Source organism: Geobacter sp. FeAm09, from assembly GCF_008330225.1.
Taxonomy (GTDB): domain Bacteria; phylum Desulfobacterota; class Desulfuromonadia; order Geobacterales; family Pseudopelobacteraceae; genus Oryzomonas.
Window position 1 is genome coordinate 1,092,277 of the sequence record NZ_CP042466.1, and the last position, 113,333, is coordinate 1,205,609.

113 protein-coding genes, 5 pseudogenes and 1 riboswitch (2 of these 119 only partly in view) are annotated in these 113,333 nt (G+C 62.1%); of the genes and pseudogenes, 75 read left to right on the forward strand and 43 right to left on the reverse strand.

The window, feature by feature from the left end:
* The 6 genes from FO488_RS05000 to FO488_RS05025 all read left to right on the forward strand — a co-directional run.
* Positions 1–248, forward strand: partial view of a MarR family winged helix-turn-helix transcriptional regulator gene (locus FO488_RS05000; protein ID WP_149209539.1) — the 3' portion only. 196 nt of this gene lie to the left of the window's left edge; only the last 248 of its 444 coding nucleotides appear in the window; its start codon lies off the left edge, out of view; the stop codon is at positions 246–248.
* A 120-nt stretch (positions 249–368) separates the two neighbouring features.
* Positions 369–764 (forward strand): cupin domain-containing protein, encoded by a 396-nt coding sequence (locus FO488_RS05005; RefSeq protein ID WP_149209540.1) that lies wholly within the window; start codon positions 369–371, stop codon positions 762–764.
* A gap of 32 nt (positions 765–796) precedes the next feature.
* Positions 797–1,657: an MBL fold metallo-hydrolase gene (locus FO488_RS05010; protein WP_149209541.1), complete on the forward strand. Its 861-nt coding sequence runs from the start codon at positions 797–799 to the stop codon at positions 1,655–1,657.
* Positions 1,658–1,764: 107 nt separating this feature from the next.
* A complete protein-coding gene (locus FO488_RS05015) occupies positions 1,765–2,760 on the forward strand; it encodes an alpha/beta fold hydrolase (protein WP_149209542.1) in 996 nt (331 codons plus the stop codon).
* A 564-nt stretch (positions 2,761–3,324) separates the two neighbouring features.
* Positions 3,325–4,554, forward strand: a complete 1,230-nt coding sequence (locus FO488_RS05020; protein WP_149209543.1) for a tetratricopeptide repeat protein — start codon at positions 3,325–3,327, stop codon at positions 4,552–4,554.
* Positions 4,551–6,086, forward strand: a complete 1,536-nt coding sequence (locus tag FO488_RS05025; RefSeq protein WP_149209544.1) for a hypothetical protein — start codon at positions 4,551–4,553, stop codon at positions 6,084–6,086. The genes FO488_RS05020 and FO488_RS05025 overlap by 4 nt, the downstream gene beginning before the upstream one ends.
* Before the next feature lie 103 nt (positions 6,087–6,189).
* Here FO488_RS05025 and FO488_RS05030 read toward each other — a convergent pair whose 3' ends face one another.
* Together FO488_RS05030 and FO488_RS05035 are read right to left on the reverse strand one after the other, a co-directional pair.
* A complete protein-coding gene (locus FO488_RS05030; RefSeq protein ID WP_149209545.1) occupies positions 6,190–6,435 on the reverse strand; it encodes a hypothetical protein in 246 nt (81 codons plus the stop codon).
* Positions 6,436–6,664: 229 nt separating this feature from the next.
* On the reverse strand, positions 6,665–7,048 hold the full coding sequence (locus FO488_RS05035; RefSeq protein ID WP_149209546.1) for a helix-turn-helix domain-containing protein: 384 nt from the start codon (positions 7,046–7,048) through the stop codon (positions 6,665–6,667).
* Positions 7,049–7,143: 95 nt separating this feature from the next.
* Between FO488_RS05035 and FO488_RS05040 the strand changes: the two genes are divergently transcribed.
* The 5 genes from FO488_RS05040 to FO488_RS05060 all read left to right on the forward strand — a co-directional run bounded on the left by FO488_RS05040 (position 7,144) and on the right by FO488_RS05060 (position 10,714).
* Positions 7,144–7,992 (forward strand): SDR family oxidoreductase, encoded by an 849-nt coding sequence (locus tag FO488_RS05040; RefSeq protein ID WP_149209547.1) that lies wholly within the window; start codon positions 7,144–7,146, stop codon positions 7,990–7,992.
* Positions 7,993–8,267: 275 nt separating this feature from the next.
* On the forward strand, positions 8,268–8,882 hold the full coding sequence (locus FO488_RS05045; protein ID WP_149209548.1) for a LysE family translocator: 615 nt from the start codon (positions 8,268–8,270) through the stop codon (positions 8,880–8,882).
* A gap of 168 nt (positions 8,883–9,050) precedes the next feature.
* Positions 9,051–9,257, forward strand: coding sequence for a hypothetical protein (locus tag FO488_RS05050; protein ID WP_149209549.1), 207 nt, complete (start codon positions 9,051–9,053; stop codon positions 9,255–9,257).
* Positions 9,258–9,314: 57 nt separating this feature from the next.
* Positions 9,315–9,854: a hypothetical protein gene (locus FO488_RS05055; RefSeq protein WP_149209550.1), complete on the forward strand. Its 540-nt coding sequence runs from the start codon at positions 9,315–9,317 to the stop codon at positions 9,852–9,854.
* A gap of 59 nt (positions 9,855–9,913) precedes the next feature.
* On the forward strand, positions 9,914–10,714 hold the full coding sequence (locus FO488_RS05060; RefSeq protein ID WP_149209551.1) for an outer membrane protein: 801 nt from the start codon (positions 9,914–9,916) through the stop codon (positions 10,712–10,714).
* Positions 10,715–10,979: 265 nt separating this feature from the next.
* On the opposite strand, the gene FO488_RS05065 is transcribed toward FO488_RS05060, so the two are convergent.
* Positions 10,980–11,321 (reverse strand): helix-turn-helix domain-containing protein, encoded by a 342-nt coding sequence (locus FO488_RS05065; protein ID WP_149209552.1) that lies wholly within the window; start codon positions 11,319–11,321, stop codon positions 10,980–10,982.
* 76 nt (positions 11,322–11,397) lie between these two features.
* Here FO488_RS05065 and FO488_RS19640 point away from each other — a divergent pair, with 76 nt between their 5' ends.
* The 7 genes from FO488_RS19640 to FO488_RS05100 all read left to right on the forward strand — a co-directional run bounded on the left by FO488_RS19640 (position 11,398) and on the right by FO488_RS05100 (position 13,849).
* On the forward strand, positions 11,398–11,682 hold the full coding sequence (locus tag FO488_RS19640; protein ID WP_205743357.1) for a hypothetical protein: 285 nt from the start codon (positions 11,398–11,400) through the stop codon (positions 11,680–11,682).
* Positions 11,683–11,804: 122 nt separating this feature from the next.
* Positions 11,805–11,996 carry a hypothetical protein gene (locus tag FO488_RS05075; RefSeq protein WP_149209554.1) on the forward strand — a complete coding sequence of 64 codons (192 nt, stop codon included), beginning with the start codon at positions 11,805–11,807 and terminating at the stop codon, positions 11,994–11,996.
* A gap of 71 nt (positions 11,997–12,067) precedes the next feature.
* Positions 12,068–12,643: a portal protein gene (locus tag FO488_RS05080; RefSeq protein ID WP_149209555.1), complete on the forward strand. Its 576-nt coding sequence runs from the start codon at positions 12,068–12,070 to the stop codon at positions 12,641–12,643.
* A gap of 11 nt (positions 12,644–12,654) precedes the next feature.
* Positions 12,655–13,002, forward strand: a complete 348-nt coding sequence (locus FO488_RS19350; RefSeq protein ID WP_168205904.1) for a putative peptidoglycan-binding domain-containing protein — start codon at positions 12,655–12,657, stop codon at positions 13,000–13,002.
* 46 nt (positions 13,003–13,048) lie between these two features.
* Positions 13,049–13,285: an amino acid ABC transporter substrate-binding protein gene (locus FO488_RS05090; RefSeq protein WP_149209557.1), complete on the forward strand. Its 237-nt coding sequence runs from the start codon at positions 13,049–13,051 to the stop codon at positions 13,283–13,285.
* Positions 13,282–13,635, forward strand: coding sequence for a hypothetical protein (locus tag FO488_RS05095; RefSeq protein ID WP_149209558.1), 354 nt, complete (start codon positions 13,282–13,284; stop codon positions 13,633–13,635). The genes FO488_RS05090 and FO488_RS05095 overlap by 4 nt, the downstream gene beginning before the upstream one ends.
* Entirely contained in the window at positions 13,625–13,849 is a 225-nt protein-coding gene (locus tag FO488_RS05100) for a hypothetical protein (protein ID WP_149209559.1), read from the forward strand. The genes FO488_RS05095 and FO488_RS05100 overlap by 11 nt, the downstream gene beginning before the upstream one ends.
* A gap of 44 nt (positions 13,850–13,893) precedes the next feature.
* Here FO488_RS05100 and asnS read toward each other — a convergent pair.
* A pseudogene (gene asnS, locus FO488_RS05105) lies at positions 13,894–15,254 on the reverse strand (asparagine--tRNA ligase).
* A 116-nt stretch (positions 15,255–15,370) separates the two neighbouring features.
* Here asnS and FO488_RS05110 point away from each other — a divergent pair.
* The 5 genes from FO488_RS05110 to FO488_RS05130 all read left to right on the forward strand — a co-directional run bounded on the left by FO488_RS05110 (position 15,371) and on the right by FO488_RS05130 (position 18,239).
* Positions 15,371–15,739 carry a PDZ domain-containing protein gene (locus tag FO488_RS05110; protein WP_149209560.1) on the forward strand — a complete coding sequence of 123 codons (369 nt, stop codon included), beginning with the start codon at positions 15,371–15,373 and terminating at the stop codon, positions 15,737–15,739.
* 2 nt (positions 15,740–15,741) lie between these two features.
* On the forward strand, positions 15,742–16,122 hold the full coding sequence (locus tag FO488_RS05115) for a glutaredoxin domain-containing protein (protein ID WP_149209561.1): 381 nt from the start codon (positions 15,742–15,744) through the stop codon (positions 16,120–16,122).
* Positions 16,123–16,250: 128 nt separating this feature from the next.
* Complete coding sequence (locus FO488_RS05120; RefSeq protein ID WP_149209562.1) at positions 16,251–17,297, forward strand: adenosine deaminase; 1,047 nt, start codon at positions 16,251–16,253, stop codon at positions 17,295–17,297.
* 146 nt (positions 17,298–17,443) lie between these two features.
* Positions 17,444–17,896 carry a hypothetical protein gene (locus FO488_RS05125; protein ID WP_149209563.1) on the forward strand — a complete coding sequence of 151 codons (453 nt, stop codon included), beginning with the start codon at positions 17,444–17,446 and terminating at the stop codon, positions 17,894–17,896.
* Positions 17,897–17,930: 34 nt separating this feature from the next.
* Complete coding sequence (locus FO488_RS05130) at positions 17,931–18,239, forward strand: hypothetical protein (RefSeq protein ID WP_149209564.1); 309 nt, start codon at positions 17,931–17,933, stop codon at positions 18,237–18,239.
* Between the two features lie 54 nt (positions 18,240–18,293).
* Here the strand turns inward: FO488_RS05130 and FO488_RS05135 are convergent, their stop codons facing one another.
* The 5 genes and pseudogenes from FO488_RS05135 to FO488_RS20590 form a co-directional block, all read right to left on the reverse strand.
* A complete protein-coding gene (locus FO488_RS05135; protein WP_149209565.1) occupies positions 18,294–19,220 on the reverse strand; it encodes a pseudouridine synthase in 927 nt (308 codons plus the stop codon).
* Positions 19,221–19,427: 207 nt separating this feature from the next.
* On the reverse strand, positions 19,428–20,384 hold the full coding sequence (locus FO488_RS05140; RefSeq protein WP_149209566.1) for an acetyl-CoA carboxylase carboxyltransferase subunit alpha: 957 nt from the start codon (positions 20,382–20,384) through the stop codon (positions 19,428–19,430).
* Between the two features lie 186 nt (positions 20,385–20,570).
* Positions 20,571–24,101 (reverse strand): DNA polymerase III subunit alpha, encoded by a 3,531-nt coding sequence (gene dnaE, locus FO488_RS05145; protein ID WP_149209567.1) that lies wholly within the window; start codon positions 24,099–24,101, stop codon positions 20,571–20,573.
* A gap of 194 nt (positions 24,102–24,295) precedes the next feature.
* On the reverse strand, positions 24,296–24,961 hold the full coding sequence (locus tag FO488_RS05150; RefSeq protein WP_370514338.1) for a YkgJ family cysteine cluster protein: 666 nt from the start codon (positions 24,959–24,961) through the stop codon (positions 24,296–24,298).
* Between the two features lie 69 nt (positions 24,962–25,030).
* Positions 25,031–25,141: pseudogene (locus FO488_RS20590) on the reverse strand (SEC-C metal-binding domain-containing protein); the annotation flags it as partial.
* 290 nt (positions 25,142–25,431) lie between these two features.
* Here FO488_RS20590 and FO488_RS05155 point away from each other — a divergent pair.
* Both FO488_RS05155 and yjjJ read left to right on the forward strand, forming a co-directional pair.
* The gene (locus FO488_RS05155; RefSeq protein ID WP_149209569.1) at positions 25,432–25,722 is read left to right on the forward strand and encodes a J domain-containing protein; all 291 of its coding nucleotides are present in this window, start codon (positions 25,432–25,434) and stop codon (positions 25,720–25,722) included.
* Positions 25,723–25,938: 216 nt separating this feature from the next.
* The gene (gene yjjJ / locus FO488_RS05160) at positions 25,939–27,279 is read left to right on the forward strand and encodes a type II toxin-antitoxin system HipA family toxin YjjJ (RefSeq protein WP_168205906.1); all 1,341 of its coding nucleotides are present in this window, start codon (positions 25,939–25,941) and stop codon (positions 27,277–27,279) included.
* Positions 27,280–27,428: 149 nt separating this feature from the next.
* Here yjjJ and FO488_RS19645 read toward each other — a convergent pair whose 3' ends face one another.
* From FO488_RS19645 to FO488_RS05215, 11 genes and pseudogenes are all read right to left on the reverse strand, one after another.
* Entirely contained in the window at positions 27,429–27,824 is a 396-nt protein-coding gene (locus FO488_RS19645) for a hypothetical protein (RefSeq protein ID WP_205743358.1), read from the reverse strand.
* A 385-nt stretch (positions 27,825–28,209) separates the two neighbouring features.
* Positions 28,210–29,138 (reverse strand): annotated as a pseudogene (gene sucD, locus FO488_RS05170) (succinate--CoA ligase subunit alpha).
* A 1-nt stretch (position 29,139) separates the two neighbouring features.
* Positions 29,140–30,309, reverse strand: a complete 1,170-nt coding sequence (gene sucC, locus FO488_RS05175; RefSeq protein WP_149209572.1) for an ADP-forming succinate--CoA ligase subunit beta — start codon at positions 30,307–30,309, stop codon at positions 29,140–29,142.
* 321 nt (positions 30,310–30,630) lie between these two features.
* Positions 30,631–31,383, reverse strand: a complete 753-nt coding sequence (gene tsaB, locus FO488_RS05180; RefSeq protein WP_240732183.1) for a tRNA (adenosine(37)-N6)-threonylcarbamoyltransferase complex dimerization subunit type 1 TsaB — start codon at positions 31,381–31,383, stop codon at positions 30,631–30,633.
* A 41-nt stretch (positions 31,384–31,424) separates the two neighbouring features.
* The gene (locus FO488_RS05185; protein ID WP_149209573.1) at positions 31,425–31,967 is read right to left on the reverse strand and encodes a menaquinol oxidoreductase; all 543 of its coding nucleotides are present in this window, start codon (positions 31,965–31,967) and stop codon (positions 31,425–31,427) included.
* Between the two features lie 195 nt (positions 31,968–32,162).
* A complete protein-coding gene (locus tag FO488_RS05190) occupies positions 32,163–33,047 on the reverse strand; it encodes a cytochrome C (RefSeq protein WP_149209574.1) in 885 nt (294 codons plus the stop codon).
* A gap of 216 nt (positions 33,048–33,263) precedes the next feature.
* Complete coding sequence (locus tag FO488_RS05195) at positions 33,264–34,019, reverse strand: cytochrome c3 family protein (RefSeq protein WP_149209575.1); 756 nt, start codon at positions 34,017–34,019, stop codon at positions 33,264–33,266.
* Between the two features lie 57 nt (positions 34,020–34,076).
* Positions 34,077–34,814: a cytochrome b/b6 domain-containing protein gene (locus FO488_RS05200; RefSeq protein WP_149209576.1), complete on the reverse strand. Its 738-nt coding sequence runs from the start codon at positions 34,812–34,814 to the stop codon at positions 34,077–34,079.
* 3 nt (positions 34,815–34,817) lie between these two features.
* A complete protein-coding gene (locus FO488_RS05205; RefSeq protein WP_240732184.1) occupies positions 34,818–35,870 on the reverse strand; it encodes a cytochrome c3 family protein in 1,053 nt (350 codons plus the stop codon).
* A 224-nt stretch (positions 35,871–36,094) separates the two neighbouring features.
* Positions 36,095–36,331, reverse strand: a complete 237-nt coding sequence (locus FO488_RS05210; protein ID WP_149209577.1) for a hypothetical protein — start codon at positions 36,329–36,331, stop codon at positions 36,095–36,097.
* A 76-nt stretch (positions 36,332–36,407) separates the two neighbouring features.
* Positions 36,408–36,644, reverse strand: a complete 237-nt coding sequence (locus FO488_RS05215; protein WP_149209578.1) for a hypothetical protein — start codon at positions 36,642–36,644, stop codon at positions 36,408–36,410.
* 432 nt (positions 36,645–37,076) lie between these two features.
* On the opposite strand from FO488_RS05215, the gene FO488_RS05220 reads away from it, so the two are divergent.
* The gene (locus tag FO488_RS05220; protein WP_149209579.1) at positions 37,077–38,504 is read left to right on the forward strand and encodes a sigma-54 dependent transcriptional regulator; all 1,428 of its coding nucleotides are present in this window, start codon (positions 37,077–37,079) and stop codon (positions 38,502–38,504) included.
* A gap of 211 nt (positions 38,505–38,715) precedes the next feature.
* Here FO488_RS05220 and FO488_RS05225 read toward each other — a convergent pair whose 3' ends face one another.
* A complete protein-coding gene (locus FO488_RS05225) occupies positions 38,716–40,296 on the reverse strand; it encodes a sensor histidine kinase (protein WP_149209580.1) in 1,581 nt (526 codons plus the stop codon).
* A gap of 180 nt (positions 40,297–40,476) precedes the next feature.
* Here FO488_RS05225 and scpB point away from each other — a divergent pair, with 180 nt between their 5' ends.
* Complete coding sequence (gene scpB / locus FO488_RS05230) at positions 40,477–41,256, forward strand: methylmalonyl-CoA decarboxylase (protein ID WP_149209581.1); 780 nt, start codon at positions 40,477–40,479, stop codon at positions 41,254–41,256.
* Here the strand turns inward: scpB and FO488_RS05235 are convergent.
* Both FO488_RS05235 and FO488_RS05240 read right to left on the reverse strand, forming a co-directional pair.
* On the reverse strand, positions 41,243–41,788 hold the full coding sequence (locus FO488_RS05235) for a DUF523 domain-containing protein (protein ID WP_149209582.1): 546 nt from the start codon (positions 41,786–41,788) through the stop codon (positions 41,243–41,245). The genes scpB and FO488_RS05235 overlap by 14 nt on opposite strands.
* Positions 41,778–42,530, reverse strand: a complete 753-nt coding sequence (locus FO488_RS05240; RefSeq protein WP_149209583.1) for an OB-fold nucleic acid binding domain-containing protein — start codon at positions 42,528–42,530, stop codon at positions 41,778–41,780. Before FO488_RS05240 ends, FO488_RS05235 begins: the two co-directional genes overlap by 11 nt.
* Positions 42,531–42,801: 271 nt before the next feature.
* On the opposite strand from FO488_RS05240, the gene FO488_RS05245 reads away from it, so the two are divergent.
* The 3 genes from FO488_RS05245 to FO488_RS05255 all read left to right on the forward strand — a co-directional run bounded on the left by FO488_RS05245 (position 42,802) and on the right by FO488_RS05255 (position 44,554).
* A complete protein-coding gene (locus FO488_RS05245; protein WP_149209584.1) occupies positions 42,802–43,908 on the forward strand; it encodes a hypothetical protein in 1,107 nt (368 codons plus the stop codon).
* Positions 43,909–44,019: 111 nt separating this feature from the next.
* The gene (locus FO488_RS05250; RefSeq protein ID WP_149209585.1) at positions 44,020–44,211 is read left to right on the forward strand and encodes a GSU3473 family protein; all 192 of its coding nucleotides are present in this window, start codon (positions 44,020–44,022) and stop codon (positions 44,209–44,211) included.
* A 10-nt stretch (positions 44,212–44,221) separates the two neighbouring features.
* The gene (locus FO488_RS05255) at positions 44,222–44,554 is read left to right on the forward strand and encodes a hypothetical protein (protein WP_149209586.1); all 333 of its coding nucleotides are present in this window, start codon (positions 44,222–44,224) and stop codon (positions 44,552–44,554) included.
* A 195-nt stretch (positions 44,555–44,749) separates the two neighbouring features.
* Here the strand turns inward: FO488_RS05255 and FO488_RS05260 are convergent, their stop codons facing one another.
* The 10 genes from FO488_RS05260 to FO488_RS05310 all read right to left on the reverse strand — a co-directional run bounded on the left by FO488_RS05260 (position 44,750) and on the right by FO488_RS05310 (position 52,462).
* The gene (locus tag FO488_RS05260; RefSeq protein WP_149209587.1) at positions 44,750–45,658 is read right to left on the reverse strand and encodes a pirin family protein; all 909 of its coding nucleotides are present in this window, start codon (positions 45,656–45,658) and stop codon (positions 44,750–44,752) included.
* 79 nt (positions 45,659–45,737) lie between these two features.
* Entirely contained in the window at positions 45,738–47,564 is a 1,827-nt protein-coding gene (locus FO488_RS05265; protein WP_149209588.1) for an amidohydrolase, read from the reverse strand.
* An 11-nt stretch (positions 47,565–47,575) separates the two neighbouring features.
* Entirely contained in the window at positions 47,576–48,157 is a 582-nt protein-coding gene (locus tag FO488_RS05270; RefSeq protein WP_149209589.1) for an antibiotic biosynthesis monooxygenase, read from the reverse strand.
* A 19-nt stretch (positions 48,158–48,176) separates the two neighbouring features.
* The gene (locus tag FO488_RS05275; protein WP_149209590.1) at positions 48,177–49,145 is read right to left on the reverse strand and encodes an alpha/beta fold hydrolase; all 969 of its coding nucleotides are present in this window, start codon (positions 49,143–49,145) and stop codon (positions 48,177–48,179) included.
* Positions 49,146–49,320: 175 nt separating this feature from the next.
* Entirely contained in the window at positions 49,321–49,971 is a 651-nt protein-coding gene (locus FO488_RS05285) for a hydrolase (protein ID WP_149209591.1), read from the reverse strand.
* Positions 49,972–50,262: 291 nt separating this feature from the next.
* A complete protein-coding gene (locus FO488_RS05290) occupies positions 50,263–50,742 on the reverse strand; it encodes a hypothetical protein (protein ID WP_149209592.1) in 480 nt (159 codons plus the stop codon).
* 11 nt (positions 50,743–50,753) lie between these two features.
* Complete coding sequence (locus FO488_RS05295) at positions 50,754–51,143, reverse strand: hypothetical protein (RefSeq protein WP_149209593.1); 390 nt, start codon at positions 51,141–51,143, stop codon at positions 50,754–50,756.
* 281 nt (positions 51,144–51,424) lie between these two features.
* The gene (locus FO488_RS19865; RefSeq protein ID WP_240732185.1) at positions 51,425–51,616 is read right to left on the reverse strand and encodes a DUF1499 domain-containing protein; all 192 of its coding nucleotides are present in this window, start codon (positions 51,614–51,616) and stop codon (positions 51,425–51,427) included.
* Between the two features lie 44 nt (positions 51,617–51,660).
* On the reverse strand, positions 51,661–51,861 hold the full coding sequence (locus FO488_RS19870) for a hypothetical protein (RefSeq protein WP_149209595.1): 201 nt from the start codon (positions 51,859–51,861) through the stop codon (positions 51,661–51,663).
* Positions 51,845–52,462: a hypothetical protein gene (locus FO488_RS05310; RefSeq protein ID WP_149209596.1), complete on the reverse strand. Its 618-nt coding sequence runs from the start codon at positions 52,460–52,462 to the stop codon at positions 51,845–51,847. Before FO488_RS05310 ends, FO488_RS19870 begins: the two co-directional genes overlap by 17 nt.
* A gap of 255 nt (positions 52,463–52,717) precedes the next feature.
* Between FO488_RS05310 and FO488_RS05315 the strand changes: the two genes are divergently transcribed.
* Entirely contained in the window at positions 52,718–53,557 is an 840-nt protein-coding gene (locus FO488_RS05315) for a response regulator (protein ID WP_149209597.1), read from the forward strand.
* Between the two features lie 82 nt (positions 53,558–53,639).
* On the opposite strand, the gene FO488_RS05320 is transcribed toward FO488_RS05315, so the two are convergent.
* A complete protein-coding gene (locus tag FO488_RS05320; protein WP_149209598.1) occupies positions 53,640–55,337 on the reverse strand; it encodes a methyl-accepting chemotaxis protein in 1,698 nt (565 codons plus the stop codon).
* 776 nt (positions 55,338–56,113) lie between these two features.
* Here FO488_RS05320 and FO488_RS05325 point away from each other — a divergent pair.
* The 10 genes from FO488_RS05325 (at position 56,114) to FO488_RS05370 (ending at position 65,383) form a co-directional block, all read left to right on the forward strand.
* Positions 56,114–57,835 carry a hypothetical protein gene (locus FO488_RS05325; protein ID WP_149209599.1) on the forward strand — a complete coding sequence of 574 codons (1,722 nt, stop codon included), beginning with the start codon at positions 56,114–56,116 and terminating at the stop codon, positions 57,833–57,835.
* Between the two features lie 120 nt (positions 57,836–57,955).
* Positions 57,956–58,552 carry a hypothetical protein gene (locus FO488_RS05330; RefSeq protein ID WP_149209600.1) on the forward strand — a complete coding sequence of 199 codons (597 nt, stop codon included), beginning with the start codon at positions 57,956–57,958 and terminating at the stop codon, positions 58,550–58,552.
* Positions 58,553–58,886: 334 nt separating this feature from the next.
* Complete coding sequence (locus tag FO488_RS05335; protein WP_149209601.1) at positions 58,887–59,645, forward strand: sulfurtransferase; 759 nt, start codon at positions 58,887–58,889, stop codon at positions 59,643–59,645.
* Positions 59,576–59,875 (forward strand): sulfurtransferase, encoded by a 300-nt coding sequence (locus tag FO488_RS05340; RefSeq protein ID WP_149209602.1) that lies wholly within the window; start codon positions 59,576–59,578, stop codon positions 59,873–59,875. Before FO488_RS05335 ends, FO488_RS05340 begins: the two co-directional genes overlap by 70 nt.
* A 79-nt stretch (positions 59,876–59,954) precedes the next feature.
* Entirely contained in the window at positions 59,955–60,791 is an 837-nt protein-coding gene (locus FO488_RS05345; RefSeq protein ID WP_240732186.1) for a hypothetical protein, read from the forward strand.
* Positions 60,792–60,902: 111 nt separating this feature from the next.
* Positions 60,903–61,619, forward strand: coding sequence for a TVP38/TMEM64 family protein (locus FO488_RS05350; RefSeq protein ID WP_205743359.1), 717 nt, complete (start codon positions 60,903–60,905; stop codon positions 61,617–61,619).
* Positions 61,616–62,371: a glycosyltransferase family 2 protein gene (locus tag FO488_RS05355; protein ID WP_149209603.1), complete on the forward strand. Its 756-nt coding sequence runs from the start codon at positions 61,616–61,618 to the stop codon at positions 62,369–62,371. The genes FO488_RS05350 and FO488_RS05355 overlap by 4 nt, the downstream gene beginning before the upstream one ends.
* A gap of 52 nt (positions 62,372–62,423) precedes the next feature.
* Positions 62,424–63,314: a sulfurtransferase gene (locus FO488_RS05360; RefSeq protein ID WP_149209604.1), complete on the forward strand. Its 891-nt coding sequence runs from the start codon at positions 62,424–62,426 to the stop codon at positions 63,312–63,314.
* 17 nt (positions 63,315–63,331) lie between these two features.
* Positions 63,332–63,862, forward strand: coding sequence for a hypothetical protein (locus tag FO488_RS05365; RefSeq protein ID WP_149209605.1), 531 nt, complete (start codon positions 63,332–63,334; stop codon positions 63,860–63,862).
* A gap of 45 nt (positions 63,863–63,907) precedes the next feature.
* The gene (locus FO488_RS05370; RefSeq protein WP_240732187.1) at positions 63,908–65,383 is read left to right on the forward strand and encodes a glycosyltransferase; all 1,476 of its coding nucleotides are present in this window, start codon (positions 63,908–63,910) and stop codon (positions 65,381–65,383) included.
* Between the two features lie 13 nt (positions 65,384–65,396).
* On the opposite strand, the gene FO488_RS05375 is transcribed toward FO488_RS05370, so the two are convergent.
* On the reverse strand, positions 65,397–66,353 hold the full coding sequence (locus FO488_RS05375) for a hypothetical protein (protein WP_149209606.1): 957 nt from the start codon (positions 66,351–66,353) through the stop codon (positions 65,397–65,399).
* Positions 66,284–66,784 carry a hypothetical protein gene (locus FO488_RS05380; protein WP_149209607.1) on the reverse strand — a complete coding sequence of 167 codons (501 nt, stop codon included), beginning with the start codon at positions 66,782–66,784 and terminating at the stop codon, positions 66,284–66,286. Before FO488_RS05380 ends, FO488_RS05375 begins: the two co-directional genes overlap by 70 nt.
* Positions 66,785–67,127: 343 nt before the next feature.
* Between FO488_RS05380 and FO488_RS05385 the strand changes: the two genes are divergently transcribed.
* The 30 genes and pseudogenes from FO488_RS05385 to FO488_RS05525 all read left to right on the forward strand — a co-directional run bounded on the left by FO488_RS05385 (position 67,128) and on the right by FO488_RS05525 (position 100,499).
* On the forward strand, positions 67,128–69,290 hold the full coding sequence (locus FO488_RS05385; protein ID WP_149209608.1) for an HDOD domain-containing protein: 2,163 nt from the start codon (positions 67,128–67,130) through the stop codon (positions 69,288–69,290).
* Complete coding sequence (locus FO488_RS05390; protein WP_149209609.1) at positions 69,287–71,524, forward strand: EAL domain-containing protein; 2,238 nt, start codon at positions 69,287–69,289, stop codon at positions 71,522–71,524. Before FO488_RS05385 ends, FO488_RS05390 begins: the two co-directional genes overlap by 4 nt.
* 499 nt (positions 71,525–72,023) lie before the next feature.
* Positions 72,024–73,235, forward strand: a complete 1,212-nt coding sequence (locus FO488_RS19355) for a cache domain-containing protein (protein ID WP_168205907.1) — start codon at positions 72,024–72,026, stop codon at positions 73,233–73,235.
* On the forward strand, positions 73,226–74,416 hold the full coding sequence (locus FO488_RS05395; protein ID WP_205743360.1) for a PAS domain-containing protein: 1,191 nt from the start codon (positions 73,226–73,228) through the stop codon (positions 74,414–74,416). Before FO488_RS19355 ends, FO488_RS05395 begins: the two co-directional genes overlap by 10 nt.
* Before the next feature lie 32 nt (positions 74,417–74,448).
* The gene (locus tag FO488_RS19360; RefSeq protein WP_255516556.1) at positions 74,449–74,808 is read left to right on the forward strand and encodes a sensor histidine kinase KdpD; all 360 of its coding nucleotides are present in this window, start codon (positions 74,449–74,451) and stop codon (positions 74,806–74,808) included.
* Positions 74,809–74,872: 64 nt separating this feature from the next.
* On the forward strand, positions 74,873–75,517 hold the full coding sequence (locus tag FO488_RS05405; protein ID WP_149209612.1) for a response regulator transcription factor: 645 nt from the start codon (positions 74,873–74,875) through the stop codon (positions 75,515–75,517).
* Positions 75,518–75,751: 234 nt separating this feature from the next.
* Positions 75,752–75,869: riboswitch (molybdenum cofactor riboswitch) on the forward strand.
* Positions 75,870–76,451: 582 nt separating this feature from the next.
* On the forward strand, positions 76,452–77,123 hold the full coding sequence (locus FO488_RS05410; protein ID WP_149209613.1) for a hypothetical protein: 672 nt from the start codon (positions 76,452–76,454) through the stop codon (positions 77,121–77,123).
* On the forward strand, positions 77,051–77,653 hold the full coding sequence (locus tag FO488_RS05415; protein WP_149209614.1) for a hypothetical protein: 603 nt from the start codon (positions 77,051–77,053) through the stop codon (positions 77,651–77,653). The genes FO488_RS05410 and FO488_RS05415 overlap by 73 nt, the downstream gene beginning before the upstream one ends.
* Before the next feature lie 17 nt (positions 77,654–77,670).
* Positions 77,671–78,309, forward strand: a complete 639-nt coding sequence (locus FO488_RS05420; RefSeq protein WP_149209615.1) for a cytochrome C — start codon at positions 77,671–77,673, stop codon at positions 78,307–78,309.
* A gap of 158 nt (positions 78,310–78,467) precedes the next feature.
* Positions 78,468–79,262, forward strand: a complete 795-nt coding sequence (locus tag FO488_RS05425) for a 4Fe-4S dicluster domain-containing protein (protein WP_205743361.1) — start codon at positions 78,468–78,470, stop codon at positions 79,260–79,262.
* 45 nt (positions 79,263–79,307) lie between these two features.
* The gene (locus FO488_RS05430) at positions 79,308–81,665 is read left to right on the forward strand and encodes an aldehyde ferredoxin oxidoreductase N-terminal domain-containing protein (RefSeq protein WP_149209616.1); all 2,358 of its coding nucleotides are present in this window, start codon (positions 79,308–79,310) and stop codon (positions 81,663–81,665) included.
* A gap of 164 nt (positions 81,666–81,829) precedes the next feature.
* On the forward strand, positions 81,830–82,786 hold the full coding sequence (locus FO488_RS05435; RefSeq protein ID WP_149209617.1) for a hypothetical protein: 957 nt from the start codon (positions 81,830–81,832) through the stop codon (positions 82,784–82,786).
* Between the two features lie 29 nt (positions 82,787–82,815).
* Entirely contained in the window at positions 82,816–83,493 is a 678-nt protein-coding gene (locus FO488_RS05440; RefSeq protein ID WP_149209618.1) for a pentapeptide repeat-containing protein, read from the forward strand.
* 82 nt (positions 83,494–83,575) lie between these two features.
* The gene (locus FO488_RS05445) at positions 83,576–84,079 is read left to right on the forward strand and encodes a peptidylprolyl isomerase (RefSeq protein ID WP_149209619.1); all 504 of its coding nucleotides are present in this window, start codon (positions 83,576–83,578) and stop codon (positions 84,077–84,079) included.
* Positions 84,080–84,151: 72 nt separating this feature from the next.
* A complete protein-coding gene (gene fdhD / locus FO488_RS05450; protein WP_149209620.1) occupies positions 84,152–84,982 on the forward strand; it encodes a formate dehydrogenase accessory sulfurtransferase FdhD in 831 nt (276 codons plus the stop codon).
* Positions 84,983–85,045: 63 nt separating this feature from the next.
* Positions 85,046–86,314, forward strand: a complete 1,269-nt coding sequence (gene glp / locus FO488_RS05455) for a gephyrin-like molybdotransferase Glp (RefSeq protein ID WP_149209621.1) — start codon at positions 85,046–85,048, stop codon at positions 86,312–86,314.
* A 48-nt stretch (positions 86,315–86,362) separates the two neighbouring features.
* Positions 86,363–86,845: an HIT family protein gene (locus FO488_RS05460; protein WP_205743362.1), complete on the forward strand. Its 483-nt coding sequence runs from the start codon at positions 86,363–86,365 to the stop codon at positions 86,843–86,845.
* A 19-nt stretch (positions 86,846–86,864) separates the two neighbouring features.
* Entirely contained in the window at positions 86,865–87,317 is a 453-nt protein-coding gene (locus FO488_RS05465) for a hypothetical protein (RefSeq protein WP_149209623.1), read from the forward strand.
* Positions 87,318–87,409: 92 nt separating this feature from the next.
* On the forward strand, positions 87,410–89,773 hold the full coding sequence (locus FO488_RS05470) for a class I SAM-dependent methyltransferase (protein WP_149209624.1): 2,364 nt from the start codon (positions 87,410–87,412) through the stop codon (positions 89,771–89,773).
* A 25-nt stretch (positions 89,774–89,798) separates the two neighbouring features.
* Positions 89,799–89,942 (forward strand): annotated as a pseudogene (locus tag FO488_RS19875) (twin-arginine translocase TatA/TatE family subunit); the annotation flags it as partial.
* 471 nt (positions 89,943–90,413) lie between these two features.
* Positions 90,414–91,394 carry a GTP 3',8-cyclase MoaA gene (gene moaA, locus FO488_RS05480; protein WP_149209626.1) on the forward strand — a complete coding sequence of 327 codons (981 nt, stop codon included), beginning with the start codon at positions 90,414–90,416 and terminating at the stop codon, positions 91,392–91,394.
* A 1-nt stretch (position 91,395) separates the two neighbouring features.
* Positions 91,396–91,839, forward strand: coding sequence for an MOSC domain-containing protein (locus tag FO488_RS05485; protein WP_149209627.1), 444 nt, complete (start codon positions 91,396–91,398; stop codon positions 91,837–91,839).
* Between the two features lie 117 nt (positions 91,840–91,956).
* Entirely contained in the window at positions 91,957–94,731 is a 2,775-nt protein-coding gene (locus tag FO488_RS05490) for a class I SAM-dependent methyltransferase (RefSeq protein ID WP_168205909.1), read from the forward strand.
* Between the two features lie 182 nt (positions 94,732–94,913).
* Positions 94,914–95,228 (forward strand): hypothetical protein, encoded by a 315-nt coding sequence (locus FO488_RS20395; RefSeq protein WP_304598770.1) that lies wholly within the window; start codon positions 94,914–94,916, stop codon positions 95,226–95,228.
* Positions 95,228–96,280: a cytochrome C gene (locus tag FO488_RS05500; RefSeq protein ID WP_149209629.1), complete on the forward strand. Its 1,053-nt coding sequence runs from the start codon at positions 95,228–95,230 to the stop codon at positions 96,278–96,280. Before FO488_RS20395 ends, FO488_RS05500 begins: the two co-directional genes overlap by 1 nt.
* Positions 96,281–96,283: 3 nt before the next feature.
* Complete coding sequence (locus tag FO488_RS05505) at positions 96,284–97,018, forward strand: cytochrome b/b6 domain-containing protein (protein ID WP_149209630.1); 735 nt, start codon at positions 96,284–96,286, stop codon at positions 97,016–97,018.
* On the forward strand, positions 97,008–98,222 hold the full coding sequence (locus FO488_RS05510; protein WP_168205910.1) for a cytochrome c3 family protein: 1,215 nt from the start codon (positions 97,008–97,010) through the stop codon (positions 98,220–98,222). Before FO488_RS05505 ends, FO488_RS05510 begins: the two co-directional genes overlap by 11 nt.
* A 143-nt stretch (positions 98,223–98,365) precedes the next feature.
* Positions 98,366–98,890: a hypothetical protein gene (locus tag FO488_RS05515; RefSeq protein WP_149209631.1), complete on the forward strand. Its 525-nt coding sequence runs from the start codon at positions 98,366–98,368 to the stop codon at positions 98,888–98,890.
* A gap of 219 nt (positions 98,891–99,109) precedes the next feature.
* A pseudogene (locus tag FO488_RS05520) lies at positions 99,110–100,042 on the forward strand (sigma-54 interaction domain-containing protein); the annotation flags it as partial.
* 127 nt (positions 100,043–100,169) lie between these two features.
* On the forward strand, positions 100,170–100,499 hold the full coding sequence (locus tag FO488_RS05525; protein WP_149209633.1) for a hypothetical protein: 330 nt from the start codon (positions 100,170–100,172) through the stop codon (positions 100,497–100,499).
* 385 nt (positions 100,500–100,884) lie between these two features.
* Here the strand turns inward: FO488_RS05525 and lexA are convergent, their stop codons facing one another.
* On the reverse strand, positions 100,885–101,511 hold the full coding sequence (gene lexA / locus FO488_RS05530; RefSeq protein WP_149209634.1) for a transcriptional repressor LexA: 627 nt from the start codon (positions 101,509–101,511) through the stop codon (positions 100,885–100,887).
* Positions 101,512–102,110: 599 nt separating this feature from the next.
* Here lexA and FO488_RS05535 point away from each other — a divergent pair.
* Positions 102,111–102,518 carry a hypothetical protein gene (locus FO488_RS05535; protein WP_240732188.1) on the forward strand — a complete coding sequence of 136 codons (408 nt, stop codon included), beginning with the start codon at positions 102,111–102,113 and terminating at the stop codon, positions 102,516–102,518.
* Between the two features lie 151 nt (positions 102,519–102,669).
* Here the strand turns inward: FO488_RS05535 and FO488_RS05540 are convergent, their stop codons facing one another.
* The 6 genes from FO488_RS05540 to FO488_RS05565 all read right to left on the reverse strand — a co-directional run bounded on the left by FO488_RS05540 (position 102,670) and on the right by FO488_RS05565 (position 109,389).
* Complete coding sequence (locus FO488_RS05540; RefSeq protein WP_149209635.1) at positions 102,670–103,383, reverse strand: ABC transporter ATP-binding protein; 714 nt, start codon at positions 103,381–103,383, stop codon at positions 102,670–102,672.
* The gene (locus tag FO488_RS05545; protein WP_149209636.1) at positions 103,380–104,147 is read right to left on the reverse strand and encodes an ABC transporter ATP-binding protein; all 768 of its coding nucleotides are present in this window, start codon (positions 104,145–104,147) and stop codon (positions 103,380–103,382) included. The genes FO488_RS05540 and FO488_RS05545 overlap by 4 nt, the downstream gene beginning before the upstream one ends.
* Positions 104,140–105,135 carry a branched-chain amino acid ABC transporter permease gene (locus FO488_RS05550; protein WP_149209637.1) on the reverse strand — a complete coding sequence of 332 codons (996 nt, stop codon included), beginning with the start codon at positions 105,133–105,135 and terminating at the stop codon, positions 104,140–104,142. The genes FO488_RS05545 and FO488_RS05550 overlap by 8 nt, the downstream gene beginning before the upstream one ends.
* A 2-nt stretch (positions 105,136–105,137) precedes the next feature.
* Positions 105,138–106,022, reverse strand: coding sequence for a branched-chain amino acid ABC transporter permease (locus tag FO488_RS05555; protein WP_149209638.1), 885 nt, complete (start codon positions 106,020–106,022; stop codon positions 105,138–105,140).
* Complete coding sequence (locus FO488_RS05560; RefSeq protein ID WP_149209639.1) at positions 106,022–107,152, reverse strand: ABC transporter substrate-binding protein; 1,131 nt, start codon at positions 107,150–107,152, stop codon at positions 106,022–106,024. The genes FO488_RS05555 and FO488_RS05560 overlap by 1 nt, the downstream gene beginning before the upstream one ends.
* Positions 107,153–107,829: 677 nt before the next feature.
* On the reverse strand, positions 107,830–109,389 hold the full coding sequence (locus FO488_RS05565; RefSeq protein ID WP_149209640.1) for a sigma 54-interacting transcriptional regulator: 1,560 nt from the start codon (positions 109,387–109,389) through the stop codon (positions 107,830–107,832).
* A gap of 365 nt (positions 109,390–109,754) precedes the next feature.
* Between FO488_RS05565 and FO488_RS05570 the strand changes: the two genes are divergently transcribed.
* The 3 genes in view from FO488_RS05570 to FO488_RS05580 are tightly spaced (at most 56 nt apart) and all read left to right on the forward strand, a layout consistent with a single transcriptional unit that may run on beyond the window.
* Positions 109,755–111,137 carry a hypothetical protein gene (locus FO488_RS05570; RefSeq protein WP_149209641.1) on the forward strand — a complete coding sequence of 461 codons (1,383 nt, stop codon included), beginning with the start codon at positions 109,755–109,757 and terminating at the stop codon, positions 111,135–111,137.
* A 14-nt stretch (positions 111,138–111,151) separates the two neighbouring features.
* Complete coding sequence (locus FO488_RS05575; RefSeq protein WP_149209642.1) at positions 111,152–111,622, forward strand: hypothetical protein; 471 nt, start codon at positions 111,152–111,154, stop codon at positions 111,620–111,622.
* A gap of 56 nt (positions 111,623–111,678) precedes the next feature.
* Positions 111,679–113,333: the 5' portion of a molybdopterin-dependent oxidoreductase gene (locus FO488_RS05580; protein WP_149212094.1), read on the forward strand. Its footprint extends 1,009 nt past the window's final position; 1,655 of the gene's 2,664 nt are visible here — the first part of the coding sequence; its start codon is at positions 111,679–111,681; the stop codon falls past the right edge of the window.

Below are 113,333 nucleotides of genomic sequence, written 5' to 3' on the forward strand. Positions count from 1 at the left end.
GCGTCAAGTCCACGGTCACGGGGATGGTCAATACCCTGGAGAAGCATGGGTACCTGTACAAACGGGAGTGCAGCGAGGACGCGCGTTCCACGCTTATCGGCCTCACGGAAAAGGGCAGGGCGATCCGGCGGGATTTCGAGGCGATTTCCGTTGTTCTGGAACAGCAGGTGTATGGCGATATGGGGACGGATGACCGCCGGCATGTCATGGAGCTGTTATCGGCAATCGACAAGAATCTGAAACGATAATTTTTTTCTCAAATTAGTTCTGGCCCGAACTTTATCGGGTAAAGGGCTCCCGGTTGTTCTGCAACCGGGGGCGGGCCATAAAGAGCCATCGGCTCACAACATCACACTAGGAGAAGCGAAATGGAAAAAATCGGTAAAAACTACAAGGTGTCTTCGACGGGTAATATCCAGGAATTGGGGCGCGTGACCCTGCATGAGCAACTCGCCCTCACCGGGTCGGAAGTATCCGTCAACGAGCTGCCGGCGGGCGTAAGCGTGCCCTTCGTCCATGCGCACAAGCGCAACGAAGAGGTCTATGTCATCGTGTACGGCAAGGGGAGTTTTTACATCGATGGCGACGAGTTCGGCGTGGAGGCCGGGGACGTGCTGCGCATCGATCCCGCCGGTGAGCGCTGCATCAAGGCCGACGCCCAGTCATCCCTCAGGTTCATCTGCATCCAGGCCGAGGCAAAGAGCCTCGTGCAGTTCACCCAAAATGACGGGGTACCCTGTGAAGCAAAGCCGAGCTGGCTGTAATGAATTTATCGGGAAAGGTAAAGGTAACTGTTATGAAATTTATGCCCCACCTCTCTTCACTTATAGCCGGTTCAGCATTTTGCCTGTTGTCATTGGCGGCGCAGGCAAATGCAGCTGGCTTTGATGCGGCCAGATTTGAAACGATCAAAACCAAAAATCTGCAGATTCACTCCTATGCAACACAGGACGCTTTGGGAGATGTAAGTATCGTTTTTGAAACCGAAAATGCTTTGATTTTGCTGGAACCGCCTCCTTTCCATAGCAAGTCAGGGGAACTGAAAGCATATTTGGCCACATTAAAGAAACCACTGAAAGGTATTATTGTTTCAGCACATAATGGCGCTGTCGAGAAGTTTGAAGGAGTTCCTATTTATGCCAGCCAGGCAACGGCAGGAGAGTTGAACAAGAGTATCAAAAGCCAGCTTGAAAGCTTTAGGTCTTTTGGTGGTGACGACCTGAATACCAAACTGGCCGCACCAACCCAGATTCTTACGGACAAAAAGGTTGCAATCGCAGGCATTGGTTTTGAGGTCGTTTACCACAACGGCCCACTGCCAACCATTGATTTGGCAATCCCAGAAAGCAACGTACTGTTTTTGCACATGCTCGGGGCCGATTCCCACTCCCTGGTCACCAGCAGGGAGCAACTCGTTGATTTGATCGACAACCTTAACAGAGCCGATAAAAATGGGTACAAGATAGTACTTTCTTCGCATCACAAGCCTGAGACGGGAAAAGACATCACCCGGAAGATTGCATATCTGGAAAAAATGAAAGGCATTATTTCTTGCGCCAAGACGAGCGAAGAGTTTGTTGCCGCCATGAAAGCCAGCTTTCCCGATCTGCAAGGGGGACATTATCTTAATATGACTGCCCAAAGTCTTTACCGGTAACTCTACAAACTGTACCAGTGGTTCGAGACAGCGCCTCTTCTTTTTCCTGGAAGAGGCGCTTTGTTTTGAAATGCCGATTCTGTGCCAGTAAATATGCAGGAGATATTATGCACACTCTGTTTTCTACAATTTTGGCGGCGATTCTGCTTTTATCAGCAAACGTCACCCTTGCCGCATCTGCCATATCTGTCCTGGGGAAGGATTACCTGTTCCCGAACCGTATAGCAGGCCTGCCGGCCAAGCTGTCTGACTTTAAAGATCTGCAGATCAATACCTTCAAAACCAGCGATGGCGTCAAGCTCGCTTACTGGGAGGCGGGACGGGGACGGCCGCTGATCTTCATACCCGGTTGGTCCTCCAACGGGGCCGAATACATCAATGTGATCTATCTGCTCAGCAAACAGTACCATGTTTATGTGCTTGATCTGCGTAATCAGGGGCTGTCGCAGCGGGTTGAGTACGGCAACCGCATTGCCCGCTACGCCATGGACGTGAAGGAGTTGGCTACCCATCTCGGGCTTGCTACAGCAGACTATTGCGGCTGGTCCATGGGGGCGTCAATCATGTGGAGCTATATGGACCTGTTCGGCACAAATGGGATACGCAAGTTTGTCGGTATCGACGAGCCGGTTTCGATCTATTCCCATGCGGACTGGCCCGAACGTGAGCGCCTCGATGCCGGCGGGATGACCACGTCGCCGGAACGGATGATAGCGGCTTTTACCAAAGGTACGCCGGCAAACAGCCTGATTGTGGATATGAAGGTGATGGAGCGCTTCACGGTCATGGATTCACCCTATTACCAGAATTCCATTGGCTTTGCCGGAACATTCATCCAAAACGATCCACACTATCTGTCACTGGTGCTGTTCGATCATGTTATGAATGACTGGCGTGATGTAATCCGCCAGAAAATCAATGTGCCGACCGCTATCTTTACCGGCGAATACAGCAATAATGTGCCCAGCCAGAGATGGATGCAGTCAGTGATCCCTGGGGCCATACTTTTCGTCTATTCCAAGGCTGAGCAGGGGGACCACTTTCTGGTATTCAAAAATCCAGTGAAGTTCGCAACAGACCTTGGGTCATTTCTGGAACAGTAACTATATAATCGAGTCTATCAAGCCATCAAAAGCAAATGGTTTTAAGCCTCGTGCAGTTCACCCCAAATGACGGGGTGCCCTGTGAAGCAAAGCCGAGCTGGCTGTAAGCGGCGGGAGCGCCCCATCCGGTAATGGCGGTGACGGTTCTGGGATTGCAAAAAAACAATGGGAATTTTTCTCGGCAGTGACCGGCGCCGTTTGGATATGCAAACGACGCCGACCCGCCAGGCGGCCAACCGGCCGCCTTTTTCGGCTGGGGCCGCCTGGCGGGTAATCGCGGCTTGAATACGGACCGATTTGGGGGTAAAGTCTCCAAAGGCACCTCCTGGCCGTGGAAGACCGGGCCCCTGAACCCATCTCGCGCAGTTTCCTCCTCCTCGATAATCCAGGCGTGCCTTTGGAGCGGCCAAAGGGCTCGCCATTCTCCTGTTCCCGACAAAAAGCCCGGCCATATTGTGATTATGCAGACCTCGATACGGGGGCGCCGGGAGGTTTCCCGGGCCCGACAAATTGCGGCGCTCCTCTGCGGGGCGGCCCCAGACCTTGTACGACAGGAGGATCACCATGCGAATTGGACGGCCGGCAACGCTGGTACTGACACTGGCACTGACCCTTGCGGTGGCGGGATGCGCCACGGCTCCCCCGAAGAAGACGCTTGCGGAGCGCAAAGCGGAGCGGGCGAAAGCCGCCGCCGCGGCAACGGCAGCGGCGACAAAACCCGCCGCGCCGCCGCGGGCCAGGATGACCGGGACGCCCGAAGACGCCCGGAAGCACATGCTGCGGGGGATGGCAGCCATCGAGATGGCCAAGTCGCCCGAAGAGCTGGCCATGGCCGAGGAGGAGTTCCTGGCCGCCGCCGACATCTCCCCGCGGCTCGGCAGCGCCTGGTTCAATCTCGGCAAGGTGCAGACGCAGTTGGGACGGTATGACGACGCCATCGCCAGCTACCGGCAGTACCTTGTAGTGGCGCCCGGGGCGGAAGACGCCCAGAAGGTGCGCGACGAGATCGTGAAGCTCGAATTCCGCCAGGAACAGGTCGCCCGGGAGAAGGGGCGGGCCGGCTCCTGGATCACCGCCACCGGCGCCTGGTACAGCCTGGTCACGGAAGGGGGCGGCATCGTCCTCAAGACCGACCAGCGGCGGGTGACCGAGGAGGAGGTCCTGTCCACCTATACCCTGGTCGGGAGCGTGCCGATTTATGACCGCGCCCACGCCGAGCACCGCCTGACCGCGCGGGGCAACCGGCTCGCCGGGACGTGGAGCCGCGGGCCGGTCCCGGCCAACGAGTGCCAGATTCCCCCGGACACCGCCGAGGTCGCCGGCGAGGTCAACGACCGTGAAAGGAAGATGACCCTGCGCTACGAGGTCACCACCTTCAGCGCGTCAACCCAGCTGGCGATCCTGGGGGCCGACTACTGCACCGGGGTGGCGGTCACCGGCAAGAAGGGGGTCGAAGAGGTGCTCTACGGTCCGCTGGGGCCCGCCGCGCTGGGTCCCGGCGTCACCCTCATGGGGCTGTATTCCTGGTGGGCCGGCGGTTTTTCCTCCATCCAGCAGGGGTGGCAGGGGCACCTTGGCGTGCGGCTCGACGAGGAGACCGAGGCCTACGAGGCGGGACTGAGGAACGAGGATGAAATCCTGGCCATCGACGGGGTGCCGGTGAAGAGCCTCAACGCCGGCGAAGCGATGTTGCGGCTCTACGGCCAGCCGGGCACCCCGGTCCGCCTCGACATCCTGCGCGAAAAGGAGAAGACCCCCATCATCATCACCATCCAGCGGATACCGAACGTATGATACGCCGCACGGCGGTCTGCACGGCGGCCCTGGCCCTGGCCGCCGGCTCCGCATGGGGCTACGGCATCCCTGAGGTCAGTCGTTTCAAGCTGGACTGCGATGCGTCGGTGCGGGCTCTTGCCCATCAGGGGTACAAGTGCACCTGTTCCAACGAACAACTGGACTGCGGCGGCAAACCCGCCGCGAAGCAGCTCCGCCCACCCTCGGTCTCACAAGAGGCGCAGATGAAATCCATGATCGTCGGCGGCATCTTCCAGGGGCTCATCGCCAATATGGGCACCTCGCGGAAGGGCAACTCCCCGGCTTTCCGGTCGCTCATGGAACAGCACGACAGCTCCGTCCAGGCGGCCCGCAAGGCGGAAGAGCGGCGGCGGGCGGAGGAAGCGGAGTTCCAGGCGGAGCGGGACCGGGCGCTGGGGGCGTACAAGGGGCTGGAGGGTGCCTCCGCCCTGGGGTTCAAGGACGCCGACAGCGGCCTGGACTTCAAGACGCTGGACGGGGGGGCGGAGACCATGGCCGCCGCAGCCCGGCAGCCGTTCGACACCGCGGTGGGGGGCGCGCCGCCGGTGAGCGCCGTGGCCGTCGGCCGGGGTACACCCTTCTTCGGCGAGACCATGCCGGAAACCGACCTGCGGCTCCTGGCGGACCCGGAGAACGACCCGCGGGTGGTGGACCTGCGCAACGCCGTGGCATACACCGCCGGCAACCTGAAGGAGGACGGGGCGGAGCCGGTCCCCCGGCAGGACAAGGAGGATAAGAAAGGGAAAAAGGCGAAGGGGGAAGGGGAGCCGATCATCGAGCCGCCCGACTGCGCCGCCCTCTCGCGCAAGCTGGGCTCCTTTCTGGAGCAGCGCAACAAATTCCACACGACGATCCTGCTGGCCCAGAATCAGGTGGACGAATGGGCGGCCACCAATCGGGGTGCCCTGGTGAACGCGGCGAAGGACGGCATCGAGTATTTCACCGGCAACCTGCTGGAGGCCCTCGCCAACCGGGGGAAAGCGGCGGAACGCCTGCAGGAGATCTACACCCGGAACGCCTCCCGCATGGCGGCGGAATGGGTGGACATCCTGGCGCTGGAGGCGAAGATCCGCCGGCTGCAGTTCCTCTCGTCGGCGGGGAAGGCGGCGGAAGTGGCGGGGCAGGTGAACGATTGGCAGACCTTCGTCAAGGACGGCATGTCGGCGCTTCTGGCGCAGCTTACCTCATCCAACCAGGAGGTGCGGGAGATCCTGGAGGACCCGAAGGTGGGGAAGTACTTCCAGACGGAAAGCCCCGAACTGAACGCGCTGCTGGACATCAGCAAGATCGCGGCGGCCAACCGGGTCTTCGGCTCGTGGGTCAAAAAGCAGCTTCCGGTCATCGGCCTGGCGGAAATCTCCCTGAAACAGCTCTATAACGGCACGGAGTGGGCCGCGAGTTTCTACCGGCTCGCCAAGGCCAACGACATCAACGGCAACGTGATGGAGAGCGCCAAAGCCCTTCAGAGGCGCATCGACGATACGCGGATCGCCCTGAAAGCCTGCCGCTAGGGGCTGGACACCAACCGGCCGTACAACGCCGAAGCCCGGCAATGGGGCAATAAAAAAGGCCACACCTTTCGATGCGGCCTTTTTACTTCCTTTGGAGGAAGAATTACTTCGCAGCCGGGGCAGCCGGAGCAGCGGCGTCGGCAGCCGGAGCAGCAGCGTCTTTCTTAGCGGCTTTTTTGGCGGCTTTCTTGGCTTTTTTGGCTTTCTTAGCCGGTTTCTTCACTTCTTTCTTCTCGACGGCGGGAGCAGCGGCGTCGGCAGCCGGAGCAGCGGCGTCGGCGGCGAAAACAACGGCGGAGAAGGACAGGGCAACGATAGCGGCTACGATGGTGGAGAGAACTTTTTTCATGAGATAATGCCTCCAGATGGATTTTAACGTGCTTCTTGCCCGTCTAAAAAGCATTATCAGTGCCAACAATGATTGCAGACGTAACATGCCAGTATTTAAAGGATTAAATGTTGTGCCCGGTTTGCGTCCGGCGCTCCGCAACCCTAAATCATCCCGGGCATACCCCATTTAAGGTGCGACCCTCGGGGAGGCTCATGCGGGGGCATGCGGCATTCCGGAGATCGGGCCGTTACGCCCCCCGCTGCGCCTCCATGATCTGCGGCAGGTTGATCTCGATCCAGTCCGCCAGCGCCTCCACCTTGCGGCCGATCTCCTCTCCCATGGGGGTCAGGGAATACTCCACATGGGGCGGCACCACCGGCAGGGACACCCGGCGGACGAAGCCGTCTTTTTCCAGGCATTGCAGCGTCTGGGCCAGCATCTTCTCGCTCACCCCGCCCACCTTGCGCCGCAGGTCGCTGAAACGGTGCGTGCCCGCCATCAGGGCCACCAGCACCAGCACCCCCCAGCGGCTGGTGACGTGCTTGAGGATCTCCCGCGAGGGGCATTCCACGGCAAAGATCTCTCCCCGCCGCAGCAGTTCCGCCAGTTTTGAAGGTTTTGTTTGTGTCATTACACTTACCTTTTTGTGCGTACTTACTAAAAGTAATTGTACATGATATGGTGAAGCCATACAAGACATCAATCACCGTTGAAAGGAGTTTCATCATGATCGTCGTCACCGGAGCTACCGGCCAATTGGGCCGTCTGGTCATCGCAGCGCTGTTGAAGAAGGTACCCGCAGGGGAGATCGTCGCCGCCGTGCGCAACGTGGACAAGGCCAGGGACATTGCCGCCCTGGGCGTGCAGGTGCGCCAGGCGGACTACAGCCAGCCCGCTGCGTGGGACGGGGCGTTGAAGGGCGCGGACAAGCTGCTTTTGATCTCGTCCAGCGAGGTGGGACAGCGCGCGTCCCAGCACCGTACGGTCATCGACGCCGCCAAGCGGGCAGGGGTGAAATTCATCGCCTACACCAGCCTGCTCCATGCCGATACCTCGGTGCTGGGGCTGGCCGCCGAACATAGGGAGACCGAGGCCATGCTCGCCGCCTCCGGGATTCCCTTTGCCCTGTTGCGCAACGGCTGGTATACCGAGAACTACACGGCGGGCGTGCCTGCCGCCCTCTCGCTTGGCGCGGTGTACGGCTGCGCGGGCGACGGCCGCATCTCCTCCGCCGCGCGGGCCGACTATGCGGCAGCGGCGGCGGCCGTACTGACCGCGGACGGCCAGGCGGGCCGGGTGTACGAGCTGGCCGGCGACACCGCCTATACCCTGACGGAACTTGCCGCGGAGATCTCACGCCAGAGCGGTAAAAACATCGGTTACGTGAACCTGGCGGAGGCCGACTACAAGGGAGCGCTGCTGAAAGCGGGGCTACCGGAGCCGATTGCCGAGCTGTTGGCCAATTCGGACAGCGGGGCCGCCACAGGGGCGCTGTTCGACGACGGCGGCCAGTTGGGCCGGCTGATCGGCCGGGCCACCACGCCCCTGGCCACGACGGTTGGGGCGGCGCTGTAGCAGGGAAACGGGGCGCGGACAAATTGCGCCATCGTGCCGTGCCACTTTTTTTGCATCAAAATGACACAATCTGCGGCACCCGGGTCTGTCCCGGGTGCCTTTTTTAATGTGAAATCAAGGGGCTAGGGGATCGGCGGTTTTGTGGTAATTTTTTTAACACTTTGAAATTGCATTGAAATACGATGTTTGGGGGTGTAGAAAGGGCGGGAAGGTGTGTGCGCCGGTTCTCATGAACTGTGACGCGAAAAGCGCCGTCATTGTTCCGGAGATACCGCATGATCAGCGCTGAATTCCTCGTCACCTCGCTCATTGTCGTTCTGGTCCCCGGCACCGGGGTTATCTTTACGGTGTCCACCGGCATTACCCAGGGGCGCAAAGCCAGCTTTTATGCGGCGCTCGGCTGTACCGCCGGGATTATTCCCCATCTTGCGGCAACCATCCTCGGCCTTGCCGCCGTCATGCACACCGGCGCGCTGGCGTTCCAGACCCTGAAATACGCTGGGGTGGCGTACCTGCTGTACATCGCCTACGGCACCTGGCGCGACACCTCCGTCTTTGCCCTGGATAGCGTTTCGCCCCGGAGCACGGCGCTGTCCCTGGTGGTCAAGGCGTTCATGCTCAACATCCTCAATCCCAAGCTGACCATCTTTTTCCTGGCGTTTTTGCCGCAGTTCGTGACGCCGGGTGCCGCGGGTTCTCTCCCGCAGCTTCTGCTGTTAAGCGGCGTCTTCATGGCCATGACCTTTGTGGTGTTCGTCGTCTATGGGCTTTTGGCCAATGCCTTTCGCACCACGGTCATCACCTCCGAACCGGTCCAGGCATGGTTGCGCCGGAGTTTTGCCGCCGCCTTTGCCGGGTTGGGGGCGCATTTGGCGTTTTCCGAAAAGTAGAGGCGTTTGCGGGGGCGGGAGTTGTGTTTCCGGATTCTGGCGTTGAGATTTTAAGGAGCCGCTCTTATGTGGGTTTCCTTGACTGCACGGAGAGAAACTATGGGGAATCTGTTCAGGTTTTTTGGCGTATTTGTCGTGTGTTGCAGTATTTGCAGTTGCGGAATACTGATGGAAACCGATAGGGGAAGCTTCGAGGTTGGCAAAGATGATGGTGAACTTCATGAGAATCATATGGACCCAAGTCGGATTAACAAAAAAATGGAAGATAAACTAATTGCTGAATCGGTACAAAAGTTTGAAGAACAAAATAAAATTGAAGAGGCTGCCAGAGCTAAAAAGTTGAACGATTTGATTGATAAAGGATTGAACAAATAGATATTTGCAAAACCATAAGTGATGTTCTTGTCTAATAAACTACCATGGAGGCTGATTGTGAGAAACATTTTGTGCTTGCTTGTCATCGTCGTTTCATCTGTAGCGGCCGGTTGCGCCAGTTCGGTGCCTTCCGCAGAATTCAAGAAGCCGATTGCCGATGCCATGCGTCTGTGTGCCACTGACGAGGCCATTATCAAGTTGACTACGGCAGAAGATGTTTCCATTGACGATCCTTCTCGCCAGCGTTTGGAAAGCCGCTTGCAACAGGCAATTCAGAACAAGAAAAAAGCGGTGCAATGCAAAAGCGATGTAAAACGCATCTTTGTTCTTAATTCCAGGATTACCCGTTATGAACCCGGAAGTGAGTTTGCCCGCTTTATGCTGGCGGGGTTGGGGCAGATACATATTGATGGGAGTTTCGTATTGAGCCTCCCGCCCGATGAAGCTTCAGCAGCAGAATTTTTCCTTACGAAAACTTTTGCATGGGGCGGCATGTATGGCGCATTGACAAAGATCACCGACATTGAGCCAGTTTTTGCTGAAGGGGTGGCTGATGCGATCATAGCCCAGGCAGCAGAGGAGGCTGAAAAGAAATAGAAACCCTGAAGGGGCAGCTCTCCAAAATTCAAATTTGAGATTTGGGGACATAACCCCCTATGACTTCCTTTGATTTTATTAACACTCTGATTTTACGTTGGAATTGTTTGGGGGTATGGAAGGGGAGGGCTGGCGCATGGGTGCTTTTTGCCGGTTTTGGTGAGAGTGGAGCCCTTAAATTCAGGACTTTTCAGGAAAAGGAGATGATCCGCATGAAGTTGCTGTCCGTAATGTTTGCCGCCGTTGTTGCCGCCATGTTTGCCACCGCAGCCTTTGCCTCCGATGCCGGGCCGTACGTCAGCGTCGGTGCCGGCGTATTTGTGGTCCCTGACTCCGAGGTAAATAACTCGTTGGGGAACTATCAACTCTCCTACGATACCGGCTATTCGGTCAGTGGTGCAGTGGGCTATGCCTTTGACGTCAATCTCCGAACCGAGCTTGAGGTGGCCTATCGGCATGCGGACACGAATGCTCTCAAAGTGGGCGGCGATAGCGTGCATTATCTGAGCGATATCACGTCCGTGTCGGTTCTGGCCAATCTCTTCTACGATGTGAAGCTGCCCCACGGCGTGACACCTTATCTCGGCGGAGGCCTCGGCGTCGCTTTTATCGATACGAAACGAGACAATGTCTATTTCGTGGATGTGAGTACTGTGTCGAATCTCAATGCCGGCACGTCGGACAGGGTGCTGGCGTATCAGCTTGGCTGCGGGATCGCCTATGCCGTGACCCCTAGAATAAGCCTGGATGCGGGGTACCGTTATTTTGCAACCGATGATGTTGCCGTTAACACCTTATCGGACGGAAAACAGGAATTCGCGACCCATATCGGCCAGATGGCGATACGTTACAGGTTCTGATTGCTTTCTAGGGATTGACTAAGTGGATTGAACATAGAGGGAATATAGTTGGGGTCGTGTCTACATTCCACATTTCATGTAGAATGTAGACACGACCCCATAACTTTCCACAGCAGCAATCAGCTAAAAGGAACGAAGGGTGTGGGACTCCAATCTTCAATATTTAAATTTGGGGATTTGACCCAATAGCCTATTTTTACCAATTACCATCTTCTGCCGGGCGAGCGCTATAACGAGTTCTCGTTTCGGCGTATTATCCCTCTTTTTATAGCAACACTCTGTAATCCACATCCAGCGCGGTTGCCAACTTTTTAGCCGTCTCCCTGCCAATAGGACGTTTGCCTTGTTCCATCTCGGAAATATGCCGTTGGGGAATCCCCGTCAGTTCCGACAACCTAGTCTGAGTCATCTCAGCTTTACTCCTGGCGCCTCGCAGAATTGAAGCCGGAATGCTGCCGCGTCGTCCTGCCACCTCGCGCCACGGAATAGATTCAGAATTTTCCAGGGCCTCCGCATATTTTGTGATGGAAGCAACGTTCGCCGGATGCACCATGAGGTGCAATGGAACCAGATTTTCAGTACGGGGCTTTTTCGTGAGTGCCTGCATATATCACCTCAATCAGTTTTATCGTGTCGTCAGCTTCTTCCCATACGGCAACGTAGGTAGGTTTCCCTGTCTTGATATGACAGTGATGCTGCCGTTTCCTGCCTTCCAACTTGGAATAGTTCTTCCAATTACCGCGTATCGGGCCGAAGTGCTCAATCTCCGCGGCAAGGAGGTCAAGCCGGTCTTGAACGCTGGGCGGCAGGTTATGGTATTGTTTCTCTGCCTTCTTGCTGTATGTGACGGTCCACGGCATGAGTACTATACTAAAAAACTGTATAACGTCAAGGTTCGAATATTCCAGGTGGGCACCAAAATCCCTTCAATTCTGCATTCTTCACTGATCTCTCCGCACCACTACTAAAAATCGACTCTCACCCACCCCCCAGCACTTTTGGGGAAAGACCCCGGGGTTGCGGCATGGACGCAATCCCGGTTTTCTGTTTTTATGGCCCTACGATCACAACACGTCACGGGAGGCCGAATATGTGCGGAGGAGGAGTGCCCAGCGCGCCGGTGGTAACCCCGGCGCCGGAAGAACAGGATGCCGGGGTGGTGGCGGCCAGGGACAGCGAACGGCTGCGCCGGAGAATGGCGGCCAGCAACACGATCCTGACCGGAGCCCAGGGGGTGACCACCCAGGCCCCCACGATCAGCAAGACACTGTTGGGACAGTGATCCCAGGCTGATCCGGGGTCAATTGGCATTACATCAAACAAGCACCGTCGCGACGACAGGAGCGCATTGCAATGGCAGAAGAATCGGTACGCGAGCAGGTCACCAGGCGGCTGGGAGAGCTGAAACAGGAGCGGAGTTCCTTTATCCCCCATTGGCGGGAGCTCACTGATTTCCTCTCCCCCCGCACGGGGCGCTATCTGGTCATCGACCGCAGCAAAGGGGTCAAGGCCAACGACAAGATCATCAATTCCTGCGCCACCACGGCCCTGCGCACCCTCAAGTCCGGCATGCATGCCGGCATGACCTCCCAGGCCCGCCCCTGGTTCCGCCTCACCACCGACAACGTGGCGCTGATGGCCTCCGGCGCGGTCAGGCAGTGGCTCTTCGACGTGGAGAACCGCATGCGGGTGGTGTTCTCCCGCTCCAACTTCTACAACGTCATGCCCCAGATCTACGGCGCGGCGGCGGGGCACGGCACGGCGGCCCTGATGATCGTGGAGGACGACGAGACCGTGATCCGCTGCTATCCCTTCCCGGTGGGCTCGTTCATGATCGCCCTGAACGACCGGCTCCGCTGCGACACCCTGTACCGCGAGTTTCCCATGACAAGGCGAATTTCTGGGACAAGTACCGGTGCGGGGAAATAACGGACCAAGCCGTGGCCGCCTGGCTCTATGACCATGTGGTCAACGGTGGGGCACGGGGCGCCAGGTGGCTGCAGGAGGCGGCGGGGGTGGCGGCTGACGGCAAGGTGGGGTCGGCCACCATCGCCGCCATCAACGCCGCTGATCCTGCCGTGCTCCTGCGGGCGGCCGAGGCCGTTGCCGCCTTCTATCGGCTGGACCGGGCCGCCGCCGACCCGACGCAGGTGCAGTTCCTCCCGTCCTGGCTCCGGCGCGACGGAGTATCGCAGGAGAAGATCGGCACGGTCATGCAGGCCGCCAAGGACGGGTTGACCTACACCGAGGTCGCCGGGCTCAAGGAGATGATCAAGGCGCGCTCATGACGCGCACAACAACGCAACGCCGTGCGGCGTAACGGAGACGTGTGGTATGAAAATCATCAAGGACTGTTTGACCGGAATCGATGGACAGACATTTGACGCTGCCCGGGTATACCTGGCGGCAGGGGTTATTATGTTTCTTCTCTTGGCCGGGTACGCGGTTTACAAGGGACAGCCGTGGACACCGGTGGAATTCGGGACCGGATTCGGCACCCTGCTGGCCGGTGCCGGCGCGGCCATAAAGCTGAAGGAAAAGACCGAGCCGACGGCAGGAGGCGCGTCATGACGGTTGCGACGATAGCCGCCTTGCTGTGGGACAACCGCAGGATCATGGCCGGTGCCGCAGGGATTGGCGCGCTGGCGGGACTGATCTGGTGGTTCGGTTTTCAGGTGCCTGCTCAGCGGGACCGGCTCCGGATTGAGAACAAGACGCTCCAGGAACAGGTTGCAGCCGGACAGGCCGCCATAACGCTACAGGAGGATATACAGCATGGGAGACAGGCCATTGAGGCAGCCACGCAGCATCGCATCAGTTCTCTTCGCGCCCAGCCGAAACCTGTTCGTCACGGCGTGCTTGTTCCTGGCGGCCGGTTGTCAGACCTGCCCACCCTGTATCCGGCCCACGTTGCCCATTGAACCTCACCCGCTCATGGTCGAGGCGGAAACCCTCGACCCCTCGGAACCGGGAGCGGAATACTGCCTGTCGGACAAGGGGCGCATGGCGGTTTTGACGAACCTGGAGCTCTACCGCGGGGCGCTGGACAAGTGCAATGCCACCATCGAGCGTTACAACGCTACCGCGGTGCCGGCGTCAGGGGAGAAGGCGCAGAGGCTCGGGGAAAACCGGTAACGGCGTTTCTCCACGCCACCGTTTTCAGGAATGCGGCTCCGCTGTCAGAACTCGGCGTGGCGCGGCGTGCGTGGGAAAGGGATGACGTCCCGGATGTTGTCCATGCCGGTGAGGTACATCACCAGCCGCTCGAAGCCCAGGCCAAAACCGGCGTGGGGGCAACTCCCCCAGCGGCGGCTGTCCAGATACCACCAGAGCGGCTCCTGGGAGATGCCCATCTCGGTCATGCGCGCCGTCAGTCGGTCCAGCCGCTCTTCGCGCTGGCTGCCGCCGATAATCTCCCCCACCTTGGGCACCAGGAGGTCCATGGCGGCCACGGTGCGGCCGTCGCTGTTCTGGCGCATGTAGAAAGCCTTGATATCCTTTGGGTAGTTCAGGATGAACACCGGCCCCCCACCACCTGCTCGCTCAGATAGCGTTCGTGTTCGGTCTGCAGGTCCAGGCCCCACTCCACCGGATAGGTAAAGGCCGTGCCCGACCGCTGGAGTCGTTCGATGGCGTCGCCATAGTCCATGCGCACGAAGTCTGCCTCGGCCACCTGCCGGATACGTTCCAACAAGCCCTTTTCGATATGCTTGTCAAAAAACGCCATGTCGTCGGCACACTCTTCCAGGCTGAAGCGGCACAGGTAGCGGATGAACTCCTCGGCCAGTTCGGCGTCGTCGGCCAGGTCGGCAAAGGCCATCTCCGGTTCGATCATCCAGAACTCCGCGGCATGGCGCGGCGTGTTGGAGTTTTCTGCACGGAAGGTGGGGCCGAAGGTATAGATGTCGGAAAAGGCCAGGGCCAGGAGTTCCCCCTCCAGTTGGCCGCTGACGGTCAGGCCGGTCCGCTGGCCGAAGAAGTCCTGGTCGAAATCCGGCGGCGCCCCCGCATCCAGGGTGGTCACCCGGAACAGTTCGCCGGCCCCCTCGCAGTCGCTGGCCGTGATGATCGGGGTGTGGGCGTAGAGAAAATCCCGCTCGGCGAAGAATCGATGCACGGCCTGGGCCAGGCGCGAACGGAGGCGGAACACGGCCCCCAGGGTGTTGGTCCTGGGCCGCAGGTGAGCGATGGTGCGCAGGTATTCGAAGGTGTGGCGTTTCTTCTGCAACGGATAGGCGTCGTCGGCCTCGCCGACGATCTCCACACTGGTGGCGTGCAGTTCCCACTGCTGCCCGGCCGCCGGCGATTCCACCAGGGTGCCGTGCACCCGCAGGGCCGCGCCGGTGCCGAGGCGGCACACCGCGTCGAAGTTCGCCAGATCCTTCCCGGCCACCACCTGGAGCCCGGCCATGTCCGAGCCGTCGTTCAGGGTGACGAAGGCCACCTCCCTGGAGGCGCGCACCGAGCGCACCCATCCCGCAACCACGCATTCCCGGCCGCTTGCGCCGCCCGCCAGAAGTGTCCGTATCCGAGTTTTCATAGCTGTCGTTCCCCGCGTCATGGATAGAGTCGTGCCCGATGATACGTGCAATCGGGCACGGGTTCAAGGCCCTTGTTCGTTTGACCTCCCTGTCAGCCCTGTGTTACATTAGCACCATGAAAACCGTGCTGGTTGTGTTATTTGTGGCCATGATGGCGTTGCCTGCGTTGGGGGCCAACGGCGAGAAGAACTTCGGCGGCGTCGGCATCGACGGCGTGGCTGCGCCCGACGGGCAGATCACGGTGCGTCAGCTTGTGACCGGCGGGCCGGCCCATGTGGCCGGGATCAAGGTGGGTGACGTCATTACCCACATCGACGGCAAGCCGACCCGGGGCAGCGATTTTCGGCAGATGGTTCAGAAACGGCTGCGGGGGGTCGCCGGGACTCCGGTCGTTTTGAAGGTCAGGCGGGAAGGCGTGGAAAAACCGCTGACCTTTGCCCTGCATCGGCAACAATTAGTGATAACCGCACCCAAGGAGAAATGATCATGATCAAAAAGATTTTGGCCGCCGTCATGCTGACGCTGCTGGTGGCGTCCGGGGCCGTGGCCGCCGGACAGGCCCCCCAGAGCAGGCTCAACCCCGCCAAGGCGGAAGCAGCCCGGAAATACCCGCAAATCGTGCTCTATTCCACCTCCTGGTGTCCCCATTGCCGTGCGGCCAAGGAGTACTTCGCCAAGAGCAACATCCCCTACACCAACCGCGACGTGGAGCAGGACGACCAGGCCATGAAGCTGTTGACCGGCAAGTACAAGAGCAAGGGGATTCCGGTGATTGTGTTCGGCGCGGGACAGAACGAGATCGTCATGCACGGTTTTACTCCCGAGTCGTTCCAGGAAAATCTGAAAAAGGCGCAGGCGAAGAAGTAAGCAGTAGAGCAGGGGGGAGAATGATTTCGTCCGGGATGGACTTTCATCTGTAAGGCAAAGGCCGTATCGCCCAACTTCGGTTGATCGTGCGGCCTTTTTCTCAAAACATCAGGAGCAGCCACAACACCATGAATTTCGCTCGTATTCCACGGGAAAACCTGCACGACATACTCCGCCGCATGCCCAAGGCGGAGCTGCATATCCACATCGAGGGCTCGCTGGAGCCGGAACTGATCTTTGAACTGGCGGCGCGGAACGGGATGCCACTCCCCTATGCAACCCTTGAGGAACTGCGGGCCGCCTATGCCTTCACCGACCTGCAGAGCTTTCTGGACATCTACTACGCCGGGGCCGGCGTGCTGCAAACGGAAGAGGATTTCTTCGCCATGGCCTGGGCGTACCTGAAACGCGCCAGGACCGATAACGTCCGCCATGCGGAGATCTTCTTCGACCCCCAGACCCATACGGAGAGGGGGATTCCCTTTGCCACCGTCATCAACGGGCTGGAGCGGGCGGTCCGGCGCGGCCGCGAAGAGTTGGGGGTGAGCGCCTCGCTGATCCTCTGCTTTCTGCGCCACCTGAGCGAGGAGGCCGCTTTTGCGGCCCTGGAAGAGGCCCTGCCGTTCCGCGACCGGTTCATCGGCGTCGGCCTGGACAGCGGCGAGCGCGGCAATCCGCCGGAGAAGTTCGCCCGGGTGTTCGCCCGCTGCCGGGAACTGGGCCTGCGGTTGGTGGCCCATGCCGGGGAGGAGGGGCCGGCCGGCTACATCAGCCAGGCCCTTGATCTGCTGAAGGTGGAACGGATCGACCACGGCGTGCGCTGCCTGGAGGACCCCCGGCTCGTGGCGCGGTTGGCCGAGCAGCGGGTGCCGCTGACCGTCTGCCCCCTGTCCAACGTAAAGCTCTGCGTATTCCCGGACCTTTCCGCCCACCCCATGGGCAAACTGCTGGCTGTCGGCATCGCCGCAACCATAAATTCCGACGACCCGGCCTATTTCGGCGGTTACCTGAACGAGAATTACCTGGCCACCTTCACCGCGCTGCCGGAGTTGGGGGCAAAAGAGGCGTACCAACTGGCGCGCAACAGTTTTCAGGCCGCTTTTGCGGATGAGAGCGTCAAGGAAGGATGGATCAGGGAGCTTGACGACTTCTTTGCGCAGCAATGCAGCGGTTAGGCCGGATAAGGCTCCCCGTGCCCTGATTGTCCCTGTCGATTGTTCGGGGGCCTCGGGTACCATGATGGGCGGAGGCACCCCGCCCCTGCGTTCAGCCATCAGGCCACCCAATAATCTCAATGGTATTTCCATCCCAAGGAGCAACCATGGAAATCTATGAGCACAAGCCGCACCCCCACATCGAACTCCGGAAGAAGCGCGCCCCCAAGCCGAGGGAGGTCAAGGAAGGTGCAGTGGCCCGCTTCAACGCATTGCTGGGAGAAAAGATCACGCGGGGCGTGGGCACCATGTGGTGCGCCTACGCCTTTGCCCTCATTGCGCTCATCAGCCTCCCGGAAGCCGTTCACACCGGCACGAGCGCCCTCATCTCCTGGATCGCGCAGACCTTCCTGCAATTGGTCCTGTTGTCCATCATCATGGTCGGCCAGAAGGTCGAGGGGGCCGCAGCCGATACCAGGGCCGACGACACCTACAAGGATGCCGAGGCCATCCTGTACGAGGCGCTTGAGATCCAGAAACACCTGCAAGCGCAGGACGAGGTGCTGCAGAGGCTCATGGATACCCATCAAAACCCTGCCAAGGCGGGACCCGTGGCCTAAAGAAGGGCATCCGTACAAAATACGAGGTGATTCCATGAACCTGATCCAACTGCTGCTCCCCCTGTGCGACAACGACGGCCATCCCTTTCCGCAGTCGATCTATCTCCAGGTCAGGGACGAACTCACGGAACAGTTCGGGGGAATAACCACCTATGTCAGGTCCCCCGCCGAGGGATTATGGAAAGAGGGGCTGAGTGACGCGGTTAAGGACGAGATCGTGATCTACGAAGTCATGATAAAGGAATTGGACCGTGGCTGGTGGCAAGCGTTCCGGGAGAGTCTGGAGCGCCTTTTCAGGCAGGAGTCCGTGGTTGTCAGGGCAATACCCATGGATATGCTGTGAGGATTATGCGCAGGGGCGGGGAAACCCCGCCCCTGCGTCGTAACATTTTGCAGGTTATCGGCGGCGCGTGCGCGGCGCCTCTCCTGGCTTCGGGCGGCTAGGCTGTTTCTTTGTCTGGTTATCGGCCGTCCGGGCGGGGGGGCGGCCTGTCGTTGCACCGGTTTTTGCCGCGCCGTGCGGTTTACGGGTGTTCCCCGTCGCCGCCGTACCGGTTTTGGCCGTACTGCGCGGCTTCCGCACCTTCTGGGGCTCGGGTTCCGAGATCCCCCCCGGCTGGAGCAGCCCTTTCACCTCAGCCTCGGTCAGGTAGCGGAACTGCCCCGGCTTCAGCGTCCCGATATCCAGGGCGCCGTAGCGTACCCGTTTGAGGCGCACCACGGAGAGGCTCACCGCCTCGCACATGCGCCGCACCTGGCGGTTTCTCCCCTCGTGGATCGTCACCGAGATCCAGTCGTTCAGGTCGCTGCTTTTCACCATGCGCACCACCGCCGGCGCGGTGACTCCGTCCTCCAGCTCCACCCCGCCCGCCAACCGTTTCATCTGCTGTTCCAGCACCTTGCCCCTGACCCGGACGTGGTATTCCTTCTCCACTTCGTGGCGCGGGTGCATCAGGCGGTTGGCCCAATCGCCGTCGTTGGTCAAAAGCAGAAGCCCCTCGGTGTTGTAATCCAGCCTTCCCACCGGGTAGACCCGCTCCTCCACCCCTTTCAGCAGGTCTGTCACCAGCGGCCGCTCCTGGGAGTCCTTCAGGGCGGTGATGTAGCCGGTCGGCTTGTTGAGCAGGATATACAGGTGTTTTTCGCTGAACTGGAGCGGCTTGCCGTCCACGGCGACGCGGTCCTTGGCCGGGTCGGCCTTGCTCCCCAGTTCGGTGACCACCACGCCGTTGACCGTGACCCGGCCGTCCAGGATCAGGCTCTCGGCGGCCCGGCGGGAGGTGATGCCGGCCTGGGAGATGAGTTTTTGCAGGCGTTCCAACATAGTCGTACCTCGTTAACGAAAACGGGGCGGTTAAGCCGCCCCCTTTTTTAAAAATTACAATCTGCCACAGAGACACGGAGACACAGAGAAAGGCTGGAGGCTTAATTCGAGATTTGACGGTTATCGGTTAACGTCCTGCTTTTGTCTTTCTCTGTGAACCTCTGTGTCCCCGTGTCTCTGTGGCAGATTTAGTTTTCCCTGATGTGGCTATTCCACACAGCGCGTCATGGCGCGGAACTTCTCGTAGCGCTTCTCCACCAGGTCGTCCGGGGAGAGCTTGTCCAACTCCGCCAGATTGCGGGCGATGGCCTCTTTCAGGGTCTCGGCCATGGCATCGTGGTCCCGGTGGGCGCCCCCGACGGGTTCGCCGATGATCTCGTCGATGACCCCCAGGCCGATGATGTCTTTGGCGGTCGGCTTGAGCGCCTCGGCGGCCTGTTCGCCCTTGGTGCCGTCGGACCAGAGGATGGCGGCGCACCCTTCCGGGGAGATGACGGCGTAGACCGAGTGCTCCAGCATCAGGATGCGGTCGCCCACGGCGATGGCCAGGGCACCGCCCGAGCCGCCTTCGCCGGTGACGCAGACGATGATCGGGGTGCGCAGGCTGGCCATCTCGCGCAGGTTGCGGGCAATGGCCTCGGCCTGGCCGCGCTCCTCGGCGCCGATGCCGGGGTAGGCGCCGGGCGTATCCACGAAGGTGACCACCGGCAGCTTGAACTGTTCCGCCATCTGCATGAGGCGTAGCGCCTTGCGGTATCCTTCCGGGTTGGGCATGCCGAAGTTGCGGAAGACCTTCTCCTTGGTATCGCGCCCCTTCTGGTGGCCGATCACCACGACCGGCCGGCCGTCGAAACGGGCCAGGCCGCCCACGATGGCGTGGTCGTCGCCGAAGTTGCGGTCGCCGTGCAGTTCCACGAAGTCGGTGAACATGTGCTTGATGTAGTCCAGGGTAAAGGGGCGGTTGATGTGGCGCGCCACTTGGGCGGTCTGCCAGCGGGAGAGGTTGGAGAAGATCTCCTTGCGCATCTCCTCCACGCGCCCTTCCAGGGTAGCCACGTCGGCGCCGATATCCAGGCCGTCCGCAGCCAGGGCGTTCAGCTCCTCGATCTTCTTCTCAAGCTCCACGATCGGTTTTTCGAATTCCAGATGAAACGGGGTCGCCATATTGACACCTCAAGTTTTAATTTCAGATTCGTACACCTGCCACAGAGACTCAGAGACACAGAGGTTCACAGAGAAAAGACAAAAACAATAAAGCCGGAGGTTCTCTTCATCCCTGTGAAAATGTTGTGCCTTTGACGTTCTCTGTGTCTCCGTGTCTCTGTGGCAGATTTTATGTTGTGTAAACGCTTACTCGAAAGTCGCGGCATTATAGCCGAACAGCCGCTCCACTTCCAGCCTTAAATCATCGCTGGCCATGACGCTCAAGTCCGGCGGCAGCGGCATGGTCGAACGGCTCCGCTCCGGGATGAGGAACTGGATGCAGGCCGGCACGGTGCCGTGGTGGCGCTGGATGATCGTCTTGAGGGCGCCCAGGCGCTCCACCGGCAGATCGGTGGTGCGCAGGGTGAAGCAGACCCGCTTGGTGGTCTGGGCCCGGGCCTCCTGGAGCAGCTTGACGTCGCCCGCCGGGCCCGGGTCGCGGTGGTGCCCGCCCCGGCGTCCGTTGTCGGCGCTGGGGCGGCTGACCAGGATCTTGGCCCCCTTTTCCGTCTTTTCCAGCTTGCCGGTCACCAGGAGCGGGTCGTCGGATTTGAGCAGGCTGGAGGTCTCCAGGTAGGTATCGGGGAACACGGTGATCTCCACCGAGCCGGTCAGGTCCTCGATGGTGGCGAAGCACATGCGGTCCCCCTTCTTGGTGGGAATCTCCCGGAAGGCGGAGACGATGCCGCAGACCCGCACCTCGCAGCCGTCGGGCATCTCGGACAGGTTGGCGATCTCCGAGTTGGCCAGGCGCTTGATGTCGTCCACGTAGCGGTCCAGGGGGTGGCCGGTGATGAGGAAGCCCAGGGCCTCCTTTTCGTACCCCAGCTTCTCCTTGTCCGGCCATTCCGGGACGTCGGGGAGCTTCATGCCGCCGTTGCCGTTGTGTTTGACCACCTCGGCGGTGTCGAACAGAGAAACCTGGGCGCTGGCCTTCTCCTCCTGGATCTTCTGGCCGTAGGCCATGGCCTGTTCCAGCCCCTCCATGAGGGCCATGCGGAACGCCCCGGTGGAGTCGAAGGCGCCACACTTGATGAGGGCCTCGAACACCTTCTTGTTGGCGCGCCGCATATCGACCCGCTCGCAGAAATCGTAGATGTCCTTGAAGGGGCCCTCGGCCCGCGCCTCCAGGATCGCCTCCACGGCGCCGGTGCCGATCCCCTTGACCGCGCCCAGGCCGAAACGCATGGAGTTGCCCACCACGGTGAAGGAGAGGCCGGACTTGTTCACGTCCGGCGGCAGCACCTCGATCCCCTGCTCACGGCAGTCGCCGATGCTCTTGACCACCTTGTCCGTGTTGTCCATGTCGCAGGTGAGGAGCGCGGCCATGAACTCCACCGGGTAGTAGGACTTGAGGTAGGCGGTCTGGTAGGCGATGAGGGCGTAGGCGGCCGAGTGGGACTTGTTGAAGCCGTACTCGGCGAACTTGGCCATCTGGTCGAAGATCGCCTCGGCCTTCTTCAGGTCCAGCCCCTGGGCCTTGGCCCCGGCCAGGAACGGCTCCTTCTCCTTGGCCATGACCGCCGGGTCCTTCTTCCCCATGGCGCGGCGCAGCAGGTCGGCGCGTCCCAGGGAGTAGCCGGCCAGGGTGCGGGAGATCTGCATGACCTGCTCCTGGTAGACGATGACCCCGTAGGTGTCCTTGAGGATCGGCTCCAGTTGCGGCAGGTCGTAGACCACCTTCTGGCGGCCGTGCTTGCGCTCGATGAACTCGTCCACCATGCCGCACCCCAGGGGGCCCGGCCGGTACAGGGCGCAGGCGGCGATCACGTCCTCGAAGCAGGAAGGCTTGAGCTTGACCAGCATCTCCTTCATGCCGCTGGATTCGAGCTGGAAGATGCCGGTGGTGTTGCCCGAGGAGATGAGGTCGTAGCTGGCCTGGTCGTCGTCCCGCAGGCGGGTGATGTCGAACTCCGGGTCCTTGCCCTCCCGCACCAGCTTGACGGCGTTCTGGATTACCGTCAGGTTCTTGAGCCCCAGGAAGTCGAACTTCACCAGGCCGACCATCTCCACGTACTTCATGGAGTACTGGGTGTTGATGGAGCCGGTCTTCTGGTCCTTGTACACCGGCAGGAACTCCTCCAACTGCCGCGGGGCCACCACCACCCCGGCGGCGTGGGTGCCGGCGTGGCGGGCCAGCCCTTCCAGGCAGACGGCGGTTTCCAGCAGGTCCTTCACCTGGGGGTCGGCCGCCGCCAGCTCGTTCAACTGCGGCTCCAGCTTCAGGGCCTTGTCCAGGGTCATGTTCAGGTCGTCCGGCACCAGCTTGGCGATGCGGTCCACGTCCCCGTAGGTCATGTTCAGCGCCCGCCCCACGTCCCGCACCACGGCCTTGGCCTTCATGGTCCCGAAGGTAATGATCTGGCAGACCCGCTCCCGGCCGTATTTTCCCACCACGTACTGGATGACCTCCTCCCGGCGGTCCATGCAGAAGTCAACGTCGATATCGGGCATGGAGATGCGTTCCGGGTTGAGGAAACGCTCGAACAGCAGGTTGTAGGGCATGGGGTCCAGATCGGTGATCTTGATGGCGTAGGCCACCAGCGAACCGGCGGCCGATCCCCTGCCCGGGCCGACCGGGATGCCGTGGTCCTTGGCCCAGTTGATGAAGTCGGACACGATGAGGAAGTAGGCCGGGAACTGCATCTGGCGGATACAGTCCAGCTCGATGCGCAGGCGGTCGAAGTAGGCCTGCTGCCGTTCCAGGGACATGTCCGGGTACTTGGCCAGGATGGTGACCATGCGCTCCTTGAGCCCTTCCGTGGCCAGGTGCTCCAGCATCTCGTCGTGGGTTTTGCCCGCGGGCGGTTCGAAGTGGGGGAAAAAATACTCCTTGCCCAGCGGCAGTTCCAACTCGCAGCGCCCGGCGATGGCCACGGTGTTGGCGATGGCCTCGGGGGCGTAGGAAAAGGCCCGGGCCATCTCCTCCGGCGACTTTACGTAGAACTCGTCCGCCGTGAACTTCATGTGGGTCGGGTCGCTCATGGTCTTGCCGGTCTGGATGCAGAGCAGCACCTCGTGGGCGCGGGCGTCCTCCCGGTTCAGGTAGTGGCAGTCGTTGGTGGCCACCAGCGGCAGCTGAAGCTCGGCCGCCACCTCCAGGAGGCGCTTGTTCACCACGTCCTGCTCGGCCAGGGTGTTTTCCTGCAACTCTATGTAGTAGCGGTCCTCGAAGACCTCGCTGTACCAGCGGGCCGTGGCCACGGCCTCCTCCATCTTGTTCCGGCCGCACTGCATGGCCACCTCCCCCTTGAGGCAGGCCGACAGGGCGATGAGCCCCGCGCTATGTTCCTTCAGGATCTCCCGGTCGATGCGGGGGCGGTAGTAGAACCCTTCCTTGTACCCGGCCGAGGTGAGGTAGGAGAGGTTCTTGTACCCCTCCAGGTTCTGGCAGAGCAGAATCAGGTGGTAGGCCGCGTCGGAGATCCCCTTGGCCTCCTTGGAGAAGCGGGACTCGGGGGCCAGGTAGACCTCGCAGCCGATGATCGGCTTGATGTGGGCCTTCTGGCACTTGAGGTAGAACTCCACGGCGCCGAACATGTTGCCGTGGTCGGTAATGGCCAGGGCCGGCATGTGGTAATCCTCGGCCTTGTGGACCAGGTCTTCGACGCGGATGGCGCCGTCCAGCAGGGAATACTGGGTATGGAGATGGAGATGGACGAAGGGCGGTGTTTCCATGGGCGACCTTTTGCGAGCGAACGAGCGTTAATGACGAAGGGGAAGCGGAGCCGGATGCAAAAAGAACGGGACCTCCCAAGAGTTCCCGTTCGGTGATATGTGGTGGATAGTATGCCCCGTTTCGGGCGGTACGTCAATCGGCAGTAAGTGGTTTTATTTCGGGGGTTTATGTATAACCTGCCGGAATGCTGGCGTTATTTTTCCTGTGGGGGGGATGCCGGCGCCGCCCCGAGCAGCAGCCTCCCCATGGTTTTCCTGATGGAATCCCGGTGGATGGTGAAAACGACGCTCAGGATGTAGCTCGTTTCCGGGTAGTCGATGGCGCGGGCGTGGGGGTTTTCGACGCCGTTGTGCGGCGCGCAGTACCGGTCCGTCCCCTCGGCCAGGTGCACCCGGCATACCAGCGGCCTGACCGGCCAGATGCGGCAGCTTTGGTCCGCCCGGTCCAGGAAGACGCATGTCTGGTCCTCCGGCTCCTGGTCGTTCCAGCGTGTTACGCCGGTGTGGTCCAGGCCGGCGTCGCATTCCAGGTAATCGAGCTGGCGCGCCGCCTTTGCATAATCGATCTCAAGACCGTTTTCCCGGCAATAATCCAGGATGTCCGCCGCCTCTTCGTCGGTGCAGTAGACCGCCTCGCGGCAGCAGTTGCAGCACCCCTTGCGGCAGAACGGCGGGGGGTAGCCGAACCTTTGGTCCCGCTCGATCAGGGCGTCGATGGTGGCGTCCACCAGCGCGTGCACCTGGCGCGTACGCTCCCGGCCGCCCCCCAGGTAGGTTTCGGCAATCCGTCGGCACTCCTGCCAGAACAGCTCCGCCGGGACCTCCTCCAGTCCCCCGGCCAGGCTGCCGTACAGGAGCATGTCGCCCCCCTTGGCCACATGCTCCTCCACCCAGCGGCGGTCCCCATTGCCGGGGAGCGTATGGCCTGTGCCACAGCAGTTCTTGTATTTTTTCCCACTGCCGCAGGAGCAGGGATCATTGCGGCCGATCTTCATTGGTGCGTGCCTCGAACGCTGCGCGCCGCCCGGCCTGTTGTGGGACGGCCAGGGGACGGCGGTGAATAATTGATGCTTGTTTATGACGTTGCATGTAGAATACCCCGTGAAGGGCGCCCCATAAAAGGCGTGGCCACGTGACGAGGAACATATCACAGGATAGGGGAGGAACCCACCATGAAAACGGAAAAACAGTGTCCCGAGTGCCAAGGCAAGATGACCCTGGCGGCCGCCTGAGGCAAATTCTTCTGGCGGTGCCAGAAGTGCGGATTAAAGCTGAAGTACAACAATGAACTGAGGATACCGACTGCCGCTGCACCTGGAGAAGGCCGGCCGTGACCTATGCGGACCTGAAGACAGCGCTGCACCTCTTCGGCCTGGGCCAACGCGCGTCCCTCCGGGAGATCAAGGCCCGGCACCGGGCCCTGGTAAAGCGCCACCATCCCGATACGGGCCAGGAGAGCGACCCGGAGGCGATCCGGCAGGTGAACGCCGCGTACCGGGTGCTGCTGGAGTACGTCGCGGAGTACCGCTTTTCCTTCAGCGAGGCGGAGTTTTACGAGCAGAACCCGGAAGAGCGCCTGTGGCGGCAGTTCAAGACCGATCCGTTGTGGGGGGATGGGTAGGGGGGCAGTTTTCAGTTTTTGCAGTTTGTCATGTGTTTTTGTTCCTGCAAACCTTCGGGTGAAAAAGATGGTCACTCCCGCCCGTGAAACCTGTTCATTATCATTTCATCTATGTACATGCATTGTTAACTAATGCATTGACATTATTTATAAATTTAATTTATTATCGTTTCAATATCGTTTCATGAGCACATTCATCTCATGCGGGAACGAAGAATGGCAACCGACCATCTGGAAAATACTCTGCTCTCCGTCCTTTACGACCGGCCCTTGCCCGCCCGGAGACTGCGGCAACTTCTGGGCAACATCAGCCCGGCCACCCTGTCTCGCCTGACCAGGCACGCGAGCGGCAAGGTCGTCACGTTTGGACAGGCACGATCAACCACCTACGCCCGGCCACGGGACGTGCGCGGACTGGGGTACCGGTTCCCGGTATTCATGGTGGACGCCGAGGGGAACGGCGACAAGATTGGCGAACTGTTGTCACTGCATGGCGGATACCGGTGGGAAGGTATCGGCGAATGGGCGTCTGAACTCTATCCCCACCTTCCGTGGTTCATTCAGGACATGAGGCCTGACGGCTTTGTCGGACGCGCCTTTGCGCAACGGTTCGGCCCGGACCTTGGCTTGCCTGACCGGCTCACCGCCTGGAGAGATGATGATACCCTTGTCGCTCTCTCCCGAAGAGGCGAGGACATCGTTGGGGATCTGATTGTTGGGGACGAATCCATCACACGGTACGTGCGGAGCGTTACCACAATCGTCCCGGTGGAGGTTACCGCCTATCCCGGCCTGGCGAACGCCGCTCTCGCGGGCTCCCCCCCAGGCTCATCCGCCGGCGGGGAGCAACCGAAATTCTCGGCGCTGGTAAAGAGGGGGGACTCCTGCCAGCACGTTCTGGTCAAATTCTCGCCGCTGGTATCGACTCCCCAAGGACAAAGATGGTCCGACCTGCTGGTATGCGAACATATCGCCCTCGGCATCCTTGAAAGGTTTGGCATACCCGCCGTCTCTTCCGCCATTCACCAGGTGGGGGGGCGAACGTTCCTTGAAGTGGACCGCTTTGACCGGGTTGGCTTGTACGGCCGGTCGCCGGTGGCATCTCTGACGGTTGTCGATGCCGAATTCACGGCTATGGGGCACTCATGGACGGCGGCGGCCAGGGCACTTTTTTCCGCGAGGAGGCTTACCGAGGCAGCGGCGAACGACATGTCCCTGCTCGACTTCTTTGGCGACCTCATCGCCAATACAGACCGGCACTTTGGGAATGTCTCGCTGATCCCGATCGGCGAGGGCCGCACAAAATTCAGACTGGCCCCGGCATACGACATGCTCCCCATGTACTATCGCCCACGAGATGGCGAAGAACTGAATTGGGGGGCCTACAACAGCGTTACGCCCGGCGCTTGGCCAGAAATGCGCGACGCGGCCAAGGCCTTCTGGCGGGAGGCTTCCGGGGACCCCCGAATCTCGGGACCCTTCCAGGCAACCTGCCGGGCAAACCTCGAACAACTGTCTTTATTCGACGGCGCCCCCAGGATAATCCGGAGGAGCTGATCGACAGTCCACACGAGGCTAACTTCGGATCATGAAAGGGCTGATTGAGGGACGCGATGCCTGTTGTTTGATGGCATGAATTAATAGGTGTGGCGTCCCTGTATTTCCCCTTTTAATGGGTGACCCTGTCACCTTTATTTTCTGCCTCGCTAGGGAGTATCACTAACAACTAGCCTCAGCACATCTTCTTTTCTACTGACAAGTTCAAATGCAAGCAAATCAATATTTCTGTGCCCTTGTGGTGTCCTTGACCAGTTGGACGACAAGTTGAGCAAATTAATCAATGAACCAAAATATGATTTCTGAATGTACGTGAAACCTATTGGTAGACCGTCAGATGATTTTGTACTTCTAATTCTGAAAGAATACGTCTGGTCATCGTTACTCAACGGAACTATGCCAAGTGTCATTATCATCAAAGACGCTTCACCCGTGGCACACATTGGCCTGTTGGAAACCGCTTCGAGTTCGGCAATCAGGTTTGGTTTCCGCTCCAATTTCTCGACGAGGTTTACTTCCTTAAAGAGCCCGGATTGCTTAAACATGGCAGTAAATTTGTCGAGATCATGGGTATCCACAAAACCAGCAGGGGGGCCTTGACGCCAGCTTGGACCCCTAGTACAATGTCACTGTAGGGGGATTCCGAAATCAACATTTTCTGCTCCGCTGACAAAGCAGGAGGGAGCCGATATGTGGTACAAGCGGAAAGACTGGCAAGCAAAGACAGCGTCACCGTAAGTAATATTGTCTTCATTTCCATCACTCCAATCAGGGGTTAATTGATGGCGTCACTTATCCAAAAGCTCGCCTAAAATAGCACTAAATCCCGCAAAAATCCCTCCAAAATGTCTCACATCACGCCTCACAACAAACAAAGCCCCGCCTCCCTCACGGGAAACGGGGCCTGTTCACACCCTTGCAATCGCAGCGCTACTTCTTCGCTTTTTTCGCCGCCGGTTTTGGCGTCGCTTTCGGTGCCGGTTTCCCGCTCGCCTTTAATGCCTCCTTCATGGCGTGCCCCATCCTGGTCGGGCTCCCGGCCACCACGACCCCGCATTCGTTCAGGGTGCGGATCTTGTCCTCGGCCTTGCCCTTGCCGCCGGTGATGATGGCGCCCGCATGGCCCATGCGCTTGCCCGGCGGGGCCGTGACCCCGGCGATGAACGCCGCCACCGGCTTCTTCATGTTCTCCCTGATCCAGTGGGCCGCCTCTTCCTCGGCGCCGCCGCCGATCTCGCCGATCATGAACACCGCCTCGGTGTTGGGGTCGTTGTTGAACTGCTCCAGCACGTCGATGAACTTCATGCCGATGATCGGGTCGCCGCCGATGCCGACGCAGGTGGACTGCCCCAGCCCCATGTCGGTCAACTGCTTCACCGCCTCGTAGGTCAGGGTGCCGCTGCGGGAGACGACGCCCACCTTGCCCGGCTTGTGGATGTAGCCCGGCATGATGCCCAGCTTGCACTGGCCCGGGGTGATGACGCCAGGGCAGTTGGGGCCGACCAGCAGGGTCTTGCTCCGCTCCTGCACCGACCGGGCCAGGACCATGTCCCGCACCGGTATTCCTTCGGTGATGCACACCGCCAGGTCCAGTTCGGCGGCGCAGGCCTCCAGGATGGCGTCGGCCGCCGCCGGGGGGGGACGAAGATCATGGAGACGTTGGCCTTGGTGTAGCGCACCGCCTCTTCCACGGTGTTGAACACCGGGATGCCGTCGATGTGGATGCCCCCCTTGCCCGGGGTGACGCCGGCCACGATGTTGGTGCCGTAGGCCCGGCACTGCTGGGTGTGGAACAGGCCGCTTCTGCCGGTGATCCCCTGCACGACGACCCGCGAATTCTTATCGATGAGTATGGACATGTTACTTACCCCCCTGGCCCAGCATCTTGACGATCCGCTTGGCGCCGTCCCCCAGGTTGTCGCCTACCTGTACGTTCAGCCCCGATTCCATGAGGAGCCGTTTGCCCTCCTCCACGTTGCTGCCGTCCATGCGCACCACGATGGGGAGGTGGCACTGCACCTCGTTGGCCGCCTCGATGATCCCCTGGGCGATGACGTCGCAACGCATGATGCCGCCGAAGATGTTGACAAAGACCGCTTTCACGTCGCAGTCCTCCAGGATGATCTTGAACGCCTCGGTGACCTTCTCCCGCGTGGCGCCGCCTCCCACGTCCAGGAAGTTGGCCGGTTCGCCGCCGAACTCCTTGAGCACGTCCAGAGTGGCCATGGCCAGCCCCGCGCCGTTGACCATGCAGCCGATGGAGCCGTCCAGCTTGATGTAGGCCAGATCGTACTTGCCGGCGTTGATCTCCAGTGGGTCAAGCTGGGAGTAGTCCACCATGTCAGGGTATTCCCGGTGGCGGTACACGGCGTTGTCGTCGAAGGCCACCTTGCCGTCCATGGCCAGAAGCCACCCCGCCTTGGTGACCACCAGGGGGTTGATCTCCACCAGGTTGCAGTCCTTTTCCAGGCAGCAGCGGTACAGGTTGAGGATCAACTCTACGCAATCCTCGCACACCACCCCGGAGAGCCCCAGGGCCAGGGCCATCTTGCGGGCCTGGTAGGGGCGTAGCCCCATGAGCGGGTCGATGGTCAGGACGTGGATTTTTTCCGGCGATTTGTGGGCCACCTCCTCGATGTCCATGCCACCCTCGGGGGAGGCGATGAGGCAGTAGCGGGAGGTCTGGCGGTCCAGGGTGATGGAGAGGTAGAACTCCCGGGCGATCTCCACCGCCTCCTCCACCAGGATGCGGCGGACCTTGAGCCCCTCCGGCCCGGTCTGGGGGGTGACGAGTTTCTTGCCGAACAGTTCCTTGGCCACGTCGTTGGCCTGCTCCGGGTGGTGAACGATCTTGACCCCCCCGGCCTTGCCGCGCCCCCCCGCGTAGATCTGGGCCTTGACCACGCAGTGGCCCCCCATCTCCTTGGCGGCCCGCTCCACCTGGTCGGCGGTGAGCGCCACCCGGCTACGGGGCACGGGGATGCCGAATGTGCTGAAAATCTCCTTGGCCTGGTACTCATGGATGTTCATGGCAAGCTCCGTCCGTCGGGATTTTGCTGGAGTATACCAGGAAAACGGGTGGAGACAAGGTGATTTTACTTTGAGTGAAGTATTTTATTTTTAATAAAATTATTTTGCCGGGAGATAACCCGCGGAATAGGTTTGCGGCTCGTGCAGAAGTTCAAAAGACCCCTCACCCGGCCTGCGGCCACCCTCTCCCGTTGGGAGAGGGGCGCATCAGCATCCCTTCTCCTCTCGGGAGAAGGTGCCCCGAAGGGGCGGATGAGGGAAATTGGGGCTTGCGCAGACAACGAGCAGGATATTTCCGGTTTTGGGGTTCTCGTGCGGAATTTAGCGCGACTGGCGGGTGTTCTGTTGGTTGATCTTGGCGTATTCCGCCTCGGAGGGGCGCAGGTAGACCGGCAGCAGGCGGTCCGGGGTCAGAGTGGCGCCGCTGCGGTGGGCCTGGAGGGCCAGGAGCGCGCCGTTGGCGGCGTGGCCCGCGTGGTGGTACGGGGAGGGGAAGCGGGCCTGCTCGCCCAGGCGCGCGGCGATGATCTCCCGGTAGCGGAGGGCGCCGTCGCCCGTGAAGATCACTGGCCCCGCGGTGGCGGCCAGAAGCTGGTCCAAAAACGCCTCCGGTCCCATGACGCACTCCGCCATGAGGGGGACGGGGAGCGGGGCGGAACAGTCGTACAGGGCGGCGTAGACCTCGTTCTTGCGGGCGTCCAGCAGGGGGCAGACCGGCAGGGTGGCCAGGGGGAAGTTCATGGCCAGCAGCGCCAGGGTGGAGAAGCCGACGCACGGCTTGGCGGCGGCCAGGGCCAGTCCCTGGATCGTGGCGACGCCGGCCCGCACGCCGGTAAAAGAGCCGGGACCGACGGCGCAGGCGAAGAGATCGATGTCCGCCACCGTGAGCCCGGCGGCGGACAGCATGCGCTGGATCTCCGGCACGAGGCGGGCCGACAGGGTCTTGTTGGCGCTGAACAGGGCCTCCGCGACGATGGCTTCATCGGTGGTCAGGGCGATGCCGGCGATGGCGGTGGAGGAGTCGATGCTGATGATGTGCATGGTAAGCGGGTTCCCGGGGTTGATGGTCTTCACCCCCTGAAAAAGGGGGCTTTCTGTGCGGTTTAACCGGCTGACTATTCGTCCTCCGGCGGTATCCGGCCGGTCCGCTGGATGAAGTCGAGCTGTTCCGTCTTGCGGCCGAGGGCCTCCCGGCAGTAGCTCCAGATGCGGTAGCTCTCCACCGACAGGATGGTGACCCCGGCGCCCAGGACGGCCCAGAAGTTGTCGTCCAGGGCCTTGGCGAAGTGGTAGAAGAGGAAGAAGCCGGTCAGGTACCCCACGTGGCAGAAGCTGCTCTTGTGCTCCAGGCCGGCCGTCATGCGCGACAGGCTGAGGATGATGGCGGAAAAGGTGTAGAACAGGAGCACGATGCTGATGATGTGGGGCGCCGGCGGCGGACCGAGGGCCGCGACAACCTTGTCGGGCAGGGGCAGCATGGGGAAATCGCGCCACGCCATCATGCTGACGAGCATGAACAGGGAAAAGGCCCACAGCCCCCTGTTGGAGAAGTGGCCCAGACGCCTGATGTCAGCCCTGAGCTGCAGTTCGAACAGCTCTACCTGGCTCTGCTGCTGCGCCAGGCCGGTCGCCGGCTGATTGTCAACGGTCTGTGTCATTGCGTGGCCCGATGTGCATGAGACCGGAGCCGGGCCCCGGTTTCGCGTATCCAGCATCTTTGAACCTCAAAACAGCAGTCTGGCCACAGAGCCACGGAGGCGCTGAGAAAATCACGGAGTCCTTTTTCAACAAAACCACTCTCCGGAACAGATGATCGTCGATACGCTTCCTGATGATGCAACCCTTGGGTTTTATTACTCAGCGTCTCTGTGACTCTGTGGCACATGCGTTGTGGCGGCTGAAGCCTCCGGCGCTGTTCCCGTGTCGCTGGTGGCCGGCCCAGTGCCGGCGGGACGAATCCTCTGGCTCAGGTTATAGAGGCATTGGGCGATTCTGTCAAGCTCGCGGGGGAAGTGGGCGGGATGGATCGCGGGGGGCGTGCCCGCCTCCACCTGGTCGGCCAGGTGGCGCAGTTTCTGCAGCGGCAGAAAGACGCTCCGGCGCAGGAGTGCCGTGACCCCGCCCACGGTCAGCACGAGGATCATGACGGTGAAGACGATCATCTGGTTGCGGATGGAGGCCAGGGTATCGAGGAGCATCTCCCGGGAGAGGCCGATGTCCAGGATGCCGAGAATCTTCTGTTCCGGGGGGTGGATATGGCAGGCGGCATTGGAGCATTCCGGCTCGTTGTAGATGGGGGCGGTGATGGCCAGGACATCCCGGCCGTCGCCGTTGGTGAAGATGCGCGCCTGTTCCATCTTGCCCAGGGAGGCGGACGGCGTGGCCCCGGCGTGGCAGCCGATGCACCCCTCGGTCTTCTTGTCCACCTGGCGGTCCAGTTCGTCGGCCCGGGTGGAGATGTTGACGACCCCCTTCTTGTTGAAGATGCGGATATGTTCGACCCCTTTCTGCTGGCCGATGTTGCGGATGATCGTGGTGAGCAGTTCCCGGTCGGACTTGAGCATGGCGTACCGGGTGGATTTGAGGATCGTGTCGGCCAGGTTGGTGGCATAGCCGACCGTGTCCCGGTTGACCACGTTCTTGACGGCGGAGTAGAGGAGGAGGAAGCATACGACGACAAAGCCGGTGACGGCGATGCCGACCGGAATGAGGGCCCGTCCTGCGAGGGTTTTGAACATGGTTTCGGCTCTCCCTGGTGGTAGTGGTGCTTAAAGGCCGGCGGCGCGGCTTCCGGCACGGCTGCTCTCGCTTACCTGCCTCTGCCCTGCGTTGCCGGTATTTTTTTCGGCTGGGCGGAGTGCGTGCGGCGTCGCCGTTTGCTCCTCCGTGCGGCGTTTGGCCCCGGCATGGCGCTCGCTCCGCCGTGCCGGAAGCCACGCCGCCGTGCCGGGGCACTAGCCGGTCTTGTGGCAGGTGGCGCAGTTGGCCTTGACGCTGAAGGCCGCCTTGCCGTTATGGCAGGCCCCGCACGACCGCCCTTTTTCCATGGCCTTCATGGAGACCTTTGCCTTGCTGCGGCTGATGCCGTAGAGCTTGGTGTGGCAGCTGCCGCATTGGTAGTGCCCCGTGTGGGTGGCGTGGCTGAAGGTGACGTTGCCGGCCCCCTTGATGGCATACCGCTGATCCCGCACCGGGTGGCAGGAGGTGCACTTGTCGATGCCGAAGGCTTCCTTGCCGTTATGGCAGGCCCCGCACGATCTCCCCTGTCTCATCTCCGCCATGGTGCTCCGCTTGTTGTGGCCCGCCGCGAACAGGGCCGGGTGGCACGCGGTGCAGTCAGGGTTGGCGGCCAGGTGCTTCTGGTGGCTGAACCGGGTGGTGCCGGTCTCCTTCACCGCAAAGGCGATCTCCTTCACCTGGTGGCAGCGGGCGCACTCCTTCAGGGCAAAGGCGCCTTTGCCGTCATGGCAGGCCCCGCACGATTTCCCCTTCTCCATGTCGGCCATGGTGTAGCTGGCCTTTTTCTTGAATGGGTAGAGGGTATCGTGACAGGCCTTGCAGTTGTTGGCCATCTGTTTCTGCTGGATGTGCTTCCTGTGGCTGAAGAGCACCTTGCCGGCATTGTTCGTCGTGAAGGTGATATCCCGGATATCCACGGCATGGGCCATCATACCGCATAACAAAACCGCCAGGGTAGTCATAATAAGCATGGGATTACGACGCATGGAGCTCCTCCTGTGGATGATGTTTAGCTGCCACGGCGCTGCCTACGCCGTTTCCGCCCCGCCGGAGCGGTGCGCCACCGAACGGGGTTCGGCCGCCGATACCCGAACCGGCTCGGCCGCGGCCAGGGTTGCCGGTTCCGTTTCGTCCTCGACCTCCTCTTCCTCCCAGCCGTCCCACATCGGTTTGAAGTGGGCGAAGGGGGTGTGACCCAGGGTCGCCAGGTAGATGTGCACGAAGAGGAAGGCGCAGAAACAGCAGGCGATCAGGAAGTGGGCGCTCACCAGCGTCTTGATCCCGCCGATGACCATGAAGATCTCACGCAGCGGGGCGATGTACATCAGGATCACCCCCGAAAGGATCACCAGCGGCAAAAGCACCAGCATGATCATCAGGTAGGCGGCCTTCTGCATCGGGTTAAACTTGCAGTCCGGGGTGCTGTGGTGCGGGTTGGGCCGCCCCAGGAAATAGTAGAAGAAGTAGAAGAACGCCTGGCGGAAGAGCCCGTGCTTGATGTCCTCCAGGGTCGGGACGTAGAGCTTGAGCAGGGTGCCGGCCACGAACATGTAGTAGACGAGCCAGAGGGCGTAGGAGATGGAGACCACGACGCCGGCGGTGTTGTGGAGCCTGATGGCCGCCTTGTAGGTGCCGAAGATATTCACGTATTCGGGGAACCTGATCTGCAGGGCGGTGACGCAGAGGGTCACGATGCCGAAGGCGTTCAGCCAGTGCCAGATCCTGACCGGCATGGGGGTGAGGTAGACCTGTTCCGTATGTTTCATGGCTCAGTGCTCCTTCCGGTTTTTTCTGGTGAGGAAGCGCAGGGTACCGTGGCCGATCGGCATCATCATGCCCCCGGCGATGATCAGCGCGCCGACGATGTTGAGGGCGCTGCTTCTGGTGGTGCCGAGCATGTAGAAATCGGGCGTCCCGTACAGAATATCAAGGATGGCCCCTTTTTCAACCGCCAGGCGGGTCACGTTGCCGTTTTTGTCCGGGAAGGCCACGTAGCTGGTCTGCATCGCCTTGGGTCCCGACGAGTGGCAGAAGGAACAATCCCAGCACTTCTCGTTGATCTGGTAGGTATGGGTGACCGTTTCGGGGGTCATCATCCCCCAGAGCCGCATCCCCTTGCCGCGCGCCTCGCGGTTGAACTCCCGCAGTTCGGCCAGGGAGATGAAGCCGTCGCCGTTTTTGTCCACCAGCCGGCTCACATCCCCGTTTATGGGGCGCAGCGCGGTAAGTTCGCCGTAGGCGGCGGTTTTGAAGTCGCCGTGGGGGTCGCCCGGCTTCTTGTTTTCGATGGACATGGTGATGACATAACTCTTGGAGCCGGTGTGGCAGGTGACGCAGGGAAGCGAATCCAGGTGCAGGTCGGCCTGGGGAAGCCATTTGGAATGGCTCTTGATGGTCTTGTTCTTGTCGTGGCACCTGGCGCACCTGGCGTTCAGGTAGTCGCCGGAGGCCGCGATGCCCGGCTTGACTTCATGGGGGTTGTGGCAATCGTTGCAGGTCGCCTTGGCGCCATGCAGGCTTGCGCCGTATTCCGCCTGGATGGGGGCGTGGCATTCCTTGCACCTGGCCTTGGTGGGGCGCGAGCCGTCCTTGGGATGGGCCGCCGTCACCGAGTCGTGACACGAGGTGCACCCAATCAGGGCGTGGGTGGTGGCGGCGAAGGTGCTCGCCTCCACGTACAGCCGTTCGCCTCCTCTTTTGGCAACCTCCCGGTTGCCGTGGCAGGCGAGGCAGCCGTCATTGTCCGCCACCGCCGCGCAAACGGCGGCGGGCAGCATGAGAACAGCCAGGCACAGTATCGCTCTGCAAACATCCGTCTTCACGTGAGCTCTCCTTTTCCCCGGGCCCCGTCCCGTGCGGGGCGGCGGGACAGTTGTGCTGTCTGGTGCGCATTGTTTCGGAGATGTTCCGCCGATTCCGGATCGAGGCGCCCGCGTCCCGTCTTCGGCTCCTTGGCGCACACCAGTGGCGCGCCTCGGGGCCTCCATCCTGGCCGCGTGGCTTCATCCCCGACGCGAAACCGGCACAGGTGCCGGTCTGTGCCGTGCTATTTATGGGTCACGGTTTGGGGTTCGACTGCCTTGTTCCTGCCCATGGCCTTGGCGAACCCGAGCATCATCAGGACCGCCGGCATGAGTTGGGCGACGACGATCAGGGCGCAGAAGCCCAGGAAGATCCAGACGAAGAGCCCGCTGTTGTCTTCCCGCGCGCCGCTTGCCGCAAAGGCGCTGGATGCGGAACCGATGGCGATCGTGAGGGTGGTGATCAATGATGTGGTTTTCATGGCGTCCTCCTTCGGTAGTATAACATTCACAGTCTGTTTGGAAAGGTGTCCAAGCCCTTTTTCACCGGGTGCGGCGCTATTTGTCGCCGCCGGTTTCCTGTGCCTTTTTCCCGCTTGCCGAAAAGGCCCCCTTGAGCATGCCGACCAGCAGCATGATGCCGGGAACGAACTGGAACAGGACGATCAGGATGCCGAATGCGATGAAGAATGTGGCCAACAGGCTCAGGCCTTCTCCCTCTGCTCCCCCTCCCGCCGCCAGCGCCGTGCCGGCGGTGATCATCAGGGACAATAGCGTTGCTGATACGGTTTTCATGGCTCTCTCCTTTCCTGCTGTGTTTGTCCTCGTGTTTCCTTGCCCATTGCCAGAGCATCGACCGTGCCATGATCGTGCAACTGCTTAAAAAATAACGATAACTCGTTTAAATGATTCAAGGTATATCCCCACGCCCGGGAACGGCGGGGCACGGGGCGCGGGCGAAGGCGCGGCCGCCTGTATAGCAATCCCATACAGTCGAAAAAGGGGGCGGGCGCAGGCAGGTCCATAGCAAGTCGGGATTGTTCAGGTTTTACGGGGTGATCGTTGAGAGGCACAACCGTATAGCGAAATTATACAGGCGGGATAAGTGGAGCGATGTGCGGCGGCGTCTTGCCAAAAAAGTGAAAACTATTATGTTTTGGGTAGTTGACATGCTTTTGAAACTAATGCACTGTTGATCTGTTGATCGGTACGGGAAGGAGATGGGACATGGGACAGTTCCGGGTGCTGGTGGTCGATGACGAGGCGGTGATCAGGGACGGCCTGAGGCGCATTCTCGAAGGGGAGGGCTTTGACGTCGAAACGTGCGTGAGCGGTCACAGCGCCATCGAATCCCTGCACGCCCGGGAGTTCGACCTGATCGTCACCGACCTGAAGATGCCGGGCATGAGCGGCATCGAGGTCCTCAAGGCGGTGAAGACCCTCCAGCCCGAAGCGCCGGTCATCATCATCACCGGCTACGCCACCGTGGATACGGCCGTGGAGGCCATGAAGAACGGGGCGGTGGACTATATCGCCAAACCTTTCACCCCCGAGCAGCTTCTCCAGAAGATCGACCGGGCCCTGGAGCAGCGGGTCCTGCTCATGGAGGAACTCGGCAAGGCAAAGGATGCCGTCGCCTCCCGCCACGGCTTCGACCGCTTCGTGGGCCAGAGCAGGGAGATGCAGAAGGTCTACCACCGGATCATGCAGGTGGCCGCCACCGACAGCACGGTGCTGGTCACCGGCGAAAGCGGCACCGGCAAGGAACTGGTCGCCCGGGCCATCCACGAGAACAGCCCACGGAGCGACAAGGCGTTCGTGGCCGTGGACTGCAGCTCCCTGGCGGAAAACCTCCTGGAAAGCGAACTGTTCGGCCACGTCAAGGGGGCGTTCACCGGGGCGGTCCAGGCCAAGACCGGTCTTTTCAAGGTGGCCGACGGCGGCACCCTGTTCCTGGACGAGGTCTCCAACATCTGCATGGCTACCCAGGCCAAGCTGTTGCGGGTCCTCCAGGAGCGGATGGTGACCCCCATCGGCGGGACCCAGCCGGTCCCGATCAACATCCACCTGGTGGCTGCCACCAACCGCAACCTGCGCACCATGGTGGGTGAGGGGAGCTTCCGCGAGGACCTGTTCTTCCGCCTCAACATCATCCCCATCGAACTGCCCCCCCTGCGGGAGCGCAAGGGAGACATCCCCCTGCTCATCAGCCATTTCCTGAAGAAATTCACCGCTGCCGTGGGCAAGAACATCCGGGGGATCGCGCCGGACGCCATGGCGCTGCTGGAGTCCTACGACTACCCGGGCAACGTGCGGGAGTTGGAGAACGCCATCGAGCGCGCGGTGGTGCTGACCATGGGCGAGGTCATCCACAAGGAGGACCTGGAACTCGCCCCGGACCGCCCCGAGGCGTCGCTTGTGCCCGGGCTGGCGGAGGGGTACGTCCCCCACACCTCGGACGAATTGAAGGAGATGAAGCGCCACATCCGGGACCAGGCGGTGGAGAGCATCGAAAAGGCCTTTGTCATGGGGGCCCTGGAGCGGAACAACTGGAACATCACCCGGGCCGCCGAGGAGACCGGCATCCTGCGCCCCAATTTCCAGGGGATGCTCAAGCGGCTGGGGATCTCGGTGAAGGCACAGTTGGAAAAATGAAGTTCAGAGGAACATCTGCCACAGAGACACGGAGACACAGAGAAAATCTTATTTACATGGATGAAGGGGATAAACAGGATAAAGCTTTATGCTTTTGCTCGTAACCAAGTTTCAAGTTTTATCCCCTTCATCCTGTTCATCCCTGTAAAAAGCTCCTGCTTTTGATGTTCTCCGTGTCTCTGCGTCTCCGTGGCAGAATTGCCCTTTAATTTTACGCCTGTTCCTCCCCGCCGCCCTCCTGGAGCGGCAGGAGGATGATGAAGGTCGTCCCCACCCCCACCTTGCTCGTCACCTCGATCTGCCCCGCGTTGTTTTCCACGAACCCGTAGGAAATGGAGAGCCCCAGCCCGGTCCCCTCGGCCTTGGTGGTGAAGAAGGGGTCGAAGATGCGCTGCAGGTCCTCTTCGGAGATGCCGCACCCCGTATCCCCGATCTCCACCCGGGCGTAGTCGCCGCCGGTCGGTTGGGAGGTGACGATGCTGATCACCCCCCCCTTGGGCATGGCGTGGCTGGCGTTGATGAACAGGTTGACGAAGACCTGCTGCATCTGGTTGGAATCCACGAAGACCTCTCCCAGGTCCGGGTCGTAGGAGCGCTTGATGGCGATGTTCCGGAAGCTGGGCTGGTGCTGCAGCAGGCCCACGACCTTGTCCAGGAGGGTGTTGAGGGAGATGGCTTCCTTGTGGGGGAGCGCCTCGCGGGAGAACTCCAGGAGCTGCTTGACGATCTCGGCGCAGCGGCGGCACTCGGCGATGATCCGTTCCAGGTCCGGCTTGAGGGTCGGATCGAGGCGCTTGTCGTTGTCCACGATGGAGGCGTAGAGCAGGATGCCGCTCAGGGGGTTGTTGATCTCATGGGCGATGCCCGCCACCAGGTTGCCCAGGGAGGCCAGCTTTTCGGAACGGTGGAGTTGGGCCTGCATCCGCTTGATCTCCTGGCTCCGCTCCTCCACCTTGTGTTCCAGGTTGCCGGCCCATTCCTTCAGTTCCTCGTTGGCCTTGGCGAGGCTCTCGGTCATGTCGTTGACCGCCTCGGAGAGATCCCCCAATTCGTCGTCGCTGGTGACCGGTATGCGGGCGTCCATGTCGCCCGCCGACACTTTGGCCGTGTGCTGCACCAGGCGCTGCACCGGCCGGTCCACGAGGCGCTGGGTCAGGAAGGTGATCAGCACCCCGATGAAGAGCAGCAGCAGGAAGGTCATGACGATGAACTGCATGCGGTATTCGTGGGATTGCTGGCGCAGGTTCTCCAGGGAAAGGGTGATGTCCAGCACCCCCAGGATGTGGTGCTCCCTGCTGTGGAAATGGCAGGGACCGGTGGAGCATTCCGGCTGGTTGTAGATGGCCTTGGTGTAGCCCAGCACCTCCATGCCGTTGGCGGTCCGGTACAGCCGGCTGCTGTTGTTGGTGGGGGAAAAGAGCCGGGTGTTGTTCGGTTGATGGCAGAAGATGCAGGCCGCGTTCTTCTGGTCGATGACCGTGCCGATCTCGCTTTTGTGGCTGGAGTAGGCGACCTTGCCGCCCCGGTCGATGATGCTGATGTGCTCGATGCTCCTGCTCTGGGCGATCCGGTCGGCCATCTGGTACAGGCTGGCCTTGTCGTTTTTCATCATGGCGTCGTAGGCGCTCTGGTTGATGATCTCCGTCAACTGGTCGGCGTTGGAAATGGCGTACTCGATGGTGGCTTTGCGGAAGTTTTTCAGGTTGATGTAGTCCAGCAGGCCCATGAAGCCGACCAGGATCAGGGAGGTGGCCAGGGTAAGCTTGACGATGAGGGAGAGACGCAGGCGCATGGATGACCTTTGCGTTCGGAATTACGCGGTTATGGTTTCCTGGCTACATACTGCGTTTGGCGCAACAAGTCAAGTGGGGCGCATCGTATGCGCCCCACCGGAGAAGAATGATCCCCCGGCCGCTTGCATTTCCCCCAGATGCCGGTATAAGGAACACATTCGAGTCAGGGGAGGATTCCCATGTCCCTTATCCTGTCATCCTACAGCGGCCACGTGGGTACCGCGACCTTCAACCACGCCCAGACCCGCAACAGCCTCTCCAACGAACTGCTCCGCGAGCTGATCGAGGCCCTGCGGCTCTTCGCCAAACGCAAGGCTCGGGCCGTGATCATCCGTGCCCAGGCGGGGGTCAAGGTCTGGTCCTCCGGCTTCGACATCACCGAACTGCCGGTGCCGGGGCGCGACCCACTCTCCTACAACGACCCCCTGGAACAGGCGCTGCGGGAGATCCAGCTCTTCCCGGCGCCGGTCATCGCCATGATCGAGGGGAGCGTGTGGGGCGGGGCCTGCGACCTGGCTTTCATCTGCGACATGGCCATCGGCTGCCCCTCCTGCTCCTTCGCCATCACCCCGGCCAAGATCGGGGTCCCCTACAACTCCACCGGCATCCTGCACTTCATCAACGTGGTCGGGCCGCGCCTGGCCCGGGAGATGTTCTTCACCGCCAGGCCGATCGACGCACAGCGTGCCCTCCAGATCGGCATCCTCAACCATCTGGTGCCAACGGAGGAGTTGGAGCGCTTCTGCTACGACCTGGCGCACCAGGTTGCCGAGAACTCCCCCCTGGCCATCGCCGTGATCAAGGAACAGTTGCGCCTTTTGGGCAACTCCCACCCCCTGAGCCCCGAAACCTTCGAGCGCATCCAGGGGCTGCGGCGCAAGGTCTACGACAGCTACGACTACCTGGAGGGGAAGAACGCCTTCAACGAGAAGCGCACGGCCGTTTTCAAGGGGGAATAGGGAAAGCCTTCCGGCGCCGGTAGGCGAGGACCCGCTCGATGAAGTCCTCCCGGAAGCCGGGGGCGTCCAGCCGCCCCTCCTCTGTCACCGGCAAAAGCGGGAAGCGGGCCGTTACGGCTGCGGCGAACAAGCCGCTACCGCTCCCGGCCGCCGCGCCGTCATCGTAGACCGGGACCTGCAACAGGCCGCAACTGGGCGAATTCTTTTTGAAGATGAAGCCGCACAGATCCTCCCTTTCCAACTCAATAACCCGCTTTTCGCACCAGGAAAGCAACCGGCCGGTCAGGTCGATGCGGGTTTGGTTCGTCATCAGGCGCGGGGCGGCCGGGTCCCCCTCCAGGCGCATGGGCTCCCGGGGTACGGGCAGGCCGCACGCCACCTCGGGGCAGACCGGCACGAACCGGAAAAAACGCCCCAGACACTCGGTGATGTTCCGGTCGCGCTTGTGGCCGCCGTCATAGCGCACCCGCTCCCCCAGCAGGCAGGAGCTGACGCCGATGACGATGGGGGCGGCCGCCGGTTCAGGGCTCAAGGGTGCCGTCTTCGATGATCAGTTCATACTTGTAGCCGGCGCCGAAATCCCGGTCCTTGCGGAGCACCCCCACGGCCGTGACCACATCACCCTCGTTGGGCGCGGCCGCGGTGGTGGTGACGGTGAGGTCGTTGGTCTTCTTCTTGGCGCTGCCGCTGCCGTCCCGCAGATGGACCCAGTTTTTCCCCATGATCCCCATGGCCACCTTGACGACCTTCCCCCTGACCGCGACCTTGCGTTTGTTGAGGGTATTCTTGTTCTTGTAGAGTTCCGCCACCGTATAGGCATTGGGCCCGGCGGCCTTTTCCACCTTGGCGGTGCCGTTCTTGCCGGCGGCGGTTTTTGCCGGAGCCTCCTTGGGGGCGGCTTTCGGAGCGGGTGCCTGCTGTTCCGTGGGCCCCTGGGAGAAGACGATCCGCTCAAAGGTGCGGTTGAGGGTCTTGCTGGAGAAGTTGGCGATCTCGACCCCGGGACTGAACGACATCTTCTTGCCCACGGTCACTTCCATCTGGGGGACGGCCACCCAGCTCTTCGCCCCTTTGTTCTCCAGGGCGATATAGGTGTAGCCACCCGCATTCATGGTCTCCGCCACGGTTCCGGAGAGGGGGAGCGGCGTTTCCCCGGCATGCCGGGCCGCGGAGAGGTTGGTGAACCCTCCCTTGGGAAAGGCTTGGGCGGTCTGGGTCGCCGCTGCGAGCGAGATGGCCAGAATGATGCTGAACAACGGTAGGCTTCGAGTCATGGAGGCTCCTTTGGGGGTGTTTGCGGAAAATCATATTGTTTTCCGGTGCGATGCACAAGCCTTATTTCAACCCCCCTTCCCATCCCGGACGCCGCCTGCCCCCGGCCGGTAAAGCGGTGTTATTCGTTGTGTTTACACGTTATGGGGTCTTGTGAGTCGGGGAAAAATCTGCTAAAACGTGGTCACGTGCGCACCGATGCCGCGAGACTGCGGGGAAACGGTCGGGGTGCCGACGAAAAAATCGAGCCGGACCCAAAAAAGGGAGAATGACATGAAAAAGACAGGTGTATGTTGGTTCCTTGCCCTGGCAACACTCGCCGGTTGCGGCGGATCGTCAAGCAGTTCCGGGCCGCTGTACTCCTCCGGCACGTCCTACGAGACCACCAAGAACACCGTTTCGACGATTGCCGGCAGCGCCGGCGTGACCGGAACGGCCGACGGGATCGGGACGGCGGCGCGTTTCTCCATCCCCAACGGCATGGCCGTCTCCAGCGACAAAACGACGCTCTACATGACGGATTACGGCAGCAACACCATCCGCCAACTGGTGCTGGCAACCGGCCAGGTCACCACCATCGCGGGCATCGCCGGCACCAGTGGTTCCCTTGACGCGACGGGCACTGCGGCGACCTTCCATTACCCCCACGACATCGTCACGGACGGGACGTATCTCTATGTAACCGACATGGGCAACCACACCATCCGCAAGATCAACATCGCGACCAAGGCGGTAACCACCCTCGCCGGCAAGGCGGGGACGGCGGGGACGGCGGACGGGACCGCAAGCGCCGCGACCTTCAACGGCCCCGCCGGCATCGCCATCTCCGGCAGCACCCTCTATGTCACCGACGCCAACAGCAATACCATCCGCCAGGTGGATGCGACCAGCGGCGCCGTCACCACCATTGCGGGGAGCGCCGGAACCGCCGGCTCGGCCAACGGCACCGGGACCGCCGCGACCTTCAACGTCCCGGCCGGCATCACCACGGACGGTACCAATCTCTATGTGTCCGATTTCAACAACAACCTGATCCGCACGATCGTCATTTCCAGCAAGGCGGTGACCACCCTGGCCGGGAGCACGAGCTACTACGGCTCCGCCGACGGTGTCGGCGCCAGCGCCAGCTTCTACGCGCCCAACGGCATCACCACGGACGGCACCAATCTCTATGTGACCGATGCCAACAACCACATCGTGCGCAAGATCGTCATCGCCAGCGGAACGGTGACCACGATTGCCGGTGTCGCGGCAACCTCCGGCTCGAGCGACGGCAGCAAGAATTTCGCCCGGTTCTACTTCCCGGTGGGCATCGCCTCCGACGGGACGAACCTCTATGTGGCGGATGCCAACAACAGCACGATCCGCGAGATCCAGTAACGCAGAAGGGCGGTGCAGGGGGATGGCCCCTGCACCGCCTCCGGTCCCGGGTCACAATCTTTCCCAACTTTGGGGGATTGTTGCCGCCGAGAAAGTTTGCTACAACGACCCATGAAGATTCCGGTATTATTCATAGACGGCACTCCCGGCGTTGTGGGTGACGATGAACTCGAATCGTTTATCCAGAAAAGGCGCATCCTCGCTTTCCGCCGTTCCGACGGCTGGGTGAGGGTTGCCAAGGACCCCCTGCGGGGGGCGTCCGGCACAAAGGCCTATGACGGGAAAGAACGAAGAAAGGCGTAAGGGACTCACCATGCGAATCCTCCTCACCACCATGCTCTTCCTCGTCCTCTGCCCCCTGGCGGGGGCGGCCCTTGCCGACGACAGATCCGACTGCATCAACAGTTGCGCGGGCGACAAACGGTCGAACGACATGTACTGTCCGCCGGCCGGCGGCTATTCGGATGAAGACCACCGGCAGTGCGTCGAAAAAAACACCACTGCATATGGCGATTGCGTCAAGGCATGCTCTCCCGCGGCACCTCCCCCGGAACCGCCCCCCGCCGAACCGCAGCCGGCCGATCCGCAGCCCGTTCCCGAGCCGTCGTCCCCCCCGCCCGAGGGTCCCGCCGCCGGCGACAAATAAACGCCGCGGGCCCCGGCCTCACGACGTCACTCAGGCCACTGGGCCACGGAGCAACGGCGACTCGCCGGAAAAAACACGTTTGCCGGGCTGGGGGCGATGTTATCCGTATTCGGGTTGTGCCCCCTTCACCCCCTGCGCGATGGTTTTCCCTGGCCTACCCTTGCCCGTGATGGCTCCCCGCCACGCATTGTCCCCCTATGCCCCCTTGATGAAGGTGCCGTTCTGGAACTCCTCGAAGGCGACCCGCAACTCTTCCTGAGTGTTCATGACGATGGGGCCGTACCAAGCTACCGGCTCGTGGAGCGGTTTCCCCGCGATGAACAGGAAACGGACCGGCCGTTCCCCCGCTTCGATCAGCACGTCGCTCCCTTCGCGTTTGTAGAGGACCACGGTTTCCGGTCCGCAGATACAGCGCCGGTCCAGATCCATCCATCCCGAGCCCGCCATCTCGTAGGCAAAGGCGTCCCGCTGCTCGTCGAAATACCCCTCGCCGTCCAGCACGTAGGCGACGGCGGTATGTCCGGCCGTGACCGGGTGGCGGAAGGCGGCGCCGGCCGGGATGCTCACGTCCAGCATCTCCGGGTCGATCACGATATCCCTCACCGGCCCCTGGACCCCGTTGACCCTGCCGCTGACGATCTTGACCCTGACCCCCGAATCCAGGGTAACCTCCGGGATGTCGGCCGCCTTCACGTCCCGGTAGCGGGGCGCCATCATCTTCCGGTCGGCCGGCAGGTTGGCCCAGAACTGGAAGCCCCACATCATGCCGGTCGGGCTCTTCTGGGGCATCTCCTGGTGGATGATGCCGCTGCCGGCCGTCATCCACTGCACGTCGCCGGGGCCGATGACCCCCTTGTTGCCCATGCTGTCCCCATGTTCCACCACCCCTTCCAGGACATAGGTGATGGTCTCGATGCCCCGGTGGGGGTGCCAGGGAAAGCCGGGCAGATATTCGGCCGGGTTGGCGGTGTGAAAGTCGTCCAGCATCAGGAACGGGTCGAACAACGGCACCTGGGAGTTGCCGAAGGCGCGCTTCAGGTGGACGCCGGCCCCCTCGACGGTGGGGCGGCTTTTGTACAGCTTGTCGATGGCGCGGGTGGTCATGGGGGGATTTCCTTTCAGGGAGATTTGGGGTGTATGAGTCCCATGAGTCCTATGGGACTCATACACCCCAACAATCATATCAGAATGCGAAGCATGTACAACCAACCCCCCAGGGGCCGACCTCGCCGAATACCCGGTGGGTATGCCGGTGGAGCGGGTTGTCGCACGAACCGGCCGCCGCCAGGGCAGGCAGTTCAGGTTCGCCATGGCCATCCCGGTATGCCCCGCCATAGACGCCCGTGGGCGACCAGTCGGGAGAGACCGGCGGCAAGGGCGGCGCCAGGGAGGCGAAGTCGCCCGCCCCATGGACGATGCGTCCCCCCATGATGGTCAAAAGCGACTCGATCCCCTTGATCTCCTCGTCGGGCACGCTGAAATAGTCGGCCGACAGCACCGCCAGGTCGGCGAACTGGCCCACCGCGATGCGCCCCTTTTTGCCCTTATCCCCGGAAAACCAGGAACTCCCCTCGGTGTAGAGCCCAAGGGCCGTGGCCCGGTCCAGGCGGTTCTCCTCGCCGTACAGGGAGAGGCCCCCCACGGTCTTGCCGGTCACCAGCCAGTAGAGCGAAACCCAGGGGTTGTAGCTCGCCACCCTGGTGGCGTCCGTGCCCGCGCCCACCGGGATCCCCATGCGGAGCATGGTCGAGATGGGCGGGGCCATGCTGGCCGCTTTTTTCCCGTAGCGCTCCACAAAGTATTCGCCCTGGAAGGCCATGCGGTCCTGGATGGCGATGCCGCCCCCCAGGCGGCGCACCCGCTCCATGCTCTGCTCCGAGATGGTCTCGGCATGGTCGAAGAACCAGCGCAACCCGTTGAAGGGGATCTCCCGGTCAATGGCCTCGAACACGTCCAGGAACCGGGTGATGGATTCATCGTAGGTGGCATGCAGCCGAAACGGCCAGCGTTTTTCCGCCAGCAGGGCCACCACCTTCTTCAACTCGGCCTCCATGACCGGCTGCAGGTCGGGGCGCGGCTCCAGGAAGTCCTCGAAGTCGGCTGCGGAAAAGACCAGCATCTCGCCCGCGCCGTTCACCTTGTAGACGTCGTTGCCGTGTCCCGGTTCGGTGATGTCGGCCCAGCGGGCAAAATCATCGTACTCCTGCCCGGGGCGCTGGGTGAACAGGTTGTAGGCGATGCGCAGGGTGAGTTCGTCCCGTCCCGCCAACTCCTCCATCACCCGGTAGTCGTCGGGGTAGTTCTGGAACCCGCCGCCGGCGTCGATGCAACTGGTGATGCCGAGCCGGTTCAACTCGCGCATGAAGTGGCGGGTGGAGTTGACCTGGTCGTCGAAGCCGAGCTTGGGCCCCTTGGCCAGGCTGGCGTAGAGGATCATGGCGTTGGGCCTGGCGATCAGCAGACCGGTGGGATTGCCGGACCTGTCCCGTTGGATCTCCCCGCCGGAAGGGCTTGGAGTCTCCTTCGTGTACCCCAGGGCCCGGAGCCCGGCCCGGTTGACGAATGCCCGGTCGTACAGGTGCAGGACAAAGACCGGGGTGTCCGGGGCGGCGGCGTTGATCTCCTCCAGGGTCGGCATGCGCCGCTCGGCGAACTGAAACTCGGTCCAGCCGCCGATGACCCGCACCCACTGGGGCGGTGGGGTGCGGCGGGCCTGATCGCGCAGCATGTGAAGCGCCAGGGCCAGGGAGGGCACCCCGTCCCAGCGCAGCTCCATATTGAAGTTGAGCCCCCCCCTGATGACGTGGATGTGGGAATCGTTCAGGCCGGGGACGACGGTGCGCCCCCTGAGGTCGATCCGCTGGGTCGCGGCAGGGGCGTGGGCCAGCACCTCTTCGCCGCCCAGGGCGGTGATCCGGCCGCCGCTCAGGGCAACGGCGGAAGCCGTGGAATGGCCGCCATCCGCTGCGGCAATGGCGCCGTTATACAGAATCATGTCAGGTGCGTTCATAGCGCTACCCCCTACCTTTGAGGGCGGTGTCCCAGCCAGGGCCGGAGCATTCTCGCCAGCACCGGCATGACCGCCCAGGTGAGAACAATGACAATGCCCACGGCTATCGCCAAAGCTTGCAATAGCTGGGACAGGTTGGTTATGAAAGGATTCAGCAGCCAGGGTACCAGCATGCTGACCGGCCAGACGCCCAGGACCGTGACGACGGCCATCTTCCAGCGGGGAGGGGGGACCAGCGCCTGGTGGCCGGGGAGGGTGAACCAGGTTTCCAGGCCGGACACCTCCTGGCGTTGTGGCGCTCCCTCGGTCAACGGCGCAACGGCTGCTTCCCACTGGCGGAACAGGGATGAGGCATAAAAGCGGTCGCGGCACTCTCCTGTGCCGAAACGGCGTACAATCCCGTATTCGCGAGACCCGGTGCCCGGCTCCGGTCGCAGGACATGCACCCCCAGTTGCCCCTCGGCGTGCAGGGAGCGGGCGATGAAGTCATGCAACTCCGCCTCGAACCGTTCTTCGCATCCGGTCCTGACCGTGCGCAACGTCAGGACGGCGACAACCTCTGCCGGTTTCTCCGCTGTTCCGTAGGTGTTCATGACGTTAGCCGGTTCATGATTACTGCGTACCGGTCCCCGGCGGTCCATCGATGAAGTCGATGATCGCGGGAATCACCACCGTGGGCGCCTCTTCCATCAGCCAGTGCCCCGAGCCGGGGACAACCGCCCCCCTGACATCCGTAGCCACCAGTCTGGTTTGTTCGATGAGGAAGGTGCCGCTGGCTTTCTCGCCGGTCAGGACCAGCACCGGCATAGGGAGCTTGCTCTGCGAGAGCAGTTCGAAGTCCTTCGCGTCCCGCTCGAAGGCGCGGAAGTACTCGAACCCGGCGCGCATGCCACCGGGCTGGGCGTAGGCCCTGGCATAGAGGCGGCGGTCGGCCTCGGGCACCGAATGCTTGGGATCGGCGGCAAAGTCGTTCCAGAAATGCTCGAAGTAGGTGCGCTCACGCCCCTTGACCAGGGCCAGCGGCACCGCGCCGTAGAAATGGAAGTGCCACAGGTCGCGCATCAGCCAGACCTCCTTCCAGGTGCCGATGCCGGGCAGGAAGGCATCCATGAGCACGACGCGCTCGGTGGCCCGGGGAAACTGGGCGGCGTAGGCGTAGGTCACCATCAGGCCGATGTCGTGCCCCACGATGCTCACCCGGTCAAAGCCGAGCGATGAGGTCAATTCATGGATGTCCACGGCCATGTTCTTCTTGTCGTAGCCGGATTCCGGTTTGGCCGATCCCCCTGCGCCGCGCAGGTCGGGAACGATGACGGTATGGTGCCGGGCGAGTGGCTTCATGAGCGGACGCCACATCAGACCGGTTTCGGCATAACCGTGCAGCAGGACCACGGGGCTGCCCGTACCGCCGATGAGATAATGCAGCCGGACCCCGTTGACCTGGGCGAAGCGCTCGGCAAAGCCGGCCGGGGCCGGCTCTGCCGCGGCGCGGAGCGGTGAAACGGCCAGCAGCGCCACTGCGGCAATGATGGCACAACCGACGGTAAAGCCCCGTCGGGATGATATCGTGTGATCTATCATGATGTTAACCTCTGCTTTCCTGACGGTCCGCCGGAGGTCGCCGCAGGGATGGCCTCGCGCCCTATGACACGAGTGTCGCCTCCAGGGTGATTTCGGTGTTGAACAACTTGGAAACCGGGCAGCCGCCCTTGGCCATGCAGCTCTCCTTGCCGAAGCTCGCGTTATGGAACGTGGGCTAGTGCCCGCCGCCGGCCCGGCTGGGAGGCGCGCCGTGCACCATGGTGTAGGCGTATTCCACACCCTGGCCGTAGGCGCCGCACAGTTCCTTGACCACCGCCATGACGTCGTTGTAGGTCTCTTTGTGCGCCCAGTCCCGCTGGTATTCGAGAAGTACCTGGAGTGCGGTCACCGGGACCGCCCCCGCCTGTTCGATGCGGCGCATGGCGGCGTTGTGAGCCGTCACCGAGGTGCCCCCCGAGGCGTCCTCGACGGCATAGACCTCAAAGCCGGCCCTCATGGCCTCCAGGGTGGGGAAGGCCAGGCAGACCTCGGTCCAGAGGGCGGCCATGACCAGCTTGTTTCTCCCGGTCGCCTTGACGGCGGCGACGAATTCCCCGCTTTCCCACGAGTTCATGGAACTGCGTTCGATCGGTTCCTGGTCGGGGAAGATGTCCAGGAGTTGGGGCCACATGTTGCCCGAGAAACTTTTGGTCTCGACGGTGGTGAGGATGGTCGGGACCTTGAAGATTTTTGCCGCTCTGGCGAGCAGAAGAACATTGTTGAAAAGGGTCTGGCGGTCGATGTTGGCAACCCCGAAGGTCATCTGGGGCTGAAAGTCGATGAAGACGACGGCGCTGTTGGCCGGGTTGAGCAGTTCGGTTTTCATGGAATTGCCTCCTCTAGGACTGTTTTTGTCCTTAACGACAATTTAAGTCCTTTCAAAAAATAGTTGCAACAGTAAAATACGGTCGGAAGGGCGGAGCGGCCCAAACCTTCACCGCATAAGAAAGGCCGGGCAGCGCGAAGGGTATCTCCTTCGGCGGCCCGGCCATTTCAGCGGGACGTTCTTCACCCTCCTTCAAGGGAGTGGGGCGGTCGTACTCCGGTGGTCAACCAGATGAAACCCGGTTGGAGGGGCGCACCGCTTGCGCCCTGTTGTGCAACGCCCCACAGGGGGTTAGTCCACGTCGTACACCCAGACGTCCATGTGGGGCGCATGGCGCCGGTCCCTGATGACGGCGCCGGTCCCATCGTTGATGATGAGCGTAGAGACGGAGCAGGAGTCCGGCGCGGGAGAGCCGCCCGTCGCCGTATCCACGCACTTTTTCAGGGCATCGAACTCCCGGTTGGCGTCGTGGAGGCAGGTGGCGTTCTTCAGCAGGCACTCGGCGGGGAAGGTGAGGTGCAGGGCCATCTTCCTGCCGCCGACAAAGCCGATGGCGACGATCCTGACCTTCTCTGCAACCTGTTTGGTGGTGACGGTGATGTTCCTGTTGGTGGGGAGGTAGCGGTAATTGCCCGCTCGATAGGCCTCAAGGGCGGTCCGGGATTCCAGGTAGAGGTCGCCGATGCCTGCCGGCTTTTCGGCACAGCCGGCCAGCGCCATGAAGATTGCTGCCCACCGGGAGAACCGGGCTGCCGTTGCGCGGCCTATCATCGGCCACCTCCTTAGAGTGCGGGCGCAGGCATACCCTTCGGTGCCGAGGTGGCATTGGTGAAAGCGGGGGGGAAGGAAAGGGCCTTTGCCATGACGGCGGTGTTGTGCCCGAGGGGCGGGCGGGACGCCGCGTCCGGGTGTGGCGAAGGTGCGCCGTCCGCTCCGGCAAGGTCGATGCCGAGCAGGGCGGCATTGGCGGCGATCTCGTTCAGGGGCACGCCGTTGATGTAGATCGCCAGGGAGGCGGTCTCGCCGTCGTTCGTCGTGGTGGCGGACCGGGAGCCTGAATAGGTGGCTAACGCCACGGTGCCGTCCGCCGCCGGCGTTCCTGACGGGGCGGCGCCGCATCCGCACAGGGCCAGCGACAGCATCACCACGCAATATCCATTACAGCTCTTCATTCGTTACGGCTCCCCGGGTACACGTCAAACAATCGAAATAGGGTGCAACACATGCGTCATATTTGCTGTTTTTACCATGAAGCGACGAAAAAAGGAAGATTATTGCAGTGAATGAGGCGGTGCGGCTGCGCCGGCCATTCAACCGGGAAAAAAATCTGTCGCAGAGTTGCAGAGTCGCAGGGGCGCCGGGCAGCGCAAAGGCAGGTATTTTTTCGTGGACTTCTGTCGTTTCGGGACTCCGTGGCCTGTCGTTCTCAGGGAGGCATGACACCCCTGCCGGTTCACGACCTCGCCCCCGCCAGCCGGAACGCCTCCCGAATCTCCTCCATCCGGCGGCGGTTCTTCCCCAGGTCCGAATACCCGACCCGCGAGGCGGAACGCACCTGGATGCAGTTTCGTTCCCGGTCCAGCAGGAATTCGGCGTCGTCCACGAAGAGGGTGGTCCGCAGCTCGACCCGCAGGTATCCGGGCACCTCCTGGATGACGGTCGCGTCGGCCCGCCGGGCAAGGAGCCGCTTCAGGCGGCCAATCGGCCGTCCCGTGCCCCCAGGTCGGTGGGGCGGTCACCGGTACAACCGGCCAGGATGCCCGACAGGATACCCATAAACATGCCCCTGATGATGAGCCGCAACGGATCGGGCTGTTCGCCCGGCAGGCGGCAGGGGGCGAACAGCCTGTCTGCGCCCCCGGGAGGAAAGCGGTTACGGGAGGTTGTCATAGCAGATGTTGACGCTGCGCTCCGACAGTACCTTGCCGGCCGAGTCGAAGCCGTCCAGCACCGTGACCTTGAAGGTGCAACCGGTCTTTCTCGTTCCCTTGATCGTCAGGTCCCTGGTGGGGCGGGAATAGATGATCACGGAAAATCCGGCCGGGGACAGCGCTCCTGTGGCTGCCGAGTAAACGGTCTTTTCATAGTCCACATCGGGAGATGGCGCCATGACCGGCTTTGAGTAGGCCCGGATCTTGCCGTCCACCACGAGGTAGTTGGTGAGCTTTTTCGGGGTCATTTCGTCAACTTCCTGGCCTGACCCTGCAACAGCGATGACTATCTGATGTGCATGGTCTCCGGCAAGGAATACCGCCGTGATGCCGCCGCTGCTGACAGCCTTCCTCGACTTCGCGGCATTGCATACCGCCAGTTCTTCAGGGCCCTGCGGTTCCCGGGAGACAACACTGTTGGCCCACGTCTCCGTTTCCGTGTCAAGGCTGCCGACCAGCGCAAGGCCGCCGGAACAGCCTGCCGTCATGGCGAGCAGGCAGCACGCGAGGGCGATCCTCATCGCCTGTGCGGCGCGGGGCATCATATCGCTGTTCTTCATGGGGTACCCCTTTGTCGATGCTGTCAAACATACCACAAAAACAGGGCGGCGGAGAGGGTAATGGGAAAAAAAGACCGCCACGCGACGTGGCGGGGTCTTTTTTGTGCACTCTCCGCCGGGATCCCGGCGGCATCTGGCGCGATATTATTGCATTAATAAAGCGTAATGGTATTATGGTACCAGTCCGGAGCGGGGCGAACCAGGGTGTGCCGCGATGTTCGTCCAAATTCTCTCGAAAAATCAGGAGCGTCAACCATGCAGCAGTGGAAAAAACTCGGACAGATTCTTGTGGAGAAGGGAATCTTGACCCCCCTCTCCGTCGAGCGCCTGCTCGCCGTCGCCAAGCGCCGCCAGAACCGCTTCGGCTGGACCCTCGAAGATATGGGCCTGGTTACGGGGGACGAGCTCGCCGGGGCGCTTGCGGAGCAATTCGGTCTGAAGCGGGTCTCGAACCTGGCGAGCTATTCCTATAGCCAGGAGGTGCTGGGCGTTGTCACCCCCGAGTTCGCGCTCCAACACCTGGTTTTTCCCCTGAAGCTGGAGGGGAAGAAGCTGGCCCTGGCGGTGGCCGACCCCACCGACATGAAGGTCGTGGACAATTTCGCGGTGAACAACGGGTTGCAGATCATCCCGTGCGTTGCCAGCCGCAGGCACATCTACGAGGCCGTCAGCACCTTCTACCTGGGGAAAAGCGTGCAGGAGCCGCAGCAGGTAACGGTGCTCGTGGTGGACGACGACGTGGTCACCCAGACCGTCCTGAAGGATATTCTGGCTCGGCAAGGGTATCGGGTGGTGGTTGCCAACGACGGTATGGAGGGGTTCAAGGAGGTCATCGCCACCAAGCCCCACCTCATCATCGTCGATAAGGTGATGCCGAAGCTCGACGGCTTTGCCCTGCTGAAATCCCTCAAGGCCATTCCCGAGATCCGCACCATCCCGGTCGTCCTCATCAGCGACAAGATGTCGGACGAGGACGAGGCGCGGGTCTTCACCATGGGGTTTTTCGATTACGTGCCCAAGCCGGTGAAGGAGATTACGCTCGTATCGAGGGTGAAACGGGCCTTGGGGGACGCGGGGGCCGAGGGGGATGCGTAAGGCGCGGGGAGCGCCCCCATCGTGCGCCATGCGCCGGCGGACGAGAGCCCCCTTCCCGGCGGGAGGGGGCTCACCAGGGGCGTTACACCCGGAACATCCTGACCATGTCCTGCAGTTCCACCGAGAGCCGGGACAGGCTCGAGGAGGACTGGGAGATGTCCATGGAACTCTTGGCGCTCATCTCCACCACATCGGAAATCTGCTGAATGTTGTTGGATATCTCCCGGGTCGTGGCGGTCTGCTCCTCCGCTGCCGTGGCGATCTGGCTGATCTGCGCAGTGACCTCGTTGATCTTCTCCAGGATCTCCTCCAGCGCCTGGCCGGAGCGGGCCGCCTCGGCGGTCCCCTGCTCCACCTCCCGCACCCCTGCCTCCATGGCGGACACCGCCTGGCGGGTTTCGCCCTGGATATTCTTGATCATCTCGCCGATCTCGCGGGTGGCCCGCGCCGTACGCTCGGCCAGGGCGCGCACCTCGTCGGCCACCACCGCGAACCCTCGCCCCTGCTCCCCGGCCCGGGCCGCCTCGATGGCGGCGTTCAGGGCCAAAAGGTTGGTCTGGTCGGCAATGTCCTCGATGGTGGCCACGATGGCGCCGATCTGGTCGGAACGGGTGCCGAGCTGCTCCACCACGGTGGCGGAACTGCGCACCTTGTCGGCGATGCGGCTCATGCCGTCCACCGTGCCCCTGACGATGGCGGCGCCGGCCTGGGCCGTCCTGCTGGCCTGGTTGGAGCTCTCCGCGGCCCGGTGGCAGTTGTTGGCGATATCCATGCTGGTGGCCGACATCTCTTCGCTGGCCGTGGCCACAGTGTTGGCCTGGCCGACCACCTCGTGGGAGGCGCTGGCCATCTGGTCGGCGTTGCCGTTCAACTGCACCGAGGCCGAGGCCACCTCCTGGGAGCTCCTGTTGACCTTGTCCATGACCTGGCGCAACTGCTCCACCATCCGGCGCATGGCCTCGTAGACCCCACCGCGCCCCTGCTCGAAGCGGTAGGTCAGGTCGCCGGCCGCCACCTGCTGGGTGATCTCCTCCAGGTGGGTCGGCTCGGTGCCGATGTGCAGCAGCAGGCGCCGGGTGACGAAGATCGACACGACGGAGATGAGGATGATCAGGACCACGGTGACGCCGATGATCAGGTAGATCCCTTCTTTGAGGCTCTTCATGCTCTCGTCGGCGGCCTTGTTGACCAGGGCGTCCAGGTCGTCCACGTAGTTGCCGGTGCCGATCACCCAGCCGAAGGGTTTGAACTCCGCCGAGTAGCCCCGTTTCGGGGCCGGTTTGCTTTCACCCGCCCGGGGGAACCAGTAGTCGGTGAAGCCGCCCCCCGGCTGCATCCCGTTCCTGATGATCTCCCGGACCAGGTATTTCCCCTTGGCGTCCTGGGAATCCATGCGGCTCTTGCCCTCCACCGGCTTGCCCAGGAGGACGACGTTGACCCCCTCGGTGGTGTCGGCCCAGAAATAGCCGTCCTTGCCGTACTTCAGGCCGCGCAGCAGGTCGGCGCCCAGTTTCCGGGCCTCTTCCGGCGACGTGCCGTCCTTCTGGGCGCGGTCGTAGACCGCCTGCAACATGCTGACGGCCATCTCCACCTGGTTTTTGGCCTGGGTGTCGAAATCGCTGAACAGGGATTTTTTATACATTTCGATGGAGCTATGGTACGCGGCCACATACTCCTTCAAGGCGATGCAGGTGGTCGCCAACGCCAGCCCGATGCTGCACGCCAGCACCATCAGGAGTATCTTGTTCCCGAATCCCAGCCCGTGTTTTCCCGTAACCATGTCGCCCCCCGTAGAGAAACAGTATGTGCGCCGCGGCGCCGGAACCGGCACCGAGCTGCCGAAAGCGAATCAAGTATATCAGAAAATCCCGGGATATTTTCGTGCCCGAGCGGGCGGGGGAGACGGGGGGCTCAAAGCGTTTTCACCCACCGGGGGGGGACGATGCGGAGAGTGGTGGTCCCGGCATCATGATTGTTGCGGCCCGGCGGGGCAGGGGGCGTGCAGGGGCGTTATCGCCTGCGGGAGACAAAAAAGAGGACCAGACCGAAGATCAGGCCGCACAGGATGATGATATTTGCCACGGTATGCATGGAACCAGATTAGCATTAGTTTGGTAAACAAACAAACAAAACCTCGGGGAAAGGTCTTTTTTGCGTGCGCGCCGCTGCCTTTCCGTCGGGCCAAATTGTGCAAGCAATGTGCAAAAAGAGCTTGACAATTGCGCCGCGAAGAAATATCTATAATAAACATGGATGTAATGGATATGCGGTAGCCACCCATTGCCCTGACTGAAAAAACTGCTGACCAGAATTGCTGGAGGCCAAAAACTTCTTCCCACGGGGAGGAGGCATTTTGGCCTTTTTTGTTTCCGTGCGGCGGCCGTCAGCCGATGGTCCGCCCTGTTGCCGGAAATCCATACCTAACCGCTGACCAGGAAACTGGAGGCCGGGGATAGCGCACAAAGCCGTGCGCTATCCCCGGCCTTTTTTGTTTATTGCGGATCATGCAGGCTGCCGCCGGCCCTGCCGGCGGAAAAAAACCATCAGGAGGTTCAGATGAAGAGGTTTTCACGTATGTTATTTGCAGCCATGGCCGTTCTGGCCCTCGGCCTGCCGGGGTGCGGCAGTTCCACGTCGGGTGCCGCTCCGGCTTCCGCCCCCTCGACCGGAAAAACCGTAACGGTCAATGGGGCGCTGGAGCCGGGCGCGGCCAAGGCGACCCTGAAGACGGTGGGAGCCGCAGCGGCTTCCATCGGCACGGTTACGGCCATCGATGCCGCCACCGGCGCCGTGATCAGCACCGCGCCGGCCAGCATCATCCCGGACGGCACGGGTACGGGGGGGACGTTCAGCGGCCTGGCGGTCGCCGTCCCTGCGACCCAGGCGGGCGTTATCCTGAAGGTGATCCTCAACAACGGCACGACCTACCGCTCGCTCGTCACCGCCGACCTGAGTGCGCAAACCGGCCCCTTGACGGCCACCATCGGCCCCAATTCCGATGCCGTCGTCGCCGCGGTATCCAGCTCTCTCGGCATCGGCGGCATCCTCGGGGACAGCGGCGTCAAGGTCGCCTCCGGCACCACGCTGGCCGCCGTCGCCGGCGCCGCCGCCAGCGCCGCCACCACGATCCTGCCGTTACGGGGGACCGCCTACGTGGTGGATACCAACACCGGTTTCCCCGCCCAATCGGTTCCCGGGCTTACGCTCATCGACCGCGCGTCGCAGACGGTGATTAAAACGATCCGGTTCACCGACCAGCAGCTCAACGATGTCGGCCATTTCGCCAACGTTACCGCCGACGGTTCGGAGTTGTGGCTGTGCAGCGGCAACTACCTGAGCACCACCGGCGACGTCAACGTCTACGACACGGCCGCCTTCAGGAATATCAGCACCGTCAATGCGGGCAACCGGGCGAGCGTGATCAAATACTCCTTCCCCAACGTGGGCTGCGGGGTGCAGAACGTGCAGTCGCGTGACGGCAAGTACCTGTTCACCTCCATCGGCCAGGGCAGTAAAGGGGTCAACGTGTTTGATGTGAAAAACCACAAACACCTGGGCAAAATAGACAACAGCAATACCGATCCCCACGTGGGCGACGTCTCCCCCGACAACAAAACCTATTACACCACCGCCAACTCCCTGAGCAAAGTGGTTGCCTATGACATTTCCGGCCTCCCCTCGGTGGTGCCGTCCTACAACACGAAACTCTTCGAGATCGACCTGGGCTACGGCACGCTCCACGCCCTGCGGCTGCACCCCAACGGCAGGTACCTCTTCGTGGGGAACAACACCTGGCCGGTACCGGCAGGCGCTGCCGTTTCCACTTCCGGCACCAACGTCATAGATCTGGCAACCAGGAAGATCATCGCCACCATACCGGGGCGGCCGCACAACTACGCCATATCCCCGGACGGCAAATACCTGGCGTCCACCGAACTGTCCTCTCCGGACTGCGAGGTCTCCCTGCCGGGCGATCCGGGCAACCGTCTCCAGTTCATCGACATCTCGACCCTGCTGACCGCCACCCCGGACCCCACGAAGATCAAGGAGATCTACCACTTCGAATCGCCGGGATACGGGGGGAGCCATTCATCGTGGGACCCGACGACGGGCATCCTCTACTTCTCGGTGTACGACACGAATTTCGATGGCTGGCTGTTCACGCTGAACACGCAAAACCTGTCGGCAGCCACGCCAAGCGTCACCCAGATCGGCAGCCTGATCAAAATAGGCCGGGCGCCACATGGCGTCTCGTTCCCGGGCATCAACGGCGACTAGCCGGAAAAAGCCGCACGCCGCACCAGGATGCCCACCGCCGCCCCTCTGCCGCGGTGGGCATCCCGCGTGTGGCGCAGGAACCTGTGCGGCAGAGAGCCGCAGACTCAGGAAAGGAAGCATATGAAAAGACTATCGTTTTGCACGGCCCTGGCGGCCGCTTTGCTGCATGCCCTCATGCTGGCCGGTTGCGGGGGCGGCGGCTCCGCAACGGTGGCGGGCGTATCCGACGGCACCCCGCCCGCGAAAACCGAGGGGCCGGCCGCCCCGACCGGCGTAACCGCCACGGGCGGAATCAATATGGTCACACTCGCCTGGAATCCGGTTCCCGACGCCACCTCCTACAACATCTACTGGTCCGCGAATCCGGGGGTGACCCCGGGGACGGGAGTAAAAATCACCGGGGCAGGCAGCCCCTATCACCATGATGGGCTGCTGGTCAGCCAAACGTATTTCTATGTCGTGACGGCGGTGGACAGTTCCGGCGTCGAAGGCCCGGCCAGCGGGCAGGCGGCAACGGTTTCCGCAAGCAACGGCGCAAACCTGTACGCCGTGTACTGCGCCGGCTGCCACGGCTCGATTGCGGCCACGACCATCATGGACGGCACCCCCGACCATATCAAGGCGGCGATTGCGGCCAACACGGGCGGCATGGGCACGCTTGCCACCCTGACCGCGGGCCAGATCGACAGTATCGCGCAGTTGCTGCCGTGCCATTGAATCTCCGTGCCGATTATTTAAAATATAATATTTATAGATATTATATTTTTATGTTGACAGCGTACACAATTGTTGCTAGTTTAGTCCCACATTCGCCATGGAGCAGCACAAACAATGGCGCCTGTTGAACCTGCGGAACACCCATAACCGGCGACCGACCAGAAAAACTGGAGGTTAAGGCAGAGTGAGTCACACTCATGGCCTTAACCTCTTTTTTATTTCCGATGCACAGCGTCCGGGCCGGCCATACCCATGGAGGCTTTCACCCGTACCCGGTTCGCAGCCACCACCGGACAATGCACCAAAATCCAGACAAGGAAAGGAACGCGCCATCATGAAAGTCCCCCGTTTGCTCACCACCGCAGGTTTAGCCCTGGCCCTCGCAATCTCCGGAGTCCTCGCCGGTTGCGGCAGCAGCACCAGCAGCACTTCCACGAGTTCGACGCCAGCCACCGTGGCCAAGGCCGTGGAGAATTTCACCACCACGGATGCCCTGGCCACGGACCAGCAGAACGTCCTCGTCGTCGATGTCCGGGCCTTCAGCGCCTATAGCACCGGCCATATCCCCGGGGCCATCCGCAATACCGTGTCCCTGTACTCCACCACGGCATCGGCGACCGGCTCCGCCGGCACGCTCGGCCTGACCCAGGCCGAATTCGTCGCTTTGGCCGACAAGCTGGGGATCACCCCCTCCACCAAGGTCGTGGCCTACGACACCGACAACAGTTCCTCGGTGGGCCGTTTCGTCTGGACCCTGCTCAGGTACGGGCACAAGAACGTGGCCATTCTGGACGGCGGCTACCAGAAGTGGATTGCGGAAGGGCGTGCCAAGGCGACCAAGGCCAATTCCACGACGCCCACGGCCAACACCATCTCCTATACCGTAACCAGCACGGCGGATATCGATGTCAGCGCCTCCTATGTCCTGTCCCACATCAACGTGCCGGGCACGGTCATCTGGGACGCGAGAACCCCGCTGGAGTATATCGGCTATGACCTCCGCACCAACCCGCGGGGGGACACATCCCCTATGCGGTCAACCTCGACTGGACGAATCTCCAGCATCAGGACAGCACCGGGGCCTATGTGCTGAAGAGCAGCACCGATATCCTGGCCCTGCTGGCCCAGTACGGCATCACGCCCGACAAGGAGATCATCGTCCATTGCCAGGCGGGGGTGCGCTCCGCCTACGCCTCGGATACCCTTTTGGGGCTCGGCTTCACCAGGGTCAAGAACTATACCGGTTCCTGGGGCGAGTGGAGCGCCGCCAAGGACACGTCGGGAAACTATATCTATCCCATTTCCACCGGCACCAACCCCTAACCGAACCCATCCCGCCCGCAAGCCAAGCCGGGGGCTCACGATGTCCCCCGGCGTTTGCGGCACATAAGGAGGCAGCACCTTGAAACGCACGGCTATCACGACACTCATGACCACCCTGGTGGTGGCGGCATACACCGGCATCGGCTTTGCCGGCGCCTGGACCGCCCCGAAGAACACCTTCTATGAAAAGCTGTCGTACAACTACTATTATGCCCACGAGAACTTCGATGCGTCGGGCAGCCGCGGCGGTACGGCCAATAACGGAAAATTCGCGGACCACAACATCAGCAACTATTTCGAATACGGCCTGCGCGACGACCTGACCGTCCTGAACTCGCTGACCTACAAGTGGCTGGACAACAGGGACGATACGGCCCATTCCACGGCCAGCAGCCTGGGGGACGTGGACCTGGGCCTGCGCTACAAACTGCTGGACAGCAACGCCGGCATCGTCTCGACCCAACTGCTCGTCAAGATCCCGGGCGCGTACGACAAGGCCGACCCCCTGCCCCTGGGCAACGGCCAGTTCGATACGGAACTCAGGCTGCTCTATGGACGTTCCCTCTATCCTTTTATTCCCGGATACGGTAATGTGGAGGTCGGCTACCGCTGGCGCGCGGACGGTCCGTCCGACGAGGTCCGCTATCTGATCGAGTTCGGCGTCGATGTCACCAAAAGCATCTTCACCCGGGCCAAGCTGGACGGCATCTACAGCGTGGACAACGGCAAAAAACATGACGGCAGCGGCAATCCCACGACGACCAACAACTTCGACCTGGGCAAGCTGGACCTGACCGTGGGCTACAAGGTGACTCCCGCCTGGGGCGTGGAACTGAGCTACCGCCCCGATATCTACGGCCAGAACACGGCCGCCGGGGCGAACTATTCCTTTGCCCTGTACTACAAGACCCCCTGAGATCGGTTGCGGTAATCGATAGCCGCGAGACGTCCGGCGCTCCCGGAACTCGTGCCGGCGGGACGCCGGCTGCGTCTCGGACATGCGGTGAAACCCGGGAAAGGATATGTCGTGATACAGGAACGAACCGTTACCCCTGAACAGGGACGCCAGCCGAAGCGCTCCTGGAAAGCGCCCCTGGTGCTGGCCCTGGTGGCGGCGGCCGCGGCCGGCGTGCACCTGTCGGGCGCCACCCACTATTTCCAGCAGGAAAGGCTGCAGGCGCTGATCGCCTCCTACGGCCTTCTGGCTCCTGCCATCTATATTTTGATCTATGCCCTGGCGCCGGTGCTGTTCCTCCCCGGCCTGCCGATCACCGTTGTCGGCGGCATCCTCTTCGGCCCGGTCTGGGGCGTGGTCTACGCCATTACGGGCGCCACCCTCGGCGCCTCCCTGGCCTTTCTGGTCGCCCGCTACGGCGCGCGCGACTGGGTGGCGGCCAAGCTCACCGGAGCCAAATGGCACCGGCTGGACGACGAGGTGGCGCAGCACGGCTGGAAGGTGGTGGCCTTCACCCGCCTGATCCCGGTCTTTCCCTTCAACCTGCTGAACTATGCCTTCGGCTTGACCAAGGTCCCCTTTGCCCACTACGTGGCGGCCTCCTTTGTCTGCATGCTGCCGGCCTGCATCGCCTTCATCGTCTTTTCCAGCTCGCTCGTGGGGCTGATCAAGGGCACGGTGTCGCCGACGGCGCTCCTAGGCATCGGCCTGGTGGTGCTGGTGTCGCTCATCCCGGCGGCCTACCGGCGCTTCAAGGGGCACCGGGCGGCCGGAGCGGCTGCCGAGTGAGCCCGGCGCCCCCCGACATCGCCCTGATCATCCCGGCCCGGAACGAGGAGTTGTCGCTGCCGGGCGTGCTCGGCAACGTGCCCCCGGAGATCACGCGGGTCGTGGTGGTGGACAACGGCTCCACGGACGGGACGGCCCAGGTCGCCGCCCTATGGGGGGCACAGGTCGTCGGGGAGCCGGTGCCGGGGTACGGCAGGGCCTGCCTGGCCGGGCTGGCCTCCCTGGGACGTAACCCTCCGGCCATCGTGGCGTTCGTCGATGGCGACGGCAGCGACGACCTGGCGAGCCTGCCCGGCCTGATCGCCCCGGTGGCCGCCGGGGAGCGGGATTTCATGCTGGGGCGGCGGGTGCCGGTGGAACGGGCGGCCCTCAGTTTCCAGCAGCGCTTCGGGCACTGGCTGGCCACCGGATTGATCCGGCTCTTCTGGCGGCACCGCTACCGGGACCTGGGGCCCATGCGGGTCATCCGCTGGACGGACCTGGAGCGCCTGGCCATGGCCGACCGGGCTTTCGGCTGGACCGTGGAGATGCAGGTCCGGGCCGTCAAACAGGGGCTGCGGATCGAGGAACGCGACGTCCCCTATCACCGGCGCAGCGCCGGGACGTCCAAGATCAGCCGGACGATCGGCGGCACGGTCAAGGCCGGGAACACGATCCTCTGGGTCATCGGCCGCGAAGTGGTGCAGGGACTACGGCAGAAACAGCGGCGGGAACTACCTTCCGGAACGGCTATCGTCGCCGGGCCGCACTAGTGCCCCGCAACTAACCGCACGGGACACGAGACAACGATAAGGAGAACAAATCATGCAGGTTAGCGCACCATCTCTCCGGCCCGCCAAGCGGGCCGGTTTGTTTCAGGTTATGGCTGTTGTGTTGCTCATGGCGGCGGCAGCCGTCTGCTGCTCCCCGGTTGCCATGGCGGCCGATCTGGGGTTGATCGATGCGGCCACGCTGAAGGGAAACCCCGCGAAATGGGTCGTCCTGGACGCCCGGCCCCGGGCCGAGTGGGAGGCGGGCCACATCCCCGGGGCCATCCCGTTCTCCTGGGAGAACTACACCCGCACCGACGCCAGGGGGGTGAAGTACAGCTCGTTTCCGCCCCAGGAGGTGGCCGTGGCGCTGGCCGGGCTGGGGATCGACGAAAAGACGCCCATCGTGGTGTACGGCGATGCGGACAAGAGCTGGGGGGGCGAGGGGTATGACGTGTGGCTCCTCTCCTGGCTCGGGCACAGGGGGCCCATCCGGCTCCTGAACGGCGGCCTTCAGGCCTGGCGCGGCCAGAACCTCCCCCTGGCCAGGGGGGCGGAAAAGCCCGCCGCCCGAAAGGCCCGCTACCACGTGAGCCTCAAGCCCCAATACCAGATCGCCACGGAAGAGGTGCAAAGCGGCAAGGGGGCCTACGCCCTGGTGGACGTCCGTTCGACCTTCGAATGGCTCAAGGGGCGGATACCGGGGGCCGTCCATATCCCGTGGGAGGAGTTCTACACCGGCAAGGAGCACCGGCCGCTGCCGGCGGCGGAGCTTAAGAAGCTGCTCGCCAGGCATGGCGTGGATACCTCGAAACCGGTGGTCTACTACTGCCTGGGGGGGATACGTTCGGGATATGCCTGGACGGCCCACCAACTGGCGGGGCTGCCCGAGGCCCATAACTACAAGGGGGGCTGGGCCGCCTGGGAAAAACGGCCGGGCCAGTAAGGAAAGGGAGCCGCACCATGATGAGCCCCGCACCGTTCTCATATCGAGCCGCAGGCGCGTTGCTGCTGCTGTCGTTCCTCCTGTGCGCCGTACCCGCGGTCGTCTGCGCAGGCACGGAGCAGGCCCCCATGAAGACGCCACAGGGGAGCGGCAAGAAGAAGCTGCTCCTGTTCGCCAAGAACCCGGCTACGTGGGCCATCGTCACGGGGGGCGCCACCGGCAGGCTGGTCTATCGCGAGAAAACCGGCGCTTTCGTCCTGAATGCCGCCGGGCTGCGCCCCCGTTCGGCCTACGCCCTGGTCAGATACGCGGACGTCCCCCCGCGGGTGGATATCCTGGCCCGGGGGGAGAGCGACCAGCGCGGCAACCTGGAACTGCACGGCGTCTGGCATATCTGGATGAAGAAGTTCTGGGTGGTGCCGGCCGAGGATGTGGCGGGCAGGGCCGGAGAGGCCGGTTCGTTGCGGGCGTGGCGGCCGGAGCGGTATCTGTTCGAGGAAAAACAGTTGGGCATCCCCTGCGATTGCCCCGAGCCGGAGGAACCATAGTGGCGGCACTGATCACCATGAAGGGCACACGGGTATGATCCCGGCATGAGGTCCCTGCTGTCCGCACTCATTCCGGTTCTGACCGTGGTCCATTTCGGCGCCCTGTTCGGCCTCTGCCTCTACGGAGCGCACCGGATCTGGCTGATCCGCTGCCTGTACCGGCCCAAGGGCCCGGCGGCGCCGCAGCCGGCTCCGCCCGCCGACCTCCCGGTGGTCACGGTGCAACTGCCGCTGTACAACGAGCGCTTTGTGGCGCAGCGCCTGCTGGACGCCGCCGCCCGCCTCGACTGGCCCCGGGACCGCTTTCAGATCCAGGTGCTGGACGACTCGGACGACGACACCCGCCAGTTGGTGGACGAGCGGGCCGCCCGGTGGCGAGGGGAGGGGATCGACATCGCCGTGGTGCGCAGAACCGGCCGCGCAGGCTACAAGGCCGGGGCGCTGGCCCATGGGCTGGCGACGGCGCGGGGGGAGTTCATCGCCGTCTTCGATGCCGACTTCATCCCGGCCCCCGGTTTCCTCCACGCCACCGTCCCCTGGTTCGCGGACCCGGGGGTCGGCATGGTCCAGACCCGCTGGGGCTTCTGCAACGCCGACCACTCCTGGTTCACCGGCATCCAGGCCCTGCTGCTGGGTCCCCATTTCAGCATCGAGCACCGGGTGCGCTACCAGCAGGGGCTGTTTTTCAACTTCAACGGCACCGCCGGGGTCTGGCGCAGGAGCGCCATCGCCTCCGCCGGGGGGTGGCAGTCCGATACGGTGACCGAGGACCTGGACCTGAGCTACCGCGCCCAGTTGGCGGGGTGGCGCTTCGTCTACCGGGAGGAGTGCCGGGTGCCGTCGGAGCTGCCGGTGACCATGGCGGCGCTGCGCAGCCAACAGCAGCGCTGGGCCAAGGGCTCCGTCCAGACCGCCCGCAAGATCCTGCCCCGCTTGCTGCGGGCGCGCCTCCCCCTGGCGGTCAAGATCGAGGCGGTGGCCCATCTCATGGCCAATATCTACTGGCTCCTGGGGATGGTCGTCATGCTGACCCTCTACCCGGCGGTCACCTGGCGGGTCGGCATCGGCCTGCACCAGATGCTGCGCATCGACCTGCCGATCTTTTTGGCCACCAGCGGGGCGATCATGGGCTATTTCCTGCTCTACGCCCTCCGCAGCGGGTCGGGGAAACTGCGGCACCTCCTCGTGCTGCCCGCCCTCACCATCGGGCTGGCCCCCAGCATCTCGCTCTCGGTGCTGCAGGGGCTCTGCCGTTCCGGCGGAACCTTCGAGCGGACCCCGAAATTCGGCCTGCAGGGGCGGGAGCGGATGCCGGGGCTGGCCTTCCTCTATCGCCAGAAAAGTATCCCCTATATCGTCATGAACCTTGCGCTGTTCCTCTACTGCCTGCTGCCGCTGCTCTTCGCCTGGCAGCGGGAAACCTGGTTCGCCGTGCCGCTGTTCCTGCTCTTCCCCTTCGGGTTCGCCCTGGTGATCGCCAAGGACCTGGCCGAGGCGCTGCCGTCCCGCCGGGCGCTCTGAAACCTGGCGGGCGCTAGCATTCCGTCGCCTGCCGCTTTCTCCTGAAAAATCCGCCCGCCAGATATGCCGTTATCGGCGCCAGAAAGATCGCCGTTGTCACCGGCATGCTCTCCAGCCACTGTCCCTGGATGAAGTAGGGGATCTGCACCCGGTAGGCCAGGAAGACCGCCCAGCAGAGCACCAGGCCGGCCGGGCCGGGGGAGAAGGGGAGGAAGACCGCCAGACAGAGGGCGTACCAGGGTTGCAGGGTCGGGGTGAGCAGCAAAAACGCCATGGCCATGGCATAGCATGCCCCCAGCGCCCGGCGCATCCCGGCGGCCGAAGGTGCTCCGCAGCCGATGCCGCGGATGCAGTGGAGCATGATCGTGGCGGCCGCCAGCAGGAAACAGGAGGACAGAAGCAGCCGGGCACCCGTTCCCGAACCGGTGACGGCGCGCAGCACGTTGAAGGCGAACCCGGCGAATTCCCAATTGCGGGCGTAGGCGTCCAGGGTGGCGGCCATATTGGCCAGATGGGGGAGGAACGGCAGCAGCAGGGCCGCTAACGCCGCGAGGAATCCGGCGGCGAAATACCGCCGCCGCCCCGGCGGAACCATGAAGAAGAGCAGCGGCGCCGGGATGAACGGGAACAGCTTCACCAGGCCGGCAGCCGCCAAAAGTGCCCCGGAGAGCAGAAACGGCCACGGCCGCCCACCGGTTCCGGTGCTCTCCCGGCGCCCCGGTAGCAGCAGGCAGACGGCGGCGAGCAGCAGGGCAAGCCCTGCGCCGTCCACATGCCCCGAGCCGGCGATCTCCACCACCGGCAGCGGATGCCACGCGTAGAGCGCCGCCCGCCATGCCGGCAGCTCCAACCGTTTCAGCAGCAGCGCCACCAGCAGGCACAGCCCCAGGTCGAGCAGCGTCAGAAGCGCCTTGAGGCCGGTAATGGTACCCCCCAGGGCGGCGCCCCCGGCAAAGACGACCTGGGCCATGGGGGATAGATGGTGATATAGTCGGGATGATTGATCCGGGCATGAACGGCGGCCAGTTCCGGCGGGGGACTCACGGCGGTGGGGGCCGCGGCGTAGGGGTTGATGCCGTGCAGCAGGCTGCTGCCGTCCCACAGGTAGCGGTAGCAGTCGTCGGACAGTTGGGGCGGGGCGAACAGGAACATGAGGCGCAGGGCGAGCGCCACGGCGAGAATGACGGGCGGGGACCAGGCGATCCTCCCCTGCCCGCGGTAATGGAGGGCAGCGGCGAGCGCCATGGTCATGACCGCCGTGGCCCCCACCAGCATCGGTACCGCCAGACGCAATTCGGGCTGCCGGGCCAGGAGAAAAGCGGCCGTCAGGATGGCCGCCGGCAACAGAACGGGGATGGCGCGGCCGGTTCCCCGGTTGTGACGTTTTGTGCTGATGTCCATGGATCACGGCGGTCCGGGTGTGGGGTGACAGGCTGGTGCATGGTAGCGGCCCGTCCGGGAAAATCCAAGTGCAAAATGAGGCCGCCCCTCAAGTCTTTTTGCGCGTCCGCGGTCGCCACCACTTGCCAAAGACGGGGGGTGGGGGTATGGTACTGTCGGCGTTCATCCTACCGCGAATGATATATACTTATAATCTATTTAAAAAATATTATCGCAATCTAATTTAATTCTTGTTAAAAAGTAACTATTTGTGGCTTAATAGGAAAAAATTTATTATATTCCCTCTCGCGTCGGTACTTTTCATTCTTGTGGCAGGGCCAGGGCAGCGCAAGGAGGATTTTGCTTGCAACAGATTCCGGGAACCATTCTCGATGCCATAGAGGCGATCCAGTTGCCGTCCATGCCGCAGGTCCTGCTGCGGTTTTTGAGCGCCACCAACGACGATCAGACCTCCATGGCCGACTTGGCCAGGGTGGTGGAGCAGGACCCGGCACTGAGCGCCCGGGTCCTCACGGTCGCCAATTCGCCCGCGCTCCGGAGTGGGGCGGAGATCAAGAGCCTCGATCAGGGGCTGGTCGTGCTGGGCACGCGCCTCATGAGGACCCTGGCTTCGTGTCTTGCCATCCAGAGTGTCTTTGCCCGTACCGCCGGCGACATGAGATACGACCTGACCGGGTTTTGGGGCCATGCGCTCCGGGTTGGCGAATTGGCCTCCGCCATCGCCGCCCGCGTGGGCTATCCCGACCCCGGCGAGGCTTACCTGGCCGGCCTGATGCACGATATCGGCCAACTGCTCCTCCTGGGAGGGGTGGGCGACAGCTACGGCGTCCTTTTGGGCAGGAGCGACGATGAAAGAGCGCTGCAGGCGAATGAATGCACGCTGCTCGGCACCGATCACAGCGCCGTGGGCGCCTGGCTGGTCGATCAGTGGAACCTCTCGTCGTTCATGGCCGATGCGGTTCTCTTTCACCACCGGCCGGCCAACGAGATCGTGGAGGCCGATCCCTTGAGCCGGATCGTGTGGTCTGCCCACAGCATCGACAACTGTGCTGCCGCAGAACCCGAATCGGCCCTGGCCGCCGCCGTCATCGAGGCGGCCCTGGGCATCACCGCGGCCGAGGTGGCGGCCATCCGGCAGACGTGTTCCGAGCGTATCGCCGAGTTGGCAGCCGCGCTCGGCATCGAGAGTACCGGATACCCGAAGACCCTCCCCGATTTCGCCACCCCCTTCGAACACTTCAGGTCAAAGCTGAACGACACCAGCGTGACCTATTCCCGCCTGGAGGCCCTGGTGCGCGACATGGCCACCATGAACTCCCTGCAGCACAACCTCACCGCGCTCTGCAGTGAAGCCGAAATCGTCATGGCCCTGCGCGAATCGGCCCGCATCCTGTTCGGCGCCGGACGCATCGCTTTCCTGTTCGTCCAAAAGGACCGGCAGGTGCTCTCCGGGGCGAATATCGCCGGGCAGCCGCCCCTGCTCCAGCGGCTCGAAATCAGGCTCGACTCCGGACAGAGCCTCGCGGTAACTGCCCTCCTGGAACAACGGCCCGCCTCCACCTTCGACGGCGAACCGGAGGCTGCCGCGCTTGTGGATGTGCAGGCCACCCGCGCCCTGGGGGGCGAGGGCATCCTGTATGTTCCCCTGTGCACCCGCGGCAACCGCATCGGCGTCATGACCTATGGCGTGACCGCAGCCCAGTACGCGCGGCTGCTGCCCCGCCTCGACCTGGTGGCCAATTTCGCCAATCTGGCCGCGGAAAGCGTCGAATCCTGGCGCGCGGCCCGGGACCGCGAGCAGGAGATGGCCACCACCATGAAGAGCGGCTTCGAGCAACGGGCGCGCAAGGTCGTGCACGAGGCCGGCAATCCGCTCGCCATCATAAAGAACTATCTGAAGATCGTCAGCCGGAAGGTGCCCGACGAACTCGGCGTGCAGCAGGAGCTGACGATCCTCGGCGAGGAGATCGATCGGGTGACGCAGATCGTGCGGAGCCTGGTGGACGTTGCCGAAGTCCCGAAGGACACGGGCGCATTCGACGTCAACACGGTGATCGACGAGATGCTGGCGCTGTATGGCGAAACCTTCTTCGCCGGTTGCGGCATCACCGTCCTCAAGTCCCTGGAGCCCCGGCTTTCCCCGGTAGCCGGGGACCGGGACAGTTTCAAGCAGATCCTGTTCAACCTCTGGAAAAACGCGTCCGAGGCGATGCCGGCCGGTGGCCGCATTACCATCTCTACGCGGGGGGACATGCTTCTGGATGGGCAGCCCTCCGTGGAGATCCATGTCAGCGACTCGGGTCCCGGCCTGCCCCCCGAGGTCATGCAGGGGCTCTTCAAGCCGCTGGCACCCAACCGGCGGCCGGGGCATTCCGGCATCGGGCTGTCCATCGTGGCGTCCCTGGTCGAACGCCTCGGCGGCCGCATCGGCTGCCAGAATCAGGACGGGCAGGGGGCATGCTTCATCATTCTTTTGCCGCAGGCCAAGGGACAGCCCAGCGAATGAATTTTTTCGTCCAGTCCACATTCAACCATGCCCACGACATGGCCGACCAGACGGAGCGCATACTCATCGTCGACGACGAGCCGCGCATGCGTTCCAGCCTGCGCCAGCTCCTGGACGGCCCGGGCCGGGACATCGTGGAGTGCGGCACCGGCGAGGACGCGATCGCCATACTCAAGGACCAGAACATGGGCCTCGTCCTCCTGGACATCCACCTCCCGGGGGTGTCCGGCCTGGATGTGATGGAATGGATCACCGACTTCAATGCCGCGACGCGGGTCATCATGGTCAGCGCGGATGCCGATATCGATTCCGCCATACGCGCCCTGCGCAGCGGGGCCGTGGAGTTCATCCGCAAGCCCTACGACCTGGAGGAGATGCAGCACAAGGTGGACAACGCCCTGCTGCGCAGCCGCCTGGAGCGCATCAATACCCTGATGACCACGCGCCTCGAACTTTCCGAGCGGATGCACCGCTTCCTGGTGGAAAGCTCGCCGGACCTCATCTACACGCTGGATACGGACGGCTGCTTCATATTCGTCAACGGCCGGGCCGAGTCGCTGCTCGGCTATTCGCGCGGCGAACTTGTCGGGCGCCACTACACCGCCATCGTTCGCGAGGAAGACTGGGACACCGCCCGCTACGCCTTCACCGAGCGGCGCCGCGACAGCCGCGCCACCACAAACGTGGAAGTGCGCCTGAAGTGCAGCGACAGCCGCAGCTTCGAGCCACGCTTCATCGTGGCCGTGGTGAGTGCCATGGGGGTCTACGAGGAAAACGGCGACGGCGGGGGGCCCCTGCGCTTCATCGGCACCTACGGCGTCGCGCGCGATATCTCCGAACGCAAGAAGGCCGAGGAGACCATCAGTTTCCAGGCCATGCACGACCACCTTACCCATCTGCCGAACCGCCGGCTGTTCAAGGACCGGCTCGAATTGTCCATGAACCAGTCGAAACGGAACGGCCGGCTGGTGGGCGTCATGTTCATCGATCTCGACCGCTTCAAGCTCGTGAACGATACCCATGGGCACGCCGAGGGGGATGAACTCCTGGTGAACGTGGCCCACCGCCTGCGCAATTGCGTCAGGGCCGGCGACACCCTGGCCCGCCAGGGGGGTGACGAATTCACGGTGCTTTTGCCCGATCTGTACCGTTCCGAGGATGCATGCATCATCGCCGAGAAGGTGCTTGACGCCCTGAAGGCGCCCTTCCAGGTGAAGGGGCAGGAATTCCGGGCAACGGCCAGCATCGGCATCGCCGTGTATCCGCACGACGGGGACAGTGCCGATGCACTGTTGAAGAACGCCGATATTGCCATGTACAAGGTCAAGGCCACCGGCAAAAACAATTATCTGCTGTTCACGCCGGAGATGAATGCCGGTTATCACGAGCGCATCAGGCTTGAGAACGAACTACGGCAGGCCATCGGCAACGCTGAGTTCGAGTTGTACTATCAACCCAAGATCAGCATTTCCGGCGGCAAGGTCGTCGGCCTGGAGGCCCTGATCAGATGGCGCCATCCGGTACACGGGCTCTTGAATCCGGCCAGCTTCATCGACCTGGCCGAGGAGTCGGGGCTGATCTGCGACATCACCGACTGGGTGCTGGCCGAGGCGTGCAGCCAGATGGCCCGCTGGCGCGACATGGGGCTGAACAATCTGCGCATTTCGGTCAATGTCTCGCCCTCGGAGTTCACCCACAGCGACTTTCTCGAACGGATCGTGTGCAACATCACCAAGAACCGCTTGCCGGCCGACGCCGTGGAGATAGAAATCACCGAAAATCTCCTGCTGCACGACGCCACGGGGGTCATCGACAAGATGCGCTACCTGCGCAACCACGGGGTGGGGATCGCGATCGACGACTTCGGCACCCGCTACTCCTCCCTCAACTACCTGCGCAAGTTTCCCATCAGTGCCATCAAGATCGACCAGTCGTTCGTGCGCGACCTGACGACGGAAACGCGCGTCTCGCCGATTCTCAACGCCATCATCGGCATGGCGCGCGGCTTCGGGCTGCATCTCGTGGCGGAAGGGGTGGAAACGGTATTCCAGATGAAAACCCTGAACGAACTGGGGTGCGACGAGATGCAGGGGTATCTCTTCAGCAAGCCGGTACCCGCCGCCGAACTCAGGCCGGTGCTGCTGAACGCGCTTCCGAATCTCCCGGACCGGTGGCACTACGGCGCCCGGATGGCCTCCCCGGGGATGGCCGCGACGGTAGGCGCACCCGATTGACGTGCCCCGCACGGGCGTCCGGCGGTCCAAAGCGCGCGCCTTCGGGCCCGGATGCCGGAACGGCCGCTCCGGCCCGGCGGCGGGAAAGCCGCCAAGGCGGCAACATGGCGCCATGCCGGATTTCGACCGGGTGGCGGCAGCGAAGAGGAGGCGACCGGAAGCACCTCCTCTTCCGGCACCCACCGGTTCACCGGTCCCTTCCCGGCTCCCTTTCCCCTTATCTCGTCTCACGTCCCCTGTGCTGCGGCCATATATTTTGTAAACAATATCGAATAGTTGTGCTTATTTGGACTATTGACATTTGACGACATTTTTGTTACCTCCCATACCATCTGCGTATAACGTGCCGTTTCTTCGGGAGAATGATATGCACGGCCCCGAACCGGGGATCAAGCTGCCATAGGGGGCTCCGTATTCCGGCAACGAAATGCGGAGCCATATTTGTGCGGCTTGGAGAACAGAAACCGCCAATCGGACGCGTGGCCGACAGGGAAGCTGCATGAATCGGAATAGTGTCGTAACCGGGATCGCATTGGGCCTTGCGGGGTTCGCCGTCAACTGGTTCAAGTTCGAGCTGTTTTTCGATGTCCACCTCCTGTTCGGCTCGATCGTTTCCATGTTTGCCATCATGCGCTTCGGCCTGGCAACGGGAACAATCGCCGCCCTGGTGGCGTCGGCCTGTACGTGGTATCACTGGCATCACCCCTGGGCAATCGTCACGTGGACCGCCGAGGCGTTCTTCGCCGGCCTCGTCGCCAAACGGAGCCGCTGGAGCCTCCTGGCCGGCGATTTTTTCTACTGGATCAGCGGCGGCCTGCTGCTGGGGTACCTCTTCAATGAATACTTCATCGGCGCTTCCCTCCGGACCGTCCTGCTGATAACCCTCAAGCAGGGGATCAACGGCATCTTCAATACGCTCGTGGCAACGGGGCTCTACATTGCCTTCGCCTGCGAGAACCGCGGCACGCGCGACCTGCCGACGATGTTTCAGACGCTCTTCACCTCCCTGGCGATCTTCATCCTCGTGCCGGTCATGGGGTATTTCTATTTCGGCATCAACGACTCGTTCCACCGGCGTCTGCGGGACTATTGCGCCGACACGGCGCAAATCTGCGACATCGCCGAACAGGATGTCGCGCTCTGGCTCGCCGACAGGCGTTATGCGGTACAGGCGCTGGCCGATCTCGCCGGTTCCGTGGCGCACATGGAACAACCGGAACTGCAGCGTATCGTGGAAACCATGCACGCCGCCCACCCGGATTTCAAGAGAATGGTCATCGTCAACAAATCTTCCGTTACCCGGGCATGCGCCCCGCGGTTGGACGAGTACGGCGTCTCGACCATCGGTATCGATCTGTCCACGCGCTCCTACAACGCCATCCTCCGTTCCTACAGCGCCAGCCGGAATCCGCTGTCGCACCCCCTGTTGTTCGACCTGTTCAGGGGGGAGGCCATCGGCGTCAAGGGGCCCAAGCTCCGGATCATCGCTCCCGTGTTTGTCCGGGGCGCCTACGGGGGAGCGGCCTCCGGGGTGCTGAACTTGGCGTCGCTGCAGGAAGTGCTGCAGGAGATCGCCGGTACCAGCGCCATGGCCATCACCGTGGTCGATCAGCGGGGCAATGTGGTCGTCGGCACCAAGACTTCCCTGAAGCCGCTGACCCCCTATACCCCCCGCAGGGAGGGACGGTCATCCCGGTCGGCATGGGGGTGAGCCACTGGGAGCCCGAGCAGCGGCCGGGGGTTCCCGTTAGCAACCGCTGGTATGCGTCGGTCTATTTCAAGGAAAAGACCATAGCCGCGGGAAACGGCTGGAAGGTGGTGGTCGAGGCGCCGATCAGGCCCCTGGTGGAGGAGATCAGCCAGCAAACCATGGTGCTGTTCGAGGTCATCATCGCCTTGATCGTTACGGTCATCGGCCTGTCACGGGTGCATGCCGCCCGATACTCGTTGTCCGTTCGGCAACTTGTGGACGTGACCCGACAGCTCCCGGAACGGTGCTCGTCCGGGGAGGAGGTCGTCTGGCCGCACTCCATGTCCCGGGAGATGTCGGGGCTGATCGCCAATTTTCAGGTGATGGCCGCTGCCATTCACCGGGATATCAAGGAGATGGAACACCTGAACGAATCCCTGGAACAGCGAGTGGCCGAAAGGACACAGGAGCTGCGGGAAGCGATCCAGTTCAGCGAACAGGTAATCCAGAGCGCCCAGGAGGGGATTGCCGTCCATGACCTGGAACTGCACTACCTGGCGTGGAATCCCTTCATGGAGACACTGAGCGGCATTACGGCCGATCGGGTGCTGGGGCGGCATCCGGCCGAGATATTCCCCCACCTGATCGAGACCGGCACCATTGCGCGCCTGGAAAGCGTGGCGGCAGGGGGGCCCCCAACGTCCATGGATATTCAGTTCCGCGACGCAGTGAGCGGAAAAACCAAGTGGGTTTCGGAACTGAGCGCCCCCCTGTGCAACTCCAAAGGCGTGATCATCGGAGCCATCACGACGGTGCGGGATATCAGCAATCGCAAACGGATGGAAGAGCTTGCGCGGTGCGCCCTGGACAATGCCATCGGTGCCAACAACACGATGAAACGGCTGCTCCGCGTTATCGCCCACGAATTCCGCACCCCCCTGGGCCTGCTTACCGGCTGCACCGATATTCTCGACCGCTACTGGGACCGTTTGACCCCGGAAAAGCGCAGCGAACAGAACGGCCATATCCGCAGGGCCGCCCGGCAGTTGTCCAAACTGCTGGAATCGGTGGTGGCTTTCAATCACCTGGGAACGGAGACGCCGGTGGAGAGGCCGCTGGCGGACATCGGCGGGCTCTGCCGCACCATCGCCGCGGAGGCGGAGATAAACTGGGGGGCGGGCAGACCTTTACCGTTTCCATAGCGGCGGACTGCGGCTGCGCCCGCCTGGACGAGATCCGTTTCCGGCAGATTCTCGAGAACCTGCTGAACAATGCCTTCCGCTATACGCCGTCCGAGGGGACCGTGTCGTTGCATGTGTGGCGGGAGGACGGTCGGGTGCTGGTGAAGGTGAGCGACACCGGCATCGGCATCCGGGAAGAGGACCAGGAGCTGATCTTTGAAGCCTTCTACCGCAGCAGCAACGTGGAGGACCGCCGCGGCCTGGGCCTGGGCCTCTCCATCGTCCAGGAAGCATTGTCGCTGACAGGCGGAACAATCACCGTGGCCAGCAGGGTGGGCGAAGGCACCGTCATGCGGGTCGAACTGCCCGGCGCCGACCCCGAGCCGGCAGGGGAAGCCGCCCTCGCGACGTGAACGGGAGGCGGGGAAGCGCCTTGGGCGGCGTGCCCGGGGAAACCGAGAAAACAGGAGTGCAGCCATGGACTCGATCCTGATAATCGAAGATGATCCTTCGTACCGCAACATGATGGAATTGATCCTCCAGATGGAGGGTTTTGACGTCCGAACCGCCGTCGATGGCCAATCGGGCCTTGACCTGCTCCACGAAAAGCGCCCGGATCTGGTCCTCTGCGACATTCTGATGCCGGACCTTGATGGCCACCAGGTACTGGAAGCCCTGAAAAGCGAACACGCCTATGCCGAGATCCCTTTCATCTTCGTTACCGCCATGGGGGCGCGCGGGGAAATCCGGTTCGGCATGGCCAAGGGGGCCGACGACTATCTGCCCAAGCCGTTTTCCGCGAGCGAGTTGCTCGAAGCGGTCACCTCAAGGCTTCGCCGGCATAAAATGATCCTCCAGCAGGGCGGCATCGCCCCTTTCGAGAAGGAATTGTCCACCCTGCGCCACAAGGTCACCAAACGTGAACGGGAGATCCTGGTAATGGTGGGGCGCGGCGATACCTCCCGGGACATCGCCGAGCAGTTGGGCATCAGCCTGAAAACCGTCGAGGCCCACAGGGCGAATCTCATGTTCAAGCTCGATGCCGCTAATGCCGCCAGCCTGGCGCGCTGGGCGCTCATAGTGACGCAGTTCGCGGGAGAATTTTCCGGCCAGATGCGCTGATGGTTTTGTAACATCTTCAGTAAAATACGGTATATTGCCGCCCTTCCTCTCGCCGGCCCCCCTGAAAAAGGAGCAGGCCGCTTTCCTTCCTCACTGTTACATTTTTTTCCGACTATGAAAAAAAATGGCATTTCTAGGGGTTTCCCCCAATAGACACGTAACAAAATTACCTATAAGTTTATACACAACATAAACGCACACAGCATGAATATAATGAATACATAATTTAAATTTTTGCTACCAGCTCTCCGAGCCGATACACCTACAAGCTAAAACTCATGGTGTAAGGCCAATGGGTAATGCCGGAAACGGCAGTACCTTCCTATAGAAAAGGAGTGGCTTCTTCAATAACAGTTGAGGAGCACTCCGATGTTGATACGTATACAGATAAATGTAGTACTGTGCTGTTTCATATGGCACATTATATGGCTTTTCAATTGCCATTCGTACTATGGAGATTTACATAATAACTGTCGTGTCAAAAAAACGCCTTTTGCACAACTGATCAACTATACGCCTATAGTTGCCGTACAATCTGCAAATATAAAGCGGATAGCCGTATGTACCGCTTCGAGTCCATCCTCAGTCTCAGCTTTCATCGCGATACCAACCGTTATTTCGGAGCCGGACCGGCTTGTTGCACGATATATCCACCCGCAGCCCTGCGGAGTAACGGCATGCCATCCCAACAGATTATTACCCAGCCGCGCGTCTCCTGCGTAGTGCCGCAGATGAAAACGGATGGGGTTGTCCGACGAGCTGCCGCCTGCAATCCCGGCGCGCAGGTACTCACGGCGGTACGACACCGATAAATCGGCCTGGGGCTTTTGTGCGCGCGTTGCCAGGGCCGGCCACGGGAAAAGACGGATGTCGTACCAAAACCAGCCGGTCAGTGCTGTCTCTGGAAAAATTCAAAGATAAAGGAGGCGCGGTAATGAGGCTTATAAGTCTTGCAGCAATCCTGCCGACTCTTATCTGCGTGCCGGTACTCTCGCATGCAGTGGAGATGAATATAACAAGTTCGACCCAGTACCTGTGGTATCGGGATTTTGTGGCAGACAAAACCCAAAACGACGTTGCGGAATACATGCGGCTCAACGGAACCAAGCTGGACAAGGATGGGAAGATCAGCTTTTCCGGCTACGGCAGGGTCACGAAACAGGTAACCAGCAGTGAGGACCTGCAGGGGAGGTTGTATTACCTGTATCTGGACTACCGCGATGCCGTCAAGGACCATCTGGACCTGCGGGCCGGCAGGAGTTTCGTCAACTCCGCTGCGGTATCGGGAACCATGGATGGGCTCTCCGTCAACCTGAAAAACCTGGGCCCCTTCGGGGTCACCGCCTTTGGCGGCCGGGAAGCGATCTTTCAGGACAAGCAGGAGGTCGGCGGCGGCAATGCCATCATGGGGGGAGCATCTACCTCGATACGGCAAAGAGCACCCACATCGAGGTCGGCTACGGCAACAAGTACCGGCACTCCCAGTTGGCCAGGGAGAGCGTCGGCCTCAAATTCTCGACGACGCCCGTGGACATGCTCAACATCTATGGGCAGGGGAAGTACGACACCATCGCCGAGCAGATCAACGAACTGCTGCTGGGCGTAAAGGTGGTGCCGCTTAGAAAGCTGAGCCTGAGGGTCGAGTATGACGAAAGCCGTCCCACCTTCGACCGGGACTCCATATACACCATCTTTGCCGTTGACCGGTACCGGGAGATCAGCGCCGCCGCCGAATACCAGTTTACGTATGACTACCGGCTCAACGCCTCCTACGCCAAGGAACGCTACGGAGAAGGCGCCGAGGCCGATGTTTACGACATCGGCCTCACAACTCGCCCCCTGAAGAATCTCAACCTCAGTGTCAGTTACGAAAAGAGGAACGGCTATACCGGCCAGCTCAGCGGCCTGAGGATCAATGGCGGGTACGATATGGACAAGGCGGCGATTCAGGGCGGGATCGATTACGACGATTTTTCCCGGGCCGACTCCCGCAGCAGCACGGCGAAAAAATACTGGGCCGGCGTGACGTACCGCTACAACAAGATGGTCGGCATAACCACGAGGGCCGAATACGATGTCAATTATACGAGCGGCGACAGCTATCAGGGATTTGTCGCCTTTAACGTCAACTATTAGCTTCGTGGAGGAAGACCATGCGACACACCGGATTTGTTAGGACAACGCTGCTCAGTACCACCTTTCTCCTCCTGGTCGCCTGCTTCGCATCCGCCAGGACCGACCACAAGGAGTACAAAAACAGCAAATTGAACGAATGCCAGGACTGCCATAGCGGTGCGGGCGACGTGACCAACCATGGCGGGTACCGGGAGCACCGGATGCTGGCGGAACGGGCCGACACCAACTGCATCGACTGCCACCAGCAGTCGTTCTGTCTCGACTGTCACAGCGGCGGCAACATCGAGGCCTACAAGCAGAAAAGCCTGTCGCGCACGGGCGAGGCCATGCCCTCCACCCACGGCCCCGACTTTGTCGCCACCCATGCCCTGCAGGCCAAATCCCCCCAGACGTGCTACCGCTGCCACGATTCGAGCTTCTGTTCGGACTGCCATGGCAAGGTGAAGAACAAGGGGAGCATGAGCGTCAAGTCGCACTGGGCAGCGGGCAACACCCAGAAATATTTCCTGAACAGGAATTCGTCGGCGGCGGAGATCGCCGTACACGCCGCGGAAGCGCGGCGGGAGTTGCAATCCTGCCAGGGGTGTCATCCCGATGCGGTCGTCTGTTCGCAATGCCACAACCTGAAGGCCCCGGGCGGCAAGGTGTTCAAATAGGCGCCGCCGCAGGCAACGGTGCGGACAACGTCCAACCGTTTATGTATCGGGCCATGAGGGGCGGAAGCGGACGTTCCGCGTCCGATGCCTGGCCACCTGATCTCACGATGGAATGAACAGATATTAAGTACAACCAGGAAGTCGAAAGGAGACGGCACATGATCGAGATATTCAAAACAGTTGCTGGAGAAATGTCGCAGAACGCCTCAACGGAAGAGGTAACCGAACTTATCCGCAAACACATTTCCCGGCGGCAATTTCTCATAGGTACGAGCGCAGTCGGCATGGGCGTCGCCTCGCTCTGCATCTTCGGCTGCGGCAGCCACGGTTCGCCCTCGGCGCCGCGCCAGGTCTACGTGGCCAACGCCCTGGGGATGGTCGTTGCCGACCCGACCCTCTGCGTGACCTGCCGCCGCTGCGAAGCGGCGTGCGTCGGGTACAACAACGGCGATGCCACATCGACCCTGCAGCAGCCTACCATCGCCAACGTCAAGGTCAGCCGGAATATGTACTGGGGTGTGGATGGTGTGACGTCGAATGCCTACGAGGGGGAGGGCAACTACGGCAACTACCGCACCGTCCAGGACGTATGCCACCAATGCCCGCACCCGGTGCCATGCCAGTTGGCGTGTCCCCAGGGGGCTATCGAGGTCATCGACCCGGTCAACGCCAGGGTCGTGAACGTGGATAAATGCGTGGGGTGCGGCATCTGCGTCGCGGCCTGTCCCTGGGCGATGCCGGCCCTGAGCGGCGCGGTGAACGCCCTGAATTCCAAGTCGCACAAATGCACCCTGTGCAACGGCAACCCGGAATGCGTCCAGACGTGCCCCACCGGCGCCCTGACCTACACGGCGTGGGCCGATATGACCAAGACCGTACCGACGCGCCAGACCGTGCCCGCATCCATCCAACTGGCCGCGGATGTCGCCGGCACCTGCGTGCAGTGCCACTGATGCCCATAACACGAAGACACAACTATCATCATAAGGAGGTAGGAAATGGCTGAATATGGTGGATGGACTGGCAAGACCTTACGGGTGAATCTGACCACGGGCAGCATCTCCACGGAAGACACCCTGGCAAAATACAAGGACGTCATCGGCGGCGTGGGCCTGGGGAACAAGGTGCTGTGGAACGAGGTGCCCGCGGGCACGACAGCTTTCTCCCCCGAAAACCGGCTCGTCTTCGCCCAGGGGCCGCTGAGCGGCAGCGGCGGGCCGCTGACCGGACGCTGCAGCATCATCTCCCTCTTGCCCTACGCCATGAACGACCTGCCGGGTGCCGGGCACATGGGAGGACACTTCGGGCCGGAGATCAAGTATGCCGGCTATGATGCCATCATCATCCACGGCAAGGCGACCACGCCGGTATGGCTCCGGATCGAGAACGACAAGGTATCCCTCGAGGACGCAACCGCCATGTGGGGCAACGGCATCTACTACGCCTACGAGCAGGTCGCCCTCAAGATGGGCTCCGACGCGCATGTGGCGGCAATCGGCCAGATTGGGGAGAATCAGTTCCGCCTCTCCAACATCCTGTGCGACAAGTCCCACTCCGCCGGCGGAGGGCTGGGGGCCGTCATGGGCTCCAAGAACCTCAAGGCCATCGGCATCAAGGGCACCGGATCGGTGAAGATCGCCACCGACAAGAAATCGTGGAAGGCTCTCAACAACTACATCCTGAGCCTGCTCGGCTCCAACAACAACCACGTGGTACCGAGCACGCAACAGCCATGGGCGGAATACTACGACTCCGGCTCCCGCTGGACGTCCGCCCCGGGCATCTTCTGGGGCGCAGCCCAGCCGCCGGTGGAGACCGGCTACTGCACGGACTTCGAGTCCACCACGTCCGACTGCCCCAGCCCCAAAAACAAATTGGGCCGGCGCTGCCACAAGGGATACAAGGACTACGGGACCGTGGGGGCGAACCACACGGTCAAGATGAACGGCTGCCATCACTGCCCGATCCGCTGCCACATCTCCACGGACTTCCCCGAGCTGGAGCAGTACGGGGCGTTCCGCTACAACGAGAACACCTGCACCGGGTACCGGGCCATGTCCGACCTGATGACGAGGACGCTCTCCAGCGATGCGAACAATGCCCTGCGCTGCGACAACATGAGCACCTACGTTTCCCACGATATCGGGTTCTGGACCGACTACGGCGCCTACACCAGCACCTACACCTGGGCCAAGACCCACGTGATGACCGCGGCCGAGTGCACCTACCTGGGGCTCCCCGCATCATATGTGGGGAAAACTCCCTTCCAGAACCGTCTCCCGGCCGCGGAGCTGACCATCCTGAGCGGCAACTCCACCGGTGCCAAGCCCTACACCGCGGGTACCCCCTGGGCCAAGAGCGATGCCGGCGACCCGACGGCGATCCAGGACCTGGCGGCCCTCTTCATCGCCAAGAACAACAAGGTCCCCACCTTCACCAACGTGGTGTGCAACGGCACGTATCGCTGGGGGGAGCAGTGGCCCGAGATCGACTTCATCTCGGAACACGGCAAGTCCCTGACCCACTTCAAGTTCGGCATGGAGAAGCATCACGGCGTGGAGAGCATGGGGCAGGTAGGGTGCCTGATCAACCTGTTTTACAACCGTGACCCCATGAACCACTCCCACCAGAACCAGACCGTGGGACCGCCGGCCGCCCTGCGGGAGACGATCATGAAGGAGCTCTTTTCCTCGTCCACGTCGGTGAGCATCTTCAACGACCCGGCCGGAAGCGACGTGGGTATCGTGAACTCGGCGAATACCTCCGGCTATTCTGCCGCGACCAAGGGGAAGGCCGCCTTCGCGGCGGCGTGCCTGGTGGACGTGGAGCTCAAGAACTCCCTGATCGAGTGCGACTGGACCTTCCCCCTCTGGATGTCGCCGCTCAAGAGCAGGAGCTACCGCGGCGACGCCACGGTTTCCGCCCAGTCGTACACCGCCGTGACCGGCGAGGCCATGACGTGGCCGCAACTGCAGAAGATCGGCCTGAGGATCTTCACCCTCTTCAGGTGTCTCACGGCCCGCTACATGGACTACTACGTCAAGCAGGCCGACGCCACCAAGGCGGTCAACATGCGTACCGATCACGACGTCATGGCCCCTTGGCACTTCGAAACCGCCAACTCGCCCGTGAACGTGGCAACGGGTAACACCGACTGCTACCCGGCGTCGAACGTGGCGTTCACCGGAACCACGCAGCTGATGACCGAGGCTGACATGAACGTGGCCCGGGATTACATCTACGACATGTTCGGCTGGGACAAGACCACCGGCATGCCGACCTCGGCGACCCTGACGAGCCTTGGCCTCGACTACATCAAGGACGACGCGGCCGTGGCAAAGCTGATCGTGGCGTAGCAAAAACGGGGAAGCCCCGGCGGGCTTGGGGCTTCCCCGCTGCAACGCGGCACTGCCGCGCGTTGCCATGTTTCCTGTTCATCCGCAGCGCTTTTCCCCGTCCGGTGCCGTGCCGGGCGCGGGGGCGGCGCATACCGCACATCAACCGTTTGGAGGATAGAACCATGCAGGAAGAAGAAGCGACAGCCGAGCCGACTGAGAGCGACCGCGCCACCGAGGCGGAGGAGCGGGCCGTGGCATGCGGGGGGGATGAAACCGGGAAAATGAATGTGGAGTTCCTGAACGATGCGGCCCTTGCCGCGGAGTTGCGGGAGAAAACCGAGGAGATCAAAACCAGGATTGCTGAGATGGTGCGGGCTCATTCACAGCACGCCGCCCTGACCCTGGACGAGGACATCGTCGCCCTCGACGATTACTTGCGCTACGGCAGAATAGAACTTGGCGCCGTTCTGGCCGAGATGGCCACCGATGAACGCTACCAGGACATCAAGGCCATAACGACCGCCACGGGGCTGGTGTTCGTTTACTCTGACACCCACGTGGAAGCGGACGCGGCCGCCGCCAAAAGCGTGGTGGAAGAAGCAAAATACATGCTGGCGGGCGCCATCAGAAACGACTCGTGCAACCATGCCAGGCTTACGCCTGCCGGCGACATCCACGCCATGGCGCCCGATACGGACCCCGCGGTCATCGACATCATTCTGCAAGGTCTTCCGACGGAGCCGCGCTATGCCGACATCAAGACGGTCACGGCGGCCAACGGTGAGGTGTTTTACCACTCGAACCGCCATCTGGCGGACAATTATGCCGCCACGTTGCTGCTCTCCATGGCCGGAGACAACTGCGCAACCATTGCAGAAGCGGTGCGGGAGGAATCCCGGGTCTACCAGAGAACGACCAATACCTGCACCTTTCTCAACCACAGCCTGTACGGCATCCCCTACGGTGACCTGGAGAACGCCCTTGCCGCTACGCTGCAGAGCCCGGCGTACTCGGATATCAAAAGAATGGCCCATCCGGCCACGGGGGGCGTTCATCTCTATTGCGACCGTTACCTCGACGAGGAGCGGGCATGGGCCATCATGGATTGGGATGAGGTGGGGCGGGACAACAATCCCTGAGGCCCGGGCGATATCGGGGGAGAACAGGTATGACGATACGCTTCGGCCTATTTCGTGGTGTACCGGTGGTTGCCCTGACGTTCTGCCTCCTGCTGACTGTCGCTTGCGGAACCGGGGGCCAGGGGGCGTCCTCGACGGAAGCCACACCAGCCACAACAACGACCCCGGAGGCGCCTGCTGCGCCCGCGTCTCCGGCAACGGCGCCGGACGATACCACCGCCGCGGAAGTCCTGAACCCGGACGACCTGGCCCGGCTCCTGGCGACCGGTTCATGCCCCGGCTGCGCCCTCCGCGGGGCGGACCTCCCGCTCCATGACCTGGTAGATGCTGATCTGACTGGGGCTGAGCTGGCGGGGGCCAACCTGTCCGGGGCGAATCTGGCCGGCGCCTACCTGGGCGGGGTGGACCTGACCGGAGCGAACCTGACCGGCGCCAATCTCTCCGGGGCGTTTCTGGAACACGGGAACCTGGCCGGGGCGAATCTGACCCAAGCCGATCTGACCGGGGCCGATCTGACGACCTGGGTCGATCTCAGCGGAGCGATCCTGAGTGGGGCCGACCTATCCGGAGCCGACCTCTCCGCCGGTACGAAGTACCTCTCCTACGCCAATCTGACCGGGGCGGTGCTCGATTCCACACTGTTGAACGGCACGATCTGGATAGACGGCAGGGTGTGCGCCGAGGGCTCCATCGAGGTGTGCCGATAAGGCGGAAGAGGGGAGGTTGGCGGTGCCACTCCGAGTTGACACGAAGAACCACGGCGAAAAATCGCTGCGAAAGGAAAAAACGATGGCAAAGGCAAAAGTGGGCGACAAGGTTCGGGTGCACTACAAGGGAACGCTGGATGACGGTCTCATCTTCGATTACACGGGGGAGTTCGGGCATGTCATCTGCGCGCCCATGGAACTCGTCATCGGCCGGGAGGGGGAGGACGACCTGCCGCCCAAGTTCCACGAGGCGCTCATCGGCATGGAGCCGGGAGAACGGGTGACGGTCAGGATCCCGTGCGAAGACGCCTATGGCGAGCATTCCGAGGAGAAGGTATTCGAGATGCCGCGCAGCGAGTTGGCCCCGGAAGAGGAGATGTGCGAGGATTGGCGCTACCCCAACAACAAAACCATACCTCCCTTTGACCCGAGAAAGGGTGAGCGGCTGGAAATTTGCCTGCCGGACGGAACCTACATACCGGCCATCCTGACCAAGATCACTGAAAGCACGTACACCCTGGACGCCAACCACCCCTGGGCCGGCAAGGACCTTACCTACGACATCAAACTGGTGGAGATCGTCTGACGGGGCGGGCCAAGTGCCGCAGACCCCGGGCATCATCCGGAACGGGCCGGATATTCCAACGAGGTGGCCATCATGGACAATACGACTCAATGCACCGTTACAGTCTACGATCACCGCTGCAACGCCAGGGCAAACTCGGAGCGCTCGGTTGCCGTGGAGAGCGCGCTTGTAATCGGCGTGAACGCAGCAACGGACTACACCATCATGCGGACGCCCGGCCATGACCGGGAGTTGGCCGCCGGTTTCCTTCTGACGGAAGGCATCATCGACGACGTGCATGAAATCCTGATGCTCAGGCAATGCCCGGAAACGCCCCACGCCATCGCGGTGCAGACGTCGAACGCCTCCGCCGCTCCGGCAAGCCGGAACCTGGTGGTGAATTCGTCATGCGGGCTGTGCGGCAGGGCGGACATGGATGCGCTGCTGGAAACGCTCGGCCAGGCGGGGCATGGCCTCAGGGTTCCCTATTCGGTCATCTACGATATTCCCAAGCGGGTCATGCCGGCCCAGTCCCTGTTCAAGGCCGCCGGCGCCACACACGCGGCTGCGCTGTTCGACGCGGCCGGCGACATATTCGTGGTCCGGGAGGACGTGGGGCGCCACAACGCCATGGACAAGGTGATCGGTGCGGCGCTCCTGCGGGGCAAGCCGACCGCGGACATGGGGGTTTTCCTTTCGGGCCGGGTGAGCCTGGAACTGGTGGTGAAAGCGGCCCGCAGCGGCATATCCGTCATGGTGTCGGTCAGCGCGCCGACCGATGTGGCGGTGACGATGGCGAACAGGCTGGGCATCACCCTGACCTGTTTTGCGCGCGAGACCGGTTTTACGGTGTATGCGCACCCCGAGCGGATCGCCTTTGCCGGGGCCGCCGGAGAGGCGCCCGCCGCTTATGCCTACGGGTAAGCCCCCCGCCACGCCGGTCCGTGTCGTTCGTCCCGGTTTCGACTGTCAAAGAGGAGTTCTGGTGTGATCAGCATCGAGGAAGCACAAACGTCCATATTGAGCGGCGCCGCCCCGCTGGGGCTGGAGGAGGTCCCCCTGCTCCAGGGGCTGAACCGGGTGACGCCGGCGGACCACATTGCGCCGTGGGACATCCCGTTGACGGACAATTCGGCCATGGACGGATATGCCTTCTCCTCGGCCCGGTTTTCCGGCCGGCCGTTGCAGGTTACCGGTTTTCTGCCGGCCGGAGGGAGCCGTGCCATCCCGCTCCCCCCGGGGGAGGCGATCAGGATCATGACCGGCGCCCCGATCCCACCGGGCTGCGACACGGTCGTGCCGTTCGAGGATGCGGCCGTGCACGGCGACCTGATCAGTCTGTCCCCCGGGATCAAAAAAGGCGCCCATGTGCGCAGGCGGGGGGAGGACATCCGCTGCGGCGACGTGGTCATCTCCGCCGGTTCCTGCCTTAGACCCCAGGAACTGGGCATGCTGGCGGCCATGGGAACCACCGTGGTGACGGTGTACCGGAAAGCGCGGGTCGCCATTCTCGCCACGGGCGACGAACTCATGGAGCCGGGCGCCACCCCGCTTCCGGGAAGGGTCGTCAACAGCAACAGCTACACCCTCGCCGCGCTGGTGGGCGAGGCGGGCGGGGAGGCGACCATGCTCGGCATCGCCCCCGATCTCCCGGGGGAGACCTGCGCGAAGATCAGGGCCGGCCTGCGTGCCGCCGACATGGTGCTCACGACCGGCGGCGCCTCGGTAGGCGACCACGACTTCGTCAAGGCGGCAATCGAAAGGCTGGGGGGAACCATCACGTTTTGGAAGGTCAACGTGAAACCGGGCAAGCCTTTGGCCTTTGCAACGCTGGAGGGGAAGCCGGTTTTTGCCCTGCCGGGGAACCCGGCCGCCGCCATGGTCTCCTTTGAGCTGTTTGTCCGGCCGTATCTCCTCAAGGCCATGGGGCACCAACGAATCTTCCGGCCGAAGGCCCGGGCGGTCATGCAGGAACCGGTGGCCAACGACTGCGGACGGCCGCACCTGGTCAGGGGGATTGTGGCGCGACACAACAGCGGCTACGTCGTGTCCACCACCGGCAATCAAAGCTCCGGCCGGCTCTCGTCCCTGACCCGGGGAAACGCCCTGATCCACCTGGCTCCGGAATCGTCGTATTCCGCCGGCGACACGGTGGAGGTCCTGCTCCTGGACCAGAGGTTCGAGATGGGGGAAACCGTGGAGCACGCCGCCGCCCTGTCCCCACGGCCACGCGGAATTTTTGCTGCCGTGCGTTGAGACGCCGCCGGCCCGGGAACAAAACGAAGAGTTGAAGGAGTGCCGATCGTGACCAAACTAACCCCCTGCTGTTTCTGCAACGTGGATGAGTCCGAGGCCGTGCTGTCCAATGACCACGCAATCGCCATAGCGGACGGTTTTCCCATCACGCCCGGCCATTGCCTGATCGTCCCCCGGCGGCATATCTCCTCATTCTTCGAGGCAACCCCGGAGGAGCAGCGGGCGCTGTTCGACCTGCTGGCCGAAGTGCGGCAGCTCCTGCTCCGTCCACAGCCCCTCTCTACCCCCGGCGGCCCGGTGGCGGTTTCGCCCCCCGACGGCTTCAACATCGGCGTCAACGACGGCCCGGCGGCCGGCCAGACCGTCATGCACCTGCATATCCACCTGATCCCCCGCTATCTGGGGGATACGGAAGACCCGCGCGGCGGCGTGCGCTGGATCATGCCGGTCAAGGCCCCCTATTGGAAAAAGATGAACGGCACGGGGAGTCAGGCCGGCGAGCGGGCGGCTTTGCTTGCGGTGGCGTTGTGAGGATGCGGCGGGGGGCTTTATGGAACTGAAAGACGACGTACTGGCGGCCTGCAAAGGCATCGTTGCCGCCAAGGTGCGAAATGCCAGGGAACTGAGGCTGGCACGGCTGGAGAAGGCCGTCGGGGAATCGGTGCACATACTCGACACGTGCAACGAACTCACCCGCAACAGCGATTATAGCTACCGCTGCGCCCCTATCGACGGCGGATATGAAGTCACCTACTCCGGAGAGAGCATAAGCGGCACCATACGGATCGTGGACAGCGACCGCGACACCCACGAGACAAAGCCCAAGGATGGGAACGTGCTGCTGTCCGTGCTGTGCAGGGCGCACTCGTGTCAGACGCGCTCCTTTTACAACGGGGCGATCCCCGAGAAGGACATCATAGGGTTTATCAGGTACGCGACGCGGGGCCCGACGCTCAACGACCGTTTGCGCAGGATGGCCGGACGTTATCAGGGCGATTTTTAGGGCCCGCGGCGAGACAGGCCGACGGCGGGACCGCCGGAGAAAATGCAACGGAACGGGCAGGCACGGCCTGCACAAACCACAAGGACGGGACAATGCCCCAGAACCAGGCAGCATCGAAAGAAACCGCCCCTGCCGCACAGAGCGCGGCCGATCATTTCAGCGGGGCCGTCGAACATCATCGGGCCGGCCGCCTGGACGAGGCCGAAAGGCTCTATCGCCAGGCCCTGTCCCTGGATGCCGGCCATGCCGACAGCCTCAACATGCTCGGCATCATCGCCCACCAAAGGGGCGACCTGGACGGCGCCATCGGGATGATCGGCCAAGCGATCTCCCTGAACGGGGAAACGGCCGAATTTCATTCCAATCTCGGCATCGTCCTCAGCCACCAGGGGCGGCTCGAAGAAGCCGTCGCCAGCTACGAACGTGCCCTCGCCATGAAACCTGAGTACCCGGAGGCGCTGTACAACCTGGGCAATGCCCTGGTGGGCCAGGGGCGGCTCGGCGAGGCCGTTGCCGCCTACGAGCGGGCCATCGCCGTCCGGCCCGAGTTTCCCCAAGCCCTCTCCAACCTGGGGAACGCACTCCAGAGTCAGGGCAGGCTGGGCGAGGCCATTGTCAGCTACGAACAGGCGCTGGCCATCTGGCCGAACTTCCCGGAGGCCCTCTCCAACCTGGGCAACGCCCTCATGGACAACGGGAGCTTCGAGGAGGCGGCCGTGCACTACCAGCATGCCATCGCCATCCGGCCGGACTACCCGGAGGCCTCCTGCAACCTGGGCATCGCCTTGCTCACGCAAGGTGAGACGGAGCAGGCGCTGCTCATGGCCCTGTATGCGCTGAGGATCGAGGAGGGCCCTGCCAGCCGTCTGCTGTTCTGCGACTGCCTTAAGGCTGCCGGCCCGGAGCTGTACCGCTCCGGCCAGCTCGAACTGGTCTACGGCCTGGCCGTGCGTGCCGTCACCGAAGCCTGGGTCCGGCCGAAGGACCTGGCGTGCCCCTGCCTGTCCCTGGCGCTGGCGCGGAACGAGGCGCTGCAACGCCTCATGTCCCGGGCGCTCGAGGTGTGGCCCGGGCGCTTTGCCGCTGCCGTGGAACCGGAGACCTGGGCAGCGCTCGCCGGCGACCCCCTGCTGCTCTGCCTGCTGAAAGCCACGGCGATCCCGCAGGCGGAGTGCGAACGGCTCCTGGCCTGCCTGCGCTCCGCCATGCTGGCGGCGGTCGAAGCGGCGCCAGCCGGGGAGGGGGACCTTGTGGCCTGCTTCAGCGCCCTGGCCCAGCACTGCTTCATCACCGAATACGTGTTCGCGCTGCCCCCCGAGGAAAACGAACGGGCCGGGCGCCTGCGGGACGAGGTGGCGGCGGCGCTGGCGGCGGAAAGGGAGGTTGCCCCGCTGGCGCTTATGGCCGTTGCCGCCTATTTCCCGCTGCACACCCTTCCCCGGGCCGGGACGCTTTTGTGCGGCGAGTGGCCTGCCGAGGTCCGTGAGGTGCTCCGGCAGCAGATCGAAGAGCCCGGAGAAGAGGCGCGCCTGCGGGACGCCATCCCCCGGCTGACGCCGATAGAAGAACCCCTCTCCGCGGCGGTGCGGGCGCAGTACGAGCAGAACCCCTATCCGCGCTGGGTCCGGGAACCGGCATCTTCGGAGATGTCCTCCCTGGACGCCTGCCTGCACCGGGAGTTCCCCCTGGCCCCCTTCGACAACCAGGAGCAGAACGGGGAGATGTACATCCTCGTTGCCGGCTGCGGCACGGGGCAGCACCCGATCCAGACGGCCCGCCGTTTTCCCCGGTCGCGGATCCTGGCCATCGACCTGAGCCTCTCGAGCCTGGCCTATGCGGCGCGGAAGAGCCGGGAAGCGGGCATAACGAACATCGAATACGCCCAGGCGGACATGATGCACCTGGGAGATCTCGGGCGGAGCTTCGACGTGATCGAGGCGGTGGGGAGCCTGATGTGCCTGGAATCCCCCCTTGACGGCTGGAAGCTCCTGCTTTCGCTGCTGCGCCCCGGCGGTTTCATGCGCATCGGGCTGTACAGCGAACTGGCGCGTGAGTGCGTGGTGGCCGCCCGGGGGCATATCGCTGCCCAGGGTTACCAGGGTTCTCAGGCGGAGGACATCCGCCGCTGCCGGCAGGAGATCATGGCGCAGGGAGCGGACGGCCCCCTGGCGCGCCTTCTGTCGCTGGGCGACTTCTATACCACGAGCGAATGCCGCGACCTCCTGTTCCACGTACAGGAAGCGCGGCACACGATCCCGCAGATCAAGGAGAACCTGATGGAGCTTGGGCTCACCTTCATCGGCTTTTCCCTTGAGCCCGGGGTGGTAAGGAAGTACCGGTCCCGTTTCCCTGAAGACTACTCCCGGACGAGCCTGGACTTCTGGGATCTGTTCGAGCACGAACACCCCGAAGTCTTTACCGGGCTGTACCAGTTCTGGGTCCAGAAAAACCGCTGAAAGGCGGCACGTGAGGAGGTTTTATATGTTCGGATTTGGCGTACCCGAGATGGTGATCCTTCTTGCCATAGTCCTGGTGGTTTTCGGTGCGGGAAAACTGCCGGAAGTGGCGGGAGCCATGGGGAAAAGCATTCTCAATTTCAAGAAAGCGGCACAGGGCGCGGACGAAAGGGTGATTGACGCCCCCGCCGCGGCACCCGTCCGCAACGGGAACGAGGCGGCGGTGGAAATAGATCTCGCCGCCCCCCGGAAGGACGAGGCCTGAACGCTCCATGGTTCGTGCCGTGCGGCGACGGTGCACGCGGCTTGAACGGTGCATTCGCATGGCGGGGAGGTTCGGGGCTTTGCGCGCCGGGCTGCCGCCATGTACCGGAAACACCGCTGGGACAGGTTGTTCCCCGACGGTGCCATGAACGCCCCGCGGCGTTTCGCCTCCCTCTCGACGCGGGGCGTTCACCCACAACTCAAACAGTCAGCCCATGGCCGGCCGCGTGCCGGCCCATGCCGCAGCCTCCCCGGAGAGGCGCAAGGAACAAGCGATGAAACAGGATAGGAAGACGAAGACAGTGGCACCCGCAGCGCGAGCCATGGAGGCCTTCCCCCGCATGCCCGCCGCACGGCGCGCCCAGGTAGCTGCACCATGCGCCTGATCGACTCCCAGGGGAGAAACATAAACTACATGCGCCTGGCGGTGACCGACCGCTGCAACCTGCGCTGCGTGTATTGCATGCCCAAGGCCGGCATCGCCAAAAAAGGGCACGACGCGATCCTCTCCTACGAGGAGCTGCTGTTCGTCGCGGAGACCGCCGTCGGCCTGGGCATCGAGAAAATCCGCATCACCGGCGGCGAACCGCTGGTGAGGGCCGGCATCGTCCCGTTCCTCGACCGTCTGGCCGAGATCCCGGGACTGCGGCACCTGGTCCTGACGACCAACGGCCTCGCCTTGGAGGATATGGCCGGCGACCTCTACCGGAGCGGCGTCCAGCGCCTGAACGTCAGCCTCGACTCCCTCGATGGGAAAACCTTTGCCGGGATCACCCGTGGCGGTGATCTGAAAAAGGTGCTTTCCGGGCTCGATGCCGCCGAGCAGGCCGGTTTTCCGCCCCCCAAAATCAACATGGTCGTCATGCGCGGGGTGAACGATGCCGAAATACCCGATTTCGTGGAAATGGCCAGGACCCGCGGCACCACCATCCGTTTCATAGAGTACATGCCGGTGGGGTGGGAGGACGGCTGGCAACGCTACTGCGTTCCCGGCAGCGAAATCCTGGAGCGGATCAGAGCCCGGTACACCCTGGTGGAAGTGCACAAGGGGCCATCCGCCGGGCCCTCGCGGGACTTCCGCATCCCGGGGTCGCGGGGCGCCGTCGGCATCATCACCGCCGTATCGGAACACTTCTGCAACGCCTGCAACCGGATCCGGGTCACTTCCACCGGCCAGGCCCGGGGATGCCTCTTTGCCGGCGAGGCCGCCGACCTGGTCCCCTGGCTGCGCCCCGCCGACCGCTCCGGCCTGGCAGGGGCGCTTTCGGAAATCGTTTCCCGCAAACCGGTTCGCCACAGAATTTCGGCGCCGGGGCATTCCCACGAACGCTTTACCATGTCCCAGATCGGAGGCTGAAATGGCGCACATCCTCGCCGTCTGCATCAGCAAAAACAAGGGGGAGCGCAAGAAACCGGTCCCCGTGGCGGAACTGCGCGAAGACCACGGCATGGTCGGCGATGCCCATGCCGGCGAGTGGCATCGCCAAGTGAGCCTTTTGGCCAGGGAAAGCATCGACAAGATGCGCCGGCTGGGGCTGGAGGTGGATGCCGGGGATTTTGCCGAAAATATCACCACCACCGGTATCGATCTGGTTTCGCTGCCCATCGGCACGCGCCTCAAGGTCGGCCCGGCCCTTTTGGAGGTGACCCAGATCGGCAAGGAGTGCCACAACCGCTGTGCCATCTTTTACCAGGCCGGCGATTGCGTCATGCCCAAAGAGGGGATCTTCGCCAAGGTTATCGATGCGGGGCTGGTCTGCCCGGAGGATGAGATACGGATCGTCCCGCCACGAGCCGTCTGAACCGGGGTGCCGCCGGCCGCCGCCTCGCGGTGCGCTCGGCCGGAATCCGGCGTATGCGGGATACCACGTGCACCTGCCTTTATTGGCACATACCGGATGTTAGGGACAACTTCGCCCATGGCCGACACCTTCCACATCATTGAAAAGGCCCTGCAGCAGGCGATCACGCTCAACCGGTCCGAAGCCGGGGAAGCGTGCCGTTCCCTCCGGCAGGCACCGCCCAGCCGCCCGGAGGCCAACTACAACCTCGGCATTATGGCGATCGGGGTCGGCGAACCGGATGGCACGCTCCTGTTTCTGCAAAACACCCTGGAAGCCAACCCGACGTACCGTTACCACTGGCTCTCCTATGCCGAGGCGCTGCTGGCCGCCGGCAGGGTGCAGGACGCCGAATTGGCCCTGGAACTGGGCATGCGGCATGGCCTCTCGGGAGCGGCGGCCGAGGCGCTCATGGCGAGGATCGCCGACGAGCGCCGGACCAGCGCCGCGCCGCCGCGGCATCTCCGGCAACGGCGCGGCACGAACTCCCGGCACCCGGAGCCCGCGGGAGCGAAGAAAGCCAAACATACCGAAAGCGAAGCGTCCAGGCTTTTCGGACAGGCCGTCGCGCACCACCAGCGCGGCCGCCTGGCCGAGGCCGAAAGGCTCTATCGCCAGGCCCTGTCCCTGGATGCCGGCCATGCCGACAGCCTCAACATGCTCGGCATCATCGCCCACCAGCGAGGCTACCTGGAAGTGGCCATCGAGATGATCGGCAAGGCAATCTCCCTGAACGAGGAAGTGGCCGAATTCCATTTCAATCTTGGCATGCTCCTCAGCCACCAGGGACGACTCGAAGAAGCCGTGGTCCGTTACGAACATGCCCTCGCCATGAAACCTGAGTACCCGGAGGCGCTGTACAACCTGGGCAACGCCCTGGTGGGCCTGGGGCGGCTGGGCGAGGCCGTTGCCGCCTACGAACATGCCATCGCCGTCCGGCCAGAGTTCCCCGAGGCCCTCTCCAGTCTGGGCAACGCCCTTCAGGGCCAGGGCAGGCTGGGCGAGGCCATTGTCAGCTACGAACAGGCACTGGCGATCTGGCCGAACTTCCCCGAGGCCCTCTCCAGCCTGGGCAACGCCCTCATGGACAACGGGAGCTTCGACGGGGCCGCCGTGTGCTACCAGCAGGCCCTCGCCATCAGGCCGGACAACCCGGAAGCGCCATGCCGGCTCGGCAGCGCATTGTGCGCCCAGGACAAGATCGAGCAGGCAATGAAAGCGGCCCTGTATGCGCTGAGGATCGAGGAGGGCCCTGCCAGCCGTCTGCTGTTCTGCGACTGCCTTAAGGCTGCCGGCCCGGAGCTGTACCGCTCCGGCCAGCTCGAACTGGTCTACGGCCTGGCCGTGCGTGCCGTCACCGAAGCCTGGGTCCGGCCGAAGGACCTGGCGTGCCCCTGCCTGTCCCTGGCGCTGGCGCGGAACGAGGCGCTGCAACGCCTCATGTCCCGGGCGCTCGAGGTGTGGCCCGGGCGCTTTGCCGCTGCCGTGGAACCGGAGACCTGGGCAGCGCTCGCCGGCGACCCCCTGCTGCTCTGCCTGCTGAAAGCCACGGCGATCCCGCAGGCGGAGTGCGAACGGCTCCTGGCCTGCCTGCGCTCCGCCATGCTGGCGGCGGTCGAAGCGGCGCCAGCCGGGGAGGGGGACCTTGTGGCCTGCTTCAGCGCCCTGGCCCAGCACTGCTTCATCACCGAATACGTGTTCGCGCTGCCCCCCGAGGAAAACGAACGGGCCGGGCGCCTGCGGGACGAGGTGGCGGCGGCGCTGGCGGCGGAAAGGGAGGTTGCCCCGCTGGCGCTTATGGCCGTTGCCGCCTATTTCCCGCTGCACACCCTTCCCCGGGCCGGGACGCTTTTGTGCGGCGAGTGGCCTGCCGAGGTCCGTGAGGTGCTCCGGCAGCAGATCGAAGAGCCCGGAGAAGAGGCGCGCCTGCGGGACGCCATCCCCCGGCTGACGCCGATAGAAGAACCCCTCTCCGCGGCGGTGCGGGCGCAGTACGAGCAGAACCCCTATCCGCGCTGGGTCCGGGAACCGGCATCTTCGGAGATGTCCTCCCTGGACGCCTGCCTGCACCGGGAGTTCCCCCTGGCCCCCTTCGACAACCAGGAGCAGAACGGGGAGATGTACATCCTCGTTGCCGGCTGCGGCACGGGGCAGCACCCGATCCAGACGGCCCGCCGTTTTCCCCGGTCGCGGATCCTGGCCATCGACCTGAGCCTCTCGAGCCTGGCCTATGCGGCGCGGAAGAGCCGGGAAGCGGGCATAACGAACATCGAATACGCCCAGGCGGACATGATGCACCTGGGAGATCTCGGGCGGAGCTTCGACGTGATCGAGGCGGTGGGGAGCCTGATGTGCCTGGAATCCCCCCTTGACGGCTGGAAGCTCCTGCTTTCGCTGCTGCGCCCCGGCGGTTTCATGCGCATCGGGCTGTACAGCGAACTGGCGCGTGAGTGCGTGGTGGCCGCCCGGGGGCATATCGCTGCCCAGGGTTACCAGGGTTCTCAGGCGGAGGACATCCGCCGCTGCCGGCAGGAGATCATGGCGCAGGGAGCGGACGGCCCCCTGGCGCGCCTTCTGTCGCTGGGCGACTTCTATACCACGAGCGAATGCCGCGACCTCCTGTTCCACGTACAGGAAGCGCGGCACACGATCCCGCAGATCAAGGAGAACCTGATGGAGCTTGGGCTCACCTTCATCGGCTTTTCCCTTGAGCCCGGGGTGGTAAGGAAGTACCGGTCCCGTTTCCCTGAAGACTACTCCCGGACGAGCCTGGACTTCTGGGATCTGTTCGAGCACGAACACCCCGAAGTCTTTACCGGGCTGTACCAGTTCTGGGTCCAGAAAAACCGCTGAAAGGTATGGTGCGTCCGGGGGGCGGCACTCCGGGGCCGCAGGAGGGGGGCAACTGGCAGCAGCGCTGCAAATACGGAGGAAAGCGAGGGTATCTATGAACAACGACGATTGACCCGGAGAAGCGCACAACCGCCATAAGACGGCGTACTGGTTCATACCGATAACGGATTAAGGAGGATGCGATGAAAGCAGCAACGATAGGGAACAGTCTCATCATCATGCTCGGCTCTGCCTCCGGCTCACTGGCGGCAGGCGGCGCCAGGGAGGACGGCAGCGGCATCTGCGTCTGGATCTTTCTGGGATTCTGCGCCTTGATAGTTTTTGCCCAGCTCATGCCCGTGGTGCAGTTGCTGGTGGGGTTCGCCATGGGGGTCGGCGGAGCGGCCGGCCAGAATACAGGGGTAAGCGGACGTAGCGGCAACGGCGCCAAGGGGCGGGCAGGCATGCTGCCGCTGGCTGGCCGGGACGACGCTGCCGGCAAGAAAAGGAGAGCTTGATGGCCGTGCGTATCATGATGGTGTGCCTTGCCGCACTGGTGCTCCCCGTCGTTGCTCCGGCAGCGGCGGCGCCTTCGGACAATGACCGCTGCCTCACCTGCCACGGGAGCATGGATATCGTGAAGAACAAAGGTGGAGGCCGGCTTTATGTGGAGCCGGGCACGTTCTCCTCCACCGCCCATGCCCTGGTCGGGTGTGCTTCATGCCATGATTCGGTGACGGCCGGGCATCCCCAGGACGGTGCCGTCCCTGTCAAAGCCGGCTGTGGGGAATGCCATGCCCCGGTCCAGGCCGAATATGCCAAAAGCCTCCACGGCGGCAGGGCAACCTGCAACGACTGCCACAACCCCCATGAAGCACGGCCTGCTCTGGCGGTTTCCGGCAAATATATCAACAGCAAATGTGCCAAATGCCACGATATGGGCAAAACAGTCAAAAATCATGCGAAATGGCTCCCCCAGGCGGACCTGCATATCGATGCCATCCCCTGCATCACCTGCCATACCGGCTCAAAGAACTATGTCATCACCATGTTCATTGAAATCAAGCAGCCGGTGCCGCCCGGCGACTTCAAAACGGCAGAATACCCAGAACTCGCGGCGTTGCGCCCCATCGGCGGCACTCTCAGCCGACTGGTGGACAAAAACGGCGACGGCTTCATCTCCCTGGCCGAACTGCGGGAGTTCAACCGCGAGGCGCGCGGCAAGGGGATGCGACTCTGGGGGATGATGACCCCCGAAACGGTCACCCATACCTACCAGATCCTGGGCAACCGCTGGGACTGCTCCTTCTGCCACGCCTCGGGACCCAAGGCGATGCAGACCAGCTACGTGGCCTTCCCGGACAAAAACGGCGGCATCACCCGTCTGGCGGTGGAAAAGGGGGCCATCCTGGACATCCTGTACGGGACGCCCGATTTCTACATGCTCGGGGCCACCAGAAGCAGCGCCCTCAACATCGTCGGCGCGCTGATCATCGCCGGGGGCATGATGATGCCGGTCGGCCACGGTACCCTGCGCTTCCTCACCAGAAAAAACCGGAAGGAGCACTGAGCCATGAAACATACGGAACAGGTCTACCTCACCCCCATGCCGGTCAGGATCTGGCACTGGCTGAACGCCTTCGGCATCGTGACCCTCTGCGTCACCGCCCTGCAGATCAGGTTCCCCGAATACGTGAACATCTTCGGCACCTACAAGGCGGCCATCAGGCTCCACAACACCGCCGGCGTCGTGGTCTCCATCTCCTACGCCCTCTGGCTCGTCTACTACATGTTCGTGGCCGGCACCCTGCTCAAGCTCTACGTCCCGACCCTGGAGGACATCAAGCACGGGCTCTTCCGCCAGGCGTTCTTCTACTTCTTCTACTATTTCCTGGGGCGGCCCAACCCGCACCACAGCACCCCGGACTGCAAGTTCAACCCGATGCAGAAGGCCGCCTACCTGATGATCATGCTGGTGCTTTTGCCGCTGGTGATCCTTTCGGGGGTGATCCTGATGTACATCACCCCGCTGCGTGAGATCTTCATGGTGATCGGCGGGATCAAGACGCTGGTGAGCGCCCACTTCCTGATCGCCTGCTGTTTCTGCGCCTTCCTCTTCGTGCACATCTACCTGGCGACCCTGGGTCACACCCCCTTCGCCCACTTCAAACCGATGTGGGACGGCTGGGAGGAAGAGGAGGTCGAGGACGAAACGGAACCGGCAACCCTGGCCGCGGCCGAAGCCGGGCCGACAACGCCGGCCGCCGCCGGCGAACCATCATCTCCAGGAGGACCCCATGCGTGGTAACCGTATCGCAGCCATAATCCCTGCCGTGCTGCTCTGCAGCGTGATGGCCCATGCCGTGGAGGTCCGGGATGTCACCTTCACGACGAACAATGCCGGCAAGGTACTCTTCAGCCACAGGAAGCACATCCAGCAGAAACAGACGGCCAACAACTGCAAGGCCTGTCACGACACCCTCTACCCGTTCAAGAAAAAGGCCAGCTACACCATGGCCGACATGGAGAAGGGGAAATCGTGCGGGGCCTGCCATGACGGCAAAGGCGCCTTTGCCCTGAAGGAGTGCGCCCGCTGCCACCAGGTGAAGGAGATCGCCTTTGCGGTGAAGGAGACCGGCACCACCCGGTTCAGCCACCAGAAGCACCTGGCCGCCAACCCTGATTGCACCGCGTGCCACCCGGCCCTGTTCGCGGCGGGCCACAACAAGCGGAGCACCATGGCGGAGATGAGGCAGGGGAGGTCGTGCGGGGCCTGTCATAACGGCAAGCGGGCCTTCGGCATCAGCGCCTGCACCCGCTGCCACCCGGTGAAGGAGGTTGCCTTTGCAGTGAAGCAGACCGGTACCACCCGGTTCAGCCACCGCAAACATCTGGCCGCCAACCCGGCCTGCACCGCGTGCCACCCGGCCCTGTTCTCGGCGGGCCACAACAAGCGGAGCACCATGGCAGAGATGAAACTGGGGAAATCATGCGGGGGGTGCCATAACGGCAAGCGGGCCTTCGGCATCGCCGCCTGCACCCGCTGCCATCCGGTGAAGGAGATCGCCTTTGCGGTGAAGCAGACCGGCACCACCCGGTTCAGTCATACCCGGCATATCGCCAACTATTCGTGCGGCGAGTGTCATACCCGGCTCTATCCGGTCAAGGGGCGGCATACCCCCGTCACCATGGCACGGATGGAGAAGGGCGCGTCCTGCGGCGCCTGCCATAACGGTACCGATGCCTTCTCCCTGAAGGGGTGTACCTCCTGCCATCCCGTCAAGGAGGCCGCCTTCGAGGTCAAGGATGCCGGCAACGTCGCTTTCAGCCACAAAAAACACCTGGAGATGTATACCTGCGGCGACTGCCACCCGGCGCTGTACGCACCCGCCAGGAGCACCCGCCGGGTTGGCATGAAGGAGATGGAGGCCGGCCGGTCGTGCGGCGCCTGCCATGACGCCAAGAGTGCCTTCAGCGTAAAAGACAAATGCGACGCCTGCCATAAGATGTAACCGTCCGCGGTTGCCCGCGGACGGCAGATGGCTGTTCCGGCCGTTTCGTCCCGGCCAGGCGGGGGGTGAAACGGCCGGAACAGCCGATCGCACTGGTGTGCCCGTAGCCGGGCCGCCGCATCGCTACGCCGAAAAGAGGTTATATGGAGGTTCTCAACCATCGTCAAGCTGGTCCCCACACGGCATGCGGGGATACGTCCGGCGCTCGTGCACCATTCGGCGCCGGCACCGGCGAAACGGGCAGGGAAAGACGACACAACAACTCGGGCGGGCCGCCGGAAGAGGGGCTCAATGGCGTGCCGCTGCCGGCCTCGGACCGGCTGGCCTGCGACAGCCGTTACCGGAACATCATCATGCTGCTGGATGCCATGTGCGAGCAGCGGGCCCGGCAGCCGAACGCGGACCTTGGGGCGGATTTCGAACGGCTGTGGCTTACCACGGTAAAGCAGACCTGCGACGAGGAAGCGTATATGTGGATGGTGGGCTTTCCCGAGCAGGCCCAGCACAGCATCCATCACCAGTTCCTCTGCACCAAAACCGCCGAGGTGCACTACCGCTTTATCAAAGGTCACGGGGGCCAGCCCGACGATCTGGCCCATATCCGCCTGCTCTGGCTGGAACACATACAGGAGCATGACCGGGCTTTCGAAGCGTTCCTGGTATCTTAGGCATGAACGGCGCCCAATGGGCATGGTGTCGGCTGCCGTTTGCCGGGGGCTTTTGCGGAAGCCCCCCTTTACCTTGCCGAACAACGGAAAGGGGCACCGGCGGACCGGTCCGCTTTCAAAGGGGGCAAGCGTCATCTGCGGGGCACTATGTATAACCGTGTCGAACAATGGACAAGGATCAACAAAAACCATCTTCAGTATGCGGGTTCATCCACCCTCGCCTATAGCGGGGTGATGCAGAACGCCATCGGTATCGCCTGGCGCGTGGCCAAGGCGGACTCTTCGGTGCTCATCACCGGCGAGAGCGGCGTCGGCAAGGAACTCATGGCCCACTTCGTCCATGACCAATCCGCCCGGGCGGACCAGCCGTTTGTGGCCGTCAACTGCGGCGCGCTCACGGAGTCGCTGCTGGAGAGCGAACTCTTCGGCCACGCCAAGGGCTCCTTCACCGGTGCGGGCAAGGACCGTCCGGGGTTGTTCGAGGCCGCAGCCGGCGGGACCCTGTTTCTGGACGAGATCGGCGAAGTGTCGTCCGCCATGCAGGTCAAGCTGTTGCGCGCTCTTCAGGAGCGGGAGGTCCGGCGGGTGGGAGAGAACAATTCCCGCACCGTGGATGTGCGGATCGTGGCCGCCACGAACCGCAACCTGGCGGGGGAGATCGCCGCAGGGCGGTTCCGGCAGGATCTGTACTACCGTTTGCGGGTGGTGGAGTTGCAGATCCCGCCCCTGCGGGAACGCCAGGAGGATATCCTGCCCCTGGCGCGTTTTTTTCTCAAAAAGATGGTGGGTGACCGGGAAAACCCCATAACCGGTTTCACCCAGGATGCCGCGGACCTGATGGTGCGCTACGATTGGCCGGGAAACGTACGGGAGTTGCAGAACGCCGTGGAGTACGCGGTCACCATGTGTCAGGAAAGCCGGATCGACTACAGCGACCTGCCGGGAGAGTTGCGCGCCATGTTCCTGAAGCCGCCCGCGATAACGGGCGATATCCGTCCCCTGGACGAGATCGAGCGCGACTATATCCTGGGGGTCCTGCACGCCGTTGCCGGCAACAAGTCCGTGGCGGCAAAGAAATTGAATATCGGCATAGCCACCCTTTATCGCAAGATCAGGAAGCACAAGCTGCTTGTCGATACCAGGCAGGCATAGGCGCAAGGGGGCTGCCGGCCTGGGCGCCGGGCAGGGCAGGGGAGCATGGCTTCGCCAGGGCGGGGCTTCACGTGGAGGAAACACCGATTTCGGGATTCCGGGCCAGCGTTATGCTGGGGGAGGGTTCATGGAGATGCATGAAGAGGCGCGAAAAAGGATTGTCGAACTTATCGCAACGGGCGATGAGGTGCTTGCAACCAGGCGGAGCCCCGGTACACCAGCCATCGGTGATTTTCTCATCGATCCGCAATCGGCCTATCAATGGGCTACGGACGTCCAGAACCTGCTGGTGAATCTCTTCGGCCTGGAGAGCTACTACTATAGGACCTTTTCCTATCTCATCGACAGGCATCTGACGTTTTCGCCGGCGTGCCGCGCCCTTGACCTCCTCATAGCCGCGAAAGAGGCGTACGAAAGCAACGGCGCCTGCGCTGACCCGCCGGCTTTTTCAAGCTGACCGGCAGGGCAGGGGTATTCCTTCCCCGTTTTCCGGGTGGCATAACGAACGAGGACCTGGGCGATCAGACCCAGGTCCTCGTTGTCTTTTTGGGGGAGCGGGGGCAGGCCTTGAAGGGAGCATGGTGGCGGCTTGGATTGTGTCCGCTGGCCGGATGCACAGAAACTGCAAACCTACTGAGGGGAGTAGGGAACATACCGGTTTACGAAGACGGGCTTTCGCTCGGACGTTGCCGTGGCAAGTATTCCCTTCAGCAGGGGGCTGCGGCACAGGGAACGGGCAAACCTTTTTACCGGTGCCTCACATTCGATCCACAAGCCAAATGCCACGATCACGATTCCGCACAACGTAATGGGTTCCATGATATCCCTCCTGGATTTTTCGCCTACAGTTGCCGAAAGACGCCAATCACCTTGCCGACGATGGTAACTTCGCCATCCTCCGGGCGAACGATGATCGGCTCCATGTCCGGGTTTTCCGGTTGCAGCCGGATGTGGCCGGACTCCCGAAAGAACCGCTTGACAGTCGCGTCGCCATCGACCATGGCGACCACGATCTCCCGGTTGCCGGCATCCTTTTGCGGGCGTACCAGGACAAGGTCGCCGTCAAAGATGCCGGCGGTAATCATCGACTCGCCGCTGACCCGCAAAAAGAAACAGCCCTCTCCCCTGACCGCCACCTGATCGACTGAAAAGTATCCCTGTATATCCTCGATAGCCGTGGAGAGTTGTCCTGCCCGAACGGTGCCAACGATAGGCAGGGACACGTTTCTGCCATGGGGCGCCGTCAGGGTGATCCCCCGGTTCACGTTTTCCCGTTTGATATAACCTTTGCGCTCCAACGCATCCAGGTGCCTCATGACGGGCAGTGTGCCGGACACGTTCAGGTGCCTGGCGATATCCCGCTGGCTGGGCGGGAAGCCTTTGCTGTCGGAATAGGACACGATGAACTGGAACACCTGGCGTTGGCGTTGCGTCAGTTCTTTCGGTGATTGTGCCGCATACGTAGTCATATGACTACGTATAGCGAATTCGGCCGGTACTGTCAAGAATAGAAATACCGGTTCGCGAGTGCTGCGATAAAAGAATGGAAGTGCGCGACAACCGATTCCGGTGAAGTGCTGGCTGTCAAGGCACAGGACACGTGAAAACGAAAGGGGCCGCTGACTGCGCTCCTTTCACCGGACTGCACATATGTGTGTTCTTCTTTGCTAATCAGGACGGAGGTTCCCCGGAGAGCTCATGGCCTTCCGGGCACGACGTTCGCAAGAGTGGGCTTTGGGATGGAAGATGTGTTTGGCGGCACTATCGGGAGAGGGGTTTGTGTTGGCGCAGGGACATGTTATCCCGCCGCGGCAGGGCCGATCACATTTAGTCACGTATATGGTAATGGGAATATTGCAACGGTGTGTGTTTGCATGGACATACGATAAACGCCGGGATGAATATGGTAGACTTCACCGGGGAGATGTATGCGCGGTTTGCGTGCCATGCTGGTCATGATAGATTGATTTTGAGAGTTGTCAGCTTGGGCGACCCGGGGAGGGGCTTACTGGGGCTTTCACCCGGCGGCAAAATTGCATGGCCTACCGGCAAACACCGGGAGGACACCATGGAACCACTGGACAGGGAGACGGCGGCAAAGCTGTTCAACCACTACCGCAAACAACGAGACGGCATCAGGAACAGTCCAGAGATGGCCTCCGTCTGCCTCATTTGCGGCTCCATCCACATCAGCCCCCATCCGGGCGACGGCCGCATGCTGGTCTGCCGCAACTGCGGTTTCGCCTTTTACCGCTATCCCTGTCCGGCATGCGGCGCCACCATCGACGGGCGCGACCCGCGCAACCCCGGCTGCCGCGAGTGCGGGGAACGGATCTGCACCTGCGGGGCCTGCGACTGCCCAACCAACGCCCCCCCCCTGAGGAAAAAAGCGGCAGACCCGCCTCCCTTTTCCCCGCTTGTCCCCGCCGACCGGCGCACCTCGCCCCGTGCCCGCCTCCAGGCAATTAAACGCTGAACATATTTGTCCGCCACCCGATAAGGGACGGTAACTATCACCAAGGCCGGAAAACTTTTTCCGGTATTTCTTCTGGTTCCAGATGGTCCCATTAAGGCAAAACCACCCGAAGACAGAGTACAGGTATTCAAAACTCGATTGACACCGTTACTTACTGGTGCCCCAGGTACGCTTCCTTCACCCGCGGGTCGTGGGCGAGCTCCTGCGAGGATCCGCCGAGAACAATGCGACCGTTTTCCAAGACGTAGCCGCGATGGGCTATTTTCAGGGCCATGTTGGCATTTTGCTCCACCAGCAGGATCGTGGTCCCCCGGGTGTTGATCTCCCTGATCACCTGGAAGACCTCCTTCACCAAAAGCGGCGAAAGACCCATGGACGGCTCGTCCAACAGCATGACCCGGCAGTCGGTCATCATGGCCCGCCCAAGGGCAAGCATCTGCTGCTCGCCTCCACTCAGCGTGCCGGCCAATTGCGACTTCCGCTCCTCCAACCGGGGGAAAATCCGGAACACCTCCCGGCGCAGATTGGGAAGGGCACTCTTCCTCTTGCAGGTCCAGCTACCCAGGTTCAGGTTTTCCAGCACGGTAAGGCTCGGGAAGATGCCCCTCCCTTCGGGTACGTGCGCGATACCCTGCGACACGACGTCATGCACCGGCACCTGGGTGATACTCTTCCCTTGAAAGAGGATATCCCCCCGGTCAATGGGGAGCAGGCGGGATATCGCCCGCAGCGCGGTGGTTTTACCGGCGCCGTTGGCGCCTAAAAGGGAAACGATTTCCCCCTCATCTATATGCAGGTCTATCTCCTCCAACGCCTTTATGGCGCCGTAGGAGACGCCGATACCCTTGATCTCCAACAGACTCACAGGCTGTCCTCCTCGTCGCCCAGGTAGGCCTTGATCACCACCGGGTCGCCGGTTACCTCATGGGGGTTTCCACCTGCTATGGTCCTCCCGAAATCCATCACCTGGACATATTGACACAATTTCAGAACCACCGGCATATGGTGCTCTATCAGGAGGATGGAGAGGTCGAAATCCCGGTGGATGTCCCGGATGAGCCCGATCAGCCCATCCACCTCGGTGGGGTTCATGCCGGCCGCCGGTTCGTCTAAAAGTAGCACTCGCGGATCGGTCGCCAGGGCCCGGGCGATCTCCAGCCGCCGCTGCTCGCCATAGGGGAGGTTCTCGGCCAGCTCGTTGCGGCGCTCCGCAAGCCCAAAACGCTCGAGAAACGCCAAGCTCTCCCGTGCGACCTGCTGCTCCCGGCTCTTGAAGCGGGGGAGGTGGAATACCGCATCCCATAACCCGTAGCCCATGCGCTGGTGGAACGCGGTAACGATGTTGTCCCAGACGCTCATCTTGCCGAAAAGACGTATGTTTTGAAAGGTGCGGGCGATGCCGCGGCGGGAGATCTCGTCGGAGGGGATCCCCGAAACCTCGTCGCCCGCGAGCACGACCCGGCCGGTGTCGGGGCGATAGATGCCGGTGATCAGGTTGAAGACGGTGGTTTTTCCCGCACCGTTGGGACCGATGATTCCCTGGATATCACCCGCTCCCAGATCGAGGGAGAAGCCGTCGACCGCCCTCAGACCGCCGAAAGACTTGGAGAGGTTCTCGATCTTAAGCACCTTCCCCTCCCGTCTGTTTCCGATCCGGCATGAGCCAGCGCCACTCGCGGTTTCCCATGAGGCCGTACTGGCGGGTCAGCATGATGAACACCAAGATCAAGGGGCTTAAGAGCATGCGCAGGTCCGCCAACTGCGGCGCGATGAGGCCGAGGATGTTGCGTAGCAGCTCCATGAGGAGGGTGTAAGCCACGACCCCCAGGATGGAGCCGGAAAGGCTTCCCATGCCTCCCAGGTAGAGCATGACCAGGATGTCCGTGGTCTTCAGGTAATCGAAGCTCTTCGGCGTGATGAACTGCTGGTACCCGGCGTAGAGCCCCCCGGCCAGACCGGCGAAGGTGGCGGCGACGGTGAAGGCTAAGTTCTTGACCCGGTTCACGTCGATCCCGATCAGCTCGCCGGCGATGGCGTTCTCCCGGATGCACAGCCACATCCGGCCGTAGACCGAATCTACCAGGTTGCGCAGGATCCAATAGCTGAGCACCGTGCATAGGGCCACCGTCGCCAAGTCGGTTCCCTTGGGAATCGCGGTTAGACCACGGGGTCCTCCCAGGTAGTCGATGTTCTGGATGGCATTCACGATGATCATGTTGAAGCCGAGGGTGATGATGGCCAAGTAATCCCCCACGGTCTTAAAGGTGACCCGCCCTACCAGATAGCCGATGACTCCCGCCGCGAGGGCTCCGCCCGCCAAGGAAACCGGGATGCGCAACAGGACGGGCAGATGCAGCTTCAGGGCGATCAGCGCGGCGACGTAGGCGCCCACCGCCATGAAACCGGCATGTCCCAGGGCAAACTCGCCCAGATAGCCGTTGACCAGGTTGAGGCTCGCCACCAGGATGATGTTGATCCCGATCACGGTGAGAATGTGCAGGTAATAGTTGTTGAAGAGGCCGACACTGCCCAGAAACTGCACCAAAGCCGCGACAATGAACGTGGCGATGGCGACATTTCGGAAGTTGAGCGGCGTTTTCCCTTGGTGTTCTGCCATGTTTATACCTTTTTCAGCGCGGCCCTACCCATGATCCCGTTGGGCCGAATCAGAAGGAGGATGATCAGCAGGCCAAAGGCGATGCCGTTTTTCAAGTTGGAGGAAAGGTAGGCGACGGTGAGTACCTCGACGCCCGCAAGCAGAAAGGAGCCGATGACCGCTCCCTCGATGGAGCCAATCCCGCCGATGACCGCGGCGATGAACGCCTTCCACCCCAGGTCGATCCCCATGTACGGGTCGATGGAGTAGGCCTGCCCGAAGAAAATGCCGCCGGCTGCGGCCAGGGCCGAGCCGACGGCAAAGGTGGTGGCGATGATGAGATTGAGGTTGACCCCCATGAGCTGGACCGCATCCCTGTTGTCGGCCACGGCCCGCATGGCCGTGCCGAGCAGGGTCTTGTTGACGAAGATCCAGAGGATTACCATGAGGGAGAGGGAGATCAGAATGACCAGAAGCTTGTCTTCGGTGATCACCACGCCGTTGGCGAGCCTCAACACCTTGTTGGGGAGCTGCGCCGGGATTTGGCGTGCCTGGGGCCCCACCAGTATCCGCACCAGGTTCTCAAGGAAGATCCCCACCCCAAGGGCCGTGATGACGAGCGACATCCGCTGGGCGTTGCGCAGCTTGCGGTAGGCGACCCGTTCGATCAGGACCCCGATCATGGCGGTCAGGAGCATGGCCAAGGGGATCATGGCCGCCACCGGGAGCCCCGGGATGATGGCCACCAGGAGAAAGCCGATGAATCCGCCGAGCATGAAGATGTCGCCGTGGGCGAAGTTGATCAGCCGGATGGTCCCGTAAACCATGGTGTAGCCGAGGGCGATCAAGGCATAGACCGCCCCCAGTTGCGCGGCATTGAGCAGTTGCTGAATTGCGGTAGCGAGCACTAATTCACCGCGGAGTCAAAGACGAACTTGCCGTTTTCGACACGGATCATCACGGCACCCTTGATCGGGTCGCCGGAGCCGTTGTAGGTGATGACGCCGGTCACGCCGTCGAAGTTCTTGGTGCCGGCGAGGGCGTCCCTGATCGCCTTCGAATCGAGTTTCCCCGCCTTCTCCATGGCATTGACGAGGAGGTAGACCGAGTCGTAGGTAAGGGCAGCAGCGGCATCGACTTGGGTGTTGTATTTCTTGGCGTAGCTGGCGATGAACTTTTTGGAGGCCGGGCGGTCCACATCCGGCGAGTAGTGGTTGGAGAAGTAGGTCCCCTCCATGTCCTTGCCGCCCATCTTGATCAGTTCCTGGTTATCCCAGCCGTCGCTTCCGATGAACTTGCAGGTCATGCCGAGTTTGCGGGCCTGCTGGACCTGGAGCGGCACGTCGTTGAAGTAGTTGGGGAGGAAGAGGACGTCCGGGGCGGCCCCCTTGATCTTGCTCAGCTGGGCCGAGAAATCCTTGTCGTTGGTGTTGTAGGTTTCGAAACCGACGATCTTGCCACCGGCCTTGGTGAACTCGTTCCGGAACACCTCGGCGATCCCCTTGTTGTAATCGCTGGCCACGTCGTAGAGCACGGCCGCGGTGCCCGCTTTCATCTTGCCGCGGGCGAAGCCCGCCACCGCCTTGCCCTGGAAGGGGTCGATGAAGCAGGCGCGGAACACGAAGCGCTTGTCCTTGGTCACGTTGGGGTTGGTAGACCAAGGGGATATCTGGGGGATCCCGGCGGCCTCGGCGATGGGGGCGCCGGCGTTGGAGCATTTGCTGGACTGGGAACCGATGATCGCCGCAACCTTGTCCTGGTTGATCAGCTTCTGGAAGACGGTGGCAGCCGCTTCCGGTTTGTTCTCGTCATCCTCGATGATGAAAGTTACCTTCTGCTTGGTGCCGCCGATGGTGATGCCCCCCTTGGCGTTGATCTCCTCCTGGGCTAGAAGAACCGCGTTCTTGGTGGACTGCCCCAGGGCGGCGATATCGCCGGAGATGGGGGCCGAGACCCCGATCTTCACCCCTTTGTCCTGACAGCCGGTAAGACAGACGAGAACAGACAGTGCCGATAGCAACCATACCGATTTTTTCATCTTAGCCCCTCCTTGTAGTGTCCTTCATTGTTCTTTGCCAGAGGCAAACATCGCATGTTTGCAAGGTTGTAAGTGGAGGAGTATACAAGTACTTGGTGATGGAAAGCCACCTGAAGCGTTGGAAGCTCCTCTCAACAGCGGGTCCGCAACGCTCATTCATGAACGCGGTCTCTCAGGGGTGGAACAATGTAGGCCCGAAACCCCTTGAACTAGCAGCGTGGAGCGGCATGAAGTATTGTCCTTCTACACGGTCGCCCCTTTGCGGACAGGGTTTTTCAATACCACATGCCCGGTCGTAAATAAAGGTTTAACTTGCCTAAACGTGCCGCCGAGGGCCGGTCGTCCTCTGGTTATGTGAGAATGAGGGACTTAGGTGGTGTCCGTCCGGAAACGGCATTTTTCTGAACTTCGCAGTGGAAAGTTCGGCACAAGGCAGGCCAAACTCGTAGACGGGTACGGTCCCATCTCCAGACGGGCGAAGGCTCTGAACCAGTTGGCAATCCTCAAGATGGAAGGTTTGCTGACTGATTTTCGCTTGCAAACGTTCAGCAGAATGCATAAATACTAAGCTTTTGGTCAAAGCATTGTCAAAGTCTTCGATCAAACAACGTGCTCGCATGCAAGCCGACATTCGCCGGGGTGGTTTTCTGTCAGCGGTCCCTGCATGTCGTTGCTCCCTATATCCAGTGCCTTTTTTTCCGGCCAAACTCAATCCCGAGTTTGTCCATCCGCGTCCTCAGGGTATTCGGGTTGATGCCCAATATCTCCGCCGCTCCGCCCGGACCATGGATTTTGCCCTTCGTCATGTTCAATGTTTTGGCGATGTGTAACGAGACTACTTCGTCAATGGTCAATGTGCTGGTGATTCCGTCAATGGCATGACTCGTAACGACGGACTCGATTTCTCTATTAAGCGGCAACGAGTCAAACATCAAAGCTCCTCCCCGGTATTTTATCAGTTCCCGTTCCACCAGGTTTTCCAGTTCCCGGATATTGCCCTGCCAATCATAGTCCAGTAAACGCTTGATGGCCCCAGGAGCGATGGGTGGCGGTTGCTTGATGTTCAAACTTGCGGATTTCTTTTCGACGAAATACCTGGCAAGGTCCGGAATGTCCTCCTTGCGGTGGCGCAGCGGGGGAATGATTATGGGAAAGACGTTGAGTCTGAACCAAAGGTCCTCCCGGAATTGGTTCTCGGATACCATTTGTTCCAGGTTGCGATGCGTGGCGGCAATGACCCGAATGTCGACCTTGATCGGATGGGTGCCCCCGACCCGCTCAATCTCATGATATTGCAGTACGCGTAGCAGTCGCACCTGTGCCTGCGGCGGAAGTTCGCCTATTTCATCCAGAAAAATGGTGCCGCCGGAAGCGCGTTCGAAGCGGCCTTTCTTTTCCGTAATCGCTCCTGTGAACGCCCCTTTTTCATGGCCAAACAATTCGCTGTCGATGAGGTTTTCCGGTATTGCGCCACAATTTATCTTGATAAACGGCCCGTTTTTCACCTTGGAAGAGAAGTGGATCGCATTGGCAATCATCTCCTTGCCGGTCCCGGTTTCGCCGAGGATCAGAACCGGATTCTTCAGTGGTGCGACCTGCTGCACCATCTCCAATACGTTTTTCAGGCCGGAACTGGTGCCGACAATCTTGTCCAATGAGCTCTGAAACAGTTCGTTGCTGAGAAATTGGTTGTTATCCATGAGTTTGTCCCGATTGTTAAGGACTATTTCATGGCTGAGGGCATTGTAGAGGGCAATGGAGAACGGCTGGCGGACGGTTTCGAGTAGTTCCACATGGGATGAATTGTACTTGTTTTTGCCGGCAACCCGCAGGTGCAGCCAGCCCAACGGCTTTTCTCCATTGAACAACGGCAAGGAAATATCGGAATTGTTTCGTAGTTTGAAAAGAGGGTCAGCCAGGAGCATATGCTCTTCCGGGACTGCCAGGCTGGCGATGAATGTCTTTCTGTTTTGCCGTATGAATGCCTGCATCATATCCATGAGTTGCTTTGAAACGGGTATGAAGTCGTCGATCATGTCGGAATGCTCATTCCCTACGCGGCCGATCCTTCTGAGCGCTTTCTGGTTGGCATCGGGGATGGCATAGGTAAGGGCGTCCAGCGGAAAATATCTGCTCATGTACTCGAATACGCAGGCCAGTGCTGTCTTGGTATCCAGGCTGCTGAAGATTCTGATCGTAACCTCTCTGAAAAAATCATCCTTTTTTACCAGCCCCATCGCTTCCCCCGTCCTCGCCCGGCAAAGATCCAAATACTGTATTTCACAATATTGCACAATCTACGGCATGCCACAATTGTAAACAACGGCATCCCGTAATTATCACTTTGATAAACGCTAACGCTATGAAATAAAACGAAAAATTTGTTGGCACAATTGTGGCTATTGTCAGCCATTTTTGTAGTCCTTGATGCAGCAGAAAGTGACGGTTTGTCATTTTCGTTGGCCCGCTGCGCGCGATGCATGGATCGGGTGATCCCCGATAACAATCAGAAAGTGCAAAGGAGGTAACAGTGCGCAATGTATTGGCGAGGTATGCGTTGGTTATGTGGTTGCTGTGCGGTTTGCTGCTTTTCGGTGGGGCAGTGGAATCGCGGGCATTCGAGAGCGGGGGGTACGTCACCCCTGAAAGCGTGAGCCAGCAGGTATCGCCGGGGCAACTGCAGGAGAGCTATGCCGGGGTTGGTCTGGGGGGGACAAAGGTGTATGCCACTCTGACCTCCCGCTACCGGCTTCGCGTCAACGACTACGCAAGCGACCAGGACTTTTACCAGTACCTCCGCATCCGCACGGATGCAATGAAGCTCGGCCAGGGCACGGTCCGCCTCTCCACCTATGCACGTTTTGCCCAGGATCTGGATGGCGATTACCGTAAAAGCGATAATTACTACTTCTTCCGTGACGCCCTGGACGCGCAATTGCGCCATGACGACTGGGCGCCGCGATTGTACCTCGGCACTGCGACCCTGGACGGCGTCATCAAAAACACGACCCTCAATCTGGGACGGGTCAACCTGGCCCACCAGAATGCGTTCCTGCTCGACGGGGGCGACGCCACCGTGAAGCTGGGCGATGCCGTATCCGCCTATGTGTACGGCGGCAAGCCGGTCAGCTTTTACTATCACACGGGGGGCGACACCCTGGTGGGCGGCGGGGTCACGGTGAAGGCGGCCCGGCATACCAGCCTGGGAGCCGAATATGTCCGTCTGCACGTCAAGGGCGACAACAACGACTACACCAAGCTGCGGATCGACCAGGGCATCCCCAACGGCACCATCGCCCTTGCCTACACCATGCTGGACGATGCCGGCACGGTGAATGCCGATGTCGCCTATGAGATCGCCGCCACCAACACGATCCTCACCGCCAAATACGAAGGTCTGTTGAAAGATGTCGGCAACCTCAACAACTATGTGGTCAATCCGTTGACGAACACCCTGCTTGACGAGAGCCGCTACAACAAATACGAGGCCGGCGTCTACCAAGCCTTCCTGAAGTACTTTGCCGTCGGCGCAACCTATGCGCAGCGAATCGTTTCGGGAAGCCAGAACCTGGACAACCGCAGCTATGCACGGGTGGGCGGCAAGTTCGACATAATCGGCCTGCCCTCCGACAATACCTACATCTCCCTCAGCGCCGACTACTGGGGCGTGAAAGCCACGGCCACCACCGCCAAGAACGCCAGTGTCCAATACGGGGCGCAGGTCAACCAGAAAATTACCCCGAAAGTGGACGTCTGGGGCGGCACTTCCTACAACCGTTACGACTATGACATCAACCCGAACCTGAGCGGGGAGCGCCGCATGTCCTGGGCGCGGTCGTACTATGTGGGCGCCCAGTACCAACCGACCAGACACATAAGCTTCATGGCCGACCTGAGCCTGGAGCACGGCAGCTTTTACAACGACATCAGCAACAGCCTCAACACGAACTACAAATCCGAGATTTGGGCGAACCTAATATTCTAGCGAGAGGAGGACAAATGAAAACGAACGTAACGGCAGTATCGGCGGTTCTTGCCATGCTTCTCGCGACAGCGCCGGTTGTTGTCTGTGCCGCAGCATCGAACAAACCGTCCAGCCACGACATTTCGTGGCTCCATCGTCACGGCCCGGCGAGCAAGGCGCACATTGAGGAGTGTCTGGAATGCCATACGGACAGGGTGTCGTGCATCCAGTGCCACAAGGAGGTGGCGCCGCGCAACCATACGCCATCATGGGCCAAGACCGGGCACGGCCTGGAAGCGCGATGGGACCGTTCGGCCTGCACCGCCTGCCACACGGAAGACAGCTGCATCGAGTGCCACCAGAGCACGCGCCCCTCAAGTCACCGTCGCGGCTGGGGCGGCTTGGGCAGCACGTTGCAGACCCACTGCGGCAGCTGTCACTACCCCGTGAAGGACACCACCTGCTTTGTGTGTCACAAGACGGCGCATGCACCCAATGCCCATTAACCATGTCTCGGCATCGTCAACAGACTAAATAACAGCTCGGATCAGGAGGGTCTATTATGAAGATAATGGAGATATTTACCCAAAAGAAGGTTTCACGACGGAGTGTTTTGAAGGCCATGTCCGCCACCGCAGCCGCCGCAACCATACCCGGCTGCGGCGGTAGCGGCGGGAAAGCGTATGAGGGAACCGACCAGAACCTGGTGCCGCCGGAGATAACCGGCAGCTACGTCTTGGGCGCCGCACCCCATAACTGCGGTGGAGGGTGCGTCAGCAAGTTCTATGTGGAAAACGGCATCGTCAAACGGATCGTGACCGACGAGGACCGGGACGATGGCGACGTCTTCGCGGGTAAATCGCAGATACGCTCCTGTGCCCGGTGCCGTTCGAAGGCGGATTGGTGGTACCGTAACGACCGGCTGACCAAGCCGCTGAAACAGACAAAGCAGCGCGGCGACATCACGGGGTTCGTCGAGATCTCATGGGATCAGGCGGTCACCGAGATTGCCGCGAAGATGAAGAATATCTACGCCACCTATGGCGGGACGTCGATTTTCAATCTTCTCGCCCCTTCGGACCGGTCGGACCAGAGCAACAACATTGCCCGGCTCACCCGGCTGTTCGGAGCGGACTCCGGCACCGTGCCGTGGGTCCTGGACTTCAGCTACGGGCAACATACCTATTCCTACTTCTTTGTCGATCACGACGGTCTCGTCAACCGTCCGACGGCGACATGCGTGGCCCTCAGGTCCGCCAACTACCGGTCCGATGTGGTGAATTCCGACAACCTGGTGCTCTGGGGCTACAACCCGGCAGAGACGAGGGCCGGGGCGCAAACCGCCTGGTTCGTTACCAACGCCCGGGAAAAGGGGGTCAACGTCACCGTCATCGACCCGCGTTATACGAGAACCGCCGAGGCAATGGCCGACGATTATGTGGGCATAACCGCCGGCACCGATGCCGCCCTCATGTTGAGCATGCTGTACTACATGATCGTCAATACCTGGGACGAGAACGGCAACCTGATGGCGAACCCCATGCTCGATGAGGCGTTTATCAGGAAATACGTGCACGGCTTCTTCGACGACACCTCCCCGAAACACTATTACGCCGATATTGCCGCAAACCCGACGGCATATCAGGTGCCGGCCGGCGCCTCCCTGTCGGCGTATATCCTCGGCACGGACGACCGGCTGACGAAAGCGGCCATGTCTGCCGCCGCTGCGGCGTATACCGGCATGCCGGCAGGCACGAAGATCAACCAGGCGACCTCGGTCTACCCGAAAACCATCGGCTATAACGTGAATGACTCCGACGCGTTATACAACAAGGTCGCTCCCATGTACGGCCAGACGCCCAAGACTCCCGAGTGGGCGTCTGCGATAACGGGGGTTCGCGTGGCCAAGATTCAGGCGCTGGCAACCATGTACGCCACCAAAAAGGTGACCACATGGGTCGGCGGGTCCATACAGCGGCATACCGAGGGGGAACAGCCGGTGAATCTGGGGCCGATCCTGGCCGCGGTGACGAAAAATTTCGGCCAGGCAGGCCGGAGTTACGGTTTCCCCTTCGAGGTCGAGTATAAATACCCCGGCACCATGTCGGACAAGGTCGCGCTGAACGGCGGGGCCGCGAATGGTGCCAGCATCTCCGGCGATACGTACGATTTTTCGAAATTGACCCTGCAGGGGGGCGAGTTGGGCCCGTATGCCGG

What these genes read in the sequence shown, in the direction of transcription:
- FO488_RS05005 (WP_149209540.1), top strand. Translation starts at nt 369, where the DNA reads ATGGAAAAAATCGGTAAAAACTACAAGGTGTCTTCGACGGGTAATATC.
- FO488_RS05010 (WP_149209541.1), top strand. Translation starts at nt 797, where the DNA reads ATGAAATTTATGCCCCACCTCTCTTCACTTATAGCCGGTTCAGCATTT.
- FO488_RS05015 (WP_149209542.1), top strand. Translation starts at nt 1,765, where the DNA reads ATGCACACTCTGTTTTCTACAATTTTGGCGGCGATTCTGCTTTTATCA.
- FO488_RS05020 (WP_149209543.1), top strand. Translation starts at nt 3,325, where the DNA reads ATGCGAATTGGACGGCCGGCAACGCTGGTACTGACACTGGCACTGACC.
- FO488_RS05025 (WP_149209544.1), top strand. Translation starts at nt 4,551, where the DNA reads ATGATACGCCGCACGGCGGTCTGCACGGCGGCCCTGGCCCTGGCCGCC.
- FO488_RS05030 (WP_149209545.1), bottom strand. Translation starts at nt 6,435, where the DNA reads ATGAAAAAAGTTCTCTCCACCATCGTAGCCGCTATCGTTGCCCTGTCC.
- FO488_RS05035 (WP_149209546.1), bottom strand. Translation starts at nt 7,048, where the DNA reads ATGACACAAACAAAACCTTCAAAACTGGCGGAACTGCTGCGGCGGGGA.
- FO488_RS05040 (WP_149209547.1), top strand. Translation starts at nt 7,144, where the DNA reads ATGATCGTCGTCACCGGAGCTACCGGCCAATTGGGCCGTCTGGTCATC.
- FO488_RS05045 (WP_149209548.1), top strand. Translation starts at nt 8,268, where the DNA reads ATGATCAGCGCTGAATTCCTCGTCACCTCGCTCATTGTCGTTCTGGTC.
- FO488_RS05050 (WP_149209549.1), top strand. Translation starts at nt 9,051, where the DNA reads ATGGAAACCGATAGGGGAAGCTTCGAGGTTGGCAAAGATGATGGTGAA.
- FO488_RS05060 (WP_149209551.1), top strand. Translation starts at nt 9,914, where the DNA reads ATGACTTCCTTTGATTTTATTAACACTCTGATTTTACGTTGGAATTGT.
- FO488_RS05065 (WP_149209552.1), bottom strand. Translation starts at nt 11,321, where the DNA reads ATGCAGGCACTCACGAAAAAGCCCCGTACTGAAAATCTGGTTCCATTG.
- FO488_RS19640 (WP_205743357.1), top strand. Translation starts at nt 11,398, where the DNA reads ATGACAGTGATGCTGCCGTTTCCTGCCTTCCAACTTGGAATAGTTCTT.
- FO488_RS05075 (WP_149209554.1), top strand. Translation starts at nt 11,805, where the DNA reads ATGTGCGGAGGAGGAGTGCCCAGCGCGCCGGTGGTAACCCCGGCGCCG.
- FO488_RS05080 (WP_149209555.1), top strand. Translation starts at nt 12,068, where the DNA reads ATGGCAGAAGAATCGGTACGCGAGCAGGTCACCAGGCGGCTGGGAGAG.
- FO488_RS05090 (WP_149209557.1), top strand. Translation starts at nt 13,049, where the DNA reads ATGAAAATCATCAAGGACTGTTTGACCGGAATCGATGGACAGACATTT.
- FO488_RS05095 (WP_149209558.1), top strand. Translation starts at nt 13,282, where the DNA reads ATGACGGTTGCGACGATAGCCGCCTTGCTGTGGGACAACCGCAGGATC.
- FO488_RS05110 (WP_149209560.1), top strand. Translation starts at nt 15,371, where the DNA reads ATGAAAACCGTGCTGGTTGTGTTATTTGTGGCCATGATGGCGTTGCCT.
- FO488_RS05115 (WP_149209561.1), top strand. Translation starts at nt 15,742, where the DNA reads ATGATCAAAAAGATTTTGGCCGCCGTCATGCTGACGCTGCTGGTGGCG.
- FO488_RS05120 (WP_149209562.1), top strand. Translation starts at nt 16,251, where the DNA reads ATGAATTTCGCTCGTATTCCACGGGAAAACCTGCACGACATACTCCGC.
- FO488_RS05125 (WP_149209563.1), top strand. Translation starts at nt 17,444, where the DNA reads ATGGAAATCTATGAGCACAAGCCGCACCCCCACATCGAACTCCGGAAG.
- FO488_RS05130 (WP_149209564.1), top strand. Translation starts at nt 17,931, where the DNA reads ATGAACCTGATCCAACTGCTGCTCCCCCTGTGCGACAACGACGGCCAT.
- FO488_RS05135 (WP_149209565.1), bottom strand. Translation starts at nt 19,220, where the DNA reads ATGTTGGAACGCCTGCAAAAACTCATCTCCCAGGCCGGCATCACCTCC.
- FO488_RS05140 (WP_149209566.1), bottom strand. Translation starts at nt 20,384, where the DNA reads ATGGCGACCCCGTTTCATCTGGAATTCGAAAAACCGATCGTGGAGCTT.
- dnaE (WP_149209567.1), bottom strand. Translation starts at nt 24,101, where the DNA reads ATGGAAACACCGCCCTTCGTCCATCTCCATCTCCATACCCAGTATTCC.
- FO488_RS05150 (WP_370514338.1), bottom strand. Translation starts at nt 24,961, where the DNA reads ATGCTCCTGTACGGCAGCCTGGCCGGGGGACTGGAGGAGGTCCCGGCG.
- yjjJ (WP_168205906.1), top strand. Translation starts at nt 25,939, where the DNA reads ATGGCAACCGACCATCTGGAAAATACTCTGCTCTCCGTCCTTTACGAC.
- FO488_RS19645 (WP_205743358.1), bottom strand. Translation starts at nt 27,824, where the DNA reads ATGTTTAAGCAATCCGGGCTCTTTAAGGAAGTAAACCTCGTCGAGAAA.
- sucC (WP_149209572.1), bottom strand. Translation starts at nt 30,309, where the DNA reads ATGAACATCCATGAGTACCAGGCCAAGGAGATTTTCAGCACATTCGGC.
- FO488_RS05185 (WP_149209573.1), bottom strand. Translation starts at nt 31,967, where the DNA reads ATGACACAGACCGTTGACAATCAGCCGGCGACCGGCCTGGCGCAGCAG.
- FO488_RS05190 (WP_149209574.1), bottom strand. Translation starts at nt 33,047, where the DNA reads ATGTTCAAAACCCTCGCAGGACGGGCCCTCATTCCGGTCGGCATCGCC.
- FO488_RS05195 (WP_149209575.1), bottom strand. Translation starts at nt 34,019, where the DNA reads ATGCTTATTATGACTACCCTGGCGGTTTTGTTATGCGGTATGATGGCC.
- FO488_RS05200 (WP_149209576.1), bottom strand. Translation starts at nt 34,814, where the DNA reads ATGAAACATACGGAACAGGTCTACCTCACCCCCATGCCGGTCAGGATC.
- FO488_RS05210 (WP_149209577.1), bottom strand. Translation starts at nt 36,331, where the DNA reads ATGAAAACCACATCATTGATCACCACCCTCACGATCGCCATCGGTTCC.
- FO488_RS05215 (WP_149209578.1), bottom strand. Translation starts at nt 36,644, where the DNA reads ATGAAAACCGTATCAGCAACGCTATTGTCCCTGATGATCACCGCCGGC.
- FO488_RS05220 (WP_149209579.1), top strand. Translation starts at nt 37,077, where the DNA reads ATGGGACAGTTCCGGGTGCTGGTGGTCGATGACGAGGCGGTGATCAGG.
- FO488_RS05225 (WP_149209580.1), bottom strand. Translation starts at nt 40,296, where the DNA reads ATGCGCCTGCGTCTCTCCCTCATCGTCAAGCTTACCCTGGCCACCTCC.
- scpB (WP_149209581.1), top strand. Translation starts at nt 40,477, where the DNA reads ATGTCCCTTATCCTGTCATCCTACAGCGGCCACGTGGGTACCGCGACC.
- FO488_RS05240 (WP_149209583.1), bottom strand. Translation starts at nt 42,530, where the DNA reads ATGACTCGAAGCCTACCGTTGTTCAGCATCATTCTGGCCATCTCGCTC.
- FO488_RS05245 (WP_149209584.1), top strand. Translation starts at nt 42,802, where the DNA reads ATGAAAAAGACAGGTGTATGTTGGTTCCTTGCCCTGGCAACACTCGCC.
- FO488_RS05250 (WP_149209585.1), top strand. Translation starts at nt 44,020, where the DNA reads ATGAAGATTCCGGTATTATTCATAGACGGCACTCCCGGCGTTGTGGGT.
- FO488_RS05255 (WP_149209586.1), top strand. Translation starts at nt 44,222, where the DNA reads ATGCGAATCCTCCTCACCACCATGCTCTTCCTCGTCCTCTGCCCCCTG.
- FO488_RS05260 (WP_149209587.1), bottom strand. Translation starts at nt 45,658, where the DNA reads ATGACCACCCGCGCCATCGACAAGCTGTACAAAAGCCGCCCCACCGTC.
- FO488_RS05265 (WP_149209588.1), bottom strand. Translation starts at nt 47,564, where the DNA reads ATGAACGCACCTGACATGATTCTGTATAACGGCGCCATTGCCGCAGCG.
- FO488_RS05270 (WP_149209589.1), bottom strand. Translation starts at nt 48,157, where the DNA reads ATGAACACCTACGGAACAGCGGAGAAACCGGCAGAGGTTGTCGCCGTC.
- FO488_RS05275 (WP_149209590.1), bottom strand. Translation starts at nt 49,145, where the DNA reads ATGATAGATCACACGATATCATCCCGACGGGGCTTTACCGTCGGTTGT.
- FO488_RS05285 (WP_149209591.1), bottom strand. Translation starts at nt 49,971, where the DNA reads ATGAAAACCGAACTGCTCAACCCGGCCAACAGCGCCGTCGTCTTCATC.
- FO488_RS05290 (WP_149209592.1), bottom strand. Translation starts at nt 50,742, where the DNA reads ATGATAGGCCGCGCAACGGCAGCCCGGTTCTCCCGGTGGGCAGCAATC.
- FO488_RS05295 (WP_149209593.1), bottom strand. Translation starts at nt 51,143, where the DNA reads ATGAAGAGCTGTAATGGATATTGCGTGGTGATGCTGTCGCTGGCCCTG.
- FO488_RS19870 (WP_149209595.1), bottom strand. Translation starts at nt 51,861, where the DNA reads ATGACAACCTCCCGTAACCGCTTTCCTCCCGGGGGCGCAGACAGGCTG.
- FO488_RS05310 (WP_149209596.1), bottom strand. Translation starts at nt 52,462, where the DNA reads ATGAAGAACAGCGATATGATGCCCCGCGCCGCACAGGCGATGAGGATC.
- FO488_RS05315 (WP_149209597.1), top strand. Translation starts at nt 52,718, where the DNA reads ATGCAGCAGTGGAAAAAACTCGGACAGATTCTTGTGGAGAAGGGAATC.
- FO488_RS05320 (WP_149209598.1), bottom strand. Translation starts at nt 55,337, where the DNA reads ATGGTTACGGGAAAACACGGGCTGGGATTCGGGAACAAGATACTCCTG.
- FO488_RS05325 (WP_149209599.1), top strand. Translation starts at nt 56,114, where the DNA reads ATGAAGAGGTTTTCACGTATGTTATTTGCAGCCATGGCCGTTCTGGCC.
- FO488_RS05330 (WP_149209600.1), top strand. Translation starts at nt 57,956, where the DNA reads ATGAAAAGACTATCGTTTTGCACGGCCCTGGCGGCCGCTTTGCTGCAT.
- FO488_RS05335 (WP_149209601.1), top strand. Translation starts at nt 58,887, where the DNA reads ATGAAAGTCCCCCGTTTGCTCACCACCGCAGGTTTAGCCCTGGCCCTC.
- FO488_RS05360 (WP_149209604.1), top strand. Translation starts at nt 62,424, where the DNA reads ATGCAGGTTAGCGCACCATCTCTCCGGCCCGCCAAGCGGGCCGGTTTG.
- FO488_RS05365 (WP_149209605.1), top strand. Translation starts at nt 63,332, where the DNA reads ATGATGAGCCCCGCACCGTTCTCATATCGAGCCGCAGGCGCGTTGCTG.
- FO488_RS05370 (WP_240732187.1), top strand. Translation starts at nt 63,908, where the DNA reads ATGAGGTCCCTGCTGTCCGCACTCATTCCGGTTCTGACCGTGGTCCAT.
- FO488_RS05375 (WP_149209606.1), bottom strand. Translation starts at nt 66,353, where the DNA reads ATGGCCCAGGTCGTCTTTGCCGGGGGCGCCGCCCTGGGGGGTACCATT.
- FO488_RS05380 (WP_149209607.1), bottom strand. Translation starts at nt 66,784, where the DNA reads ATGGACATCAGCACAAAACGTCACAACCGGGGAACCGGCCGCGCCATC.
- FO488_RS05390 (WP_149209609.1), top strand. Translation starts at nt 69,287, where the DNA reads ATGAATTTTTTCGTCCAGTCCACATTCAACCATGCCCACGACATGGCC.
- FO488_RS19355 (WP_168205907.1), top strand. Translation starts at nt 72,024, where the DNA reads ATGAATCGGAATAGTGTCGTAACCGGGATCGCATTGGGCCTTGCGGGG.
- FO488_RS05395 (WP_205743360.1), top strand. Translation starts at nt 73,226, where the DNA reads ATGGGGGTGAGCCACTGGGAGCCCGAGCAGCGGCCGGGGGTTCCCGTT.
- FO488_RS05405 (WP_149209612.1), top strand. Translation starts at nt 74,873, where the DNA reads ATGGACTCGATCCTGATAATCGAAGATGATCCTTCGTACCGCAACATG.
- FO488_RS05410 (WP_149209613.1), top strand. Translation starts at nt 76,452, where the DNA reads ATGAGGCTTATAAGTCTTGCAGCAATCCTGCCGACTCTTATCTGCGTG.
- FO488_RS05415 (WP_149209614.1), top strand. Translation starts at nt 77,051, where the DNA reads ATGCTCAACATCTATGGGCAGGGGAAGTACGACACCATCGCCGAGCAG.
- FO488_RS05420 (WP_149209615.1), top strand. Translation starts at nt 77,671, where the DNA reads ATGCGACACACCGGATTTGTTAGGACAACGCTGCTCAGTACCACCTTT.
- FO488_RS05425 (WP_205743361.1), top strand. Translation starts at nt 78,468, where the DNA reads ATGATCGAGATATTCAAAACAGTTGCTGGAGAAATGTCGCAGAACGCC.
- FO488_RS05430 (WP_149209616.1), top strand. Translation starts at nt 79,308, where the DNA reads ATGGCTGAATATGGTGGATGGACTGGCAAGACCTTACGGGTGAATCTG.
- FO488_RS05435 (WP_149209617.1), top strand. Translation starts at nt 81,830, where the DNA reads ATGCAGGAAGAAGAAGCGACAGCCGAGCCGACTGAGAGCGACCGCGCC.
- FO488_RS05440 (WP_149209618.1), top strand. Translation starts at nt 82,816, where the DNA reads ATGACGATACGCTTCGGCCTATTTCGTGGTGTACCGGTGGTTGCCCTG.
- FO488_RS05445 (WP_149209619.1), top strand. Translation starts at nt 83,576, where the DNA reads ATGGCAAAGGCAAAAGTGGGCGACAAGGTTCGGGTGCACTACAAGGGA.
- fdhD (WP_149209620.1), top strand. Translation starts at nt 84,152, where the DNA reads ATGGACAATACGACTCAATGCACCGTTACAGTCTACGATCACCGCTGC.
- FO488_RS05465 (WP_149209623.1), top strand. Translation starts at nt 86,865, where the DNA reads ATGGAACTGAAAGACGACGTACTGGCGGCCTGCAAAGGCATCGTTGCC.
- FO488_RS05470 (WP_149209624.1), top strand. Translation starts at nt 87,410, where the DNA reads ATGCCCCAGAACCAGGCAGCATCGAAAGAAACCGCCCCTGCCGCACAG.
- moaA (WP_149209626.1), top strand. Translation starts at nt 90,414, where the DNA reads ATGCGCCTGATCGACTCCCAGGGGAGAAACATAAACTACATGCGCCTG.
- FO488_RS05485 (WP_149209627.1), top strand. Translation starts at nt 91,396, where the DNA reads ATGGCGCACATCCTCGCCGTCTGCATCAGCAAAAACAAGGGGGAGCGC.
- FO488_RS05490 (WP_168205909.1), top strand. Translation starts at nt 91,957, where the DNA reads ATGGCCGACACCTTCCACATCATTGAAAAGGCCCTGCAGCAGGCGATC.
- FO488_RS20395 (WP_304598770.1), top strand. Translation starts at nt 94,914, where the DNA reads ATGAAAGCAGCAACGATAGGGAACAGTCTCATCATCATGCTCGGCTCT.
- FO488_RS05500 (WP_149209629.1), top strand. Translation starts at nt 95,228, where the DNA reads ATGGCCGTGCGTATCATGATGGTGTGCCTTGCCGCACTGGTGCTCCCC.
- FO488_RS05505 (WP_149209630.1), top strand. Translation starts at nt 96,284, where the DNA reads ATGAAACATACGGAACAGGTCTACCTCACCCCCATGCCGGTCAGGATC.
- FO488_RS05510 (WP_168205910.1), top strand. Translation starts at nt 97,008, where the DNA reads ATGCGTGGTAACCGTATCGCAGCCATAATCCCTGCCGTGCTGCTCTGC.
- FO488_RS05515 (WP_149209631.1), top strand. Translation starts at nt 98,366, where the DNA reads ATGGAGGTTCTCAACCATCGTCAAGCTGGTCCCCACACGGCATGCGGG.
- FO488_RS05525 (WP_149209633.1), top strand. Translation starts at nt 100,170, where the DNA reads ATGGAGATGCATGAAGAGGCGCGAAAAAGGATTGTCGAACTTATCGCA.
- lexA (WP_149209634.1), bottom strand. Translation starts at nt 101,511, where the DNA reads ATGACTACGTATGCGGCACAATCACCGAAAGAACTGACGCAACGCCAA.
- FO488_RS05535 (WP_240732188.1), top strand. Translation starts at nt 102,111, where the DNA reads ATGGAACCACTGGACAGGGAGACGGCGGCAAAGCTGTTCAACCACTAC.
- FO488_RS05550 (WP_149209637.1), bottom strand. Translation starts at nt 105,135, where the DNA reads ATGGCAGAACACCAAGGGAAAACGCCGCTCAACTTCCGAAATGTCGCC.
- FO488_RS05560 (WP_149209639.1), bottom strand. Translation starts at nt 107,152, where the DNA reads ATGAAAAAATCGGTATGGTTGCTATCGGCACTGTCTGTTCTCGTCTGT.
- FO488_RS05565 (WP_149209640.1), bottom strand. Translation starts at nt 109,389, where the DNA reads ATGGGGCTGGTAAAAAAGGATGATTTTTTCAGAGAGGTTACGATCAGA.
- FO488_RS05575 (WP_149209642.1), top strand. Translation starts at nt 111,152, where the DNA reads ATGAAAACGAACGTAACGGCAGTATCGGCGGTTCTTGCCATGCTTCTC.